This is a genomic window from Burkholderia aenigmatica (assembly GCF_048627025.1).
Classification (GTDB): Bacteria; Pseudomonadota; Gammaproteobacteria; order Burkholderiales; family Burkholderiaceae; genus Burkholderia; species Burkholderia aenigmatica.
The window spans coordinates 2,371,127-2,486,469 of sequence record NZ_CP184468.1; the positions used below are offsets into that span (position 1 = coordinate 2,371,127).

Consider the following 115,343-nt stretch of genomic DNA (forward strand, 5'->3'; position numbering starts at 1 on the left):
GTCGCCGGTGTCGCGATTCCGTCGCCGTACGGCGGCAAGGTGCGCCAGGTGCAGATCGATCTCGACCCGCAGGCGCTGCAGGCCAAGGGGCTGTCCGCGCAGGACGTCGCGACCGCGCTGGCGCAGCAGAACCAGATCATCCCGGCCGGCACGCAGAAGATCGGCGGCTTCGAATACAACATCCGGCTCAACGACAGCCCGCTGACCATCGACCAGCTCAACGCGCTGCCGATCCGGTCCGTGAACGGCGCGGTGATCTTCATGCGCGACGTCGCGCACGTCCGCGACGGTTATCCGCCGCAGGGCAACATCGTGCGCGTCGACGGCCGTCGCGCGGTGCTGATGAGCGTGCTGAAAAGCGGCTCGGCGTCGACGCTCGACATCATCTCGGGCGTCAAGGCGCAGTTGCCGCGCATCGAGGCGACCCTGCCGCCGTCACTCAGGCTCGTCGTGATGGGCGACCAGTCCGTGTTCGTCAAGGGCGCCGTGAGCGGCGTGGCGCGCGAAGGCCTGATCGCCGCCGCGCTCACGTCCGCGATGATCCTGCTGTTCCTCGGCAGCTGGCGCTCGACGCTGATCATCGCCGCCTCCATTCCGCTCGCGGTGCTGGCCGCGATCGCGGCGCTCGCGGCCGCGGGCGAGACGCTCAACGTGATGACGCTCGGCGGACTCGCGCTCGCGGTCGGCATTCTCGTCGACGATGCCACCGTCACGATCGAGAACGTCAACTGGCACCTCGAACAGGGCAAGAACGTGCGCGATGCGATCCTCGACGGCGCGTCGCAGATCGTCGCGCCGGCCTTCGTGTCGCTGCTGTGCATCTGCATCGTGTTCGTGCCGATGCTGCTGCTCGATGGCGTGGCCCGCTTCCTGTTCGTGCCGATGGCCGAAGCCGTGATCTTCGCGATGATCGCGTCGTTCGTGCTGTCGCGCACGTTCGTGCCGATGATGGCCCGTTACCTGTTGAAGCCGCATGCCGCGCATCCGGAAGCCGTGCTCGCGCCACACGGCGCGCCGTTCCCGCCGCCGCACTCGCGCAATCCGCTCGTCGCGTTCCAGCAGGGGTTCGAACGCCGCTTCGCCGCGTTGCGCGCCGGCTACCGCACGGTGCTCGGCCTCGCACTCGCCCATCGCGCACGCTTCGTCGCGTTGTTCCTGGCCGCGGTCGCGGTGTCGTTCGTGCTGGTGCCGTGGCTCGGCCGCAATTTCTTCCCGTCGGTCGACGCGGGCGAAATCGCGATCCACGTGCGCGCACCGATCGGCACGCGCATCGAGGAAACGGCCGCCTTGTTCGACCACGTCGAGCAGACGGTGCGCCGCGTCGTGCCGCCGCGCGCGGTCGCGAGCATCGTCGACAACATGGGGCTGCCGAACAGCGGGATCAACCTCACGTACAGCAACAGCGGCACGATCGGCCCGCAGGACGGCGACATCCTCGTGTCGCTCACGGGCGACCACGCGCCGACGGCCGACTACGTCAAGCAGTTGCGTACGGTGCTGCCGCGCACGTTTCCCGGCGCGACGTTCTCGTTCCTGCCCGCCGACATCGTGAGCCAGATCCTCAACTTCGGCGCGCCCGCCCCGATCGACGTGCAGGTGACGGGCCCCGACCGTGCCGCCAACCGCGCCTATGCCACCGCGCTGTTGCGGCGTATCCGCCGCGTGCCCGGGGTTGCCGACGCGCGTGTCCAGCAGGCGTCGACCTATCCGCAGTTCACGGTATCGGTCGACCGCACGCGTGCCGCGCAACTCGGCATCACCGAGCAGGATGTCACCAATGCCGTGGTGGCGAGCCTGTCCGGCACGAGCCAGGTGTCGCCGACCTACTGGCTCGATCCACACAACGGCGTGTCGTATCCGATCGTCGCGCAGACGCCCCAGTACCGGATGACGTCGCTGTCGGACCTGCGCGCGCTGCCCGTCACGGGCCGCACGGGCGCGCCGCAACTGCTCGGCGGTCTCGCGACGATCGTGCGCGGACAGACCGACGCGGTCGTGTCGCACTACGACATCGCACCGCTGTACGACATCTTCGCGACGACGCAGGATCGCGATCTCGGTGCGGTCAGCGCCGACATCGAACGCGTGCTGCGCGACAGCGCGGCCGGCTTGCCCAAGGGATCGCGCGTCACCGTGCGCGGCCAGGTACAGACGATGAACAGCGCATTCGGCGGGCTGCTCGCGGGCCTCGCCGGCGCGATCCTGCTGATCTACCTGCTGATCGTCGTCAACTTCCATTCGTGGCGCGACGCATTCGTGATCGTGAGCGGCCTGCCCGCGGCGCTCGCCGGCATCGTCTGGATGCTGTTCGTCACGCGCACGCCGCTGTCGGTGCCGGCACTGACGGGCGCGATTCTGTGCATGGGGGTCGCGACCGCGAACAGCATCCTCGTCGTGACCTTCGCGCGCGAACGGCTCGCGCATACCGCCGACGCGGCCGTCGCCGCGCTCGAGGCCGGCTTCACGCGCTTTCGGCCCGTGATGATGACCGCGCTCGCGATGATCATCGGCATGGCGCCGATGGCGCTCGGTCTCGGCGACGGCGGGGAGCAGAACGCGCCGCTCGGCCGCGCGGTCATCGGCGGCCTGCTGTGCGCGACCGTCGCGACGCTGGTGTTCGTGCCCGTCGTGTTCAGCCTCGTCCACCGGCGCGATCGCGCGCCTCGTTCCGAATCCCTGCCCCTCACTCCGGGAGAACAACATGTCCACTGAATTCGACGTCCGCCCCCCTGGCACGCCGCGCTATCTGAAACCGCTCGCGATCGCGGGCGCCGTCGCCGCGCTCGCCGTCGCGGCGGCCGGACTCGTCGCACGCATGCACGATGCGCACGCGGTGGCCGCCTGGACCGTGCAACAGGCGATCCCGACCGTCGCGACGGTGGCACCGCAGCCGGCCGGGGCCGACGCGCTGGTGCTGCCGGGCCGGCTCGACGCGTACGTCGACGCGCCGATCTACGCGCGCGTGCCCGGCTATCTGCACGCGTGGTATGCCGACATCGGCGCGCATGTGAAGGCCGGCCAGTTGCTTGCGTCGATCGACACGCCCGATCTCGACCAGCAGTTGCAGCAGGCACGCGCCGACCTTCAAAGCGCCACGGCGAACGAACGGCTTGCGGCCGTCACGGCCGCCCGCTGGGCCGAGATGCTCGCACAGGATTCCGTCTCGCAGCAGGAAGCGGACGAGAAACGCAGCGACCTCGACGCCAAACGCGCGGCCGTCGCGGCAAGCACCGCCAACGTGCGACGGCTCGAAGCGCTCGAGTCGTTCAAGCGGCTCACCGCGCCGTTCGACGGCATCGTGACGGCCCGCAAGACCGATGTCGGCGCGCTGATCGATGCAGGCAGCGGCAACGGCGCCGAGCTCTTCACCGTCTCGGATGCGCGGCGGCTGCGACTGTACGTCCACGTCCCGCAAGACGACGCCGCCGCGATCCGCACTGGCATGCGTGTCGCGCTGACGGTCCCCGAGCGCCCCGGCATGACGTTCGACGCCACGCTCGCCGATTCCGCGCAATCGATCGACCCGGCCTCCGGCACGCTGCTCGCGCAATTCTCGATCGCCAACCCGGCGGGCACGCTGTTCCCGGGCGAATACGCGCAGGTGCGGATCGCGATGCCCGGCGCCGCGCATGCGCTGACGATTCCGGCCAGCACGCTGATCTTCCGCCACGACGGGCTGCAAGTTGCCGTGCTCGATGCAAGCGGGCATGCGCGGCTGCGCAACGTATCGATCGCGACCGATCTCGGCACGCGCGTCGAGATCGCGTCGGGGCTCGCGGCTGGCGACCGCGTGATCGACAATCCGCCCGATTCGCTCGCGGACGGCGATCCCGTGCGACTCGCCAGCGCCGCGACGACGGAGCGTGCGCATGGCTGACCGTCTGCTCGCTGTATGCCTGGGCAGTGTCGCGCTGCTCGCCGGCTGCTCGCTGGCGCCGACCTATCGCGCGCCGGCCGTTCCCGTGCCGACCGCGTTTCGCGAAACGGGGGCATGGGTCGATGCCGCACCGGCCGATCGCCTGCCACGTGACGGCTGGTGGCGCGTGTACGGCGACGCGACACTCGACCGGCTCGAACCGCTCGTGGCATGCGCGAATCCCGACCTGGCCGCCGCCGTCGCGCGGCACGACGAAGCCGCCGCGCTGTTCGACGAGGCGCATGCGGCATTGCTGCCGACCGTGGGTATCGATGCCGAGACCGACCGCGACCGTCAGTCAGCGCGCCGCCCGCTGCGCGGCAGCGGCCAGCCTGACACCTATGAGTCGAACACGCTCGAAGCGGGATTCGACTACGACGTCGATCTGTGGGGCAAGGTCCGCAACACGGTCGCGGCCGGCCGCGACGACGCGCAGGCGGCCGACGACGACCTCGCGTCGGTCCGGCTCAGCCTGCAGGCCGGCGTCGCCAGCACCTACTTCGACCTCGCGGGACTCGACCGTGAAGCGGACACGCTCGCGCAAACGATCGACACGTACCGCCGTGCATGGCAACTGACGGTCAGCCGCCATCGCGGCGGCCTCGCGTCGGGGCTCGACGTGTCGCGTGCGCAAACCCAACTCGCACTTGCGCAAGCGCGCGCGTCCGACATCGCGGCCCGTCGCGCGCTCGACGAGCATGCGATCGCGGCACTCGTCGGCGCATCCGCGTCGACGTTCTCGCTGCCGCCCGCTGCGGCGCTGCCGGGCGTGCCGTCGATTCCGACCGGGCTCGCATCGACGCTGCTCGAACGCCGGCCGGACGTCGCCGCCGCCGAACGCCGCGTCGCGGCCGCGAACGCGCGGATCGGCGTCGCACGCGCCGCCTACTTCCCGGACCTGTCGCTCGGCCTCGACGCCGGCTTCCAGAGCAATACGTTTTCGCCGTGGCTCGCTGCGCCAAACGAGATCTGGTCGATCGGACCGCGTCTCGCCATGACGCTGTTCGACGGCGGACGGCGTGCCGCCGGCGTACGCAACGCGCGTGCGCAGTTCGACGAACAGGGCGCACGCTATCGCGCCGTCGTGCTGCAGGCGTTCCGCCAGGTCGAGGACGATCTTGCGCAGTTGCACCGCCTCGGCGACGAATCGGACCAGGACGACGCGGCGCTCGTCGCGGCGCGGCATTCGCTTGCGCTGGCGATGTCGCGCTATCGCGACGGCGCGGTCAGCTATCTCGACGTGGTCACCGCGCAGACGACCGAACTCGATACGCAGATCGCGTCGCTCGACGTCGACGCCCGACGCCTGCAGGCATCCGTCGGGCTCGTACGCGCGCTCGGCGGCGGCTGGCACGACGCGCGTTCATGAACGTTTCTTCATCGGCACGCCGGGCGCCCGCAGGGGCGCACCCGATAACGTGTTTCAGGCCGGCATCGCATCCGCGACACCGGCCTTCGACCTTCGACAAGGATCACGCCATGAAGACATTGATGTTCGCCACCGCCCTTTCCGCGCTCTGCATCGCGCTGCCCGGCCGGGCCAGCGCGACGCAGCCCGACACCGCGGCTGCACCGCAGACGGTCGCCGCGACCGCGACCGCGCCGTTGTCGTCGCAACAACCGGCATGGAACCCACGGCCGGCAACGCCGCTGACACGCGCGCAAGTCTATCGCCAGCTCGTCCGCGCCGAACGCGACGGCCAGCTCGCGCAGCTCAACCGCGAACTCTATTCGCACTGACCGCACGCAATCGAACATGCCGCGCGACGCGCGGCATGCGTGCCATCCTCAAGCGCGACGCGATCCCGCGTCGTCATCCGCCCGCGTCGAACCTGAACCCGAATCGCGCGACCGTCTCGATACGCGCGGAAAAGGCATGCGCGGCCAGCTTGCGCCTCAACCGCACGACCAGCGCGTTGACCGTCTCGGGTTCGACATCGGCATCGCCCCACGCATAACGCAACACGGCATCGCGCCCGACCGGCCGCCCCGATTCGCGCAGCAGGCATTCGACGAGACGGAATTCCCGTGTGCTGAGCGCCAGCCGCCGGCCAGGCTCTTCGAGTGCGCGCGTGGTCGCGTCGAGCCGGACCGACTCGCGCATCGCGATGACGCCCGTGCGGCGCCACAGCGCCCGCAACCGCTCATGCAGTTCCACGAACGAACACGGATGCGCCAGACACACGTCGCAGCCGGCCTGCAGCATCTGCGCGCGCTGCGCGGCTGTCGCGCCGGCCACGATCGTCGCAATCGTCGCGCCTTCGGCCGATGCGGCGAGTCGCGGCAGTGCATCGAGGATCGCCGGGCCGGCAGCCGTGTCGGACGCCACGATCACGATGGCATCGAACCGCTCCTGCGTCGCCACGAAGCAGCCGTCGCGCCATCCGTCGACGCGCTCGACGCCATGCGTGCTCTCGCGAAATGCCTTGTCGAGCCGCGTGGCTTCCGGGTTCGGCGGGGAAATCAGCAGGATGCGCATCGACGGTTCCCTGACGCCGTCATGCGAGCGAGCGCGGCCAGCACTCGACCGTGATCGCCGCACCAGCCAGTGGCGCATCGCCGATTCGCAACTCGAAGCCGTGCACGCGCATCACCGCCGAGACGATGCTCAGTCCCAGTCCCGAGCCGCTCACATGCCGCGTGCGCTCGCCACGATAGAAGCGCTCGAGCACCGCGTCGCGCTCGTCGGGCGGGATGCCGGGCCCGGTGTCTTCGAACCGCACGAGCGGCCCGCTCGGTGTCGCATGGAGCGCCACGCGCACGCGCCCGCCTGGCGGCGTGAACTTGATCGCGTTGTCCGCAAGATTGCTGAACGCCTCGAACAGCAATGCGCGATCGCCATGAATACGGTCGACCGGTGTCGCGTCGAGCTCGAACGACACGTCGACGGCTTCGGCCAGCGGTTCGTAGAGCTCGCAGACGTCGCGCAGCAACACCGTGACGTCGACCGCGGCGAAGCCGCCGCGCCGGCTCAGCGTGCCGATCTCGGAGATGCGCAGCATTGCGCGAAAGCGCTCGAGCAACCGGTCGGTCTCGTCGCGCGCCGACGCGAGCAGTGCCGACGACGCAGGGTCGTCCGCGCAAAACGGCTGCTCCGCGAGCCGGGCCAGCATCGTGTGCACGCGGGCGAGCGGCGTGCGCAGATCGTGCGCGATACCGTCGCAGGTATGACGCACCTCGCCCATCAGCCGCTCGACTTCGTCGAGCATGTGGTTCACGAGATGCGCGAGCAGATCGAGTTCGTCATGGCGTCCGACCGGCAGCCGCTTGCCGAGATCGCCCTCGGCGATCTGCCGCGTGACGCGCCGGATCGCGGCGACGCGACGCATCTGCCGCATGCCGAGCATGCTGCCGCCCGCGATGCCCGCGATCAGGATCATCACGCCGCCGATCACGAGCCCGCGGATCGCGACATCGCGGATCTGGATGAAATGCGACAGGTCGCGCGCGACCACCAGCGTCATCCCGTTGTCGCGGCGTACGGCCATCGCGCGCGTGATCGGCGCGGGCTGGCCGTCGAGCGGCGCAAGCGTGCGGTTCAGCGTGCGCCCGTCGCGATCCGTGCGCAGCACCGGCAGCGTTGCAATGTCCCCGGCCACGCGGCGCCCGTTCGCGTCGAACAGCCCGTAGAAGCTGGTATGCATGTGCTCGTGCTCGAGCCGCCGATGGATCGCGAGCGGCAGCTCGGCATCGGGAATCGAATCGAAATAGATCAGTTGCCACGCGAGCACTTCGTCGGTGTCGCGCGTCATCGTGTGCGTCGCGGCCACGCTGATCACGCCCGCGAGCAGCAGCAGCGAAACCGAGAAGATCGCCGCATACGCGCACAGCCAGCGAAACGTCGTCGTGTGCCAGCGGCGCGTGAAGTTCGCCGCGCGAGCCGCATCCATCCTGGCCTCCGTCACGCGAGCATGTAGCCCGAGCCGCGCACCGTCTGGATCATCGGGTTCGCGCCGGGCGGATCGATCTTCTTGCGCAACCGGCCCATGTGGACGTCGATCAGGTTGGTGCCGGGATCGAAGTGATAGCCCCACACGGTTTCGAACAGCATCGTGCGCGTGATCGTCTGGCCCGCATTGCGCATCATGAATTCGAGCACGCGGAATTCGGTCGGCAACAGCGGAATCTCGTCGGCCCCGCGACGCGCGCAGCGCGAAATGAGGTCGAGCTCGAGCGCACCGACCTTCAACAGCGTCTGCTGCGGCACGCCCGACGCCTGCCGGCGACGCAGCAGCACCTCGATGCGGGCGCTCAGCTCGCCGGAATCGAACGGCTTCGTCAGGTAATCGTCGCCGCCCGCGCGCAACCCGCGGATGCGCTCGTCGACATCGCCGAGCGCGCTCAGCATCAGCACCGGCGTATCGATGCCGACCGTGCGCATCGCGGTCAGGATCGCGAGGCCGTCCGCGCCCGGCAGCATCCGGTCGAGCGTGATCGCGTCGTACGATGCGCTCATCGCGCGCAGCATGCCTTCGCGGCCGTTGTCGATCCACTCGACCTCGAACCCGCGCGCGGTCAGTTCGCCGACGATTTCGTTCGCGGTCACCGCATCATCCTCGACCGTCAGTACTCGCATGGTTGCCCTCGCAATGAACGTCATGACGGGCGCACGCCATGCGCCCGCGACTATCGTAGACGACCCGGTCGCCGTCCGGCGTTACATGAAAATTGCTTCATCCAGCCCCTCGGCGCACGGGTAAAAGATGTTTCATCCGGGCGTCGCCCGCCCCGTCGCGGGTGCCGCCTACGCTGACGTCATGCGGCATCGGGCCGCGAAACCAGGAGCCACCGGATGAAACTGTCGACTACCGTCGCCTGCATGCTGCTCGCATGCGCCAGCACCGCCGCGTTCGCGGCACCTCACCTGACGCCGCAGGAATGCAACGCTTACCCGTTCGTCCACACCGGCCACGACGTCACGCGTACCGACCTCGTGCGCGAACTGACCGAACTCGAACAGGTCGGCTACGATCCCGCGCACGCGAGCCCCTACTACCCCGACGATCTCGACGGTGCGAAGCATCGGCTCGCCGCCGAGTACCGTGCGGACTGCACGCATGCGCTGACGGCCGATGCCGGCACCCCGCACTGACCCCGCTGCCCGGCGCATCCCGGCCGGAAAAAACAAAAAGGCGGCACTCGCGTGCCGCCTTTTGTTCATGAAAGCGCATGGAATTCGACCGCTGCGCCGCGATGCCGCTCAGCGCGACATCATGTTCATGCTGACGTTGTGCATCACCCACAGCGTGCCGATGATCAGGATCGCCGCGGTCAGCACCGTGTAGCTGAACGCCATCACGTTCCAGCGCTGGCCCGACGAGCCGTTCATGTGCAGGAAGTACACGAGGTGCACGACGATCTGCACGAACGCGAGCACGGCAAGCGCGATCAGCGACGCGTGCGGCGACAGCACGCCGCCCATCACGAGGCCGAACGACGCGGCCGTGAGCAGCACCGACAGGATGAAACCGGCGAAGTAGCCGCCGACGCTGCCGTGCCCTTCTTCGAGTTGAGACGAATGCGAATGGGCCATTTAGATCACGCTCGCGAGATAGACAAAGGAAAACACGCAGATCCACACGATGTCGAGGAAGTGCCAGAAGAGGCTCAGGCACGTCAGGCGTCGCAGGTCGCGATCGGTCAGGTCGCCGCCGCGGAACACGATCTGCCCGGCGAGCACGATCATCCACAGCAGGCCGGCCGTCACGTGCAGCCCGTGCGTGCCGACCAGCGTGAAGAACGCCGACAGGAACGCGCTGCGTTGCGGGCCCGCGCCTTCCGCGATCAGGTGCGAGAACTCGCGCAGTTCCATCGCGAGGAACGCCGCGCCGAGCACGAACGTCACCGCGAGCCACGCGAGCAGCGCACCGCGCCGCTGCTTGTACGCCGCGAGCATCGCGAAACCGTACGTGATGCTCGACAGCAGCAGCGCGGCGGTTTCCACCGCGACGCCCGGAATGTCGAACAGGTCTTTCGCGGTCTGGCCGCCCGCATACTGGTGGCCGAGCACCGCGAACGTCGCGAACAGCGCCGCGAAGATCACGCAGTCGGTCATCAGGTACAGCCAGAACCCGAACACCGAGTGCGACGGCGGATGGTCGTCGTGCTCGAGCAGGGTTGCGCTCAAGGTTTTCTGCAACATCAGTTGGCCTCCAGTTCCACGTCGTCGACGCGCGCAGCCACGCGCTTCGTCGGCTGCTTGTCTTCGATCTTCCGCACCGTCGACGCGGGGATGTAATAGCCGTCGTTATCGCGCGAGCTGTAGATCACGAGCGTCGCGATGATCCCGACGAGCCCGCCGATCGCCATCCACCAGATGTGCCACACCAGCGCGAAGCCGAGCACCAGGCTGAAGATCGCGATCACGAGACCCGCGCAGGTATTCGACGGCATGTGGATGTCGCGAATCGACGCCGGGTTCGGCCGGCCTTCGCCGCGTGCCTTCATGTCCGCATACGCGTCGAGCGTGCGCACCTGCGGGATCACCGCGAAGTTGTAGTCGGCCGGGGGCGACGAGGTTGCCCATTCCAGCGTGCGGCCACCCCACGGATCGCCCGTCGTGTCGCGGTACTCGGGCAGGTTGCGGTTACGGATGCTGACCACCAGTTGCAGCAGCTGGCAGGCGATGCCGATCGCGATCAGCACGGCGCCGAACGCGGCGACCAGCAGCCACGGATGCCAGGCCGGGTTGTCGTAGTGGTTGATCCGGCGCGTCATGCCCATGAAGCCGAGCACGTAGAGCGGCACGAATGCAACGTAGAAACCGATCTGCCAGAACCAGAACGCGGCCTTGCCGAGCTTCTCGTTCAGCTTGAAGCCGAACGCCTTCGGGAACCAGTAGTTGAAGCCCGCGAGATAACCGAACAGCACGCCGCCGATGATCACGTTGTGGAAGTGCGCGATCAGGAACAGGCTGTTGTGCAGCACGAAGTCCGCGCCGGGAATCGCCATCATCACGCCGGTCATGCCGCCGAGCGTGAACGTGACCATGAAGCCGATCGTCCACAGCACGGGCGTCGTGAATTCGATCCGGCCGCGATACATCGTGAACAGCCAGTTGAACACCTTCACGCCGGTCGGGATCGCGATGATCATCGTCATGATGCCGAAGAACGCGTTCACGTTCGCACCCGAGCCCATCGTGAAGAAGTGGTGCAGCCACACGAGGAACGACAGCACCATGATCGCGCAGGTCGCATACACCATCGTCTTGTAGCCGAACAGCGGCTTCTTCGCGAACGTCGCGATGACTTCCGAGAAAATGCCGAACGCCGGCAGGATCAGGATGTACACCTCAGGGTGACCCCATGCCCAGATCAGGTTCAGGTACAGCATCGCGTTGCCGCCGGCTTCATTCGTGAAGAAGTGCATGCCGAGGTAACGGTCGAGGCCGAGCAGCGCGAGCGTCGCGGTCAGGATCGGGAACGACGCCATGATCAGCACGTTCGTGCAGAGCGCGGTCCACGTGAACACCGGCATCTTCATCAGCGTCATGCCCGGCGCGCGCATCTTGATGATCGTCACGAAGAAGTTCACGCCGGTCAGCAGTGTGCCGACGCCCGAGATCTGCAGCGCCCACAGGTAGTAGTCGACCCCTACCCCCGGACTGAACTGCAGCTCCGACAGCGGCGGATACGCGAGCCAGCCGGTCTGCGCGAATTCACCGATCACGAGCGAAACGTTGATCAGGATCGCGCTGACGGCCGTCATCCAGAACGAGAGCGAGTTGATGAACGGGAATGCGACGTCGCGCGCGCCGATCTGCAGCGGCACGATCAGGTTCATCAGGCCGACCATGAACACCATCGCCATGAAGAAGATCATGATCACGCCGTGAGCCGTGAAGACCTGGTCATAGTGGTGCGGCGGCAGGTAGCCGGGCCCGTTGTACGCGAGCGCGAGCTGCATGCGCATCATGATCGCGTCGGCGAAGCCGCGCAGCAGCATGATCAGCGCGACGATGATGTACATCACGCCGAGTCTCTTGTGGTCGACCGTGGTCAGCCATTCCGTCCACAGCCATTTCCACCGGCCGGTGATCGTCAGCGCGGCGAGAATGCCCAGCACGACCAGCCCCATGAAGGCACCGGCCCCCATGATGATGGGCTGATCGAACGGGATCGCCGAGAGTGTGAGTTTGCCGAACATGCGTTACCCCTTCGTGCCGCAGGCGGCGTCCTTCAGGTCGAGGACGTGGCCATCGTTGTATTTCGCGATGATGTTGTGGAAGAGTCGCGGATCGACCGACGAGAAGTAGCGCACGGGCGCCTTCTCGCTCGGTTGCGCGACGGTGCCGTACACGGTCGCGTCGAGCCGGTCCGGCGACGCCTTCACCTTCTGCACCCATGCATCGAACTGTTCGCGTGGCTCGGCGAGCGTGCGGAACTTCATGTCGGAGAAGCCGCGGCCGCTGAAGTTGGCGGACGTGCCCGCGTAGTTGCCGGGCTCGTCGGCGATCAGGTGCAGGCGCGTCTGCATGCCGGCCATCGCGTAGACCTGGCCGCCGAGCTGCGGAATGAAGAACGAGTTCATCACCGAATCCGACGTGATGCGGAAGTTCACCGGCGTGCCGACCGGAATCGCGAGCTGGTTCACCGACGCGATGCCGAGTTCCGGATAGATGAACAGCCACTTCCAGTCGAGCGCGACGACCTCGACGTCGATCGGCTTCACCGACGACTCGAGCGGCTTGTACGGGTCGAGCTCGTGCGTGGTCTTCCACGTGAGCACGGCGAGGAACAGGATGATCAGCGTCGGCACCGTCCAGATCACGACCTCGATCGCGGTCGAGTGCGACCAGTTCGGCGCGTAGGTGGCGTTGCGGTTCGACGCGCGGTAACGCCACGCGAACCACAGCGTGAGCAGGATCACCGGAATGACGACGATCAGCATCGCCCAGGTGGACGTTGCGATCAGCGCCTTTTCGGCAGCGCCCACGCTTCCTTTCGGATTTAGTACATCTAAATTACAGCCTGACAGGCTCAAAGCCGCGCCGATCGACATCAGCGCCACTCCGCCTTTTGAAGCTTTTCTTTTCATCACACAGCCCGAGGGTCATTGAATCCGTTTGCGTACGCCCGATGCGCATTCGATCCACGAAAGTGGCCGAATCATACGTCGCGCGAGTGCGATGAAAAACCAGCTAATGCGGAAAATCATCATTGCAGAATCTGCCGTGAGACAGATTGTCGCGGGGCAATTTCACGCAGCCGAAAGCGGGCCCGGCGCTGCCTGCGCCGGACCGCGATCGATGCGCGTGCAACGACCGCACCGCCGTGCGATGCGCCCCGCTCGCGCGACGTGCCGCGCTCAGATGCGCGTCGACGCCATGTACGACGGCTGCGGCTGCGCAGGGCCATCCCCGGTCGGCAGCTTCGAATGGCTCGCGTCTTCGATCAGCCTGCCGACGGTCGGATCGATCGCATCGGTGAACGGCTTCGGATCGATGCCGACCGCCAGCACGACCAGTGCGAGCGACGCAAACATCACGATCTCGCGCCGGTTCAGGTCGGCGAGCTTCGCGATTCGCTGGCTTGCGACCTTGCCGAACACGACGCGCTTGAGCATCCACAGCGTGTACGACGCGCTGAGGATCAGCGTCAGCGCCGCGATGGCGCCGATCCAGAAATTGAAGCGGATCGCGCCCATGATGACCATGAACTCGCCGACGAACCCCGACGTGCCCGGCAGGCCGACGTTGGCCATCGCGAACAGCACCGTGAAGGTCGCGAAGCGCGGCATCACGCCCGCCACACCGCCGTACGCGGCGATCTCGCGCTGCTTCGTGCGATCGACGAGCACGTTCACGCACAACAGCATCGCGCCCGCGACGAAGCCGTACGACACGAGCTGCACGATCGCACCTTCGACGCCGATCCGGTTGAACAGGAACAGCCCGAGCGTCACGATCCCCATGTGCGCGACCGTCGAATACGCGAGCAGCTTGCCGAGATCGGTCTGCGCGAGCGCGATCAGGCTGGCATAGACGATCGCGAACAGCGACAGCGCGATCACGGCCGGTGCGAAGAAGTGGCTCGCATCGGGCGTGACCGGCAACGCGAAGCGCAGGAACCCGTAGCCGCCGAGCTTGAGCATCGCGAGCATCAGCGCGGCGCCGGTCGGGCCGTCGGTGTAGACGTCGCTCAGCCACGTGTGGACCGGCCACATCGGCACCTTGACCGCGAACGCGGCGAAGAAGCCGAGGAACACCAGCAACTGCGGTGCGAAGCCGAGCTGCAGCGTGCGCCACACGGCCATGTCGAACGTATGCGACTGCGCGTACAGGTACAGCATCGCCATCAGCAGCATCAGCGAGCCGGCGAACGAGATGAAGAAGAACTTCACGGCCGCGTACACGCGACGCTCCCGCCCCCACGTACCGATCAGCAGGTAAAGCGGGATCAGCGTCGCCTCGAAGAAGATGAAGAACAGCAGCCCGTCCTGTGCGACGAACACACCGACCATCAGCCCCGACAGGATCAGGAACGACGCGTAGTACTGCGCGACACGCACCGTGACCGACTCCCACGACGCCACCACCACCACGAGCGTCGTGAACGCGGTCAGCACGACGAGCCACAGCGACGCGCCGTCGATGCCGACCCGCCATCCGGAATTGAACGCCGCCAGCCAGTTGCGGCTTTCGACGAATTGCATCGCAGCCGAGTGCGCATCGAAACCGGCGACCAGCGGAACGACCGCCGCCAGCCCCACCAGCGCGCCGACGAGCGCAATCAGCCGCGTTCGACGTGGATGTTGATCGGAACCGGCGCGCAGCAGGCACGCGCCGAACAGGATCGGAGCCCAGATGGCCAGGCTCAGGAAGGGGAAATCATGCATGTCAACTAGGCCTTGATGAAGTCGCGCACTGCATCGGGGACAGGCGAGACGAAAGGAACGAAATCAAATCGACAGATAGATTTCGTGAATCGCCAGTGTTGGCAAAATGTAAAGCGACATCATCGGAAAACTTGACGCCGCTCAAACGCGATCGGGTTAACCAGCATAAGGCGATTGATTATTTTCTGCATCGCAGCAATGCGCAGATTTTTGGCGTCAGCCTAGGACCATGATTTTTATGAGTAATTTTTTGTATTGCCCGACGAGGACGATCGCGAAAAACGACGCAGCGCCGCATTTTTGACGTCGGCGTGCCATTTCGGAGGGTCGGAATGCGCTTGTTGGTGCCCGGCAGGACGGCGAGCATATGGCGCCGAATCCTTACATCAATACTTTCATTTATATTTCATTTTGCCTTACACGATGCAGGTCGAGCGAATGGTCGCTACGCCCGCATCCTTCACTTTCCAACCGCGATCATGGATGACTCGAGCGGCCCCATATGTGCGTCGTCACCGTGCGATGGCGGTCGTGTTGCGCGGGAAAATGGACAACGCGAGCGTCATCGCATCGACGATATTGCGCCCGTCGAGCATGTAGTTTGCGGCGGGCGGAGCCGACTTCGGCGCCGGCGTCGTGACGATCGCCTTGCGTCGCCACGCGCGACATCCTGCAATGCGCGCGAGTGGAGTACGACGGAGAACGTTTCGAGCGCGAGCAGCAATGCGCCCTGCGCCATCGCGACAAGTGGCGCGATGACTTTGAATCCCGCATCAACCTGACAGCCGCTCGCCAAGCGCCAACAAGAAGTCGGCGGCAAGCCGGGTGCGCGCAGAGGCTTGGCGAGCTTTCTCGTAGACCACCGACAAAGGGGCGCCGACACTCTTGAAGTCGCCGAGGACAGGAACAAGTCGCCCCGCGGCCAACGACGACGCGACGACATAATACGGAGCTTGCAAGATACCGCCCCCGGCTTCCGACAACGACAGGAGCGCTGACGCATGGTCGCTGGCCAACGGCCCCACGGGGAAATGGCGGTACTGATCCCCGCCACGAACAAACGTCCAGTCTCGGAATTGTCCGCTGTTGACCATCACATAACGCAGACAGACATGGTCGACCAGGTCGTCTGGCGTATCGGGCACACCCCGCGACTGCAGGTAGGCCGGCGAAGCGACCGTCACGAAGCGATGGGCGGGCAACGGGCGCGCCACCAGTCGGGAGTCAGGCACTTCTCCCAACATCACGGCCAGGTCGAAACGCTCGGCCGTCATGTCAACGTGACGATCCGTCAGGGCCAGTTCGATATCCAGCCCGGGATGTGCGCTCAGCCATTCACCGAGCGCAGGCGCCAGCACATACTGGCCGAAACTCACCGGGACGCAGAGCCGCAACTTGCCCCGCCATGGTTGCGACGCACCCGCAAGCCTGCTGCGAGCGTCCTCGATGTCCGTCATTCCCTGGCGGCAGACTGCAAAGAACAGCTCGCCATCCCCGGTCAAGGTGATCTGCCGCGGCGAACGGTGAAACAGCCGAACCCCCAGTTCAGCTTCGAGGCGTGCGACCGCCTTGCTCACGGCTGAGGGGCTGAGCTGAAGCAACCGTGCAGCACGCGTGAAATTGCCGGCCTCGGCAGCCCGGACAAAGGTGCTGATATCGGTAAATGGATCCACTCTGCCATTCCCTCAATTCACAATAAGTCTGAATTCTAAGGCCTTATCGTGACACTGGTTCATCCCTATAGTCGAACCCTCACTGATTGAAGAGGGGGTAGACATGTTGAAATTCACGCAAAGCTGGTTCTCGCGACTGTTCTTGTTGTCCGCCATGGCAACCGACGCCAGTGAGGCAGCCCCTCCATCGTCGCAGCCTGAAGTCAGCGTTGCCGCAGCTGCACGCCAACCGATACCCAACGTGCCGAACGACGGTCGATCCGCGCTGCTCATGATCGAATTTGTCAACGAATGGCTTGCTCCGGAAGGCAAATTGAGGCGGCTGATCAAGGATGAGCATCCGTTCTCCCAGTCGCAGGAAGCCGCCAAGCTTGCGCTGGCGGCAGCACGTCAAGCGGGCATGCCCGTGATTCACGCGACGCTGCAGATGTCCTCGGACTACCGAGAGTTGGGGCGTGCTCGATTCGGTCTGCGTGGCGCAATTCAAAAGGCCGGCACCTGGCAGAAGCAAGATAGCGGTTGGCAGTTCCATGGGCCGTATGCCCCGCTCGAAAATGAATTCGTTGTCAGCGGACGGGCGGGCGCCAGCGCTTTTTCCGCTTCCGACCTGGACAACTATCTGCGTGGCCAGGGCATCACACGGCTGTACCTTGCAGGCTATGCCACCCATGTATGCATTGAGTCGACCCTGCGCGCCGCGCACGATCTCGGCTATGAACCGATCGTGCTGAGTGATGCCACCGCGGCGTTCACCGACCAACAGCAACAACACGTGTTGAATGAGGTCGTCCATCATTTCGGCTGGGCCATGTCGACTCGCGTGTTCGTCGACAGTGTGTCTTGAAGCAGCCACCGCTTTGATAGTCGTTTTGATCGTTGTCGATCCGAGCCAAAAAACAAAACCCGGGAAGACCACAATCTTCCGGGGTTCAGCCGCCGTTACTGGCGGATACGGGGTCACACATACAAGAGTTGGAAAATTACCAGAAGATCAAGAATATCCCCACTCCGCACCCGCTGCGGAATAAAGGTGACTCGAGACGCCCATCGGGGCTGTCCATGCTCATGGACTTGCCAAGCGCCATCAGCACGGATCTCTCGTACGGACACTGAGTTCAAGGCCAACTGATCAGCCGCACCAAAACAGAAAGCACCCATCAGGGTGCTTTCTGTTTTGGAATTCCATTTTTCAATATGTGTGGTCGGATTTTATTGACCTGACCTTCTTGATGAAGCTCCACGGAATGAGGCCCGTGAGATATAAAAGTGCTGCTGGAACTAAGGCTAGCGAGCCACCCCTGGAGAAAGACACAAGAAGGAAGATTGTGCCGAGCGCCAAAGAAAAAAACAACAACGAATAGAATACCCCAAGCCCCTGACGGAATGTTTGCCCGTCAGATTGAGTAATCCCAATAATTATGTTTCTTGAAAACCAGCGCTCTATCCACAGCTTAACGGTGCCGCGGTCAATTTGACCATGCAAAACGCGGTCAAACTTCATGTCAATCCGAACATTGTTGATTTGCTGATTTCCGATTTTCAGGTAGGTGTATTTTTTCCACCGCCCATCAGCGCTGCTCACGCCACCTTCTATCAAACTCCCCTCATAGACCTGCATGCTCACCCCCGATACATATTGCGCAAAGAACGGGAACCATAAATTTAGCGATGGTTCGCCGTCTACGTGGATGCATAGTCACTTAAAGGAAATTTTTTTGATAGCTATAAGTTCTTATAGGTTTCGTGGTTACGGCTGGATCAGCCTGAGACTGATTGCCTTGGCGACAGCCTGACGCCTGTTTGTGGCTTGAAGTTTGTTTTTGGCATTCGTCAAATGGAAGACCACCGTCGGCTCCGAAATAGACAAGATGTTGCCGATCTCCCACGAAGTTTTCCCTTGTGCCGCCCAGAGTAGGCACTCTTTTTCCCGTTTGGTCAAAGCTCGGATTGCCAATCCCGTCGGCTCACCGAGACGCCTCGCTGCCTCACTCATGTAGAAGGCCGAAAGCTGGATTTGGCCAACGAAGGCAGACGCATGCGAGCGGTCATGGCGCAGAGAGGAGTCGGACGCGACGCTAAAGAGGGACCACTCGCCGTTCGCACCGTGAATCGGGATGGTGATTCCTTCGGCAAGCCCGTGCTCGCGTGCTTCGTCGAAGACGACATTGCGCCCTTGAGAAGATCGATCCCAATAAATCGGCAGGGTTGTTTGAGTTGCCTGTCGAACGACCGGATCACGGTGAATATGCTCGGCTTGCTGATAACGCACTAACCATGATTCAGGATAGGTTGTGTATATATTTCTGGCGGGCAGGTGCTCCGGCGCAATTTGGCCATGGTCTCGGAAGAATTTTTTTGCTCCGCCGCTATCGACCAAAGGAGAAAAGAACAGGCTCGGGAAACCGAACTCGCCAGCAAGCTTTACCACCCCATTGTGCAATTCTTCACGCGAGGTTGCAGTCAAGAGGTTTTCAAAAAGGTAGAGATCGTGCTTCATCTAGAAATTAGCCGACGGTTCTGATTGATATGCGATAAAAGAACTACCTGCACGGATCGGATCGTGCTCAGTGTGCTTGCGCGTGGCAAGCCAGTTTTGGAAGCGCAACTGACGTTGCCGATACTCGTCGAGCGTTTTGGGTGCCAGCTTGGCTTTGTGGCGCGTTGCGAAGCGGCTGGTGGCTGTCTGCACGGTCAGCCCTGCTACAACCGGCTCGGGGAATTCTGTAACGCTGACCCGAGGGGTTTGAATGACAACGTGAGCTGGCGCCACTGGCGCAGTCACTGCGATAGATGCGCACACAACAGGCTGTGATGGTGCTTGCGTAGCATCATCCGGAGCACGTTTGAAAGATTGCCCCAGCCCACCATTCCCAAACGCCTCAGAAGCCTTCATAAGCGCGTCCAGATCGCCGGGCACGTTGGGATCAGCCTTCATGGTGGTGCTGTGCCCTGGAGGTGTGGAATACACAACCTCAAGATCGCGCACCTGCTCCTGGATCTTCCCCAAGACCCCATCCATGAGTTCTTTATCCTTGGGCATGTTTGGCAAGCTCACCTGTTTTTTGTCTGCGACAAGGATAGCCGAAGCCATCAAGGCCTTCTTCTTGGCAACAATTAGATTTTTGGTGTTTGGAGACAGACTCTTCTCACGTCGCTTACCAGCAATGGCGTACCGGTGAAGGTAGTAGCAGATACCGTGGCGCGCGACAGGAGGATGCGAACAGGCAGTTTCATTGACCCTCTTCGAGTGAAGAGGTACACCAGTGAGCGGTACTTCAGCGCCGGAAAAAGAAAAAGCCCCGCAAGTCCGAGAACTTGCGGGGCTTTGTCACCGCTTTTGGCGGAGACGGAGGGATTCGAACCCTCGATCCAGGTTTTGGCCCAGATGCTCCCTTAGCAGGGGAGTGCCTTCGACCTCTCGGCCACGTCTCCCAAACTTTCGCTCGCACCAGGGAGGCAGTGCGACGAGAACAAGATAATATAGGGTTTCGAACCGTACGTCAATTTCCGTGATGCATTTTCTTCAACGCATCACGAAAAATTCACGACGCCTGGTCGAGTTCGAATGCCTTGTGCAGCGCGCGGACGGCCAGCTCCATGTATTTCTCGTCGATCAGCACCGAAATCTTGATTTCGGACGTCGAGATCATCTGGATGTTGATGCCCTCTTCCGACAGCGTGCGGAACATCTTGCTCGCGACGCCCACGTGCGAACGCATGCCGACGCCGACGACCGACACCTTCGACACCTTCGGGTCGCCCTGCACCTGCTCGGCGTTCACGTGGCCCTTCACCTGGTTGGTGAGGATGTCCATCGCCTTCTGGTAGTCGCCACGGCCGACCGTGAACGTGAAGTCGGTTTTGCCCTGGACGCTCTGGTTCTGGATGATCATGTCGACGTCGACGTTCGCATCCGCGACCGGGCCGAGGATCTGATACGCGATGCCCGGCTTGTCGGGCACGCCCATCACAGCAATGCGTGCTTCGTCGCGCTGGAACGCGATGCCGGAAATGACTGCCTTTTCCATGGTCTCGTCTTCTTCAAAAGTAATCAGGGTGCCCGAGCGCATTTCTTCGTCGAGCGCAATCAGCGGATCGGTCAGGCTCGACAGCACGCGTGTCTTCACCTGGTATTTGCCGGCGAATTCGACCGAGCGGATCTGCAGGACCTTCGAGCCGAGGCTGGCCATTTCCAGCATTTCCTCGAACGTCACGCGGTCGAGGCGTCGCGCCTCTTCGACGACGCGCGGATCGGTCGTGTAGACGCCATCGACGTCCGTATAAATCAGGCACTCTTCGGCACCCAGCGCAGCCGCGACCGCGACCGCCGACGTATCCGAGCCGCCACGGCCCAGCGTCGTGATGTGGCCGTCCGGATCGACGCCCTGGAAGCCCGTGATGATCACGACCTTGCCGGCATTCAGATCGGCCTTCACGCGCTCGTCATCGATCGAGTGAATGCGCGCTTTCGTGAACGCGCTGTCGGTCTTGATCGGCACTTGCCAGCCCGCGTAGCTCACGGCCTCGACGCCGATTTCCTGCAGCGCGATCGACAGCAGGCCGACGCTGACCTGCTCGCCGGTCGACGCGATCATGTCGAGCTCGCGCGGGCTCGGCTGGCTCGAAATCTCTTTCGCGAGACCGAGCAGACGGTTGGTTTCGCCGGACATCGCCGAAGGCACGACCACCATCTGGTGCCCGGCCTGATGCCATTTTGCGACGCGTTTCGCGACGTTCTTGATGCGCTCGACCGAGCCCATCGAAGTGCCGCCGTATTTGTGTACGATGAGTGCCATTGTCGTTCTGAACTGGAGGAGAAACCGCACGGGCGCGCTGGGCAGGCCGCGTAGCCGTTCGGTCACGCGGCTTGTGGCTGTGGACGGACGACGAGGGGGACGGCTGGGACGCAACACGCAAGCGTGACGGATTTTGCCCGGAAGGCCGATCAGGCCGCGCAAACCGGGTACGTCACGCGGAAAACCTGCACAAATCGCTCAAAAATCGAGCCGAGCAAACGACCGAGCGTACCCGATAGAGGCCCGCTTGACAAGCCGCGCGCCGCGTCCGAGGTCGTTCCGGCGCTGTTTACCAAATGGTGAAAATGGGCACGCCATGGCGTCGCAGGCAGCCTGCCCCCATCATGCGATCAGCAGGTCCGGACGCCACTCGATCCGGCGCCACGCACCGCGACCGGATGCCCCGTCGCCGGACACGCCGACATCGCGGTTCACGCCAAGACGCGGCACGTAGATCAGCTGGTCGCCGGCGAACAGCAGCGGCACGTCGCGCTGCCATGCGGGTACGCCACGTTCCTGGAACAGGTTCTTCAGCGTGCGACCCGGCCCGCCCGGCGACGTGCGCATCCGCTCGCCGCCCGCACGGGCACGCGCTACCAGCCGCGCGCCGCGCAGCAGCCCCTCCGGCACCGCGCCGGCGCTTCCCGCGTCGGCCGGCGCGAAGACGAACGTGCCGCGCCATCCCGGCAGGTGCCAGACTTCCTGCCCGTCCCATGCCAGCGCCGCTTCCGGGTGCGGCGTCCCGGTGCCGTCATCGGCCGGTTCGCTGCTGTCGCCCACTTCCCAGTAGACGACATCGCGATACAGCCGCAGGCACTGCCCCGCGTGATCGACGCGCAGCGCATGGGCGACATTCGTGGCACGCAACTGCCGCATCATGTTGGCGAGCCGGGCAGCCGACGCGCCCGGCAAACCGAGCCGGCGCATCCAGAAGCGCAGCAGGTTCGCGCCACGCGTGTCGTCGAACGCGACCAGCGCGTCGCGCAACAGCGCATGCCCGTCATCGCGCGCGGCAACGGCGAAGTCGAGTTCCGCCAGGTCGTCGAGCAGTCGCTGCGCAGCGGCCGCATGCTGAGCCGCGCGGCCGAGCGCGTCGCGAAAGCCCGGGAAATGCACGGCCAGCGCCGGCAGCACGTCGATGCGCAGCGCATTGCGCGCGTAGCGCGTGTCGTTGTTCGATTCGTCGTCGATCCATGCCAGGTCGTGCTGCGTCGCATAGCGCTCGAGTTGCGCTCGCAACAGTCGCAGCAGCGGGCGCACACGCTCGACGCTCACGCCGTCAGGGCGGTAACGCGGCGCCATCGCGGCAAGCCCTGCGATCCCCGCGCCGCGCAACAACTGCAGCAACACGGTCTCGGCCTGGTCGTCCGCATGCTGCGCGAGCCACAGCGCAGCCGCGCCGTGGCGTTCGCACATCTCGTCGAGCGCCGCATAGCGCCGCTCCCGCGCCGTCGCCTCGACACCGAGGCCGCTGTCGCGCGGCACGTCGACGCGCATCGATTCGAATGCGACACCGAGCCCGGCCGCGCTCGCCTCGGCATGCGCAACCCACGCGTCGGCGTTCGCACTCAGCCCGTGATGCACGTGCAACGCGACGCAGCGCGACGCGCCCGCGACGCGCACGGCCGCATCGAGCAGCACCGTCGAGTCGAGGCCACCGCTGTAGGCGATCGCGATGCGCGCATCGGGCGGCATGCCGGAAAGCGCAACGCCGACCGCATCGAGGACGACGCGGTCGGCGGAGAATTCGGTTGGCGGAATCACGAGAGGAGCGCGCGCGCAGCGGCGCACGAATGGAAGACGCAGCCGGTCATGCGCCCGGCGTGGTTTCCTTGTACTTGCCGTAGGCCATCAGGCGCTCGAAGCGGCGCTCGCGCAGCGCATCGATGCTCATGCCCTGGAACTGGCGCAGCGAATCGGCGAGCGCACGGCGCAGCAGCGCGGCCATGCCCTTCGGATCGCGATGCGCGCCGCCGAGCGGCTCGTTGATGATCTTGTCGATCAGGCCGAGCGCCTTCAGGCGGTGCGCGGTCAGGCCCAGCGCTTCCGCGGCTTCGGGCGCCTTCGCGGCACTCTTCCACAGGATCGACGCGCAACCTTCCGGCGAGATCACCGAGTAGGTCGAGAATTGCAGCATCATCACCGTGTCGGCCACCGCGATCGCGAGCGCGCCACCCGAACCACCCTCGCCGATCACCGTCGTGATGATCGGCGTCTTCAGCTCGGCCATCACGTACAGGTTACGGCCGATCGCCTCCGACTGGCCGCGCTCTTCCGCGCCGATGCCCGGGTACGCGCCCGGCGTGTCGACGAACGTGAAGATCGGCAGACCGAACTTCTCGGCGAGACGCATCAGGCGTTCGGCCTTGCGATAGCCTTCCGGACGCGGCATCCCGAAGTTGCGCGCGGCGCGCTCCTTGGTGTCACGGCCCTTCTGGTGACCGATCACCATGCACGGATGGCCGCCGAAGCGCGCGAGACCGCCGACGATCGACACATCGTCCGCGAACGCACGGTCGCCGTGCAGCTCGTGAAAATCGGTAAACAGTTCCGCAACGTAATCGAGCGTGTACGGGCGCTGCGGATGCCGCGCGATCTGCGAAACCTGCCACGGCGACAGATTCGCGTAGAGGTCTTTCGTCAGTTGCTGGCTTTTCTTCGACAGCCGCTCGATTTCTTCCGAAATATCGACAGCCGAGTCGTCCTGCACGAATCGCAACTCTTCGATCTTGGCCTCGAGTTCGGCGATCGGCTGTTCGAAATCCAGAAACGTGGTCTTCATGTGTTTGAATCCTTGGGTCTTGCGGCAGCGCGTATTCTACCCGCGCGGGCGGCACTCAAAACCGGCTCTCAACTATTGATGTTTAAAACCCGATAGCCACGGCTCAGGTGGCGTCGGGCGCATCGAGGCTGCGCCACATGTACCAGGTCGCGACGGTGCGCCACGGTTCCCAGTTGGCCGCAACCTCGCGCGCCTCGCTGCGCGTGACGGGTTCCCCGCTGAAGTAATTGACGCTGATCGCGCGGATCAGGCCCGGGTCGTCGAGCGGCAGGACGTCCGGCCGCGACAGGTTGAAGATCAGGAACATCTCCGCCGTCCAGCGGCTGATGCCGCGGATCTGCGTGAGTTCCGCGATCACGTCCTCGTCGTCCATCGACGTCCATTTGTCGACGTGCAGCGCGCCCGACACGAAATGCTGCGCGAGATCGAGGATGTATTCCGTCTTGCGCTTCGACAGCCCGCACGCGATCAGCTTGTCCGCGCCGAGCCGGATCACCGGCTGCGGGGCGAGTTTCGGACAGGCATCCCCGATGCGTGCCCACAGCGACTGCGCGGACGGCACCGAGATCTGCTGGCCGACCACCGAGCGCGCGAGCGTGACGAACGGGTCGCCGCGCTTCACGAGATGCGCGGGACCGAACTTCGGAATCAGTTTCTTCAGGATCCGGTCGCGCTTGACGAGGTCGGCGCATGCCTTATCCCAGTACGCAGGACGCACGACCACCTCCTCGCCGCCCGCTTCGGACGCACGGGCCTTGCGGGCCGCGTCGGCGGCCGGCAGCGCAGCCGCCGGCTGCGCATGACCGTTGAGCGCGCCGTTCGGCACGGCGCGCGTCGCGTCCGTCTTCGCCGGCGGCACGCGCTTGGCTGCCGGACGCGCGGCGACCGGGGTCGCGCGCCTGACCGGCGCTTTTCTGGCCGTTGCCATCTTGCCTCCTACCTGACGGATCGGTCAGTGGAACGCACCGCGCTCATACGCGACGCCATTCGGTCGATCCGCCCGGTTTGTCTTCAAGTGCGATACCGGTCTCGAGCAGTTCCGCCCGGATCCGGTCCGCTTCGGCATAGTCCTTCGCTTGCTTCGCCGCGACACGCGCGGCGATCTTCGCTTCGATCTCGTCGGCGGCGAGCCCGTTCGCCTGCGCGGCGCCGGACGCCTGCTGCAGGAACGCGCGCGGTTCGCGGCCCAGCAGGCCGAGCAGGCCCGCCAGCTGTTTCAGTTGCCGCGCGAGCGACGCGTCGCGCGTGCGATTCACCTCGCCCGCCAGCTCGAACAACGTGGCCACCGCGACCGGCGTGTTGAAGTCGTCGTTCATCGCGGCGGCGAAACGCTGCGCGTGCGGCTCGTTCCAGTCGAGCGCGAGCGTGTCGGCTTCGACATCCTTCAGCGCGGTGTAGAGGCGCGTGAGCGACGCGCGCGCATCGTCGAGATGCACGTCGCTGTAATTGAGCGGCGAACGGTAGTGCGTGCGCACGATGAAGAAGCGCATGACTTCCCCGTCGTAGCGCTCGAGCACTTCGCGGATCGTGAAGAAGTTGCCGAGCGATTTCGACATCTTCTCGTTGTCGACCTGCACGAAGCCGTTGTGCATCCAGTAATTGACGAACGTCTGACCGGTCGCGCCTTCGCTCTGCGCGATCTCGTTCTCGTGGTGCGGGAATTGCAGATCCTGCCCGCCACCGTGGATGTCGAAATGCTCGCCGAGCAGCGTGCAGCCCATCGCTGAGCACTCGATGTGCCAGCCCGGGCGACCCATCCCGTACTTCGACGCCCACGACGTGCCTTCCGGATCTTCCGGCTTCGCGCGCTTCCACAGCACGAAATCGAGCGGATCTTCCTTCGCATCGTTCGCGGCGACGCGCTCGCCCGCGCGGAGATCGTCGAGCGACTTGCCCGACAGCTTCCCGTAGTTCGCGAACTTGCGCACCGAGTAATTGACGTCGCCGTCGGTCGCCTGATAGGCGTAGCCGTTCGTCTCGAGCGTCTCGATCATGCCGAGCATCTGCGGAATGAACTCGGTCGCGCGCGGCTCGATGTCGGGCCGCTGGATGCCGAGCGCGCTTTCATCGTCGTGCATCGCGCCGATGAACCGGTCGGTCAGCGACTTGATCGTCTCGCCGTTCTCGACCGCGCGGCGGATGATCTTGTCGTCGATGTCGGTGATGTTGCGCACATACGTGACCCGGTAACCGATCGCACGCAACCAGCGCTGGACGAGGTCGAACACGACCAGCATGCGCGCGTGGCCCACGTGACAATAGTCGTATACGGTGATTCCGCATACGTACATCCGCACTTCGCCGGACTGGCGCGGCACGAAAACTTGCTTGTCACGCGCGAGCGTGTTGTAGATGCGCAGTGATTCCATAGAGATGAACCGTGAGCCGAAGGAAACCGCCCTGGCGAAGCTCGCCCAGCATGCGAAACGGACGGACCATCTGCTGCGGCGCAAGGCCGAGCGTCCTCGATATCACATGGGGCGGTCAGGCTGCAAGCACAGCGGTGACGGCCACGAGAGGCTAAGAAAGACTGTCTGCCGCTCGCCGGAACGCGCAGACGTTTTGTTAGAATGGCTCGGAGTATAACATTCCGATTTACGCCTATGAAACCTCATCGCGGCCGCGCGCAGAGCGCTGCGACCCTCGTTGCGACCACCGTCATGGGCGTCGCGCTGACGCTTTTCGCGGCCCCCGCGGCGCATGCGCAGAAGGCCCCGGCCACCGCCGACGGCACGCCCGAAGTCGACGCATCGATCGCCGGCAAGCAGTGGAAGCAGGCGCTCGCGCAGCTCGACGCGCGCATCGCGTCGAACCCGCACGACGTGCAGGCGCAGTTCAAGCGCGGCACCGTGCTGGCCCGTCTGAACCGCGACGACGACGCGATCCAGCAGTTCGTCGCGATCACGCAGGCGTACCCCGAACTGCCCGAGCCGTACAACAACCTTGCGGCGCTTTACGCGAAGCATGGCCGTTACGACGAAGCGCGCACCGCGCTCGTCACGGCGACGCAATCGAACCCGAGCTACTCGCTCGCGTACGAGAACCTCGGCGACCTGTACCTGCGCCTCGCGGCCGAGTCGTACAAGCGCGCGCAATCGCTCGGCCGCACGAGCGGCGCGACCGCGCAGCGCCTCGCCGATCTCCAGAAGATCGTGTCGCCGCCGAAGGCCGCGCCGAACGCCCGCGCGGCCGCACCGGCCACGCGCGACTACACCGACCGCGCAGCTGCGAACGTGAGCACCACCACGCTGCCGATGTCGCCGACGTTCCAGTTCAGCGGTCCGTCGGGTGCACTGGCGGCGCCGTACGTCGCGCCGTCGCAATAAGCGGCGCGGCCTTCTTTCCCTCCCAACCTGAGGATCGCAATGAAACGTCTGTTGCTGGCGCTTGGCGGCGCCGCCCTTCTCGCGACCGCGACCGCACCTGCGTTCGCGCAATCGGCTACCGCGCACCCCGTCGTGCAGCTGAAGACCTCGCAGGGCGACATCCGCGTCGAGCTCTACCCGGAGAAGGCGCCGAAGTCCGTCGCCAACTTCCTCGATTACGTGAAGGCCGGCCAGTACAACGGCACGATCTTCCATCGCGTGATCAAGGGCTTCATGATCCAGGGCGGCGGCTACAAGACCAACTTCGAGGAGAAGCCGACCCGCGCGCCGATCCCGCTGGAGAGCCGCAATGGTCTGAAGAACCTGACGGGCACGATCGCGATGGCACGCACGAGCGATCCGAACTCGGCCACCGCGCAGTTCTTCATCAACACGGTCGACAACAGCGGCCTCGACTACCCGAACCCGGACGGCAACGGCTATGCGGTGTTCGGCAAGGTCGTGTCGGGTCTCGACGTCGTGAAGAAGATCGAAGGCGTCGCGACGACCTCGCGCGGCCCGATGCAGGACGTGCCCGCGCAACCGATCGTGATCGAATCGGCCAGCGTCGTTTCGAAGTAAGAACCTGCCGGCACGTCCGGCGCCACACGCGGCCGCGTCGCACGACCGGCCGCGTGCCATTTAAACCGCCTTACCGAAGGAATTCATCATGGTTGAACTGCATACGAACCACGGCGTGATCAAGCTCGAGCTCGACGCCGCGAAGGCACCGAAGACGGTCGAGAACTTCCTGAACTACGTGAAGAAGGGCCACTACGACGGCACCGTGTTCCATCGCGTGATCAACGGCTTCATGATCCAGGGCGGCGGCTTCGAGCCGGGCCTGAAGCAGAAGCCGACCGATGCGCCGATCGACAACGAGGCGAACAACGGCCTGAAGAACGACAACTACACGGTCGCGATGGCGCGCACGAACGATCCGCACTCGGCGACCGCCCAGTTCTTCATCAACGTGAACGACAACGACTTCCTGAACCACTCGTCGCCGACGCCGCAGGGCTGGGGCTACGCGGTGTTCGGCAAGGTCGTCGAAGGCCAGGACGTGGTCGACAAGATCAAGGGCGTCAAGACGGGCAACGCTGGTTTCCACCAGGACGTGCCGGCTGACGACGTCGTGATCGAAAAGGCCGTCGTGGTCTGACGCACGGATACGGAGACACTTCGATGTTGCAGGAGAGTCCGCCGCGAAGCGTCTCCGCGGGCGTGCCGGGCGAGCGCGAATACGCGCAAGCCGCACGCCCGTTCCTGTTTCTCTCCGATCTGCACCTGAGCGAAGCGATTCCGAAGACGGTCGCCGCGTTCGAGCATTTCGTGAAATACACCGCCGACAGCGCCGACTCGGTGTTCATCCTCGGCGACCTGTTCGAATACTGGATCGGCGACGACATCCTCGACGACGATCCGTTTGCAGCACGCATGGCCGCGCTGATGCACACGTTCTCGGAGCGAGGCATCGCGCTCTACGTGATGCACGGCAACCGCGACTTCCTGCTCGGCCGGCGCTTCATGAAGGCAGCCGGTGCGATGCTGCTGCCCGACCCTTCGCTGATCATGGCGTTCGGCCAGCGCATCGTGCTCGCGCACGGCGACGCGCAATGCACGGCCGACCGCGGCTACCAGCTGTTCCGCCGCTTCGCACGCAACCGCGTCGCGCAATGGCTGTTTCTCGCCTGGCCGTTCCGCTGGCGCCGCGCGCTCGCGCAGCGCATGCGCTCGAACAGCGAAGCGGGCCGGATGCGCCCCGCCTCGGCGATTTACGATGTCACGCGTGAAGGCGTGGCCGCGCTGTTCCGGAAAAGCCGCGCGAGCGTGATCATTCACGGCCACACGCACCGCCCCGCGAGCCACGCCGAACCGGGCGGCATCCGCTGGGTGTTGCCCGACTGGGATCTCGACCACGGCAAGCCGCGTGGCGGCTACCTGCGCGTCGATGCGGAAGGCATCCACGCGATGCCGCTCGACTGACGCCGCGGTTGCCTCACCGACCGGCGGCCGCGGGCCTCCGCTGAATTACGCCTGGCGTTCGACCGACTTGCCTTCCAGCACGGCCGACAGCCGGCGCAGATCGAGGCGCGCCGCGTCGGCGCCCTGCAGCGTTTCCAGATGCGTGCCGAGCCGCTCGAGCGCCGCGACGATCTCGTCGACGCGGCGGCTTTCCTTCGCCGCGTGATCGATCAGCCCGTGAATCGCGAGCGACATCGGATCGTCGGCATTCGGCGTGATCCCGTATGCGCAGAACGCCGCGCGCTCGGGCTGCGGCTTCGGCTGTGCCGGCATCACGATGCGCGCCGGATTGCCGACTGCCGTGCCGCCCGCCGGCACCGGCTTCACGACGACCGCGTTCGAACCGATCTTCGCGCCCGCACCGACGGTGAAACTGCCGAGCACCTTCGCGCCCGCACCGACGATCACGCCGGCTTCGAGCGTCGGGTGGCGCTTGGCGCCGCGCGTGAGCGACGTGCCGCCCAGCGTCACGCCCTGATAGATCGTGCAGTCGTCGCCGACGATCGCCGTCTCGCCGATCACGACACCCATGCCGTGATCGATGAACACGCGCCGGCCGATCGTCGCACCGGGGTGGATTTCGATGCCTGTCAGGAACCGGCCGGCCTGCGACGCGAAACGCGCGAGCCAGTAGCGCTTCACGCGCCAGCATGCGTGCGCGAAACGATGCAGCACGAGCGCATGCAACCCCGGATAACAGGTCAGCACTTCCCATGCACTGCGAGCGGCGGGATCCCGCTCGCGAATCGTTGCAACGTCTTCGCGCAGTCTCGTGAACATGATGTGGTCTGGGAAAAGGCCGGCGCGCATCGCCGGCAATGGCCGGCCGTTATCGCGCCGGGTAATTTACTTATGACGTTCGGCGATTGTAGGGCGAGTCGCGCACGGCCGCACGAGCCCGCGCGTTCACCCCGCCGCCGGCGCGGGTATTCGGGCGGAACGCTTGCTGCGGGGGCGTTTGCGGAAGGGTCGACCAGGTGGAGCGATCGGCCGCGGCGATTCCCGCGGACGGCGTAGCACCTGCCCGACGGGGAGGTGCTACGCGCGCCGCGACATCCGTCAGCCGGTGCGCCGGCCGCTTACGCGTCGCCGCCCGGTTTGCCCGATTTCAGCAGGATGTGCTTCGCGACGCCGCGCAGGATATTGACCTCCTCGCGCTCGAGGCCCGTGCGCGCGAACAGGCGCCGCAGCCGCGGCATCAGCTTCTTCGGGTTGCGCGGATCGAGGAAATCGAGCGCGATCAGCGCGTTCTCGAGGTGCACGTACATCCGCTCGATCTCGTCGCTCTGCGCAAGCGTGCCGGCTTCGCCCGACGGTTGCGCCGACGGCTCGCTCGCCTGTTCGAGAAACGCGACGCGCAGCTCGTACGCGAGCACCTGCACGGCCTGGGCGAGATTCAGCGAACTGTAGGCCGGGTTCGCCGGGATGTGCGCCAGCGCGCTGCACTGCTCGACATGCTCGTTCGCGAGGCCCGTGCGCTCGTTGCCGAACACGAGCGCGATGTCGCCCGTGCCGACCTGTGCGCACGCCTGCGTGGCGGCTGCACGCGGCGCGAGACGCGGCGGCCCGTATTCACGCGTGCGTGCGGTCAGCGCAATCGACCAGTGAACGCCGGACAGCGCGTCGCCGAGCGTCGGCACGACATGCGCGGACGCGAGGACGTCGTCCGCGCCGCTGGCCATCGCGATCGCCTCGGGATCGCTCTGCACGTGCGGCACGCGCGGCGCGACCAGCACGAGACGCGAAAAACCCATTGTCTTCAGCGCGCGGGCGGCCGCTCCGACATTGCCGGGATGGCTCGGCTCGACGAGCACGAAACGGGTGGACGTGAAGCCGCCGGACGGCGGCCGGGACGAGGCCGCGCCCGGCTCGGACGGCGCGGCGGTGTTCTGCGGAGTTTCCACTACGATACGACTCGGTTCATCAGAATGGCAGTATGGTATCGCCATCGCCGCGGCAAACCCACTCGTCCGGACGGATAGTGGGGGTTTCCCCGTATTCCGGTCGCCTGAAACCGCCGAAAATCGGGTAAAATCATGCCTTTACGCGTCGCACTCCGTGCGGCGCGGGTCGTACCCCGTTCTTTGTCAATTCGCGTCTCACCTCGCCTGCCACGTTTGCGCCGTGCCGGGCGGTTGTTCCACTTCGTGGCGGCCCGTGCCGCCGGCTACAGGATCCAGGCTCATGCATCCCATGCTCAACATTGCTGTCAAGGCTGCGCGCCGCGCCGGACAGATCATCAATCGCGCGTCCCTCGATCTCGACCTGATCGAGATCCGCAAGAAGCAGCAGAACGACTTCGTCACCGAAGTGGACAAGGCCGCCGAAGACGCGATCATCGAGACGCTGAAGACCGCCTACCCCGACCACGCGATCCTCGCGGAAGAATCGGGCGAATCGGAGAACGAATCCGAATTCAAGTGGATCATCGATCCGCTCGACGGCACGACCAACTTCATCCACGGCTTCCCGTACTACTGCGTATCGATCGCGCTCGAGCACAAGGGCGTCGTCACGCAGGCAGTCGTCTACGACCCGAACAAGAACGACCTGTTCACGGCCACCCGCGGCCGCGGCGCGTACCTGAACGACCGCCGCATCCGCGTCGGCCGCCGCGACCGCCTGTCGGACGCACTGGTCGGCACGGGCTTCCCGTTCCGTGAAAAGGACGGCCTCGATGCCTACGCGCGCCTCTTCACCGAAATGACGCAAGCCTGCACGGGCCTGCGCCGCCCGGGCGCCGCGGCACTCGATCTCGCGAACGTTGCGGCCGGCCGCCTCGACGCGTTCTTCGAACAGGGCATCAACGTGTGGGACATGGCTGCGGGCAGCCTGCTGATCACCGAGGCCGGCGGCCTCGTCGGCAACTACACGGGCGACGCCGATTTCCTGCATCGCCACGAAATCGTCGCAGCGAACCCGAAGATCTACGCGCAGATGATCACGATCCTGAAGGGTTACACCCGCGTGCATCCGGCGGCGGAGTAAGCCCCGGCCGCGCCTGCATGGCGCGGCTTTCGCGCACACCGCTCGCGGGCATCGTCATGACGATGCGTCGTTCGCCTCCCGGTTGCCGGGAGGCGGGACAATCTTCCCGCACAAGGGCCGCTTCGTGCGCCTATCCTGAAGTTGCTTGAGTTGTTCGGGCCGGTCCGCGTACTGTCGCCTGCACCGCGCATCCCGCAATGACAATGAATGGTTTGCGTCCGGCACGCCCGCACGGCGGACAACACCGCCGGCCTGCCCCCGCCCGTATCAACACCGCCACGACGCCGTGGCAATCGCATCCGAGTCCCCATGTTACGGCTAAGCGAAATTAAACTCCCCCTCGACCACCCCGAAAGCGCGCTCGAGGCCGCGATTCGCGAGCGCCTCGCGGAGCTTGGCGTGGCCGCAGACGGGCTCCTCCGTTACACCGTGTTCCGCCGCGCGCACGATGCGCGCAAGCGCGCCGACATCAAGCTCACGTATATCGTCGATGTCGAAGTGACGGACGAAGCGGCCGCGATCAAGCGCCTCGCCGGCCAGCCGCATTGCGGCGTGACGCCCGACATGGCGTACCACTTCGTCACGAAAGCACCCGAGCACGGTAATTTCCTGCGCCCGGTCGTGATCGGCATGGGGCCGTGCGGCCTGTTCGCGGGGCTGATCCTCGCGCAGATGGGCTTCCGCCCGATCATCCTCGAACGCGGCAAGGCCGTGCGCGAGCGTACCAAGGACACCTTCGGCCTGTGGCGCAAGAGCGTGCTCAACCCCGAATCCAACGTGCAGTTCGGTGAAGGCGGGGCCGGGACGTTTTCCGACGGCAAGCTGTACAGCCAGATCAAGGATCCGAACCACTACGGCCGCAAGGTGCTGGACGAATTCGTCAAGGCAGGCGCACCGGAAGACATCCTGTACCTGAGCCGGCCGCACATCGGCACGTTCCGCCTCGTCAGCATGGTGGAAAAGATGCGTGCGTCCATCCACGCGCTGGGTGGCGAAGTGCGTTTCGAAACGCGGGTCGACGACATCGAGATCGATCAGGGCAAGGTACGCTCGCTGACCCTCTCGAACGGCGAAACGCTGCGGTGCGACCACGTGGTGCTGGCCGTGGGCCACAGCGCGCGCGACACCTTCCAGATGTTGCACGACCGCGGCGTCTATGTCGAAGCCAAGCCGTTCTCGCTGGGTTTTCGTATCGAACATCCGCAGGGGCTGATCGATCGCAGCCGCTTCGGCAAGTTTGCGGGCCACAAGCAGCTCGGTGCGGCCGATTACAAGGTGGTCCACCACTGCAGCAATGGCCGGGCCGTCTACAGCTTCTGCATGTGCCCGGGCGGCACGGTGGTCGCGGCCACCTCCGAGCCTGGCCGCGTGGTCACCAACGGGATGAGCCAGTATTCGCGGGCCGAGCGCAACGCGAATGCGGGCATCGTCGTCGGCATCACGCCGGACGACTACCCCGGCGGCCCGCTGGCCGGCATCGCGTTCCAGCGCAAATGGGAAGAGCGCGCGTTCGAACTCGGCGGCGGCGATTACCGCGCGCCGGGCCAGCTGGTCGGCGACTTCATCGCCGGCCGGCCGTCGACGTCGCTCGGCTCCGTGGAGCCGTCGTACAAGCCGGGCGTGAACCCGACCGATCTGAGCACAGCGCTGCCGGACTACGTGATCGAAGCGATCCGCGAAGCCCTGCCCCAGATCGACAAGAAGATCGCCGGCTTCGCGATGCACGATGCGGTGCTCACCGGTGTCGAGACGCGCACTTCGTCACCGATCCGGATTCGACGCAAGGACGATTACCAGAGCATGAACGTCGAAGGCCTGTATCCGGCGGGTGAAGGCGCGGGGTATGCCGGTGGCATCTATTCGGCAGCCATCGACGGCATCGAAGTCGCGCAGGCGGTGGCGCTCAGCATGACGTCGGCGCAAACGGCCTGAGGTGCCGGACAGGGTCGGCGCGCGGCGGTTCGCGCGCCGAGTCAGGCGTGCCTCAGCAGGCCACGCCCGGACGATGCAGCCGCACCTGTATCTTGCCCGACAAGGTATGGCCCTGAACCTGCGCTCGCCCTTTCGGGATCGGCTGTTGCTAGCCAACAGCCGCGTCACCTGAGTGACCGAAAAACTCCCGGTGCATTTTCGGGAAGGCGGCAGGAACCGGCCCGCTTTGTAGCCACTTCAGAACGGCCTGACCGCAATCGATCTCGTTTGCCGACGACGTGTCCACGACGTGATCGTAGTGGCGGCCGGCATGAATCGCGTCGTATTGAGACTCGGCCAGTCCGAGCTTGCGATCACCACGCATACGCTCGCGATCGATCAGCACGTCGAGCGAACAAAAAACGCCGACGATGAATACCGGCAGGCCGACAAGATCTTCAAGCATGTAGCGCCACGCGTCGGTCGACAGGACATGATCGACGATCACCGGCTGGCCGTGCCTGGAAAAGGTGGCCGCGGTGGCGTTGATCGCCCGGCACAGCGCGGCCACACGAATCTGCACCAACGGCTTCTCGACCGCCCAATAGTTGGGCGGCTCCATGTTTCGAAATACATCCAGCTCGACGTGCAAATGATGCTCGTCCAGGTTCTCGCACAGAAACCTGGACAACGTGCTTTTGCCGGCGCTGCTCGGGCCGTTGAGCACGACGATGGCCCCGAGACGGGGTTCCGGCATTTCAGTGGTTCGCATTGGGTTACCCATCGATGGCGTGCCGACGCAAGACGCAATTGTTGACGAAGTGAACCAGGATGTCGAACCGCCGCTATCGGCCGACAGTTGCCGCTCGTCGTCACGGACAACTGGCCAAACAGCCAACTTCGCGCGTGTACATCGAAGCCACTGGTAAACTCGGGCAACCAAAGCAACAACTTCACGCCTGACTTATGACCACGCTGTCGCCCGACGCCTTCGCCGGCCACACTCCGATGATGCAGCAGTACCTGCGCATCAAGGCCGACCATCCCGACACGCTTGTCTTCTACCGGATGGGCGACTTCTACGAGCTGTTCTTCGAAGACGCGGAGAAAGCCGCACGCCTGCTCGACCTGACCCTCACGCAACGCGGCGCATCGGCCGGCACGCCGATCAAGATGGCGGGCGTACCGCATCACGCAGTCGAGCAGTATCTCGCCAAGCTCGTGAAGATGGGCGAATCGGTCGCGATCTGCGAGCAGATCGGCGATCCGGCCACGTCGAAGGGCCCCGTCGAGCGCAAGGTCGTGCGGGTCGTCACGCCCGGCACGCTGACCGATGCCGCGCTGCTGTCCGACAAGAACGACGTCTACCTGCTTGCGATGTGCACGGGCCACAACAAGCGTGGCGTCGCGGTCAATGTCGGCCTCGCGTGGCTGAACCTCGCCAGCGGCGCGCTGCGGCTTGCCGAAATCGAACCCGAACAGCTCGCTGCCGCGCTCGAGCGCATCCGGCCGGCCGAGATCCTGACGCCGGACGGCGCGACCGATGCCGTACCCGCAGGCGCGGGCGCAAGCAAGCGCGTACCGGCATGGCACTTCGACATCGCATCGGGCACGCAACGCCTGTGCGACCAGCTCGACGTCGCGAGCCTCGACGGTTTCGGCGCGCATTCTCTGACGAGCGCATGCGGCGCAGCCGGCGCGCTGCTGCTCTACGCGGCCGCCACGCAGGGCCAGCAGCTGCGGCACGTGCGCAGCCTGAAGGTCGAGAACGAAACCGAGTACATCGGGCTCGATCCGGCCACGCGCCGCAACCTCGAACTGACCGAAACGTTGCGCGGTACCGAGTCGCCGACCCTGTATTCGCTGCTCGACACCTGCTGCACGACGATGGGCAGCCGCCTGCTGCGCCACTGGCTGCATCACCCGCCGCGCGCGTCGGTCGCCGCGCAGTCGCGCCAGCAGGCGATCGGCGCGCTGCTCGATGCACCGGCAAACGCAAGCCTCGACGCGCTGCGCAGCGCGCTGCGCCAGATCGCCGACGTCGAACGGATCACCGGGCGCCTCGCGTTGCTGTCCGCACGCCCGCGCGACCTGTCGAGCCTGCGCGACACGTTCGCCGCGCTGCCGGCACTGCGCGAGCGCATCAGCGCGATCGTCGCCAATGCAGACGCACTCACCCGCGTCGACGCAGCACTGGCACCGCCCGCCGAATGCCTCGACCTGCTGACGAGCGCCATTGCGCCCGAGCCGGCCGCGATGGTGCGCGACGGCGGCGTCATCGCGCGCGGCTACGACGCCGAGCTCGACGAGCTGCGCGACATCTCGGAGAACTGCGGGCAGTTCCTGATCGATCTCGAGGCGCGCGAGCGCACGCGCACCGGCATCGCAAACCTGCGCGTCGAATACAACAAGGTGCACGGCTTCTACATCGAGGTCACGCGCGGCCAGACCGACAAGGTGCCCGACGACTACCGCCGCCGCCAGACGCTGAAGAATGCCGAGCGCTACATCACGCCCGAGCTGAAGACCTTCGAGGACAAGGCACTGTCCGCCCAGGAGCGCGCACTGGCACGCGAGCGAGCGCTGTACGACGCGGTGCTGCAGGCGCTGCTGCCGTTCATCCCCGAGTGCCAGCGCGTCGCGTCGGCGCTCGCCGAACTCGACCTGCTCGCCGCATTCGCCGAACGCGCCCGCGCGCTCGACTGGGTCGCGCCGACCTTCACCGACGAGATCGGCATCGAAATCGAACAGGGCCGCCATCCGGTCGTCGAAGCGCAGGTCGAACAGTTCATCGCGAACGACTGCCGCTTCGGCACCGAGCGCAAGCTGCTGCTGATCACCGGCCCGAACATGGGCGGTAAGTCGACGTTCATGCGGCAGACCGCGTTGATCGCACTGATGGCTTATGTCGGCAGCTACGTGCCGGCCAAGTCGGCATGCTTCGGCCCGATCGACCGGATCTTCACGCGCATCGGCGCGGCGGACGATCTCGCAGGCGGCCGCTCGACGTTCATGGTCGAGATGACCGAAGCCGCGGCGATCCTCAACGACGCGACGCCGCAAAGCCTCGTGCTGATGGACGAAATCGGCCGCGGCACGTCGACGTTCGACGGCCTCGCGCTCGCGTGGGCCATCGCGCGCCACCTGCTGGCGCACAACACGTGCTACACGCTGTTCGCGACGCACTACTTCGAGCTGACGCAACTGCCGGCCGAATTCCCGCAAGCGGCCAACGTCCACCTGTCGGCCGTCGAGCACGGCCACGGCATCGTGTTCCTGCACGCGGTCAACGAAGGCCCGGCCAACCAGAGTTACGGCCTGCAGGTCGCGCAGCTCGCCGGCGTTCCGGCGCCCGTGATCCGCGCCGCGCGCAAGCACCTCGCGTATCTCGAACAACAGTCGGCGTCGCAACACACGCCGCAGCTCGACCTGTTCAGCGCGCCGCCGGTAGCCGCCGACGATCTCGAATGCGCAGACGCGCCTGCGCTGCCCGATACGCCGCATCCGGCGCTCGAAAAACTCCGCGACATCGATCCCGACGATCTGAAGCCGCGCGAGGCGCTCGACCTGCTGTACGAACTGCGCACGCTGGTCCGGTCGCACGATGCCGACGGGCACGCGTAAGCGCATCCCGCGCGGCCTGCCGGCGCGCACCGCCGCCGCGCTCGTCGCCGCCGTGCTCGCGCTCGCGCAGGCCGCCGCACTGGCGGCGCCGCCGAAGCGCAGCACCGCGCCCTACTCGTTCGCAGTCGTGTCGGGCGTGATCAACACCCCGGCGGACGAGCCGGCCGCCCAGCGGCTGCTCGATGCGATCGCGCGCGAGCGCAACCTCGCGTTCGTCGTCTATGCGGGCGATCTCAAGGGTTCGAAGGAAGCGTGCCGCGATGCACTGTATTCGCAGCGCGGCGCGATCCTGGATGCGGCACGCGTGCCGCTCGTGTTCATTCCCGGCCACGACGACTGGGTAACGTGCAACACCGCGGCCGGCGGCGGCTACGATCCGGTCGAGCGGCTCGATTTCCTGCGGCAGACGCTGCTCGCCGAATCGGCGCTGCCCGACCCCGGCGCGCTGCAGATCACGCGGGAAAGCGAAGTCGCTCGGTTCCGGCCGTATCGGGAAAATGCACGCTGGATGCGCGACGACATCGTCTACGTCGCGCTCAACGCGCCAGCGCCGAACAACCACTACCTGACGGCCGGCGGTCGCAACGGCGAGTTCGAGGATCGCATCATCGCGAACGGTTTCTGGATCGACCACTCGGCCGAATACGCGAAACGGCGCGAGGCACGTGCGATGGTGGTGATATTCGAAGGCGATCCGCAATTCGAACGCTATGAACGCGCGGAACGCTTCGCATGGCTGCGTTTCAACCGGCCGCGCGTGCGCGACGGCTTCCGTGAGTTGAAACGAACGCTGGTGAAGGCGGCGGCGACGTTCCGCGGCCCGATACTCGTGATGCACGCGAGCGGCGAACCGCTGGCGAACGGCTTTCTGATCGACCGCCCGCTGCGTGCGGACGACGGTGAACTGATCGGGAACGTGACGCGCGTCGCGATCGGACCGCGCCATCCGACGAATCAGTGGGTCAAGGTGAGCGTGTCGCCGGCCCGGCAGACGATCTTCAACCTGAGCCTGCAGGAGGTGCCGAAGAACCTGCCCGTGCCGCCCGCGCTGCCGCTCGTGCCGCGCGACGACGTCCCGCTGCCGCAGATGCCGGAAATCCCCGCATTGCCGGCGCTGCCCGACTCGTCGTCGGTCGCGCCGCCACTGCAGGGCGACGGCGCCGCCCCGGGCGGCGCGTCGTGGCCTGCGCCCGCCCCTGCATCGGGGCCGGCGCCCGGCCTGCCTGCGAGCTCAGTGCAGGGTACGCCCTGACGGTGCTTCGCCGTCTTCGTCTTCGTCCTCGTCGACGATCTCGAGCCCTTCCGCGCCATGCGCGTGCTCATGCTCGATTTCGTCTTCGGTGGCTTCGCGAACGTCCTTCACGGTGAGCGCGAAACGCAGCGCCATGCCTGCCAGCGGGTGGTTGCCGTCGAGCACGACCTTGTCTTCGGCGATGTCGGTGACCGTGTAGATCAGCGAATCGACTTCCTCGTCGCCGTCTTCCGGCGTGCCTTCGAACTGCATGCCCACTTCGAGCGGCTCGGGAAAACGATCGCGCGGCTCGATCTTCACGAGTTCGGGATCGTAGTCGCCGAACGCGTCCTGCGGCTCGAGCTGAACCTGCGCCTCGTAGCCCGGCTCATGGCCGTCGAGCTGTTCCTCGATCTTGGGGAACGTGCCATCATAGCCGCCGTGCAGATAGACCATCGGCTCGTCGCTTTCCTCGATCAGATTGCCCTGTGCATCCGACAGCTTGTAAGTGACCGACACGACGGTGTTTTTTGCGATTTTCATCCAATTCTCCCAAATACAACTCTCATTATACGATGCGCAACCGGTCTCAAGCCGAACCGCGGGATGCCGCTACCGCCCCGCTCGGCGCGCCGCCTTCCGATCTTCCCACACCGCTGCTCGGCGGTCTTACGCCGGCGCAATTCATGCGCGGCTACTGGCAGAAGAAGCCGCTGCTGATCCGCCAGGCGATCCCCGGCGTCGCGTCGCCGGTCTCGCGCGACGCGCTGTTCGAGCTCGCCGCCGACTATGACGCGGAATCGCGACTGATCACCCATTTTCGTAACAAGTGGCAACTGGCGCACGGCCCGTTCGAACCCGGCTCGCTGCCGGCCACCACGCGCAAGGCCTGGACCCTGCTCGTACAGGGGCTCGACCTGCACGTCGACGCGGCGCGCGCGCTGCTCGACCGCTTCCGCTTCATCCCGGACGCGCGCCTGGACGACCTGATGATCTCGTATGCGACGGACGGCGGCGGCGTCGGCCCGCATTTCGATTCGTACGACGTCTTCCTGCTGCAGGTCGAAGGCCGGCGCCGCTGGCGTGTCGGTGCGCAGAAGGACCTGTCGCTGCAGCCGGACGTGCCGCTGAAGATCCTCGAGAACTTCGAACCGAGCGACGAATGGGTACTCGAGCCCGGCGACATGCTGTACCTGCCGCCGCACATCGCGCACGACGGCGTGGCCGAAGGCGAATGCATGACCTGCTCGATCGGGTTCCGGGCCCCGTCCGCCGGCGAGCTGGGCGCCCAGTTCCTGTACTATCTCGCGGAGCGTGGCGGCCTGCGCGACGCGTGTGGCGACGATCTCTACCGCGATCCGAAGCAGCCGGCCGTCGACACGCCCGCGCAACTGCCTCCGGCGATGGTCGAGCGCGTGGCCGAGATCGTCGACGCGATCCGCTGGCGCAAACGCGACGTCGCCGAATTCCTCGGCTGCTACCTGAGCGAACCCAAGCCGAACGTCGTTTTCGACCCGCCGGCGCGCCCGCTGTCCGAGGCCGCGTTCGTCACGCAAGCGTCACGCCGCGGCGTGTGTCTCGACAGAAAGGCCGCATTGATGTATAACGCGCGCTCGTACTTCATAAATGGCGAGGAAGGACCGCTCGAGCAAGCCAGCGAATGGCTGCCCGAACTGGCCAATCAACGCCAAATGGAGGCGAAACGGTTTGTAACACTATCCCGGGTTCCCTCAATGACAGCCTTGTTGCACGAGTGGTATCGTGCGGGCTGGATACGGGTCGGAAACCGGAATTAGTGTGAGTCGCCCCGTATGCCCGTACGGATCAAATTCTGTATGGGAAAGACAACGTATTGACCCCGCATTTGTCGACGGTCGATAGGAAAGTGCATATAATTTCCGCCCAAGCCGTAGGGAAGATTCACGCTCTAGAAGTGCATCTCCACCAGCGGCCCAGGTCGGTGTTGGAGCACATTACCGGTATTGTTTCGCGCTGTTGCTTACCTTTAACCATAAAAGGACGTGATCATGAAGAAATCCCTCCTCGTAGCTTCCCTGTTGGCTGCTGTTGCACTGGCTGCTTGCAACAAGAGCGCTGATCAAGCTGCTTCGTCGGCTGCAAGCGACGCAGCTGCTGCTGCTTCGACGGCTGCTTCGGCAGTTGCCGGTGCTGCGAGCGACGCTACGGCCGCTGCTTCGTCGGCAACGGCTGCTGCGAGCGACGCTGCTGCTGCAGTGGCGTCGGCTGCTTCGGCAGCGACGGCTGCTCCGGCTTCGGGCGCAAGCCAGTAAGCCTCAGCGTCAGCTGAAAAAAAACCGGCCCGAGGGCCGGTTTTTTTACGTCTGCCGTTTTCGCGCGTGTCGCCCGCCAGTCGTACCGGGCCGCCGCAGCGGCCCTGCCCCGCTCATCCGAGCGTGAGCCAGTCGAAGCCCGCGTCCTGCGTGGCCACGATCACGTCCTCTCCGCTCGTCCCCAGTACCCCGCCAAACGCCTGGCGGACCAGCTCCGGCAGGTTGTTCTGCTGGCTCAGGTGCGCCGCGACCAGGTGCTGGAGGCGGCTGCGTTCGAGCGACGCGAGGATATCCGCCGCGGCGTCGTTGCTCAGGTGGCCGTGGTTGCCGCCGATGCGCACCTTCAGCGACTGCGGATAGCGGCTCCCGGCCAGCATCGCGGTGTCGTGGTTGGATTCGAGCACCAGCGCGTCACAACCGCTCAGGACGGCCGTGATGTGCGGCGTGGCCATCCCGACGTCCGTCAGCACGCCGAGCCGGCTGGAGCCGTCCATAAAGACGAACTGGAGCGGTTCGCGCGCATCGTGAGGGACCGTATAGGGCATCACGGCCAGATCGCGGATCGCGGCCGTCTCGTCGCCCCACAGCACGTGGAGATCGACGTCGGCCTCGTCCGCGCCGACCGCGCGCGCGGTGCCCCAGCTCATGTAGAGCGGCAGCGATGCGCGGCGGGCGAGCGTCAGCGCACTGCCGACGTGGTCGCTGTGTTCATGGGTAATGAGGATCGCATCGAGATCGCCGATGCAGAGATTCAGTCGGCCGAGCCGGCGCTCGACCTCCTTGGCAGAAAAGCCGCAGTCGAGCAGCACGCGGGTGGTCGTCGTGCCGCTCGAGGCCTCGACGACCAGCGCGTTGCCTTCGCTGCCGCTTCCGAGGCTGGCGAATCGCACGCGCTCAGTTCAGCTGCGCGTGGAGCAGCGAAATGATCCGCTGCGCGTCCGACGAGTTGTCGACCTGGCCGTTTGCACCGACCACCGCGACCTGCGTGCTGCCGTTGCCCTGCGCGCGCACGTTGACCATGAATTCCTTGCCCGGCTTCGCGGCCGACGGACCGCCGTAGAACAGCTTGCCGAACAGGCCGTCGCGCTTGAGTTCTTCCATCGTGTTCGCATAGCGCACGGTGTACACACCCTTCTCGCGATCGCGATTGTCGACCGCGAAGTTGGTGCGGTCGAGCGCCAGGCCCACGCGCAGCCATGCGCGATCGAACGACTCGGCCAGTTGCAGCGTTGCGCCGCCGCTGCTCGTGTCGCTGACTTGCGCCGGTGCCGTCGCGGGACGCGCATCGGTCAGCAGTTGCTTCGCCTGCGTATCGGTCAGGCCGAACTTCTGCATCAGCTTCGACAGGAACACGGCTTCGAGCACCGGGTTACGCGGACGCTCTTCCCAGCGCGACGACGTGCCGCCCTGCGGGCCGACCATCATTTCCTCCATCGCGCTGTGCGTGATCGAGATGTCGGTGTTGCCGTCCGACGTGCGGTTCACGAGCGTACGGAAGCGGTCGCGCGTGCCGGACGAGTATGCGAAATCGATGACCTTGCCGATCGTGCGGCGGAACCAGTCGTCCGGGATGTTCGCGCGGTTTTCGGCCCAGTCGGTGGCCATGATGCCCGTCGACGGTGCATCGGTCTTCAGCGAGAAGCCGTTCTCCTGCCAGAACTCCTTCAGGATCGGCCACAGCTGCTCGGGCGTGCGGCCATCGACGACGAGCCAGCGGCGGTCGCCGTCGCGCTCGATGTGCATGCCGAGCGGATCCTGCGCGCTCGGGATGCCGTCGGTCGCGTTGCCGGCCTGCGTCGTGACCCGCGGCGGCAGCGTGCCGAGGCCGGCGTTGCTCGGCGGCGCGACGAACTGCTGCGTCGTCGGCACCGGCTTCAGGTCGCTCGGCACCGCGAGCGGCGGCGCCGAACCGGTGTTCTTGTAGTTGACCCGGTCGGGGGCCAGATAGTCGTTCAGCGTATCGCAGCCGGCGAGCGCGCCCAGCGCCAGCACCATCACCGACATCTGGATGGCGCGAGAGGAAAAGGCGAAACGTTTCATGAAATCCTTCGTCTTGCTAGAACGCTCGTCAGGAGCGGCGCCGGACGGAGCCGGCCGGTGCGGGTTGATCAGGGTTCGAGCCGGCGGCCGCAGGACGCGGCCGCCTCGGCATCAGGCGAGGACGCCGGCCTCGACGAGGGCCGAACGCACGGCTTCGTGGCAGCGCTCGTCGAGCGCCGTGAGCGGCAGCCGGATGCCGCCCTGCATCTTGCCCATCGCCTGCAGCGCCCACTTCACCGGAATCGGGTTCGCCTCGATGAACAGGTTCTTGTGCAGCGACAGCAGCTTCATGTGCAGCGCGCGAGCCGTCTCTACGTCGCCGGCCAGCGCCGCGCGGCACAGGTCGCTCATCGCGCGCGGGGCGACGTTCGCCGTCACCGAGATGTTGCCGTGGCCGCCGAGCAGCATCAGCGCGATCGCGGTCGGATCGTCGCCGCTATAGATCGCGAAGTGCTTCGGCGCGGCCTTGATCAGGTGCGCGGCGCGATCGATGTTGCCGGTCGCTTCCTTCACGCCGATGATGCCCGGCACCTGCGCGAGGCGCAGCGTCGTCTCGTTCGCCATGTCGGCGACCGTGCGGCCCGGCACGTTGTACAGGATCACCGGCAGGTCGACCGCTTCGGCGATCGTCTTGAAGTGACGGTACATGCCTTCCTGCGTCGGCTTGTTGTAGTACGGCACGACCTGCAGCGTCGCGTCCGCGCCGACCGCCTTCGCTTGCTTCGTCAGCTCGATCGCCTCGGCGGTCGAGTTGCCGCCCGCGCCCGCGATGATCGGGATGCGTTTCGCCGCATGCTCGACCGCCGTGCGGATCATCAGGATGTGCTCTTCGACGTTGAGCGTTGCCGACTCGCCGCTCGTACCGACCACGACCAGCGCATCGGTGCCTTCCGCGATATGCCAGTCGATCAGTTTGCGAAACGCCGGCAGGTCGAGACTGCCGTCTTCGAGCATCGGGGTGACGATCGCGGGGATGCTGCCGCGGATTTGAATGCCGTCTTGGGTGCCGTTAGCCATGAAACGCGAAAGATTATGTACCGGTAAACGTTGAGATTGTAGCGGATTAGCCGGGCAGTTCGTAACGTGGAATTCCCGCCCCCGCCTTCGGGGTCGCGCCCTCGCGCACTGCGCAGAGACGCTGCACGAACGCCTCGCGCGGCGCGGCGACGAACCCGTCCTCGTACGCGACCACCCGCAGGTGGCCATGCACGGCGTCCAGCAGCTCGCCCGGGGCGAGCAGGAACGCGGGGTTGGACGGTTTCCCGACCGTTTCGTTTCCTTGCGCGAAGGTTTCGTAGATGAGCACGCCGCCGGGCGCCACCGCATCGAGCAGATGGGGCCAGAGCGGACGATGCAGATAATTCGTGACGATCACCGCCGAAAACGGCTCGCCGGCCGGCAACGGCCACGGCGCGCCTTCGAGATCGGCGTCGCGGGCATCGACGCCCGGGATCGCCCGCAACGCGGCCAGCGCGGCCGGGTCGCGGTCGAGTGCGACGACCGGATGCCCGTGCGACGCGAACCAGCGCGCATGGCGGCCGCCGCCCGCAGCGACATCCAGCACCGCGCCGCCTGGCGGCACGAGTCGCGACCATTGCGCGACCCAGCGCGACGGCTCGGCCTGGGCGACGTGGCCGCCCGCGGCGGCGATGACGGATGCGCTCATGCGGTCGATCAGTTGTACGACAGGCCCATCGCGTCACGCACGTCGCGCATCGTTTCCGTCGCGTACTTGCGCGCCTTGTCGCAACCGTCCGCGACGATCGCGCGCAGCAGCGACGGATCGTCCATGTACTTCTGCGCGCGCTCGAGCATCGGCTGCTGCTCGCGCAGGATGCCTTCGACGACCGGCTGCTTGCAATCGAGGCAGCCAATGCCCGCCGAGCGGCAGCCCTTCTGCACCCAGTCGTGCGTCGCTTCGTCCGTATAGACCTGGTGCAGCTGCCACACCGGGCACTTGTCGGGATCGCCCGGATCGGTGCGGCGCACGCGCGCGGGATCGGTCGGCATCGTGCGGACCTTCTTCGTGATCGTCTCGGCGTCTTCACGCAGGCCGATCGTGTTGCCGTACGACTTCGACATCTTCTGCCCGTCGAGGCCCGGCATCCGCGATGCTTCGGTGAGGAGCGCCTGCGGCTCGACGAGGATGATCTTGCGCGCGCCTTCGAGGTAGCCGAACAGGCGTTCGCGGTCGCTCATCGACAGGCTCTGCGATTCCTGCAGCATCGCACGCGCCTGTTCGAGCGCCTCGTCGTCGCCCTCCTGCTGATACGCGTTGCGCAGCTCGTGATAGAGCTTCGCGCGCTTGCCGCCGAGCTTCTTCGCGGCATCGAGCGCCTTCTCCTCGAAGCCCGGCTCGCGGCCGTACAGGTAGTTGAAGCGGCGTGCGATCTCGCGCGTCATCTCGACGTGCGGCACCTGGTCTTCACCGACCGGCACGAGCGAGCCGCGATACAGCAGGATGTCGGCCGCCATCAGCACCGGGTAGCCGAGGAAGCCGTAGGTCGACAGATCCTTGTCCTTCAGCTTCTCCATCTGTTCCTTGTAGGTCGGCACGCGTTCGAGCCAGCCGAGCGGCGTGCTCATGCCGAGCAACAGCGCGAGTTCGGCATGCTCGGGCACCTTGCTCTGGATGAACAGCGTGGCCTGCGCCGGATCGATGCCGGACGCGAGCCAGTCGATCAGCACGTCCCATACGTTCTTCTCGATGACCTCGGGAGTCTCGTAGTGCGTCGTCAGCGCATGCCAGTCGACGACGCAGAAGAAGCACGGGTACTCGGACTGCAGCTTCACCCAGTTTTTCAGCACGCCGTGGTAGTGACCGAGGTGCAGCGACCCGGTGGGTCGCATGCCGGAGAAAATACGTTCAGGGAACATGATTGTCGTTAGAGAAGCGAAGCGAATGGGGACAGGATGGCGCTCAGGACGGCGTAGCCGACGTTGACGAGCGGGCGCAGCCAGAAGTTCGTCAGCACGCCCGTCGCGACCAGCACGAGGACGATGATGAAACCGTACGGCTCGATGCGCGACAGCGCGATCGATTGCTTCGTCGGCAGCAGCGCCGCCAGGATGCGGCCGCCGTCGAGCGGCGGCAGCGGAAACAGGTTCAGCACGCCGAGCACGAGGTTCGCGCTGACGCCGGCAAACGCCATCCGCGTGAAGAACGGCTCGTCGATGCCGACGGCAGGCAGCACGAGCGTCAGCACGCCCCAGATCAGCGCCTGCACGAAGTTGCAGGCCGGGCCCGCGAGCGATACCCACAGGCTGCCCCAGCGCGGATCGCGCAGGTTGCCGAACGACACCGGCACGGGCTTCGCATAGCCGAACAGGAACGCGCCGCCGGTCAGGAAATACATCACGAGCGGGATCGCGATCGTGCCGATCGGATCGATGTGACGCATCGGGTTGAACGACACGCGCCCCATCACGTAGGCGGTATTGTCGCCGAGCAGGCGGGCGGCGTAGCCATGCGCGGCCTCGTGCAACGTGATCGCGAAGATCACGGGTAGCGCGTAGACGGCGATGGTCTGTATCAGGGAAGCATCCATATCGCGTTATTGTAACAAGCGCACTCGCGCAAAAAATGGAACGGCGCGCTTACGCCGCCGAGAGTCCGAACGGCTCGAGCGCGCCGCGCCCCGCGCGCACGAGCTCGGGCTCGTCGCCGGTCAGGTCGATCACCGTCGACGGCTCACGCGGGCATGCGCCGCCGTCGATCACGAGGTCGACCTGTTTCTCGAGCCGATCGCGGATTTCTTCGGGATCGTTGAGCGGCTCGTCGTCCGGCGGCAGGATCAGCGTCGTGCCGAGCAACGGCTGGCCGAGCGATTCGAGCAACGCGAGCGTGATCGCATGATCGGGCACGCGCAGCCCGATCGTCTTGCGCGACGGGTGCGACAGCCGGCGCGGCACTTCCTTCGTCGCCTGCAGGATGAAGACGTACGGGCCGGGCGTCACCGACTTGATCTGCCGGTACTGGCGGTTGTCGACCATCGCGAAGTTGGCGAGCTCCGACAGGTCGCGCACGAGCAGCGACAGGTGCTGCTTTTCGTCGAGGCCGCGAATCCGGCGCACGCGCTCGACCGCGTCCTTGTCGTCGAGATGGCACGCGAGCGCATAGCTCGAATCGGTCGGCATCGCGATCACGCCGCCCTTGCTGACGATCTCCACGGCCTGCTTGATCAGGCGCGGCTGCGGATTATCCGGGTGAATCCTGAAGAACTGGGACATGGGGGGTCGTAAAGGGGGAAAAATCGGATGCGCGCGCCAGAGGCAACGCGGGCGGCGGGCCGCCGCCCGGTGTCAGAGCCAGCGCTCCCAGACCGGTGTCAGGTCGGGCGGCAACGGCGGCAGGCTGCCGAGCTCGACACGGCCCTCGCCTGGCGCATGGAAATCCGAGCCGCGCGACGCTTCGAAGCCGAAGCGGCGTGCGACGTCCGCGTATTCGCGGTACTGATCGGGGGTATGGCTGCCGGTGACGACCTCGATCGCGCGGCCGCCCAGATCGATGAACTCGCCGAAGAACGCGTCGAATTCGACGGGCGTATAGCGGTAACGGCCCGGATGCGCGACCACGGCTTCGCCGCCGGCCGCCCGAATCCACGCGACGGCGTCGGGCAGCGTCGCCCAGCGGTGCGGGACGAACCCGGGCTTGCCGTCACCGAGCATGCGATCGAACACATCGGACGTCGACGTGGCATGGCCGTTCTCGACGAGAAAGCGGGCGAAGTGCGTGCGCGAGATCAGGTCGGGATTCGACACGTACTTCAGCGCGCCTTCGTACGCGCCGGGAATGCCGAGCGTGGCGAGCTGTTCGCCGATCGCCACCGCACGCGCCGCGCGGCCGTGGCGCGTACGGTACAGGCCGTCGACGAGCACCTGGTTCGCGGGATCGACATTCAGGCCGACGATGTGCACGGTGCGCGACGCCCACGTGACCGAAATCTCGACGCCGCTCAGGTAGCGCATGCCGAGCGCTTCCGCCTCGCTGCGCGCCGCCGCCTGGCCGCCGATCTCATCGTGGTCGGTCAGCGCCCACAGGGTCACGCCGCCGGCATGGGCGCGGCGTGCGACGTCGGCAGGCGACAGCAACCCGTCGGAAACATTCGAATGGCAGTGGAGATCGGCGTTCATTGTCGGCATGGCAGGTAAGGCTTCATTCTACTGCAACGCGGCAATGCGCCGCCCGCCTGCCCCGCCGCTGCCGCCGCGCGCTTACGCGCAGAACGCCTCGATCAGCGCCGCGATCTGCTCGGGCTGGTCGTGATGCACCATGTGGCCGGCATCCTCGACGAGCTTCTCGCGCCAGTCGGGGAACGCGTTGAAACGCGCCTTGAATTCCGGCAGCGGGATGTCGCCGGCGATGTGCGCCAGCGTCGGCGAATTGACGGCCTCGACGTGCAGCACCTTCGCGCGTACCTGTGCCCAGGTGGCCATCACTTCGTCGAGCCGGTACAGCTGCGGGCCGGGCATCTTGTGCGCGGGGTCGGCCAGCAGATGGTACTGGCCGTCGTCGCCGCGCTTCGACCAGTGCGCGGCGAGGAACGCGGCGCGATGCGGCGCGAGCCGCGGATTGGTCTTGGTCAGGCGCGCCGCCACGTCGTCGAGCGACGCATAAGGGCGCAGCGCGGGCGGTTCGCGCAACTCGTCCAGCCAGCCGCGCAGCCGGCGCGGCGCCTGCTCGGCCCGCGCGGGCGCGAGCCCGAAACCCTCGAGATCGACCACGCGCCGCACGCGCTCCGGCCGCGCGCCGGCATACAGGCACACGACGTTCGCGCCCATGCTGTGCCCGACCAGGTTGACTTCGCCGGTCGGCGCATAGTGGTCGACGAGCGCATCGAGGTCGCCGAGGTATTCGTGGAACCAGTAGTGGCCGCCGCCCTGCCGCGCGACCGGCCAGTCGGACAGCCCGAAACCGCGTGCATCGGGCGCGATCACCTGCCAGTCGCCCGCGAGCGCATCGACGACGAACTGGAACGACGCCGCGACGTCCATCCAGCCGTGCAGCATGAACAGCGTCGGCGCATCGGGCCGGCCCCAGCGCCGGACATGCAGCTTGACGCCGCGCACCGTGACGAAATCGGAAACAGAACTCGAGGCACTCATTGCAGCCGCCAGAAAAAAGAATGATCGTTCGATTATAGCGGCGACGCCTTCCTTCCGGTGTCCGGCAATCGAGGCACCGCTCTAGCGGCTCCAGGACGCGAGGGGCCGCCGGCAAACGCCATCTGCCGGGCACACGGACGGCCGACAGCCGCCGAAACGCACCCGAACGCGAGCCGGCTAGCGTGGCGCGCTTCCGTCCGCTCCGTCCTGCGCGGCCAGTTCGTCGAGTTCGGCCTGCTCGAATCCCGCATCGCGACGCGCATCGAAATTGAACGGCCCCCGCAGCCGCGGCGCATGATACTGCTCGGCAAGCTGCCGGTAGGTCGGCACGGGATCTCGGCCGGCCTCGTCGCACAGGTGCCGGAACCAGTGGTTGCCGATCGCGACATGGCCGATTTCGTCGCGCAGGATCACGTCGAGGATCGCGGCCGACGCATCGTCGCCCGCCTGGACGAGCCGCGCGCGGATCGGCGGCGATGCGTCGAGCCCGCGGGCCTCGAGCGTGCGCGGTACGAGCGCCATGCGCGCCAGCACGTCGCCCTTGGTCCGCTCGCACATCTCCCACAGACCGTTGTGCGCGGGAAAATCGCCGTACGCATGCCCGAATGCCGCCAGACGGTCGGACAGCAGCGTGAAGTGATAGGCCTCCTCGGCCGCCACCTTCAGCCAGTCCGCGTAGAACGCGCCCGGCAAACCCGCGAAACGCCAGACCGCGTCGAGCGCCAGATTGATCGCATTGAACTCGATATGGGCCAGCGCGTGCAGCAGCACGGCGCGCCCTTCGGGCGAACGCATGCTGCGGCGCTCGAGCTGGCGCGGCTCGACGAGCGGCGGCCGCACCGGGCGGCCGGGCAGATCGGCCGGTTCGGGCAACTCGAGCGACGGGGCGATCGCCGCCTGCCCGGCCAGCAGCGCCTCGTGGAGCGCGCGCACCCGGGCGGCCTTGGCCGCGGGTTCGGTGTCACGCAACGCGGCGAGCGCGGCGCGGCGCACGCAGGCCGGCGCATTGCCGAAAGAAGAAGACTCCATGCTCATGAACGGGGACACCCCGCGTGCGCGGCCCGGGAGCGCACGCACGCGACGGTTTACAATAGGCGATTGTTCCGCGGCGCAATGCAGCAATGCGAATGCGCCGGGCAAACCAGACGCGCCATTCTACCGGCGCCCATCATCGAAGAGACAAGGAGACACCGTGACGATCTACAAGCTGGGCGATACGGCCCCGACGATCCACGAAAGCGTATTCGTCGCCGATACGGCGGCCATCATCGGCAAGGTCGTGCTCGAGGAGAACGCGAGCGTCTGGTTCGGCGCGACGATTCGTGGCGACAACGAGACGATTACCGTCGGCGTGGGCAGCAACGTCCAGGAAGGCGCGGTACTGCATACGGACCCCGGCTTTCCGCTGACGATTGCCGAGAACGTGACGATCGGGCATCAGGCCATGCTGCACGGCTGCACGATCGGCGAAGGTTCGCTGGTCGGTATCCAGGCGGTGGTCTTGAATGGAGCGGTCATCGGCCGCAACTGTCTGGTTGGTGCCGGCGCGGTCGTGACGGAAGGCAAGACGTTCCCGGACAACTCGCTGATTCTCGGCGCACCGGCGAAAGTCGTGCGCGAGCTGTCGGCGGAAGACATTGCGCGGCTGCGCACGAACGCGAAGACGTACATCGAGCGGCGTGCGCATTTCAAGGAGCAACTCGTGCGGATCGGGTGATTCGCACGGATTTCAAGGAAGAAGAGTGAGCGACCAGTTACAGAAATTCATGTTCAATGCGGCGCCCGTGCGTGGCGAGATCGTTTCGCTGCGCAATACGTGGCAGGAAGTGCTCTCCCGCCGCGACTACCCTGCCCCCGTGCGCACGGTGCTCGGCGAGATGATGGCCGCGTGCGCACTGCTGTCCGCGAACCTGAAATTCAACGGCACCCTGATCATGCAGATCTTCGGCGACGGGCCGGTCCAGATGCTGGTCGTCCAGTGCGGTTCGGATCTGTCGATGCGGGCCACCGCGAAGTTCGCCGGCGATGCCGCTCAGACGATCGGCGACGACACGAGCTTCCCGTCGCTCGTCAATGCGAGCGGTCACGGCCGTTGCGTGATCACGCTCGACCCGGCCGACAAGCTGCCGGGCCAGCAGCCGTATCAGGGCATCGTGCCGCTGAACGGCGTCGACGGCCCGCTCGAATCCGTCTCGCAGGTGCTCGAGCATTACATGCATCACTCGGAGCAGCTCGATACGCGGATGTGGCTCGCAGCCGATCGCGACCGCGCGGTCGGCATGCTGCTGCAGAAGCTGCCGGGCGACGGCGGCATCGTGCCGCGTAATGCCGAAACCGATACCGATACGTGGGAGCGCGTCTGCACGCTCGGCGGCACGCTGTCCGCGCAGGAACTGCTCGAAGTCGAACCGGAAGTGGTGTTCCGCCGGCTGTTCTGGCAGGAAAACGTGCAGCACTTCGAACCGGCCGGCACGCGCTTCCAGTGCTCGTGTTCGCGCGAGAAGGTCGGCGCGATGCTGCGCATGCTCGGCCGCGAAGAGGTCGACAGCGTGATCGTCGAGCGCGGCCACGTCGAGATCCATTGCGAGTTCTGCAATCAGCGCTACGAATTCGATCCGGTCGACGTCGCGCAGCTGTTCGCGGCCCCCGGCGTCGAGACGGGCATCGCGCCCGCCACCGACCAGCGTCACTGAGCTGGGCAGCGGCCCGGTGCCCGCCATCCGGGCACGGGCGCATAATGACGCACGAGCGTCGCACGCACGGCTCCGGCGCCGAAGTCTCGTACTTCGGCGCAAGCCGCCTCCCGTCGTCGGCGCGCTGCAGGAGAAACACATGAATCGCCCGCTTCATCGACCGTTTCATCGATCGTTCCGCACCATCGTCCTGACGAGCGTTGCCGCCGGCACGCTCGCCCTTGCCGGCTGCGCGATGCCGCCGCCGACTTCCACGATCCTGAGCCGCCTGCCCGAACCCGGTGCATCGGGCGGCCAGCCGCGCGCGCTGTCGAGCGCCGAACGCAAGCGCTACGACGAGATCGACCAGCAGGTGCTGCGCGAACAGAACAGCGCGATCGCAGCGGAGGCAGCGGCGCGCGCGTGGGCCTATTACTCGCCGCCGCCCGTCACCGTCTACGGCGGGTATTACGGCGGATGGGGCAATCGCTGGGGCACGGGTATCAGCTACGGCTACCCAGGATGGTGGTGGTGAGCGTGCATCGCTCAGCCGATTGACTACCGGCAGGAAATAAAAAAGCGCGGCATTTCCCGCGCTTTTTCAATGGATTCGAGCAATTGCGCTCAGTGATGAGCGGCCTTGCCCTTGTCGCCGCCATGATGCCGCGACGGCTTCGCGATCGACTGCGGATTCGGCACGACACGCACCGGCGCCGCGGATACGGCACCGCGCGTCGACGTATTCGACGGCGTGTTGTTCAGCGGCGCGGCCGGCGCATTCGGCGACACGAACTGCACGAACACCTCGCCGTCCTTCACCATGCCCATCTCGTAGCGCGCGCGCTCCTCGATGGCCGCAGTGCCGCTCTGCAGATCCTGCACTTCGCCGGCGGTGCGCTCGTTGCGCAGCTTCTCGTCCGCATTCTTCTGGAGCTGGTCGTCAAGCTGCTGACGCAATTCATGCACCCGCAGCCAGCCGCCGTGTCCCCACCATAGGGGGTACTGAATGAGCGCCAGCAGGGCAATCAGGACGACAGTGACAAGCCGCATGTAAGAACCGCAGATATAAGAAGCGCCGCTCCGCGCACATGCACAGAGCGGCGTCGAGATGACGAACCCGATAGTAGCGCGTTAGCGCAGGTTATAGAAAGCCGATTTACCCGGGTAGCTTGCGATGTCGCCGAGATCTTCCTCGATGCGCAGCAGCTGGTTGTACTTCGAGATACGGTCGCTGCGCGACAGCGAACCCGTCTTGATCTGACCGGCGTTCAGGCCGACCGCAATGTCCGCGATCGTCGAATCTTCCGTTTCGCCCGAGCGGTGCGAGATCACGGCCGTGTAGCCGGCACGCTTCGCCATCTCGATTGCCGCGAACGTTTCGGTCAGCGTACCGATCTGGTTGATCTTGATGAGGATCGAGTTCGCGATGCCCTTCTCGATGCCTTCCTTCAGGATGCGCGTGTTCGTGACGAACAGGTCGTCGCCGACCAGCTGCACCTTCTTGCCGAGGCGGTCGGTCAGCAGCTTCCAGCCTTCCCAGTCGCTTTCGTGCATGCCGTCCTCGATCGACACGATCGGGAACTTGTCCGCGAGCGTCGCGAGGTAGTCGGTGAATTCGGCCGACGACAGTTGCAGGCCTTCGCCCGCGAGCTGGTACTTGCCGTCGTGGTAGAACTCGGATGCCGCGCAGTCGAGCGCGAGCAGCACGTCTTCACCGGCACGGTAGCCAGCCTTCTCGATCGCCTGCAGGATCGTCGACAGGCACTCGTCGTTGCTGCCGAAGTTCGGCGCGAAGCCGCCTTCGTCACCGACTGCCGTGCTCATGCCGCGGTCGCTCAGGATCTTCTTCAGTGCGTGGAACACTTCCGCGCCGCAACGCAGGGCTTCACGGAACGTCGGCTGGCTCACCGGGACGATCATGAATTCCTGGATGTCGAGGCTGTTGTTCGCGTGCGCGCCGCCGTTGACGATGTTCATCATCGGCACCGGCAGTTGCATGGCACCCGAACCACCGAAGTAGCGGTACAGCGGCAGGCCAGCCTCTTCGGCGGCTGCCTTCGCGACGGCCATCGACACGGCCAGCATCGCGTTCGCGCCGAGGCGCGACTTGTTGTCGGTGCCGTCCAGCTCGAGCAGCGTCTTGTCGAGGAACGCCTGTTCCGACGCGTCGAGGCCCATGATGGCTTCGGAGATTTCGGTGTTGATATGCTCGACTGCCTTCAGCACGCCCTTGCCGTTGTAGCGGCCGGCTTCGCCGTCGCGCAGTTCGATCGCTTCACGCGAGCCGGTGGACGCGCCCGACGGCACCGCCGCGCGGCCCATCGTGCCCGATTCGAGCAGCACGTCGCATTCGACGGTGGGGTTGCCGCGCGAATCCAGAATCTCGCGGCCGATGATATCTACGATTGCACTCATGGGTTTCCTCTGAGAATGACGATGGATTCTTCAAACTGCGACGGCGCACGCGCCTGAACCGCTTTCGCTACTGACGCGCGAAGCCGTCGCAAGGTTCATTCGATCTTTAATTGAAATCGTTTTCCAGGAACGGATTGCGCTTCACCGCCTGGTCGAGCGTGACGAGGGTCTCCAGCAGCGCACCCATCCGGTTCAGCGGCACCGCGTTCGGGCCGTCCGACTTTGCTTCAGCCGGATTCGGGTGCGTCTCCATGAAGAGGCCCGCGACGCCCGTCGCGACCGCCGCCCGTGCGAGCACCGGCACGAATTCGCGCTGGCCGCCCGAGCTCGTGCCCTGCCCGCCCGGCAACTGCACCGAGTGGGTCGCATCGAACACGACGGGGGCGCTCGTCTCGCGCATGATCGCGAGCGAACGCATGTCCGACACGAGATTGTTGTAGCCGAACGAGACACCGCGCTCGCACGCCATGAAACGGTCTTCCGACAGCCCCGCTTCACGGGCCGCTTCGCGCGCCTTGTCGATCACGTTCTTCATGTCGTGCGGCGCGAGGAACTGGCCCTTCTTGATGTTGACGGGCTTGCCCGAGCGCGCGCACGCATGGATGAAATCGGTCTGGCGGCACAGGAACGCCGGCGTCTGCAGCACGTCGACGACCGACGCGACCTGCTCGATCTCTTCGATCGAATGCACGTCGGTCAGCACCGGCAGGCCGAGCTGGCGCTTCACCTCGGACAGGATCCGCAGGCCCTCGTCCATTCCGAGGCCGCGGAACGACTTGCCCGAGCTGCGGTTCGCCTTGTCGTAGGACGACTTGTAGATGAACGGAACGTTCAGCTTCTCGCAGATCTCCTTCAGGCGGCCTGCCGTGTCGATCGTCATTTGCTCCGATTCGACGACGCAGGTACCCGCGATCAGGAAGAAAGGCTTGTCGAGACCGACCTCGAAATCGCACAGCTTCATGCTTACACTCCGCGCGCTTGCTTGTTGGCAAGCGCAGCTTCGACGAACGACTTGAAGAGGGGATGACCGTCACGCGGCGTGGACGTGAATTCCGGGTGGAACTGGACGCCGACGAACCACGGGTGCATCGAACGCGGCAGCTCCATCATTTCCGGCAGATCCTCGCTCGGGGTACGGGCGCTGATGATAAGGCCGCCGGCTTCGAGCTGGGGCACGAAGCGGTTATTGACTTCATAACGGTGGCGATGGCGCTCGTTCACGTCCTTGCCATAGATCTCTTCGGCCATCGTGCCCGGCTTGATCGGGCAACGCTGCGAGCCGAGGCGCATCGTGCCGCCGAGATCGGATTCCTCGGTGCGCGTCTCGACCTTGCCGTCGCGGTCGTACCACTCGGTGATCAGCGCGACCACGCGTTCCGGCGTGTCCGGCTCGAATTCCGTGCTGTTCGCCTGCTTCAGGCCGACGACGTCGCGCGCGAACTCGATCACCGCGAGCTGCATGCCGAGGCAGATGCCGAGATACGGCACCTTGGCTTCACGCGCATAGCGGATCGCCGCGATCTTGCCTTCCGTGCCGCGACGGCCGAAACCGCCCGGCACCAGCACGGCGTCGAGGTGCTTCAGGCTGTCGACACCGTTCGACTCGATCTCTTCCGAGTCGATGTATTCGATGTTGACCTTGGTCGACGTGTGCAGCGATGCGTGGCGCAGCGCCTCGATCAGCGACTTGTACGACTCGGTCAGGTCGACATACTTGCCGACCATGCCGATCGTCACTTCGTGCTTCGGGTTCTCGAGCTTCTCGACGAGTTCCGACCACATGCTCAGGTCGGCGTCCTTCGGCGACAGCTTCAGTTCCTCGCAGATGATGCGGTCGAGGCCCTGGTCGTGCAGCATCTGCGGAATCTTGTAGATGCTGTCGGCGTCCCACACCGAGATCACGGCGTCTTCCGGCACGTTCGAGAACATCGAGATCTTCTTCGATTCGTCGTCCGGAATGCGGCGGTCCGCACGGCACAGCAGCACGTGCGGCAGGATGCCGATCTCGCGCAGCTTCTGCACGCTGTGCTGGGTCGGCTTCGTCTTCAGCTCGCCGGCCGTCGCGACGTACGGCACCAGCGTCAGGTGCACGAAGCACGCGCTGTTGCGGCCGAGGCGCAGGCTCATCTGGCGCGCGGCTTCGAGGAACGGCAGCGATTCGATGTCGCCGACCGTGCCGCCGATCTCGACGATCGCGACATCCGGCTCACCGCAGGTGGCCGACGCGGCCCCGCGCTCGATGAACGCCTGGATTTCGTTCGTGATGTGCGGAATGACCTGCACGGTCTTGCCGAGATAGTCGCCGCGGCGTTCCTTGCGGATCACCGATTCGTAGATCTGGCCGGTCGTGAAGTTGTTGGCCTTGCGCATCTTCGTGCTGATGAAGCGCTCATAGTGGCCGAGGTCGAGGTCCGTCTCCGCTCCATCTTCCGTCACGAACACTTCGCCGTGCTGGAACGGGCTCATCGTGCCGGGGTCGACGTTGATGTAGGGATCGAGTTTGAGGAGGGTGACTTTCAGACCGCGCGATTCGAGGATCGCGGCGAGGGAAGCGGCGGCAATACCCTTGCCAAGGGAAGAAACTACGCCGCCGGTGACGAAAACATATTTGGTCATCGCTGGATGCTCGCGGGAAAAACGGATTATACCGTAAAGCCCGCCCTTCTCTCAGCAATTGACTCGATGATCGCGCCCTTTCGCGCCGACCCGCACCAGCCGTGCGCGCCGGGGCGAAGCTGCCCGCCGGCCGGCGCAACCGCGCGCATCGCAGGCGCGCCCCGGCCGCCCAATCGTGCGTCAGGCGCGCTTCGCGAGCGGGGCACCGCCCTGCGTCACATCGCCCTCCACCGCCTTCAGCGAATTCAGCATCCGCTGCAATGCGCGGGCGGTCTCGAGCGGCCGCTCCATCGGGAACAGGTGGCTGCCTTCCAGCCATTCGACGCGACCGCGCGCCGCGCGGCGCGTCGCATCGAGCCCGACCTGGCGCACCTCGCGCGAACGCGTGCCGGCGAGAAAACCGAGCGGCACCGGCGCGCCGTGCGCGAGCCGCGGGCCGAGCGTGTGCGGCAGGGTCCGGTAGATCAGGTATTCGACCTGCCGGTCGAACGCGAGCGCCCGCTCGCCGTCGGCACCGGCCTGTGGAATCCCGTAGTCGATGTAGTCCGCCAGCATCCGTTCGTCCCAGCGGGCGAACGCCGGCTTCTCGCGGAAATGCCGCCAGACGTCATCGCGGCTCACCCAGCGCGTACGCCGGTTGCGCGTCGCGGCGGCCGGCGACAGCCGCTCGTCGAGCCCCGCCCACTGGCTTGCACGCAATGCGCCGGCGCGCCAGCCCGCGATGATCGGCGAATCGATCATCACGACGCCGCGCACCCATTGCGGCTTCTTCAGCGCGGCCATCAGCGACAGGTAGCCGCCGAGCGAATGACCGACGAGCCAGACGGGACGCTCGTAGCGGCTGCCGATGTCATCGAGCAGTTGCTCGACGAGATGCGGCCAGTCGCGCGTCACCGGGTAGCGGCGGTCGTGGCCGATCCGTTCGATGTAGCGCAGCTCGTAGTCGTCGGCCAGTTCGGCGAAGATCGTCCGGTACGTCGACGCCGGGAAGCCGTTCGCGTGCGAGAAATGGAGGATGTCCTTCAAACGCCGATGTCTCCTTTGTCGACCGGAGTTAGTGCTTTAGCACTTACTCCGGTCCCATGCTTCGCGGTCGGCCGGAGTTAGCGCGTCAGCGCTTACTCCAGTCCGATGCTTCGCGGTCGACCGGGGTCAGCCCCGGCCCTCTGCTTCGTGTTCTGCCGGGCCCATGCTTCGACATGATGCGCGGGTCCCGGGCCTTCTTTCTCGCTACGCCGGCCCTCGCCGCGATCACCGGTCCATCCAGTACCGTCGCCGAACGTCGCGATAACGCTCGAAAGCAAACCCGCCGTCGGCCGGTGCGACGTCGAACCGCACGGCACCGTCGCGATCGGTACGCGGCAGCGGAATCCCGCGCGCCTCGTAACGGGCGAGAACCGTCCGGTGCGGATGCCCGAAACGATTGCGATAGCCTACAGGAAATACCGCGACGCGCGGCCCGACCGAATCGAGGAAAGGCTCGACCGACGACGTGCGGCTGCCGTGGTGCGGAACGACCAGGATCTGCGCGGCCAGCGCGTCGCGCGCAGCGTCCACGAGCCGGCGTTCGGCGCGCGCCTCGATGTCGCCCGTCAGCAGTGCGGACGTGTCGCCCGCGTCGATGCGCAGCACGCACGACTGCCCATTCGAGGTACCCGCACCCGGGCCGCCCTGCGGCCACAGCATCGTGAACGCGACGCCGTCCCAGGTCCAGTGCTGCCCGGCCACACACGGCAGCCGGTCGGCGACGCCGGCGGCTGCCGCGTCGCGCCACAGCCGGCTGTTCGGCGCAATGCCGGCCAGCAGCTGTCGGACGTCGGCTGCCGCATAGACGGCTGGCGCACCGCCCGCGTGATCGGCATCCGCGTGACTGAGCACGAGCGAATCGATCACCGCGATGCCACGCGCACGCAGTGCCGGCGCAACGATCCGCGCGCCGGCATGAGTCGACTCCGCGCCCGGCCCCGCATCGAACAGCACCGTGCGCCGCGCGGTCTCCACCAGCACCGACGCGCCCTGCCCGACGTCGAGCACGGTCAGCCGGAAACCGCCCGGCGGCGGCGTATCGGCTGCCGGCGCGACGAGCGGCAGCCACGTGAGCGGTGCCGCCCAGCGCAACGGCCAGCCGCGCGGCATCAGCGCCCATGCGACGCCCACGCAGGCCAGCACCAGCACCGGCCCGTCGGGCATGCGCAACCAGAACACGCCCGCCGGCCAGTCGGCGAGGTGCCCGAGCAACGTCATCATCGGTTCGAGCGCCGCGTGCGCAAGCCGGAACGCATACGCATCAAACGGCGCAGGCAGCGCGATGCCGGCCAGCACGACCGGCGTCACGACCGAGCTGACCCACGGAATCGCAAACGCATTGCCGAACGGGCCCGACAGGGAGATCTGCGCGAACCATGCGGCCGTCAGCGGAGCGAGACCGATCGTCACCGCGTACTGCACGCGCGTGGCCTCGGCGATACGGCGCCCGGCGCGTGCCCCCCACGCACGCAACCGGCTCGACAAGCCTGCCGTGCCATCCCCCTCCTCGCGTTCCGCATCGGGCTCACGCACGCCACGCCAACCGGCCACGGCCATCAGGATCACGGCAACCGCCCCGAACGACAGCCAGAACCCGGCCGACAGCACAGCCCACGGATCCGCAACCAACACGCCGCCGAGTGCCGCGCACAGCACCGCAGAAGTCGGTACGCTGCGCCCGGCCAGATACGCGATGCCGCCGGCCGCGATCATCCACCACGCGCGCTGCGCCGGTACATTGAAACCGGCGAGCGCCGCATATCCGGCCGCGGCGGTGAGCGCGGCGAGCGCGGCGGCGTACGGCGCCGGCAACATGAGCGTCGCGGCCCGTGCGCGCCAGCGCAGGCGGCGCCAGACCATCGACACGAGCCCGCCCGCGATCGCGCCGACGAGCCCGACATGCAGGCCGGAGATCGCGACCAGGTGGCTCGTGCCCGTGCTGCGCAGCACGCGCCAATCGTCGTCGCCGATGCCCGACTGATCCCCGATCGCGAGTGCGGCGACGATGCCGCGATGGCTGGCGTCGCTGCCGAGCGCCTCGGCGATACGCGAGCGCAGCGCATCGCGCAGCCGATCGATCGAGGCACGCCATCCCGATACGCGCGCATCGAGCAATACCGCCCGCCCGGGCGCGCTGACATAGCCGATCGCGCGAATGCCTGCGGCCAGCCACGCCGCCTCGCTGTCACGCACGCCGGGATTGGCCTCGGCATGCGGGCGCTTCAGACGCACGACGAAACGCCAGCGCTGTGCGGCACGCAGATCGGGAAGTGGATCGCGTGTCGCCGATGCGCCATACGCGCGCCACGACAGCCGGATCAGCGGCGGAAAACGAGCCAGCCCCGCATCGTTCGACTCGACGGCGAACAGCAGCCTCGCACTTGTCTCGTCGATCACGGGCAGCCCCCGAATCACACCGGTCACGACGATGTCGCGCCCTTCCCACTCGACGGGCAGGCTGTCGTCCAGCCGCCATTCGGCCCGCGCGGCCGCGTAGCCGAACCCCGCGACGCAGGCCGCGAGCGCGCATAGCATCCATCCGAGCGCGACGGTCGACCGCGTGCGCCGGCGGCGCATGCACCACACGCCCAGCACCGCGCAGCCCGCGAGCACGGCTGCACCGATCGTCCAGGCGAACGCACCCGGCAACGCCGCCTGCCGCTGCAGTACGACCACGCCGAGCGCGAACGCGATCCACCACACGCGCATCGCACCTCCTCGTCGACCCGGCGCCGCCATGGCGAATGCGGCGCCTTCCGGCAACGATTATGCGGACGAAAGTGCGAGTCGCGGCAGCGCGGCGAGCGCGTTGGCCGAAGTGCATAGGGACACTGCGCCGGTGTCGAGCCCGCGCAGTTCGGCGAGTACATCGCCGATGCGTGGCACCTGGTCGGGCGTGTTGCGGGATTTGTACGCCCATTCGGGCGCGATGTCGGGCGCGTCGGTCTCGACGACGAGCGCGTCGAGCGGCAACTCCGTGGCGAGCCGGCGGATCTGCAGCGCCCGCGTGAAGGTCACGTTGCCGCCGAAGCCGAGATGCAGCCCTTGCGCGAGATACGCTTCTGCCTGCTGGAAACTGCCGTTGAACGCATGCGCGATGCCGCGCCGCACGCCGAACCGGCGCAGCCCGGCCAGCACGCGATCCTGCGACTTGCGCACGTGACACAGCACGGGCAGATCGAATTCGCGCGCGAGCTTGAGTTGTCCCTGGTAGAAGAACTGCTGCCGGTCTTCGTCGAGCCCCGGCACGAAATAGTCGAGACCGATCTCGCCGATCGCAACGAAGCGCGGATCGTCGAGGCTCGCCTCGATCTCCATGCGCAGCAGGTCGAGATCCTCGTCCCGTGCGCACGGCGTATACATCGGATGGATGCCGAGCGCGTAGACCGCGCCCGGCGTGCGTTGCGCGAGCTCGCGCACCGTCGTGAAGTTGTCGCGCCCGACGCTCGGGATCACGATGCGCGACACGCCGGCCGCGCGCGCCGCGTGCGCGACCGCATCGCGGTCGGCGTCGAACTCGGCGGCATCGAGATGGCAGTGCGTGTCGATCCACATGGCGGCAGTCCTGCGCCCTGGCGCCGCACCGGGACGACCCCGGCAGCAGGCCAAGCGCGTTCGCTTCTTACACCGGCAGCGCCGGTTCCTCGTACAGCACGCCGTCGCGCAGCCGCATGATGCGGTCGCAGCGCGCGGCGAGATCGGGATCGTGCGTGACGATCACGAAGCTCGTTTCGAGCGTCTCGGACAGTTCGAGCATCAGGTTGAACACCGTGTCGGCCGTCGTGCCGTCGAGGTTGCCGGTCGGCTCGTCGGCGAGCACGCACGCGGGCTTCGTGACCAGTGCGCGCGCGATCGCGACGCGCTGCCGCTCGCCGCCCGACAGTTCGCCCGGACGGTGCTTCGCACGCGGGCCGAGACCGACGCGCTCGAGCATCGTCTGGGCCTGCTCGCGCGCGTCCTCGGTCGTCATTCGGCGGATGCGCAGCGGCATCGCGACGTTGTCGAGCGCGGTGAACTCGGGCAGCAGGTGATGGAACTGGTAGACGAAGCCGAGCGCACGGTTGCGCAGTTCGTTGCGCTCGCGCTCGGCGAGTTGCGTGAACGGCTTGCCGAGCAGCGACACCTCGCCCGCGCTCGGCTCGTCGAGCCCACCCAGCACGTGCAGCAGCGTGCTCTTGCCGGAACCCGACGCGCCGACCACCGCGAGCTTCTCGCCGCGCCGCACCGTCAGTTCGGTATTGTTGAGCACCTGCACGTTGAAGCCGCCCTGCACGAATGCCTTCGTGATCCCGCGCGCCTGAAGCACGTAATCCTGCATACCTGCCGAATCCTGTCTGTTGTGTTGTTTTGCATCCGCGAATGCGGTCGCGCGATCATTCATAGCGAAGCGCCTCCGCCGGCTTCACCTTCGCGCCGCGCCAGCTCGGATAGAGCGTCGCGACGGCCGACAGCACGAACGCAATCAGCCCGATCCGGATCACGTCGCTCGCGACGAGTTCGGACGGCAGCTCGCTGATGAAGTACACGGACGGCGGCAGGAACTGCACGCCGAACAGGTGCTCGATCATCGGGATCAGCCACGGGATGCTCCACGCGATCAGGCAGCCGAGCGCGACGCCCGACGCCGTGCCGACGAAGCCGATCGTCACGCCCTGCACGACGAAGATCTTCATGATCGACCCCGGCTGCGCGCCGAGCGTACGCAGGATCGCGATGTCGGCCTGCTTGTTGGTCACCGTCATCACGAGCGACGACACGAGGTTGAACGCGGCCACCGCGATGATCAGCGTAAGGATGATGAACATCATCCGCTTCTCGATCTGCACGGCCGAGAACCACGTCTTGTTCTGCTGGGTCCAGTCGCGGATGTACAGGCTGCCCGACAGCGTATGCGACAACTCGACCGCCACGTCCGGCGCCTTCTGCATGTCCTTCAGCCGCAGCCGCACGCCGGTCGGCGCGGCCATCCGGAACAGCGCCTCGGCGTCGCGGATGTTGATCATCGCGAGCGTGCTGTCGTATTCGTAGTGCCCGGACTCGAACACGCCGACGACCGTGAACTGCTTCAGCCGCGGCATCATGCCGGCCGGCGTGATCGACCCTTCCGGCGCGACCAGCGTGACCTTGTCGCCGACCGTCACGCCGAGGTTGCCGGCGAGCGCATCGCCGAGCACGATGCCGAACTGGCCCGGCACGAGCGCGCCGAGCTGGCCCGCCTTCATGTCCTTGCCGATGTCCGACACCTGCGGCTCGAGCGTCGGCTCGACGCCGCGCAGCATCACGCCGCTCACCGCATCCTGGCGGGTGAGCAGCGCCTGCGCATCGACATACGGCGCCGCGCCGATCACCGACGGATTGCGGCGCGCTTCCTGCGCGGTCAGTTGCCAGTCGGGCATCGAGCCCGTCGGCGAGAACACCTCGACGTGCGCGAGCACCGACAGCATGCGGTCGCGCACTTCCTTCTGGAAGCCGTTCATCACCGACAGCACGACGATCAGCGCCGCGACGCCGAGCGCGATCCCGAGCATCGACACGAGCGCGATGAAGGAAATGAAGCCGTTACCGGTCGTGCGTTTGCCGGCGCGCGTGTAGCGCCAGCCGATCTGCCATTCGTACGGAAGTTTCAAGCGAATCCTTTCTGCTGGTTACGGCGGGGAGGCGCCCCGCGGCCGGACCGCCGCGCGGTGGCGGCCACCGGCCCGGGCACGGTCGAAAAACGGCCGCCGGACGCGAACGGGCCGTCAGCCGGCCCGATCACGCGCGCAGTTTGCCATACAATGCGCACCATCATGCACGACCGACGCCTCCATTTTCTCGTTCCGTTCGCGCTGCCGTCGGCGGCCGATGCGGCCTCGTCCCTGCACACGCTGGACAGCCCCGCGCTCGAAAAGTTGCTCGCCCGCGCCAGCCTCGTCGAGCGCGTGGCCGGCGAGGACTTCCAGCGCACGCTGCCGCACGAGCGCTGGCTGGCCCGCCAGTTCGGCGCGACCCAGGGCAACGCCGCGGACGAGGCGCCGCTCGCGCCCTACATGCTGCTGGCAGACGGCGGCGACCCCGGCGCCCACGCGTGGGCCTGCGTCGAGCCCGTCCACGTCGAAATCGCGCACGATCACCTGGTGCTCGTCGATCCGGCCGCCCTCGCGCTCGCCGACGGCGACGCAGCCGCGCTGCTCGCGGTCGCGCGGCCGCTGATCGAGGAGCTCGGCGTCCGGCTCGAAGCGCCGAACCCGTCACGCTGGTATCTGTCGAGCGATCAGCTCGCCCGCCTCGCCGGCGCCGCGCCGCTGCGCGCGAGCGGCCGCAACATCGAGATCTGGCTGCCGCACGAGGCCCATACGGGCGAACGCTCGCGGATGTGGATGAAGCTGCAGAACGAAGTGCAGATGGCGTGGTTCCAGCATCCGGTCAACGAGGCCCGCGAGGCGCGTGGCCTGCCGGCCGTCAATTCGATCTGGTTCCATGCGCAGGGCACGCTGAAGCCGGTCGGCAAGCCGTTCGCGCGTGTGCTGTCCGCATCGCCCGCGGCGCTCGGCCTTGCGCGCGCCGCGCAAGCCGATGCCGGCGCGTTGCCGGCCGCGTTCGGCACGCTGCCCGCCGCCGACGGCGCGACGCTCGTCGAACTGCCGACGCTGACCACCCCGTTCATCGAGCAGGATTGGGCGCGCTGGCACGACGGACTCGCCGCGCTCGAGCGCGACTGGTTCGCGCCGGTCCTCGCCGCGCTGCAATCCAGCGAGCTCGCGAGCGTCGATATCACGCTGTGCGGCGACACGAGTTCCGTGACGCTGCACGCGACGCGCGGCGACCTGCGCAAATTCTGGCGCCGCCGCGCGCTGGCCTCCCTGTTCGAATAACAAGCAGACCCCGTATGACCCGGATCGTTACCCGCCCCGTCGCGCCCGCCGACGCCGAAGTGCTCGCGCGCCACGGCCTGCATCCCGTCCTTGCGCGCCTGTACGCGTCGCGCGGCGTGCAGTCCCCCGCCGACATCGAGACCGCGCTGGCGCGCCTCGTCCCGCCCACCGAGCTCAAGGGCTGCGCCGACGCGGCGTCGCTGCTCGCCGACGCGATCGCCGACAAGCGGCGCCTGCTGGTCGTCGCCGACTACGACTGCGACGGCGCGACCGCCTGCGCGGTCGCGGTGCGCGGCCTGCGGATGTTCGGCGCGCAGATCGACTACCTGGTGCCGAACCGCTTCGAATACGGCTACGGCCTCACGCCCGAGATCGTCGAACTCGCGGCCGCGCGCAAGCCCGACCTGCTGATCACCGTCGACAACGGAATCGCGAGCGTCGCCGGCGTCGAAGCCGCGAACGCGCGCGGCATCGACGTGCTCGTGACCGACCACCACCTGCCCGGCGACGCGCTGCCCACCGCGCGCGCGATCGTCAACCCGAACCAGCCCGGCTGCGCGTTCCCGAGCAAGCACCTCGCGGGCGTCGGCGTGATGTTCTACGTGCTGCTCGCGCTGCGCGCCGAGCTGCGCCGCCGCGGCGCCTTCGCGAGCAAGGAAGCCGAGCCGCGCCTCGACGGCCTGCTCGACCTCGTCGCGCTCGGCACCGTCGCCGACGTCGTGCGGCTCGACGGCAACAACCGCGTACTCGTCGCGCAGGGGCTGCAGCGGATCCGCAACGGCCGCATGCAGCCGGGCATCGCCGCGCTGTTCCGCGCCGCCGCACGTGAAGCACGCACGGCGTCGGGCTTCGACCTCGGCTTCGGCCTCGGCCCGCGCCTGAACGCCGCCGGGCGGCTCTCCGACATGTCGCTCGGGATCGAGTGCCTGATCACCGACGACATCGGCCGCGCATGGGATCTCGCGCAGCAGCTCGACGTGATGAACCGCGAGCGCCGCGAAATCGAGGCCGGCATGCAGCAGCAGGCGCTCGCCGATCTCGCCGACGTCGATCCGGCCGACGCATGCACGATCACCCTCTTCAACCCCGAGTGGCACCAGGGCGTGATCGGCATCGTCGCCGGCCGGCTCAAGGAAAAATTCCACCGCCCGTCGTTCACGTTCGCGCACGCGGACGACGAAGGCAAGCGGGTCAAGGGGTCGGGCCGCTCGATTCCCGGCTTCCACCTGCGCGACGCGCTCGACCTCGTGTCGAAGCGCGAACCGGACCTGATCGTCGCGTTCGGCGGCCATGCGATGGCGGCCGGCCTCACGCTCGACACCGAGAACGTGCCGCGCTTTGCCGCCGCGTTCGAGGCCGTCGCGCGCGAATGGTTGTCCGACGACGCGCTCGCCCGCGTGATCGAAACCGACGGCGAACTCGAGGACGCGTACTTCACGCCGCAGTTCGTCGGACTGCTCGACGAGGCCGTCTGGGGGCAAGGCTTTCCGGCCCCGCTTTTCTCGGGCGAATTCGACGTCGTGTCCCAGTCGCTCGTGAAGGAAAAGCATCTGAAGCTGCAGCTGGCGCGCGGCCGCCAGCGCTTCAGCGCGATCTGGTTCAACCACACGGAGCCGCTGCCGGAGAGCGCGCTGGTCGCGTACCGCCTCGTCGCCGACACGTGGAATGGCGTCACGCGCGTCCAGCTGATCGTCGAACACGCGGCCGGCTGAGCGCGGGCCGCCCGGCCCGCGATGCCCGGCGCTGCACGCGTGCCGCGCCGGACGGGGCCGCGGCACGCGTGCGAGCACCGTTTGCGTCACCGGGCAACCCTGCCGATCGGCTATAATTCCGCTTTTTTACGAAGCAAGAATAGCGAACGATCATGGAAGCGGAACGTCTCAACGCGATCGAAAGCTCCCTGCTCGACCTGCGCAACCGCGCGGGCGAGCTTCGGGGGTATCTTTGACTACGACGCCAAAGCTGCGCGTCTGACCGAAGTCAACAAGGAACTCGAAGACCCGAACGTCTGGAACGATTCGAAGAACGCCCAGGCGCTCGGTCGCGAGAAGAAGCTGCTCGAGGGCGTCGTCACGACGCTGACCGCGCTCGATAGCGACCTGCGCGACGCGCTCGACCTGTTCGAGCTGGCCCGCGAGGAAGGCGACGAGGACACCCTCGTCGCGTCGGAAGAAGACGCCGCGAAGCTCGAGGCACGCGTGGGCGACATCGAGTTCCGCCGGATGTTCTCGAACCCGGCCGACCCGAACAACTGCTTCATCGACATCCAGGCCGGCGCCGGCGGTACCGAGGCGTGCGACTGGGCGTCGATGCTGCTGCGCCAGTACCTGCGCTACTGCGAACGCAAGGGCTTCAAGGCCGAAGTGCTCGAAGAGTCCGACGGCGACGTCGCCGGCATCAAGAACGCGACGGTCAAGGTCTCGGGCGAATACGCATACGGCTTCCTGCGCACCGAAACGGGCATCCACCGCCTCGTGCGCAAGTCGCCGTTCGACTCGTCGGGCGGCCGCCACACGTCGTTCTCGTCGGTGTTCGTGTATCCGGAAATCGACGACTCGATCGAAGTCGAGATCAACCCGGCCGACCTGCGCATCGACACGTACCGCGCATCGGGCGCGGGCGGTCAGCACATCAACAAGACCGACTCCGCGGTGCGGATCACGCACATGCCGACCGGTATCGTCGTGCAGTGCCAGAACGACCGCTCGCAGCACCGCAACCGCGCAGAAGCGATGGCGATGCTGAAATCGCGCCTGTACGAAGTTGAAATGCGCAAGCGCCAGGCCGAGCAGGACAAGCTCGAATCGAGCAAGACCGATGTGGGCTGGGGCCACCAGATCCGTTCGTACGTGCTCGACCAGAGCCGCGTGAAGGACCTGCGCACGAACGTCGAAATGAGCAACACGCGAGCTGTCCTCGACGGCGACCTCGACGACTTCATCAGCGCGAGCCTCAAACAGGGCGTGTAAGCGCCGTGGCGCGGCCCTGCCGGGTCGCGCCCCCTTGCCCTTCCCGTTTGCGTTGCCGCACCCACTCCGAATTCCGACCATCATGACCGAACCGACCCAAACGCAGCCCGCCGTCACGGCGGACGAAAACCAGATCATCGCCGAGCGCCGCGAGAAGCTGCGCGCCCTGCGCGAGCAAGGCGTCGCCTACCCGAACGACTTCCGGCCCGAGCACCACGCAGCCGACCTGCAGGCGAAATTCGCCGACTCGGACAAGGCCGCGCTCGAAGCGAACCCGGTCGAGGTGTCGGTCGCCGGCCGCATGATGCTCAAGCGCGTGATGGGCAAGGCGAGCTTCGCGACGGTGCAGGACGGTTCGGGTCAGATCCAGTTCTTCGTGACGCCGAACGACGTCGGCGCGGAAACCTACGACGCATTCAAGAAGTGGGACCTCGGCGACATCGTCGCGGCGCGCGGCGTGCTGTTCCGCACCAACAAGGGCGAGCTGTCGGTCCAGTGCAAGGAACTGCGCCTGCTGTCGAAGGCGCTGCGCCCGCTGCCGGACAAGTTCCACGGCCTGTCCGACCAGGAAATGCGCTACCGCCAGCGCTACGTCGACCTGATCGTCACACCGGAAACGCGCGACACGTTCCGCGCCCGCACCAAGACGATCGCGTCGATCCGCAAGTTCATGGACAACGCCGAGTTCATGGAAGTCGAAACGCCGATGCTGCACCCGATCCCGGGTGGCGCGGCCGCGAAGCCGTTCGTCACGCATCACAATGCGCTCGACATGCAGATGTTCCTGCGCATCGCACCGGAGCTGTACCTGAAGCGCCTGATCGTCGGCGGCTTCGAACGCGTGTTCGAAATCAACCGCAATTTCCGGAATGAAGGCGTGTCGCCGCGTCACAACCCGGAATTCACGATGATGGAGTTCTACGCCGCGTACACCGATTACCGCTGGCTGATGGACTTCACCGAGCAACTGATCCGCCAGGCGGCGATCGATGCGCTCGGCACCGCGACGATCCAGTACCAGGGCCGCGAGCTCGACCTCGCGAAGCCGTTCCACCGCCTGACGATCACGCAGGCGATCCAGAAGTACGCACCGGACTACACCGACGGCCAGCTGTCGGACGACGCGTTCCTGCGCACCGAGCTGAAGCGCTTCGGCGTCGACGTGTCGCAGCCGGCGTTCCTGAACGCGGGCATCGGCGCACTGCAGCTCGCGCTGTTCGAGGAAACGGCCGAAGCGCAACTGTGGGAGCCGACCTTCATCATCGACTACCCGGTCGAGGTGTCGCCGCTCGCACGCGCATCGGATACGGTGCCGGGCATCACCGAGCGTTTCGAGCTGTTCATGACCGGCCGCGAAATCGCGAACGGCTTCTCGGAGCTGAACGATCCGGAAGACCAGGCCGCGCGTTTCAAGAAGCAGGTCGAGCAGAAGGATGCGGGCGACGAGGAAGCGATGTTCTTCGACGCCGACTACATCCGCGCGCTCGAATACGGGATGCCTCCGACCGGCGGCTGCGGGATCGGCATCGACCGTCTCGTGATGCTGCTGACCGACAGCCCGACGATCCGCGACGTGCTGCTGTTCCCGCATCTGCGCCGCGAAGACTGATCGCCGCGCCCGCGTGTGCGCCGCGCCCTGCGGCGCGCACGCGTCAGCTTTGTAACGACGCGTAAATCCCGCCAGCCGGCGTCCGCCAGGTTTCGATCCTCCCCCGTTTTATCCCCTCGTCGTAACGGCCTTCTCCGGGTTTTCCCGGTAACGACCGCCTGCGCCCCGCTGCAATTCGTTACACCTTGATACGGTGCGCCGCGAGCCGGTGGATGACACTCCTGTTGCGTCACCACGCATGACCACGGGACCAGAACGAGGCGCAGGAACGCCAAGTCTGCTCGCTCCCGAGCGTGGGGTCCGGCCCGGCACCGATGTGCCGATCCGGATCGACATCGGAGAAAAAAATGGACAACCAGAATCAGACCACGCCGCAAAAGCAACGCCTCCACCCGCTCATCGCCACCGCCGCAGGCGCCGTCATCGTCGCCAGCCTCGCAGCCACGGCAGCGATCACGGGCGTGTTCCCGAAGGCCAGCAGCAGCAACGAACAGAACGGCCAGACCCAGGCCGCGCTGATCGCATCGCAGCCGGCCGTCGATACGGCCGCGGCCGCCAGCGCCGCGCTCGCCGCGCAGGCCCAGCAGCAGGCGGCCGAACAGGCTGCCGCGCAGCAGAAGGCCGCCATCGCGCAGGCCGAGCCGAAACCCGCGCCGCGCCCGGCTGCGCCGCACCGCCGCCACACCACGGCACCGCAGCCGCCGCAATACGCCCAGCAGCCGTCGGCACCCGCGCAGACCTACTGCCAGAGCTGCGGTACGGTCGTCGCGGTCACGCCGATCCGTACGCCCGGCCAGAGCTCGGGCATCGGCGCGGTCGGCGGCGCCGCGGCGGGCGGCCTGCTGGGCAACCAGTTCGGCCACGGCAACGGCCGCACCGCGATGACGATCATCGGCGCACTGGGTGGCGGCCTGGCCGGCAACCAGGTCGAAAAGCAGGTGCGCGCGGAAACCGACTACCAGGTGCAAGTGCAGATGGAGAGCGGCGCGACGCGCACGTTCACGTACCACAACCAGCAGCCGCCGTTCGGCCAGGGCCAGCGCGTGCGGATCGAGAACGGGACGCTGGTGGGCGCATGATCGCGTGACTCCCCTGCCCGCGTCACGCGCGCGGGCAACCGCGACTGAAAATGAAAACGGCTCGTGAGCGATTGCTCACGAGCCGTTTTTCATTGCCAACCGTCCGCGCCGTTACGGCGCACGCGGTGTTCAGTCCTCGTCGTCGAAGTCCGATTCGTCGATCCAGTGCGCCTGGATCGCTTCGAGGATCTTCTCGCCGGAGTGCGTCGGATCGTCGTTGAAGCCGTCGAGTTCGAGCACCCACTGGCGCAAGTCGACAAAGTTGATCCGCTGCGGGTCGATGTCGGGGTGCTTGTCCGCCAGCGCAATGGCTATTTCACGCGAATCGGTCCATTTCATCGCCTGCCTCCGGTTCCTGTCAGTGGTTTTCCTTCGCGTGGTTGATCGAGTACTTCGGGATCTCGACCACCAGGTCCGAATCTTCCGTCACGATCGCCTGGCACGACAGGCGCGACGTCGGCTCGAGGCCCCACGCCTTGTCCAGCAGATCGTCCTCGTCCTCTTCGGACGGCGTCAGATCGTTGAAGCCTTCGCGGATCACCACGTGGCACGTCGTGCACGCGCACGACTTCTCGCATGCATGCTCGATCTCGATCCCGTGTTCGAGCAGGTTGTCGCAGATACTCTTGCCGGGCGTCGCGTCGATCACTGCGCCATCCGGGCACAGTTCGACGTGAGGCAGCACCACCAGTTGAGGCATGTCCGTTCCGTCAGTCAGGGTGCGGCGCCGGGCGCCGCACGGTTCATTATCGCGCGGGCCGTCGCCGGCCGATGCGCAGTGCGTGAGTTCAGATCTCGTCGAGCCGGCGGCCCGACAACGCGCGCTTGATGCTCTTGTCCATCCGGCGCGCGGCGAATTCGTCGGTGCCGTCGGCCAGCGCCTTGGTCGCCGCTTCGATCGCGTTCGTGTCGTCGCCTTGGGCCACCGCGCGCAGCGCCGCGGCCAGCGTGTCGACTTGCGTGCGTTCGTCCGCGTCGAGCAGTTCGCCGTCGGCCGCCAGCGCAGCCTGCGTCGCCTCGAGCATCCGCTCGGCTTCGACCTGCGCTTCGCGCAGTGCGCGTGCGCGCATGTCGATTTCGGCGGTCTTGAAGCTGTCCTCGAGCATCTTCGCGATGTCGTCGTCGGCAAGACCGTACGACGGCTTCACGACGACCGAGGCCTCGACGCCCGACAGCTGCTCGCGAGCGAACACCGACAGCAGGCCGTCCGCGTCGACCTGGTAGGTCACGCGAATGCGCGCGGCGCCGGCCGTCATCGGCGGAATGCCGCGCAGCTCGAAACGCGCGAGCGACCGGCAGTCGGCGACGAGCTCGCGCTCGCCCTGCACGACGTGGATCGCCATCGCTGTCTGGCCGTCCTTGAAGGTCGTGAATTCCTGCGCGCGCGCGATCGGAATCGTCGAGTTGCGCGGAATGATCTTCTCGACGAGGCCGCCCATCGTCTCGACACCGAGCGACAGCGGAATCACGTCGAGCAGCAGCCAGTCGTCGCCGGTGCCGCGGTTGCCTGCGAGCAGATCGGCCTGGATCGCCGCGCCGAGCGCGACGACCTGGTCCGGATCGAGATTCACGAGCGGCGGCTGGCCGAAATATTTCGCGACTGCATCGCGGATCACCGGCATGCGCGTCGCACCGCCGACGAGCACGACACCCTTGATGTCGGCCGGCGTCACCTGCGCGTCGCGCAGCGCCTTGCGGGTCGGCGTGAGCGTGCGCTGCACGAGCGGTTCGACGAGCGACGCGAACGTGTCGTGCGAGATCGTCTGCACGAGGTGCGCGCCACCCGACAGCGTGACGTCGAGCGACGCATCCGGTGCGGACGACAGCGCTTCCTTCAGCACGCGCACACGGTCGAGCAGCAGGCGCACGTCCTCGGGCGCGAGCGTCTTCGCATCGATGCCGGCCTGCGCGAGCACGTGACCGAACAGCGCATGGTCGAAATCGTCGCCGCCGAGCGCGGAATCGCCGCCTGCGGCCAACACTTCGAACACGCCCTTCGTCAGCTTCAGGATCGACAGGTCGAACGTACCGCCGCCGAGGTCGTACACCGCGTAGAGGCCTTCGGCGCCGTTGTCCAGACCGTAGGCAATCGCCGCGGCGGTCGGTTCGTTCAACAGGCGCAGCACGTTGAGGCCCGCGAGGCGCGCGGCATCCTTGGTCGCCTGGCGTTGTGCTTCGTCGAAATACGCGGGCACCGTGATCACTGCGCCGACCAGGTCGTCGCCAAGCGAATCTTCCGCGCGATAGCGCAGCGTCGCGAGAATCTCGGCCGACACTTCGACCGGGCTCTTCACGCCGTCGATGGTACGAATCTGCACCATGCCCGGCGCATCGACGAATTCGTACGGTGCGTTCGCCGCGCCTTCGACTTCGGCCTTGCCGCGGCCCATGAAGCGCTTGACCGACACGATCGTGTTGCGCGGATCGGTCGCGGCCTGCTCTTTCGCCTCGTAACCGATGCGGCGGCCGCCCTTCTCGAGATAGCGGACCACCGACGGCAGCAGCACGCGGCCCGCTTCGTCCGGCAGGACTTCGGGCACGCTGTTGCGCACGGCCGCGACGAGCGAATTCGTCGTGCCGAGATCGATCCCGACGGCGAGTCGCCGCTGATGCGGCGCCGGCGCCATGCCCGGTTCGGAAATTTGCAGTAAAGCCATCTTGGTTCGTTCGGGCGCTCGGCCCGTTTGCTGCGCGTGCCGCAAGGCACGCGGTTAAGTTTCGAGGCGCTCGATCTGCGCGCCCACTTCCGACGCGACCCGTTCGATGAACATCAGCTGGCGCACGGCCTCGGCGGCCGCCTGATCCGCGCCGCTGTCGAGCAGCGTACCGAGGCGCTCCACACGCACGCGCCGCTCTTCGCGCAACTCGGCGAGCAGCGCGTCGAGCGCGTCGACGTTGCGGGCGGCCGCGGCATCCTCGATGCCCTCGCGCCACTCCATCTGCTGCATCAGGAACGCCGGCTCCATCGCGGTGTTGTTTTCCGCGCCGATGTCGACGCCGCGCAGCGACAGCAGATACGACGCGCGCTTCAGCGGATCGCGCAGCGTGCGGTACGCCTCGTTCGCGCGGGTTGCCCATTGCATCGCGATGCGTTTCTGCGCATCGCCGGCCGCCGCGAAGCGGTCCGGATGCACCTGCGTCTGCACCGTCCGATAGGCGGCGTCGAGCACCGTCTCGTCGAGCGCGAATTGCGCCGGCAGGTGAAACAGGTCGAAGTGGCTGTCTTTCAGCGAGACCATCGTCGCGTTCAATTCCGGTTCGTCGCGCGGCAAACGCCGCACATTAAAAAGGCGGCCCGTGCCGCCTCTTGCCCGCATCGCGCGGAGATCCGCGTGGTCACACGCGGAACGATTCGCCGCAGCCGCACTCGTCCTTCACGTTCGGGTTGTTGAACTTGAACCCTTCGTTCAGGCCTTCGCGTGCGAAATCAAGCTCGGTGCCGTCGATGTAGGCCAGGCTCTTCGGATCGACGATGACCTTCACGCCATGGCTCTCGAACACCTGATCCTCGGGAGCCAGCTCGTCGACATACTCGAGCTTGTACGCGAGCCCCGAGCACCCGGTCGTGCGAACGCCAAGCCGCAGGCCCACACCCTTGCCGCGACGGACGAGGTATTTCTGGACGTGCTGTGCTGCTTTTTCGGTCAGTGTAATTGCCATGATGTCCTTGCCGCGGCGCGCCACCGGGGCCCGCCGCGGTCCTTCTCAAGCTGCTCGATGCCGCTCAGGCTGCTGCCTGATCGCCTTCCTTGGTGTCGTGACGCTTCTTGTAGTCGGCCACGGCTGCCTTGATCGCGTCTTCCGCGAGAATCGAGCAGTGAATCTTCACCGGCGGCAGCGCGAGTTCTTCAGCGATCTGCGTGTTCTTGATCGACAGGGCTTCGTCGAGCGTCTTGCCCTTCACCCATTCGGTGACGAGCGAGCTCGATGCGATCGCCGAACCGCAACCGTAGGTCTTGAACTTCGCGTCTTCGATCACGCCGTCCGCGCCGACGCGGATCTGCAGCTTCATCACGTCGCCGCAGGCCGGCGCGCCGACCATGCCCGTGCCGACCGTGTCGTCGTCCTTCGCGAACGAACCGACGTTGCGCGGGTTTTCGTAGTGATCCAGAACCTTGTTGCTGTAAGACATGACTCAGACTCCTTGACTCGTTACGTCTGCGTGCGCGAATCCGCCCGCGGGTATGTTCAATCCGGCGCTCAGTGTGCGGCCCATTCGATCGTCGACAGATCGATGCCTTCCTGGTGCATTTCCCAGAGCGGCGACAGTTCGCGCAGCTTCGCGATCTTGCTGTTCAGCAGGTTGATCACGAAATCGACTTCCTGCTCCGTCGTGAAGCGGCCGACCGTGAAGCGGATCGAGCTGTGTGCCAGCTCGTCGTTGCGGCCGAGCGCACGCAGCACGTACGACGGCTCCAGCGACGCCGACGTGCATGCGGAGCCCGACGACACCGCCACGTCCTTGATCGCCATGATCAGCGACTCGCCTTCGACGAAGTTGAAACTGATGTTGAGGTTGTGCGGGACACGGCGCTCCATGTCGCCGTTCACGTACGTTTCTTCGATCTGCGACAGGCCGCGCAGCAGCTTGTCGCGCAGCATGCGGACGCGCTCGTTTTCCGTCGCCATTTCTTCGCGTGCGATGCGGAACGCTTCGCCCATGCCGACGATCTGGTGCGTCGCCAGCGTGCCCGAACGCATGCCGCGCTCGTGGCCGCCGCCGTGCATCTGCGCTTCGATGCGCACACGCGGCTTGCGACGCACGTACAGCGCGCCGATGCCCTTCGGGCCGTAGGTCTTGTGTGCCGAGAACGACATCAGGTCGACCTTCAGCTTCGCGAGGTCGATCGCGACCTTGCCGGTCGACTGTGCGGCGTCGACGTGGAACACGATGCCCTTCTCGCGGCAGATTTCACCGATCGTCTCGATGTCCTGGATCACGCCGATCTCGTTGTTCACGTGCATCACCGACACGAGAATCGTGTCCGGGCGCAGTGCGGCCTTGAACACGTCGAGGTCGATCAGGCCGTCATCCTTCACGTCGAGGTAGGTGACTTCGAAACCGTCGCGCTCGAGCTCGCGGCAGGTATCGAGCACAGCCTTGTGCTCGGTCTTCACCGTGATGATGTGCTTGCCCTTGCCCTTGTAGAAGTTCGCGGCACCCTTGATCGCGAGGTTGTCCGATTCCGTCGCGCCGGACGTCCAGATGATCTCGCGCGGATCCGCGTTCACGAGCGCGGCCACGTTCTCGCGCGCTTCCTCGACCGCACGCTCCGCATCCCAGCCATACGCGTGGCTGCGCGACGCCGGGTTACCGAACTGCTCGCGCAGGTACGGCACCATCTTGTCGACCACGCGCGGGTCGACCGGCGTCGTCGCGCTGTAATCCATGTAGATGGGCAGGTGGAGAGTGTCTTGGGTCATCTGTCGCTCCGGGAATTCTGTGCAGGGACTATGTGCGTTATGGGGTATGGCGGCGCCTTCGCGCTCACGAACTCGCGATGTTGAACACCGAATTCGGGCCGAGCGGCATCGTGCGCACCGGCTCGGCCGGCGCCGCGACGGGCTCCGGCGTGCGCCGGTCGCGCAGCACCGCGGGTGCGCCCTCGCGAGCGCGCTGCTGATCGACGAGATCCTGCAGCGACACCGAATCGAGGTATTCGACCATCTTCTGGTTCAGCGTCGACCACAGCTCGTGCGTCATGCAATGGCCGTCGGGCTGCTTCGAGCCGTCGCACGTGCCTTTGCCGCCGCACTGCGTGGCGTCGAGCGGTTCATCGACCGCGATGATGATGTCGGCAACGGTGACGTCCTGCGCGCGACGCGCGAGGTTGTAGCCGCCGCCCGGGCCGCGCACGGATTCGACGATTTCATGCCTGCGCAGCTTGCCGAACAGCTGTTCGAGATACGAGAGCGAAATCCGCTGGCGCTGGCTGATGCCTGCAAGCGTCACCGGGCCCTGCTCCTGGCGCAGTGCCAAGTCAATCATCGCCGTGACGGCGAAACGGCCTTTGGTGGTGAGTCTCATGGTGTCTAGGGGACTGCAATCTTGACGATTTTGGTCAAGTATAAATATTTGACGAATTTAGTCAAGTATCCATGCTTTTGATAGGGTATTCGCAGACCGCTGAATACCGTGCGATCAGCGCTCCGTGCGGGCCCGGAGCGTCTCCAGCAGGCCCGCGCACGCGCGTTCGACCTGATCGAGCACCTGTTCGAAGCCCTGCGCGCCGCCGAAATACGGATCGGCCACTTCGGTTTCGGTCGCGCCCGGCGCGAATTCCATCAGCAGGCGCACCTTGTCGCGATGTTGCGACGGGCAGCGCCGCTGCAATTCCGCGAGATTCGCCTCGTCCATCGCGAGCAGCAGGTCGAAGCGCTCGAAATCCGCCGCGCTCACCTGGCGTGCGCGCAGCGCCGACAGGTCGTAGCCGCGGCCGCGAGCGGCCGACTGCGCACGCGTATCGGGCGGCTCGCCGACATGCCAGTCGCCGGTGCCAGCGGAATCGATCGCGATCCGGTCCGCCAGCGCGGCCGCTTCGACCTGGTGCCGCATCACGCCTTCCGCGGTGGGCGAACGGCAGATGTTGCCAAGACAGACGAAACAGATCGAAACGCGGGTCATCGCACTATCGGAAAGCCGCGGCGGACCGCGTGGGAGAAGAACGCGCCATTATACAAAGGCGGCCGAAATCGCGCCGCCGCGCAAAGCGACGGCGCCCTGCATTACAGCGCCTTCGGCGCAGCGAGCACGACGTCGCCGGATGCCGCCGGCAGCGGCTTCGCCGCGTCGCCGACCAGCCCGAACGACACCGCACGCGCCAGCTCGGCGGATGCCTGGTGAACCGCGAGCGGACCACGCGACGGCGCATCGGCCATCGCATGCAGATAGGCAGCCGCAGCCAGCGGGACGACGATTGCCAGCGGCCAGTACATCGATATTGTCTTTCTCATGATGCGGACCTCCTTGACCTCGTACCCCGAAACCCAATTCCGGGGACTACAGACAGGATTCTATAGACCGCACCTATCGAGATAAATATACAAATAGCGAACGCACTGTTGTCGCCGGATGAACAGTCGTCAGCCGAGGTGGCTTTGCGACGCCGCGTACAGCTCGCGGAACGTGCGCCCGGTCGGCGTCGGCATGTCGCGCGTATCCATCCAGCCGCCCATCATTGGAAGGCGCCGCAGCGTGCCGCCGTTGCCGCCGAGCCGCTCGAGGATGCGCACCGCGAGCTTGGTCGTCAGCGCGTACAGCATCGGCCGGCGCGCGACGAAGCCCCATGCGGCGAGCGCCGCCCGCTCGCGCCACGGCCGCAGGTGCCGCTCGACCTGCTTCTCGCGCAGCGTGCGCAACAGATGCGACAACGGAATCCCGGCCGGACATACGCTGTCGCATTCCCCGCAGAGCGTCGCGGCCTGCGGCAGGTCGAGCGCGCGGTCGAGCCCGACGTAGCTCGGCGTCAGCACCGACCCCATCGGTCCCGGATAGACCCAGCCGTACGCATGGCCGCCGACCTTCTGGTAAACCGGACAATGGTTCATGCAAGCGCCGCAACGGATGCAGCGCAGCATTTCCTGGAACTCGCCGCCGATCAGCCCGGTGCGGCCGCCGTCGACGAGCACCACGTAGTTGTGCTCGGGGCCGTCCTCGTCGCCGGGGCCCCGCGGCCCGGTCAGCAGCGAGAAATAGTTCGACGTCTTCTGCCCCGTCGCGGAACGCGGCAGCAGGCGCATCGCGGTCGCGAGATCCTCGAGCGTCGGCAGCACCTTCTCGATGCCCGTCACGGCCACATGCACGCGCGGCATCACCGTGCACATCCCCTCGTTCCCTTCGTTCGTCACGATCGCGACCGAGCCGGTCTCGGCGATCACGAAGTTGCCGCCCGTCACGCCCATGTCGGCCGACATGAAATGCGGGCGCAGCACCTCGCGCGCTTCACGCGTCATGTCCGGAATCTCGGTGAGCCGCTCGCGGTGGTGCGTGCGCGCGAACAGGTCGGCAATCTCGTCCTTGTCCTTGTGGACGACGGGCGCAATGATGTGGCTCGGCGGCTCGTTGTCGTTGATCTGCAGGATGTATTCGCCGAGATCCGTCTCGATCGACTGCACGCCCATCTCCGCGAGCACCGCGTTCAGGCGCATTTCCTCCGACACCATCGACTTGGTCTTGATGACCTTCTTCACGTCGTGACGGCGCGCGATGTCGGCCACGAGCCGCGCGGCGTCCGCGGTCGTTTCGGCGAACAGCACCGTCGTGCCGCGCCGCGTCGCCTCGCGCTCGAACGCCTCGAGCCACACGTCGAGGTTCTCCAGCGCGCGGTTGCGGCGGGCCTTCAGCGCGGCGCGCGTGGCCGGGAAGTCGATCGCGGTCATCGCATCGGCGCGCGCGGACACGAACTTCGTCGACAGCTTCTTCAGGTTCTGCTGCAGGCGCTGGTCGGCCAGCTTCTGGCCGGCGCGCGCCTTGAAATGCATCGATTGGACTTGCATCGCGGTATCGGGGAAAAGTGAGCGGAACCGGGCGTCAGACGTCGCCCGCCAGCACCTGCGCGACGTGCAGCACGCGCGTGTCGCGGTCGCCGGTGCGGCGCAACCGCCCTTCGATGTTCAGCATGCAGCCGAGATCGCCGAGCACGACGGCGCCCGTACCCGACGCGCGCACGTTCGCGCATTTCTCGTCCGCGATGGCCGCCGAAATGTCGCCGTACTTGACCGCGAACGTGCCGCCGAAGCCGCAGCAGTGCTCGCAGTCCTTCATCTCGGTGACCGCGATGCCGCGCTGTGCGAGCAGCGCGCGCGGCTGCGCCTTCACGCCGAGCTCGCGCAGGCCCGAGCACGAATCGTGATAGGTGACGGGCCCCGTGAATTCGCCGGGCGCGAGCGACACCTTCGCGACATTCGCCAGGAAATCGGTCAGTTCGTAGACTTTCTGCTGGAACCGCGTATAGCGCCCCATCAGCTCGGGGTCGTCGCGGAACAGGTCGCCGTAATGCGCGCGAATCATCCCGCCGCATGACCCCGACGGCGCGACGACGTAATCGAACTGCTCGAACTCGCGCAAGGTCTTTTCCGCGAGATCGCGCGCCAGCGCGCGGTCGCCCGAGTTGTAGGCCGGCTGGCCGCAGCAAGTCTGCGCGGGCGGCACGATCACCTCGTAGCCGGCGTCGCGAATCAGCTTGAGCGCCGAAAAACCGATTTCGGGGCGCATCAGATCGACCAGGCAGGTCACGAACAAACCGACTCGCATACGTGCTCCTTCGAGAAAACGGCTCTCATTATCCGCCGTTTGGCCGGCAAGACCAACGCCGCTCGCGCACAAGCCCGCACCGCGCGAAACGAGGATTTCCTCGAACGCCGTTCGCTTTTTTCACGATACGAGATACAATCGTTGCAACACCGCTTGACGCGTCAACCGATTTCTCCCCCGACATGAGCCAACCCACCCCGGATTCCAAAACGTCGATCCAGGTGATCGAACGTATGATGCGGCTGCTGGACGCGCTCGCCGCGCACAGTGACCCTGTCAGCCTGAAGGAACTTGCGCAGCGGACGGAGCTGCACCCGTCGACCGCGCACCGCATCCTCAACGACATGGTGACCTGCCGTCTCGTCGACCGCTCCGATCCCGGCACCTACCGCCTCGGCATGCGGCTGCTGGAGCTCGGCAACCTCGTGAAGGCGCGCCTGTCGGTGCGCGACGCGGCGTTGATGCCGATGCGCGAGCTGCACCGCCTCACCGGGCAGACCGTGAACCTGTCGGTACGCCAGGGCGACGAGATCGTCTACATCGAGCGTGCGTATTCGGAGCGTTCGGGGATGCAGGTCGTCCGTGCGATCGGTGGCCGCGCGCCGCTGCACCTCACGTCGGTCGGCAAGCTGTTCCTCGCGGCCGACGAAACGTCGCGCGTGCGCGCCTATGCGACGCGCACGGGGCTGTCTGGTCATACGCAGAACAGCATCACCGACATCGCGAAGCTCGAGCGCGAGCTGACGATCGTCCGCCAGCAATCGTGCGCGCGCGACAACGAGGAGCTGGAGCTCGGCGTGCGCTGTATCGCGGCCGGCATCTACGACGATTCGGGCAAGCTCGTCGCGGGCCTGTCGCTGTCGGCACCGGCCGATCGTCTGCAGGATGCGTGGCTCGGCCAGTTGAGCCGGACGGCCCTCACCATTTCGGAATCGCTCGGCTACCGGCCGGCGCCCGCGAAGGACGCAGACGGGCTGCAGCGGCAGGCGTAAGCCGCTCCCGCGCACCCAATGAAAAAGCCCCGCGATTGCGGGGCTTTTTTTTCAGCCATCGGCGTGGCAGCGAACCGCCACGCCAGCGTGCGATCAGGTCCCGCCGTTCGGCGTGTTGGCCGCCGTCAGGCGCTCGCCGCCGCCGGCATCGAGCCAGTTGCGCAGGCGCGCCGCATCGGCGAAGCGCGAATACTTGCCGAACGAATCCAGCAGCACCATCACCATCGGCTTGCCGTGGATCGTCGCCTGCATCACGAGGCATTCGCCCGCTTCGTTGATGAAGCCCGTCTTCTGCAGACCGATGTCCCACGAGCCATTGCCGCGGATCAGTGCGTTCGTGCTGTTGTAGACGAGATTGCGCTTGCCCGTGTACACCTCGTAGGTGCGATCGGTCGAGAACTGACGAATCATCGGGTACTGGTATGCCGCATTGACCATCTTCACGAGGTCACGCGCGCTCGACACGTTCGAGCTCGACAGACCGGTCGAATTCTCGAAGTGCGTGTCGGTCATGCCGAGCGACTTCGCCTTCGCGTTCATCGCGGCGATGAACGCCGGGCGGCCACCCGGGTAGTAACGCGACAGCGCAGCGGCCGCGCGGTTTTCCGACGCCATCAGCGCGATGTGCAGCATGTCTTCACGCGACAGCACCGAGCCGACCGACAGGCGCGAGCCCGTGCCCTTCTCGTAGTCGCGGTCTTCGTCGGTGACTTCGATCTGGTCGGTCATCGGCGTCTTCGAGTCGAGCACGACCATTGCGGTCATCAGCTTCGAGATCGACGCGATCGGCACGACGGCGTGCGAATTCTTGTCGAACAGCGGCTCGCCCGAATTCTGGTCGACGACGTACGCGACGCTCGAACGCAGCGCGAGCGCGTCCGGCGTGTCGTGCAGGCCGAAAGCCTGGCCGACGGTCGGCCGGCGCGGCTGGAACGCGACCTTGCGGACTGCGCCGTGATGGCCGCCATGCACGTTCGACGCGAGCGTCACGCGCTTGCGCGATGCCTTCGCGCGCGGCGCGTCGGCTGCGGCGACCTTGGCGGATTTGTCGGAGCTGGCCTTGGCAGACTTCTTCTTCGCGGACGAAGCAGGAGCGACAGCCTTTTTCTTGGCGGCTTGTTGGGTCTTCGCAGTGGCGGCAAAGGCGTCAGCGGGCGCGACGGTCGCGGTGGTCGCCAGCAAGGCGACTGCGACCGACACAGCCGTGCCGAGCGTCATGCTCTGCAACAATCTGCGCGGTGAAAACGATTCGGCTTTCATTGGGGTCTGGACAAAGCGGGCGGGAGGTTTCCGCAAGTGTAGTTAAAGCTGAAAAAAAGAGCAATATTAGGCACTTACCGATCGTCGTTAAACCGGAATGTAAGGGTCGGCCAACCTCTGACCAATGAACCCTCCCGCTCCCATCGAAAAAATTGATGGGATGCGCTGCCCGACAGTACCCGTCTCCCGATTACACACGGTTAATTGAGATAACGTCACTTCGGAGGCGATTTAAAGCGGGGAAACTACGTATCCGGCGCTCGGGGTGCCAGGGGCGCCAGTCTCGGCCATGACGACGGCACGTCGCCACGGTACACGCATCGAAACGGCGCGTTTTTCGACAGGAACAGAAGGATAACGTTCCACAGGCCTGTCAGGTTTACCTGTGCATGATCATGGTGCGCCGCGCCTGCCCCACGGTCGTGCGCACCATCTGGGAACACGCCTGAAACCGATTCCGAACAGGCGCGATAACTCGTTGTTTTATCGATAATTTGTCATGATTGTGCAACGCACAAAAAATACTTGACAATGGTTTTGTCTGCCCTAAAATAAGCCTCATTGCTGCGTTGCACAAAGCACGCGCATCCGAGGTTCCCCAGCGTAGTGCCCTTTCCCCTGCGATCGACGCGATCGCTTTTCAGGAGCTTGACATGTCCTTGCTGACCCCCGAGCAAATCGCCGCCGCCCAGAAAGCCAACCTCGAAAGCCTGTTCGGTCTGACGACCAAGGCGTTCGAAGGCGTCGAAAAGCTGATCGAACTCAACCTGCAGGTAGTGAAGTCGACGCTGGCCGAGAGCCAGGAAAACGCACAGCGCCTGCTGTCGGTGAAGGACGCACAGGAACTGATCGCGCTGCAAGCCAGCCTGTCGCAGCCGGTCGCGGAAAAGGTGCTGTCGTACGGCCGTCACCTGTATGAAATCGCATCGTCGACGCAAGCCGAGTTCACGAAGGTTGCCGAAGCGCAATTCGAAGAGCAGAACAAGAAGGTCCAGGCACTCGTCGACAACGTCGCGAAGAACGCCCCGGCCGGTTCGGAAACGGCTGTCGCTGCGCTGAAGTCGGCACTGAACGCTGCGAACACCACGTACGAAACGGTTCAGAAGGCAACGAAGCAAGCCGTCGAAATCGCTGAAACGAACTTCAACGCTGCTGCTGCCGTCGCAACGAAGGCTGCTACCGCCGCTGCTGCACGTCGTACGAGCAAGCCGGCCGCGTAAGCGTCCCCTGCTCCTGAAAGAGCCGCGCACTGCGCGGCTTTTTCATTTCTGGCGCCAGAACATGCGATCGGGCGACAATCCCTGCCAGTCATTGCCCTCGTTCGTCGCACGGCATCGCGGATGCCCACCACGAAGAAAAACGTTTCGCCGTCCCATTTCATTCATGTACAGAACGCTCAGATCCATCGCCGTCGCCACGACCATCTCCGTCGCGGCGCTTGCGATGCCTGGCCGGGCCACGGCCGCCCCGCCCGCCACGACGTCTCAACCGGCAGAAACGCCACGGCCGATGGAAATGTACGCGGTCCAGCTACCGTTTGCCGGCATCGTGGATGCGGCCCGGTCATGGTTGACGAAGAATGGAACGGTGGTGATTTCCGAGGAACACGTGATCGCTGGAGAACACAACACCAGCCATTACCGCTACCTGATTGTGGTGATGCCGGCGAAATCGAGTCCGAACAAATCCTACCTCACGGTCGAAGTCTCGAAGGGTGACACGCCCCCGCCGCACGGCGCTGCCGTGCCGCTCGACGAATTGCACGCGTTCATCAGGCAACTCGGCGAAAAAATCGGCGTCGCTCCGCAATTCGTCAGGGCGGCGAAGTAGATCCCGCCGCCGCGCCTTCGGCATAGGCCAGCCCACCCTGCCCTGGCCAAGAACCAATAAAAACGCCGCCGCCCGGTTTCCCGAGCGGCGGCGTTGTTCATGGCCGGCACCTGACCGGCCTTGCCGGCTGCATTACTTCTTGCGTTGCGGCGGCAGGTCGGTACAGACGCCTTCGTACAGTTCGGCGGCCATGCCGACCGATTCGCCGAGCGTCGGGTGCGGATGGATCGTCTTGCCGATATCTTCCGCGTCCGCGCCCATCTCGACGGCGAGGCACACTTCGCTGATCAGGTCGCCTGCGTTCAGGCCGACGATCGCGCCGCCGATCACGCGATGGGTTTCCTCATCGAAGATCAGCTTCGTGAAGCCTTCGTCGCGGCCGTTCGCGATCGCGCGGCCCGATGCGGCCCACGGGAACACGGCCTTGCCGTACTTGATGCCTTCGGCCTTGCACTGGTCTTCCGTCTTGCCGGCCCAGGCCACTTCCGGATCGGTGTACGCCACCGACGGAATCTGCAGGGCGTCGAAGTACGCCTTTTCGCCATGCGCGGCTTCCGCTGCGACGTGGCCTTCATGCACGGCCTTGTGCGCGAGCATCGGCTGGCCGACGATATCGCCGATTGCGAAGATGTGCGGGACGTTCGTGCGCATCTGCTTGTCGACGTCGATGAAACCGCGATCCGTGACGGCGACGCCAGCCTGGTCGGCACCGATCTTCTTGCCGTTCGGGCTGCGGCCCACCGCGACGAGCACGAGGTCGTAGCGCTGCGCTTCCGCCGGCGCCTTCTCGCCCTCGAACTTCACGTAGATGCCGTCTTCCTTCGCTTCCGCGCCGACCGTCTTGGTCTTCAGCATCACGTTGCCGAAGCGCTTCGCGTTGTACTTTTCCCAGACCTTCACGAGGTCACGGTCCGCGCCCATCATCAGGCCGTCCATCATTTCGACGACGTCGATCTCGGCGCCGAGCGTCGAGTACACCGTCGCCATTTCGAGGCCGATGATGCCGCCGCCGATCACGAGCATGCGCTTCGGCAGCTGACGCAGTTCGAGCGCGCCGGTCGAATCGACGACCCGCGGATCTTCCGGCATGAACGGCAGCTTAACGGCCTGCGAGCCTGCAGCGATGATCGCCTGCTTGAACTTGACGACCTTCTTGCCGCCGTCGCCCTGCACTTCCATGTGATACGGATCGACAAATGCGCCGACGCCGGTGACGACTTCGACCTTGCGTGCCTTCGCCATGCCGGCGAGGCCCGTCGTCAGCTTCTTGACGACGCCGCCCTTGAAGTCGCGCAGCTTGTCGAGATCGACTTCCGGCTTGCCGAACGTGATGCCGTGCGACGCGAGCGCCGCGGCTTCTTCGACGACGAGCGACGTATGCAGCAGCGCTTTCGACGGGATGCAGCCGACGTTCAGGCACACGCCGCCGAGCGTCGAGTAGCGTTCGACGAGCACCGTCTTCATGCCGAGATCGGCAGCGCGGAACGCGGCCGAGTAACCGCCGGGGCCGGCGCCGAGCACGAGCATGTCGCATTCGATGTCCACTGCGCCGACGTAGCTGCCGGCTTGCGGCGCGGGTGCCGGAGCGGCTGCGGCCGGTGCGGGTGCAGCCGCTGCGGGCTTGGCCGCTTCGGGTGCTTTCGCGGGTGCGGCTGCGTCTGCTGCTGCTTCGACGATGGCGATGACGGTGCCTTGCGAGACTTTCTCGCCGGCTTTGACCTTGATTTCCTTGACGGTGCCGGCGACGTCGCTGGGCACTTCCATGGAGGCTTTGTCCGATTCGAGCGTGATGAGCGTCTGCTCTTTTTCGATCACGTCGCCGGGTTTCACGTTGACTTCGATGACATCGACGCCGCTGAAATCGCCGATATCCGGAACCTTGACTTCGATGAGACTCATTACTGTCCCCTTCTTGATTAGCTGCAGACAGAGGGGGAGAAACCCGCGAAAGAACCCATTGCAACTACGGCCTGACAAGAGAACGCGAACCTGGGCAGGACCACCTTTGCCGTCCGCCCAAGGACGCGCCTTTCTTTTGGTTACTTTTCTTTGGAAGACAAAGAAAAGTAACCGCCGCCCCGCGCAGGGGCGACGCTAATAGACCGTTAGCGAAACAGGTTCAACGACAGGGCGCGGATAACAAACAAAAGACCCACGCCCCCGCGAGCTCCCCCGCTCATCAAAGAATGATGCGACGGAAATCCGCGAGCAACGCACCGAGATACGCATTGAACCGCGCGGCTTCCGCGCCATCGATCACGCGATGGTCATACGACAGCGACAGCGGCAGCGTGAGACGCGGCACGAACTGCTTGCCGTCCCACACCGGCTTCATCTGGCCGCGCGACAACCCGAGGATCGCCACTTCCGGCGCGTTGATGATCGGCGTGAAGTTCGTGCCGCCGATCCCGCCGAGCGACGAGATCGAGAAGCAGCCGCCCTGCATCTGGTCCGGCTTCAGCTTGCCGTCGCGTGCGGCCTTCGACAGCTCGGCCATTTCCTTCGCGATATCGACGAGACCCTTCTTGTCCGCATCGCGGATCACCGGCACGACGAGGCCGTTCGGGGTATCTGCGGCAAAACCGACGTGGTAGTACTGCTTGAACACCAGGTTGTCGCCGTCGAGGCTCGCGTTGAAGGTCGGGAATTTCTTCAGTGCTGCAACGACCGCCTTGATCACGAACGCGAGCATCGTGAACTTCACGCCCGCCTTTTCGTGCTCCTTGTTCAGCTGCACGCGCAGTGCTTCGAGCTCGGTGATGTCCGCTTCGTCGTTGTTCGTGACGTGCGGGATCATCACCCAGTTGCGATGCAGGTTCGCGCCCGAGATCTTCTTGATGCGCGACAGCGGCTTCGCTTCGAACGGGCCGAACTTCGAGAAGTCGACCTTCGGCCACGGCAGCAGGTTCAGCTCGCCGCCGCCTGCCGGCGCGGCTGCCGCGACCGGTGCTGCGCGCTGGCCGGTCATCACGCCCTTCACGAAGCCCGTGACGTCTTCCTTCGTGATGCGGCCCTTCGGACCCGAACCTTGCACGCGTGCGACTTCGACGCCGAGTTCGCGTGCGAACTTGCGCACCGACGGCGATGCGTGGCTCGCGCGGTATTCGCCCGACGGTGCAGCGGCCGGAGCCGGTGCAGCAGCAGCCGGTGCCGGGGCGGCCTTCGCGGGTGCGGCGGCAGGTGCCGGCGCAGCAGCGGCCGGTGCCGGGGCGCTCGCCTGCGGGGCGGCTGCGGCGGGCGCTGCGCCTGCCGCGTCGAGCAGCACGATCAGCGTGCCTTCCGACACCGAATCGCCCACCTTCACCTTGATCTCTTTCACGACGCCGGCGGCCGGGCTCGGCACGTCCATCGTCGCCTTGTCCGATTCGAGCGTGACGAGCGACTGCTCCTTCTCGACCGTGTCGCCGACCTTCACGCCGATCTCGATCACCGGCACATCCTTGTAGTCGCCGATGTCCGGAACCTTCACTTCGAGCGTGCCGCCGGCTGCAGCCGGTGCGGCCGCCGGTGCAGCAGCAGCCGGTGCGGGCGCTGCCGCCGGAGCCGGTGCAGCGGCGGGCGCAGCCGCGCCGTTCGCCTGCGCCGCGGCGCCGCCTTCGAGCAGGATGATCAGCGAGCCTTCCGACACGGAATCGCCCACCTTGACCTTGATTTCCTTCACGACGCCGCCTACCGGGCTCGGGACGTCCATCGTCGCCTTGTCCGACTCGAGCGTGACGAGCGACTGCTCCGGTTCGACGGTATCGCCGACCTTCACGCCGATCTCGATCACCGGCACATCCTTGTAATCGCCGATATCCGGCACCTTCACTTCGATCGCTTGACTCATCTGTTTCTGTCTCCATGGCCACGCGCGCCCCTCTCGGAGGCGGCGCGCGGCATCACACGGCGTGTGCGTTAAACGGTCATCGGGTTGGGCTTCGACGGATCGAGGTTGTACTTGGCGATCGCGTCCGCGACCACCTTGCGCTCGATCGTGCCTTCGTCGGCCAGCGCGTTGAGCGCAGCGACGGTGACCCAATGACGGTCGACTTCGAAGAAGTGACGCAGCTTCTCGCGAGTATCCGAGCGGCCGAAGCCGTCCGTGCCGAGCACGACGAAGCGGCGATCGATCTGGCCGCGGATCTGGTCGACCAGCGCACGGACGTAGTCGGTCGATGCGATGACCGGGCCCTGCGTGTCCTTCAGGCACTTCTGCACGTGCGACAGGCGACGCTCTTCGGTCGGATGCAGCAGGTTCCAGCGCTCGATCTCGTGGCCTTCACGCGCGAGCTCGGTGAAGCTCGGCACGCTCCACAGGTCGGCCGCGACGCCCCAGTCGTTCTTCAGCAGGTCGGCAGCGGCGATCACTTCGTTGAAGATCGTGCCCGCACCCAGCAGCTGCACGCGCGGCGCCTTCTTGTCGGCGTCGGCCTTCTTGAACGCGTACATGCCCTTGATGATGTCGGCCGCCACGTGCTCGCCCTGCGGAATCGCCGGGTGCTCGTAGTTCTCGTTCATCACCGTGACGTAGTAGTACACGTCTTCCTGGTCCTGCACCATGCGGCGCAGACCGTCCTGGATGATGACCGCGAGTTCATAGCCGAACGTCGGGTCGTAGCTCACGCAGTTCGGCACCGATGCCGCCCACAGGAGCGAGTGACCGTCTTCGTGCTGCAGGCCTTCGCCGTTCAGCGTCGTGCGGCCCGCGGTGCCGCCGAGCAGGAAGCCGCGCGAGCGCATGTCGCCCGCCGCCCATGCCAGGTCGCCGATCCGCTGGAAACCGAACATCGAATAGAAGATGTAGAACGGCACCATGATCTCGCCGTGCGTCGAATACGACGTCGCCGCCGCGATCCAGTCGCACATGCCGCCCGCTTCGTTGATGCCTTCCTGCAGGATCTGGCCGGTCTGCGATTCCTTGTAGAACATCAGCTGGTCGGAATCTTCCGGCACGTACTTCTGACCTTCCTGGTTCCAGATACCGATCTGGCGGAACAGGCCTTCCATGCCGAACGTACGCGATTCGTCCGGGACGATCGGCACGACGCGCTTGCCGAGCGCCTTGTCCTTCAGCAGGATGTTCAGGATCCGCACGAACGCCATCGTCGTCGAGATCTCGCGGCCTTCGCCCGTGCCCTTCAGCAGCGGCTCGAACGCGTCGAGCGCCGGCACCGGCAGCGACGTCGCCTTCTCGCGGCGATGCGGCAGGTAGCCGCCGAGGTCCATGCGCTTCTGGCGCATGTATTCGAGTTCCTTCGAGCCTTCCTCGAACTTGAGGTACGGCACGTCGGCGATCTGCTCGTCGGTGATCGGCAGGCGGAACTGGTCACGGAACTTCTTCAGTTGCTCGACCGGCAGCTTCTTCTGCTGGTGCGTGATGTTCATCGCCTGGCCCGACTCGCCCATCCCGTAGCCCTTGATGGTCTTCGCGAGGATGACGGTCGGCGCGCCCTTCGTGTTGGTCGCTTCGTGGAATGCCGCGTAGATCTTGTGCGGATCGTGGCCGCCACGGTTCAGCGCCCAGATGTCGTCGTCCGACCAGTCGGCGACGAGTGCCTTCAGCTCAGGCGAGTTGAAGAAGTGTTCGCGCACGAACGCGCCCGACTCCGACTTGTACGTCTGGTATTCGCCGTCGACGGCTTCCATCATGCGGCGCATCAGCGCGCCCGACTTGTCGCGTGCGAACAGCGCATCCCAGCGGCTGCCCCAGATGACCTTGATCACGTTCCAGCCGGCGCCGCGGAACTCCGATTCGAGTTCCTGGATGATCTTGCCGTTGCCGCGCACCGGGCCGTCGAGACGCTGCAGGTTGCAGTTGATCACGAACACGAGGTTGTCGAGCTTCTCGCGGCTCGCCATCCCGATCGCGCCGAGCGATTCCGGTTCGTCGGTCTCGCCGTCGCCGAGGAATGCCCACACCTTGCGGCCTTCCGTCTTCGCGATGCCGCGTGCCTGCAGGTACTTCATGAAGCGGGCCTGGTAGATCGCCATGATCGGGCCGAGGCCCATCGACACGGTCGGGAACTGCCAGAAATCCGGCATCAGCCACGGGTGCGGATACGACGAGATGCCGTTGCCGTCGACTTCCTGGCGGAAGTTGTCGAGCTGCTCTTCCTTCAGGCGGCCGAGCAGGAACGCGCGCGAGTAGACGCCCGGCGACGAGTGGCCCTGCACGAACACGAGATCGCCGCCGTGCTGGTCGGACGCCGCGTGCCAGAAGTGGTTGTAGCCGACGTCATAGAGCGTCGCGGCCGATGCGAACGACGCGATGTGGCCGCCGACGTTCGTGTCCTTGCCTGCGCGCAGCACCATCGCCAGCGCGTTCCAGCGCGTGTACGAACGGATGCGGTGCTCGACGTCCTGGTCGCCCGGGATCTTCGCCTGGGCGGCCACGGGAATCGTGTTGATGTACGGGGTGTTGGCAGAGAACGGCAGGTGTTCGCCGTGCATGCGGGCGAACTCGATCTGCTTTTCGATCAGGTAATGCGCACGGCCGGTGCCCACGGAGGAGATCACGCCATCGAGCGACTCCAGCCACTCGACGGTTTCTTGCGGGTCGTCGTCACGTTCGGCGGCGACATATTTCATCACTTCGTTCGGTACAGCGGACATTCTCGTCTCCTGGGTCCTGGAATGTGAGGATCGCTCTCGTGCAGACGACGCGACGCGACCGGCTGCGGGCAAGCTCCGACGGATTGTAATGAGCGTGCGCGGGCCTGCGCAACAAAATTTTCGAATTGTGAGATCTTTTCTCGTAATGCGAAATATTGCTGCGCTGCACCCATATTTCGGGGCTCTCCGGCGCGTCGCGGCTGAACAAATCCGTTTCCGTTCAACATATCCGGTATAGGTTTTCCATGTATTGCGCTGCGCTACAATCCTCCAATGTTGACCGATCGGCTTTTCGCACGCTCGGCGCGACCGTCGGGCCCGCCGGCGGAGTCGCAGCCGTCCCGTTGGCACCACGGACCGTGGTGGTCCAATTCCTATTTGCTGACGCCCCTGCTGTCGATTCTCGTGTTCCTGGTGGTGATGAGCCTCATCCTGTGGAGCCTCAATCGCCGCGAACAGCAGCAGCAGGAAGACACCCTCTTCCGTAACGTCGCGTGGGCCCAGCAGCAGATCCGCCTGTCGATGACGGGTGCGCAGGAACAGCTCCAGGCACTGTCGCGCGATCTCGCGTCCGGCCGGCTCGACCAGAACGCGTTCCAGATGGCCGTCGCGGACGTGATGCAGACGCACCCAGAAATCCTCTACCTGAACTGGTACACGTCGCCCGGCGTGCAGCGCTGGCCGACCGTGCATCCGCCGCTGCTCGGCCAGCGGCTCGCGAAGCCCGGCGAAGCGCAGATGCAGGACGCGGTGCGCGGCGCCTACGACGAGGCGCGCAGCACGCGCCGCCAGGCCTATTCGCCGCTGATCTACGACGACTTCGGCAACGGCTTCATCACGCTGCAGACACCCGTGATGCGCGGCGACCGCGAGTACCTCGGCTCGATCGCCGCGGTGTTCTCGGTCGAAGGCATCCTGAAGCACGACATCCCGCAGGAACTGTCGTCGAAGTACAAGATCTCGATCACCGACGCGAACAACCGCGAGCTGTCGTCCACGTCGACGCGCCCGCGCCTGCCGCGCGACTCGCACTACGACCTGCCGCTCGATCCGCCCGGCCAGGGGCTGACGGTGCGCGTGTACGCATTCCCGCAGCTCACGAACCTGACCAACAATACGCTCGTGTGGCTCGTGGCCGGCCTGTCCTGCTTCGTGCTGTGGAGCCTCTGGAGCCTGTGGAAGCACACGCGCCAGCGTTTCGAGGCGCAGCAGGCGCTGTACGCGGAAGCGTTCTTCCGCCGCGCGATGGAAAACTCGGTGCTGATCGGCATGCGCGTGCTCGACATGCACGGCCGCATCACGCACGTGAACCCCGCGTTCTGCCGGATGACGGGCTGGGACGAGACCGACCTCGTCGGCAAGGTCGCGCCGTTCCCATACTGGCCGCGCGACGCTTACCCGGAAATGCAGCGCCAGCTCGACATGACGCTGCGCGGCAAGGCGCCGAGCTCGGGCTTCGAGCTGCGCGTGCGGCGCAAGAACGGCACGCTGTTCCATGCGCGCCTGTACGTCTCCCCGCTGATCGACAGCTCGGGCCGCCAGACCGGCTGGATGTCGTCGATGACCGACATCACCGAGCCGAAGCGCGCGCGCGAAGAACTCGCGGCTGCCCATGAGCGCTTCACGACGGTGCTCGAAAGCCTCGACGCCGCGGTGTCGGTGCTGGCCGCCGACGAGGCCGAGTTGCTGTTCGCGAACCGCTACTACCGCCACCTGTTCGGCATTCGTCCGGACGGCCATCTCGAGCTGTCGGGCGGCGGCTTCGACCGCGCGCAGGCATCGTCCGATTCGATCGACATGGTCGACGCGTTCGCGGGCCTGCCGGCCGCCGCGCTGACGAGCAGCACCGCCGATGCGCAGGAGGTGTACGTCGAGAGCATCCAGAAGTGGTTCGAGGTGCGCCGCCAGTACATCCAGTGGGTGGACGGCCACCTCGCGCAGATGCAGATCGCGACCGACATCACGACCCGCAAGAAGGCGCAGGAACTCGCGCACCAGCAGGAAGAGAAGCTGCAGTTCACGAGCCGATTGATGACGATGGGTGAAATGGCGTCGTCGATTGCTCACGAATTGAACCAGCCGCTCGCCGCGATCAACAACTACTGCTCGGGCACGCTCGCGCTCGTCAAGAGCGGCCGCGGCACGCCGGAGACGCTGCAGCCCGCGCTGGAAAAGACCGCGCAGCAGGCGCTGCGCGCGGGGATGATCGTCAAGCGGATCCGCGAATTCGTGAAGCGCAGCGAGCCGAAGCGCCAGCCGGCGCGGGTCGCGGACATCGTCGCCGACGCGGTCGGGCTCGCCGAAATCGAGGCCAGGAAGCGCAGGATCCGGATCGTCACGGAAATCCTCGCAAGAATGCCTATTATTTATGTCGACCCCGTGCTGATCGAGCAGGTGCTCGTGAACCTGATGAAGAACGCGGCCGAGGCAATGGCCGACGTGAAGCCGGCGTCGGTGGACGGCGTGATCCGCGTCATCGCCGACATCGAGGCGGGCTTCGTCGACATCCGCGTGATCGACCAGGGCCCGGGCGTCGACGAAGCGACCGCCGAGCGCCTGTTCGAACCGTTTTACAGCACCAAGTCCGATGGCATGGGCATGGGGCTGAACATCTGCCGTTCGATCATCGAATCGCATCGGGGGCGTCTGTGGGTGGTCAACAACGTCGAGCCGGATGGCCGCATTTCCGGCGCAACGTTCCACTGCAGCCTGCCCATTGGGGAACCCGCTGATCTCGGCCAAGGGGGGCGCGAGGCATCGGCATCACATACTGTTACGGGAGAACTATGAATAGCCCTGTCACCACCACTCAGGAAACCGTCTTTGTCGTCGACGACGACGAGGCCGTACGGGACTCGCTGCGTTGGCTGCTGGAGGCGAACGGCTATCGCGTGCAATGCTTCTCGAGCGCCGAGCAGTTCCTGGATGCCTACCAGCCTGCGCAGCAGGCCGGCCAGATCGCGTGCCTGATCCTCGACGTCCGGATGTCGGGCATGAGCGGCCTCGAACTGCAGGAACGCCTGATTGCCGACAATGCCGCGCTGCCGATCATCTTCGTCACGGGTCACGGCGACGTGCCGATGGCCGTCTCGACGATGAAAAAGGGTGCGATGGACTTTATCGAGAAACCGTTCGACGAAGCCGAGCTGCGCAAGCTGGTCGAGCGGATGCTCGACAAGGCCCGAAACGAAAGCAAGAGCGTTCAGGAACAGCGTGCCGCGAGCGAACGCCTGTCGAAGCTGACCGCGCGCGAGCAGCAGGTGCTCGAACGGATCATCGCGGGCCGCCTGAACAAGCAGATTGCCGACGACCTCGGCATCAGCATCAAGACGGTCGAAGCGCACCGCGCGAACATCATGGAAAAGCTCAACGTCAACACGGTGGCCGACCTGCTGCGCCTCGCGCTGTCGAAGAAGCAGGCCTGAGCGTGGTTGCCGCGCGGCCCGGGCAGCCCTGCCCGGCGGGCCGCGCCACCGCCGTCGCGCGATGCGGCCCACTCGCGCGGCGGCGTTTTTCCCGGCGCGCGAGCGCCGCAGCCATGACGCTTCCCGTGCATTCGCTGTCGGACGGCGGCAGGCGGACGGTATAATTCCGTGCTTTGCTGCGGTGCCCCTCGGGCGCCGCACGCCCGCATTCCAACTTCCCGGCAGAACCCACCACCATGACAGCCCTCCTCATCGACGGCAACGCCCTCTCGAAGACCCTGCGCGCCCAGGCCGCCGACCGCGCCGCCGCACTGGCCGCGCGCGGCCACCAGCCCGGCCTCGCGGTGATCCTCGTCGGCGCCAACCCGGCCAGCGAAGTCTACGTGCGCAACAAGATCAAGGCGTGCGAGGACAACGGCTTCTTCTCGCTGAAGGATGCGTACCCGGACACGCTGTCGGAGGCCGACCTGCTCGCCCGCATCGACGAACTGAACCGTGATCCGAAGATCCACGGGATCCTCGTCCAGCTGCCGCTGCCGAAGCACATCGACAGCCACAAGGTGATCGAGGCGATCGCGCCGGAGAAGGACGTCGACGGCTTCCACATCGCGAACGCGGGCGCGCTGATGACCGGCAAGCCGCTGTTCCGCCCGTGCACGCCGTACGGCGTGATGAAGATGTTCGAGGCGCACGACATCCTGCTGCAGGGCGCGAACGCGGTCGTGATCGGCCGCTCGAACATCGTCGGCAAGCCGATGGCGATGATGCTGCTCGACGCCGGCGCGACCGTGACGATCTGCCACAGCAAGACGCGCGACCTCGCCGCGCACACGCGGCAGGCCGACATCGTGGTCGCCGCGGTCGGCAAGCGCAACATCCTGACGGCCGACATGGTGAAGCCCGGCGCGACGGTGATCGACGTCGGCATGAACCGCGACGACGCGGGCAAGCTGTGCGGCGACGTCGACTTCGCGGGCGTGAAGGAAGTGGCCGGCCACATCACGCCGGTGCCGGGCGGCGTTGGCCCGATGACTATCACGATGCTGCTGATCAACACGATCGAAGCCGCCGAGCGCGCCGCCGACGCGGCTGCCTGACCCCCTGCCTGTTCAGCCGGCGTGCGGAACCGCGCGCCGGCGTCTCGCCGGCCGCACCGCGCCGGTCGCGCCACCTGGCGCTCCCCACCCCGCATTCGACCCTGCGTCAATCGCGTCGTTAGAAACTAACGATTGGAAAGCGCGCGATGCGCCCCAATAATGTCGATATCGGGCGCCGCGTTGCCGTGCGCGCCTTACCCTTTTCACTCCGGTTCATCCGGCAACAGACAGGGAGTCTTATGTCCGCCAGCGCCAACACCAACCCGCTTCTCGATTTCTCGGGCCTGCCCCGCTTCGGCGAGATCCGTCCGGAACACGTGACGCCCGCGCTCGACACGCTGCTCGATGCCGCCAACCGCGCAGTCGAAACGGCAAGCGCGGCCGCGACGCCGGCAACCTGGGCAGCAATCGTCGAGACGGTCGAGCACGCGACGGAGCCGCTCGGTCGCGCCTGGGGCATCATCGGCCACCTGAACGCGGTCGCCGATACGCCCGAACTGCGGGCCGCCTACGGCGAGAACCTGCCGCGCGTGACCGAATTCTGGTCGAGCGTCGGTCAGAACCTCGCGCTGTACGAGAAGTACAAGGCGATCGCCGCGAGCGCCGAATACGCGACGCTGTCCGTCGAACGCAAGAAGATCCTCGACAACGCGCTGCGCGATTTCCGCCTGTCGGGCGCCGAGCTGCCCGAAGACCAGAAGCCGCGCTTCGCCGAACTGCAGGAACAGCAGGCCGCGCTGTCGAAGGCTTTCTCCGATCACGTGCTCGACGCGACCAACGCGTACGCGTACATCGTGCAGGACGAGGCCGAACTGGCCGGCCTGCCCGGGGACGCGATCGAAGCCGCCCGCGAAGCCGCGCAAAAGGACGGCAAGGACGGCTGGAAATTCACGCTGCACTTCCCGTCGTACTTCCCGGTGCTGCAATACGCCGACAACCGCGCGCTGCGCGAAACGCTCTACCGCGCCTACGCGACGCGCGCATCGGAACTCGGGCCGCAGTACGGCGACGGCAAGGCCGAATGGGACAACACGGCAATCGTCACCGATGCGCTGAAGCTGCGCCGCGAAGAAGCGCAGATGCTCGGCTACCGCAACTTCGCCGAAGTGTCGCTCGCACCGAAGATGGCCGAATCGCCGCAGCAGGTGATCACGTTCCTCGAGGATCTCGCGACGCGCGCGCGCCCGCACGCGGACAAGGACTGGGACGAGCTGCGCTCGTTCGCCGCGAAGGAACTCGGCCTCGCCGAACTCGCGCCGTGGGACGTGGCATACGCGGCCGAAAAGCTGCGCCAGCAGCGCTATGCGTTCTCGGAAAACGAGGTCAAGCAGTACTTCCCTGAGCCCGCCGCGCTGAAGGGCCTGTTCACCGTCACCGAGACGCTGTTCGGCGTGCAGATCAAGCCGGACGACGCGCCGGTGTGGCACAAGGACGTGCGTTTCTTCCGCGTCGAGAATCGCGACGGCTCGCTCGTCGCGCAGTTCTATCTCGACCTGTACGCCCGCGAAGGCAAGCGCGGCGGCGCGTGGATGGACGACGCGCGTTCGCGCGCGAAGCGCGGCAGCAGCGTGCAAACGCCCGTCGCCTATCTCACCTGCAACTTCTCGGCGCCGGTCGGCGGCAAGCCCGCGTGCTTCACGCACGACGAAGTCATCACGCTGTTCCATGAATTCGGCCACGGGCTCCACCACATGCTCACGCGCGTCGACGAGCTCGGCGTGTCGGGCATCAACGGCGTCGAATGGGATGCCGTCGAGCTGCCGTCGCAGTTCATGGAAAACTTCTGCTGGGAATGGGACGTGCTGTCGTCGATGTCGTCGCACATCGACACGGGCGCCGCGCTGCCGCGCGAGCTGTTCGACAAGATGATCGCCGCGAAGAATTTCCAGAGCGGGCTCGGCACGCTGCGCCAGATCGTGTTCTCGATGTTCGACATGCTGCTGCACGTCGACTTCGACCCGGCGGGCGCCACCGGCGTGACCGCATTCGCGCGCGAGATCAACGAACGCTATCACGTGATCCCGCAAGCCGCGTTCTCGCGCTGGCCGAACACGTTCAGCCACATCTTCGCGGGCGGCTACGCGGCCGGCTATTACAGCTACAAGTGGGCCGAGGTGCTGTCGGCCGATGCGTATGCAGCATTCGAGGAAGCGGCCGCCGCGAGCGGCAGCGTGCTCGACGCGGCGACCGGCACGCGCTATCGCCGCGAAATCCTCGAGGTCGGCGGCAGCCGCCCGGCGATGGATTCGTTCAAGGCGTTCCGCGGCCGCGAGCCGCAGATCGACGCGCTGCTGCGCCATAACGGGATGGCCGCACCCGCGCACTGAGCGCGCCGCCAACCCTTTCGGCAGCACGCAAGCAAAGGCACCGCTTCGGCGGTGCCTTTTTCATGGCGCGAGCGATTCGTCGTCGAACAGCGAAAACTGCCCGTGGCGCTCGGCCGTATCCTCGTCGATGCGCACGCCGACGCCCAGCAGCCGCACCGCCTGCGCACGCCGTTGCAGCCCCTTCGCGAGCAGCGTGACGGCCGTGTCCGCATTCGTCGCGTCGGCCACGCACTCGACCGTCGTGCGCTGGAAATCGGCGAAGCGGATCTTCACGTACAGCTTGCGGATCGACCGCGCGGCACCCGCCCGCGCGATCCGCGCATCGAGTTGCACGACGAGGCGGCGGATTTCCTCCGCGCACTGCTCGAGCGTCGTCAGGTCGGTCACGTAGGTCGTCTCGACGCTGACCGACTTGCGCTCCTGATCGGCCTGCACGGGCCGCTCGTCGATCCCGCGCGACAGTTCGTACAGCCGCCGCCCGAACGCGCCGAATTCGCGGTGCAGGTCGATCAGCGGCCAGTCGCGCAACTGCGCGCAGGTCTGGATGCCGAGCCGGTCGAGCCGCGTGGCCGTCACCTTGCCGACGCCGTGTAGCTTGCGCACCGGCAGCGCCGCGACGAACGCGTCGATCTCGTGCGGCCGCACGACGAACAGCCCGTCGGGCTTGTTCCAGTCGGACGCGATCTTCGCGATGAACTTGTTCGGCGCGACGCCGGCCGACACGGTCACGCCGACCGTGTCGGCCACGCGCTGGCGGATCTCCCGTGCAATCAGCGTCGCACTGCCCTGGCACCGCTCCGACCCGCTGACGTCGAGGTAGGCCTCGTCGAGCGACAGCGGCTCGACGTCGGGCGTGTAGTCGCGATAGATCGCCATGATCTGCCGCGACGCCGCGCGGTACTTGTCCATCGCGGTCGGCAGGATCAGCAGGTCCGGACACTTGCGCATCGCCAGCGCCGACGACATCGCCGAATGCACACCGTAGCGCCGCGCCTCGTAGTTGCAGGTCGCGATCACGCCGCGCTGGTCGGGCCGGCCGCCGACCGCGAGCGGCCGGTTGCGCAGCGACGGGTCGTCGCGCATCTCGACCGACGCGTAGAAGCAGTCGCAATCGCAATGGATGATCTTGCGCATGCGCGGCAGCGCGTCGCCCGGCGGCGGCGCGTGCGGATCGGCAGGCGGAATGATGGTCGGGTTCACGGTGCCGATACTGTACAAAAACACAGTGCCGGTTTCAACTGTCGCGTGTGGCCACGCCCGGCGGCGCCGTACCGGCCCGCTTTGCGCGGATCGTACCGGCCGGGCGCGGGCAGCGGCGCCTATACTCGTCAGCCGCAATACACGAAACGCACAGGTGACGGATGAAGACGATCGGACTGATCGGCGGGATGAGCTGGGAATCGTCGGCCGAGTATTACCGGATGATCAATCGCCATTCGAAGGCGCTGCACGGCGGCCACCACAATGCGAAGAGCGTGCTGGTCACGGTCGATTTCGCGGAGATCGAAGCGCTGCAACGCACGCACGACTGGGCCGCGCTCGGCGAACGGATGGCCGACGCCGCGCGACAGCTCGAAGCGGCCGGCGCCGATCTCGTCGTGCTGACGACCAATACGATGCATCGCGTCCACGACGCGATCGAAGCCGCGGTGACGCTGCCGTTCCTGCATATCGCCGATCCGACCGGCACGGCGCTGCGCGAGGCGGGCGTCGAGCGCGTCGCGCTGCTCGGCACGCGCTATACGATGGAGTTGCCGTTCTACGCGGAGCGGCTGCGCGAGAAGTTCGGCCTCGACGTGCTCGTGCCCGACGACAGCGGGCGCGACGACGTGCACCGGATCATCTACGACGAGCTGTGCCACGGCATGGTCTCGCCGGAATCGCGCGCGACGTATGTGCGGATCATCGATACGCTCGCGCAGCGCGGCGCGCAGGCGGTGATCCTCGGCTGCACGGAAATCACGCTGCTGATCGGCACGGACGATTCGCCGCTGCCGGTGTTCGATACGACCGCACTGCATGCGAAGGCGGCGGTCGAGTGGGCGGCGCGCTGACCCGCACGCGGCACGTGCCACCGATGCAGCGGCTTCACTGAAATCCGCGGCCTGCCGCATACACGATCGATCCGCTCCCGACCAGCCGGCGGACGAACCTCGACGCATGCGGCCTAGCGTTCGCGACGCGTCGCGCCGAACCGCTTGCTAGGATATCGACCTCGACCCTACCTCACCCGATCAGGACGCTTCGCCGCATGGGAAATCGCGCATGGCTGTATCTTCGGAGCAACTCGGGCAACGGCGCGCGCATGACCCAGGTCGCCGAGGCCAACAACCACTTTCCGGCCCTGTGGCGCATCCTGCTGGCCGACGGTGTCCGAGGCGCGGCAATCGCCGATCAGCGCGTATTCGGCGATGCGGGCACCGACAACCTGACCAGCGATGCCGACGCCGCCGTGGCGCGGCTGGGTACGCTCTCCACCTTCCTTGGACGGCATGCGCGGCGCGGCGAGACACCGTGGCTGGCACGTCAGCTCGACGGCGCAGCCCGGTACCTCGGCGAGCAGGCAGCGCGGCTGACGGAAAACGGCGAGCCTGCGGGCTTTTCGGCCAACCTCGACGAGTTGTCGTGGCTGTCCGACGACGACGACTTCATCGCGACCACGCGCGAATCCTGCCACGCGACCTGGACGCAGATACAGGCGTGCATCGCAGCCAACGACGCGCGAGGCGTACGGCATTTGCTCGGGATCGACGGGCCGGGCGACTGGGTCTGGGGATTCGGCTTCGGCGGCTTGTCTCATGCGTATTTCTCGCGACAGCAGCCGCCTCGCGACACGACCTACGACGATTTCGTCGCGTCGGGCGGATTGTCGGCAGACGACCTGCGCTGCGACGCCAGCGGCTCCGATGCGTTTCGTGCGAAGCGGCGCCAGCGCTTCCTGAGCGAGGACTATTTCGACTGGCTGCAGCCGTATCTGGACGAGCGCGTCGCGTACTGGTCGGAAAACATCTCGCCGGTGGGCAGCACCGAAAACGAACAGAAGGCGCTGACCGCACGCCATCTCGTGTCCGGTTACTACCCGCGCTTCCTGCTCATGTACACGAGCGGCATGGACCTGACGCTGCTGCGCGATGCGCTCGAACCGGTGATCGCGGCGTACGAGCGCTGCACCGACGCGTGCCGCGCGCACGAGGAGAACGATCGCCAGCCGCCACTCTGGTTCGACCACATCGAAGACTACGAGACCGTGATGCAACTGATCGGTTTCTGTTACCTGCTGCATCGCCGCGACCTGCTGCCGCGCATCGTCGCGATGTTCGATCCCGCCTATCGCGCCCGCGATACGCTGTACGAAGACCTGCTCGCGTACGAGCTCGAAGGCCGCTTCGATGTCGACCAGTGGTACCACGACGTCCCGTATCGCCCGCTCGTCTTCAGCTTTTACCGCGACACGAAGGCGGAAAGCATCGACGACATTGCCGCCTATCTCGACACGTGGTATCCGGCGATGCTTGACGCAACGTGGCACGACGGGCATCTCGACGTCGGTGCGAAGGGCAAACGCAGAAAGATCTATTTCGGCTATTGGGCCGTCGAAGCGGCCGCGGCGGCCTATCTGCTGGCGCTCGACGACAGCAGCCTCCGCGATCGGCTGGTGTATCCGAAGGATCTGGTCGACTTCGCGCGCAGCCGCGATACCGACAAGCAACCGGACGCGGCGCCCGACGGCACGTGCTGATCGGAAAGGGCCCGGCAGATCTGCACGGGGCCCACGCATGCGGCGCACCGCATCGCGTTTCGGCGCCGGAAAACAAAAAACCCGGCACGGGGCCGGGTCCTTGTCGACGAAGCGCGCATCGGTCACTTGCGCTGCACATCGTCTGGTGTGCTTGGTTGCGGGGGTAGGATTTGAACCTACGACCTTCGGGTTATGAGCCCGACGAGCTGCCAGACTGCTCCACCCCGCGTCAGAGAAATAAATTATAGGGTGAGGGAGCACTCACGTCAACACATTTGTCACAATTTCTTCTCCGTTCATCGGAACAGCGGCGCGCGGCGCCTCCCCCGCCCCGCACGATGCGCGCGTTCGCATCGCGTGCTCGCGGTAAGATGGCGGCCTTCGCATTCACCCCGCACGCACACTCCTGTTCATGAAAATCGCCACCTGGAACGTCAACTCGCTCAACGTCCGCAAGCAGCATGTGCTCGACTGGCTCGCGCAAAGCGGAACCGACGTGCTGTGCCTGCAGGAACTGAAGCTGCCGGACGAGAAATTCCCGCGCGCCGAGCTGGAAGCCGCCGGCTACCGCAGCTGGTTCACGGGCCAGAAGACCTACAACGGTGTCGCGATCCTCGCGCGTGACACGCTGTCCGTCGACGAAGCGGACGTCGTGCGCAACATCCCCGGCTTCGACGATCCGCAGCAGCGCGTGGTTGCTGCGACGGTCGACGGCGTGCGCATCGTGTCCGCGTATTTCCCGAACGGCCAGGCGCCCGACTCCGACAAGTTCGTCTACAAGATGCAATGGCTCGACGCGCTGCAGGCATGGCTGCGCACCGAGCTGCAGCGCTACCCGAAGCTCGCGCTGCTCGGCGACTACAACATCGCGCCGGAAGACCGCGACGTGCACGACCCCGCGAAATGGGAAGGCCAGAACCTCGTATCGCCGCAGGAGCGCGCGCACTTCGCGCAACTGATCGAGCTCGGCTTCGTCGATGCGTTTCGCCGCTTCGAACAGCCGGAGAAGACCTTCACGTGGTGGGACTACCGGATGATGGCGTTCCGTCGCAACGCGGGGCTGCGCATCGACCACGTGCTGCTGTCGCCGGCACTCGCCGAGACGTGCACGTCGTGCGAAGTCGATCGCACGCCGCGCACGTGGGAACAGCCGTCCGACCACACGCCCGTCGTCGCGGTCGTCGGCTGATCGGACAGCCCGCGCGCGCTCAGCGCCGCGCGGGCGCCGGCCCGAGATGGGCCCACAGGAACCCGAATTCCGCCGCGTCGGCTTCCGCGCGTTCCAGATCGTCGGCGCTGCCGTGGCCGCCGTCGGTGTTCTCCCAGTACCACACCCGTTCATGACCGAGCGCATGCATGCGCGCGGCCATCTTGCGCGCATGCGCGGGATGCACACGGTCGTCGCGCGTCGACGTCGTCAGCAGTAGCGGCGGATACGCGACGCCTTCGCGCACACGGTGATACGGCGAGTACGCGGCCAGTGCCGCGCCTTCGTGCGGATCGTCCGGGTCGCCGTATTCGTCGAGCCACGCGGCGCCCGCGTGCAGCTTCGGGTAGCGCCGCATGTCGAGCAGCGGTACGCGGCAGAGCACCGCGCCGAACAACTCCGGGCGCTGCACCATGCACGCCGCGACCAGCAGCCCGCCGTTGCTGCCGCCTTCGATGCCGAGCTGCGCGGCGGTCGTGACGCCGGTCGCGGACAGATCCTCGGCCACCGCGATGAAATCGTCGAACGAACGCTGGCGATGTTCGCGCTGCGCATCGACGTGCCAGCGCGGCCCGAACTCGCCGCCGCCGCGGATGTGCGCGAACGCCATCACGCCGCCGCGCTCGAGCCACCCGATACCGAACGCATCGCTGTAGCCCGGCAGGTTCGGGATCGCAAAACCGCCATAGCCCGACAGCAGGCACGGCCGCGCAACACGCGCGGCACCATCGGCCACGTCGAGTGCATCGCGCGGCCCGATCAGCGTGTACGGCACCATCGTGCCGTCTTGCGAGCGCGCGCTCGCGCGGCGCACGACGAGCCCGGCCGCGTCGAACTGCACCGGCGGCCGGTCGAGCAGCACGCGGCGCGACGGCGCATCGTCCGCGCGGTCGGCAAGATCGGCCAGCCAGCATTCGGGCGGATCGAGATAGGTGTCGACATCCACGTAAATCTCGTCGTTCAGCGTCGACTCGACCGGCTCGACGTCGATCTGCGCGTCGCCCGGCCCCGGCCACTCGAACGGTCGAGCCTCCCACGTCCACGTGCCGTCGTCGGCCTGGCTCGGCTGCCACAGCATCGTGCGGTTGTGCACGTCGTCGAGCCAGCTCGCGATCAGCGTCGTGCGCGTGTGGGTCCACGTGCACGCGGACGTCGACGGTTGCGGCGCGAACAGCGTCGTGAGTTCGCGCGACCCGGCCAGGAACGCCTGCTCACGTATCGCGAGCAGCGAGCCGCCCGCATGGCGCACGCCATCGCAATCCCAGTCGAGACGGGGCTCCAGCACGAGCCAGCCTTCCCAGAACCCGACCTCGACATGGGTCGGCACGTCGTAGCGCGCCCACTCGCCCGCGTCGGTCAGCCGGTACGCATGCGCGTCGAAGAAATCGACGCTGCGCCACGCGACGTGGCGGTTGTCGATCGGATCGAACCCCGCGCCCGCGCTGATGTCGTCGGGTTCGCCGCGGAAGACGACGGGCGCATCGGCGAGCGCCGTGCCGCGCACCCAGCGCCGCGCTTCATACGGATAGCCGGCCGCGGTCGCATGCGCCTCGCCGCGATCCCAGCTCACGTAGACGGTATCGCGATCGATCCAGCCGACCGTGTGATGCCCCGGCTCGTCGATCGTGAAGCCGCCGTCGACGAAACGCCGTTCGACGAGATCGAATTCGCGCACGACGACCGCGTCGGCACCCCCCGGCGACAGCGACAGCAGCGCGCGATCGCCGTCCGGATACAGGATCGCGTCCTGCTCGAACACCCACGATTCGCCCTCTTCCGCACCGAGCGCGTCGACGTCGAGCAGCGTTTCCCACGCCGGTTTTCCCGCGCGCCAGTCGTCCCAGCGCGTGCGGCGCCACAGCCCCTTCGGATGGAGATCGTCCTGCCACAGGTCATAGGCCCAGTCGCGCCAGCGGGTCGGAATCACCGGGCGTTCGCGCGGCAGGTACGCTTTGGCGAGGCGCGCCGTCAGCGCGCGATACGCGTCGTCGTCACGCAGCGCGGCGCGTGTGCGCGCATTCTGCTCGTCGACCCACGTGCGGGCGCGCTTGCTGTCGAGCGCTTCGAGGAAACGGAACGGGTCGGCCCCGGCGGGCCAGCGGAAGGAATCGGACATTGCGGATGGGCGGAATGGCACGCTGCGTGCAAACCGCGATTATGTCCGATCGCGGCATGCGCGATGCCCGCGCATGCCGCAAATCGTGCTCAGGGCTCCAGATGGAGTTCCTGGATCTTGCGCGTGATCGTGTTGCGGCCGATGCCGAGCCGCTCCGCGGCCTCGACCTTGCGGCCGCGCGTGAAGTCGAGCGCCTCGCGGATCACGGCCGCCTCGAAGCGGCGGGCGAGTTCGTCCATCACGTCGGCCGAGTTCTCGCGCAACAGCCGTGCAACCTCGGTGCGAAGGCCATGCTCCCACAGCGGATAGCCGGCCGGCACCCCGCCGTTCGGCGCGGCCGTGACAGGCGCCGACACCACCGGTGCCGCACCGATCGCCGGTTGCGCGAGTGCCGTATCGCCACCGCTGCCGTGCGCATCAATGCCATCGCCCGTCGCGACCACCGGCGCGCCGGCCGGCACGAGGTCGGGCGGCAGGTCCTTGATCTCGACCGTCTGCGCGGGCGCCATCACGGTCAGCCAGTTCGCGAGGTTCTCGAGCTGGCGCACGTTGCCGGGAAACGCCAGCGACGTGAGGTATGCCAGCGCTTCGTCAGACACGCGCTTCGGCTCGACGCCGAGATCGCGCGCGCTCTTCTGCAGGAAGTGGCGCGTGAGGAGCGCGATGTCCTCGCTGCGTTCGCGCAGCGGCGGCAGGCGCAGCCGGATCACGTTGAGCCGGTGGTAAAGGTCCTCGCGGAACAGCCCCTGCCGCACACGCGACTCGAGATTCTGGTGCGTCGCGGCGATCACGCGCACGTTCGCGCGCAGCGGGTTGTGCCCGCCGACACGGTAGAACTGCCCGTCCGACAGCACGCGCAACAGGCGCGTCTGCAGGTCGAACGGCATGTCGCCGATTTCGTCGAGGAACAGCGTGCCGTTCTCGGCCTGCTCGAAGCGGCCCTGCCGCGTCGTCTGCGCGCCGGTGAACGCGCCGCGCTCATGGCCGAACAGTTCGGATTCGAGCAGGTCCTTCGGAATCGCCGCGGTGTTCAGCGCGATGAACGGCCCGTTCGCGCGCGGGCTGTGGCGGTGCAGCGCACGCGCGACGAGCTCCTTGCCGGTGCCCGATTCGCCGGTGATCAGCACGGTCGCGGCCGAGTGCGACAGGCGGCCGATCGCGCGGAACATGTCCTGCATCGCCGGCGCCTGGCCGAGCATCTCGGGCGCCTCGGCCACGCGCTCGTCCTGCGGCGCGCCGCCGCGCAGGCTTTCTTCCACCGCGCGGCGGATCAGCTCGACCGCCTTGTCGACGTCGAACGGCTTTGCGAGATATTCGAACGCGCCGCCCTGGAACGCCGCGACGGCGCTGTCCAGATCGGAGAACGCCGTCATGATGATGACGGGCAGGCCCGGCAGGCGCTCGTGCATCGCCTGCAGCAACTCGAGGCCCGAGCCGCCCGGCATCCGGATGTCGGATACGAGCACCTGCGGCGTCTCGTGGTCGAGCGCGGCCAGCGCGTCACGCACGTTCGCGAAGCTCTTCGTCGCGAAGCTGTCCCGGGCGAGTGCCTTTTCAAGCACCCAGCGGATCGATTGGTCGTCGTCTACTATCCAGATCGGCTTCATAGGTCGGTCAGATATTGGTAAATCTGGTGAATCGCCATGCCGTCGCTCAATGGTCGAGCGGCAGCAGGATCTGAAATTCGGTACGTCCGGGCCGGCTTTCGACCTCGATCATCCCGTCGTGCTGCTGCACGAACGTCTGTGCCAGTGTCAGGCCGAGGCCGCTGCCGTCGTCGCGCCCGGACACGAGCGGGTAGAAGATCCGGTCGCGGATTTCTTCCGGAATGCCGGGCCCGTTGTCGATCACGTGCAAGTCCAGTGCCAGCCGGTACAGGCGCTTCGCGATCGTCACCTTGCGCGCGATGCGCGTGCGCAGCTCGATCTTCGCGTCGCCCTGCGCGATCCGGTCGCGCAGCGCCTGCGCGGCGTTGCGCACGATGTTGAGCAGCGCCTGGATCAGTTGCTCCTTGTCGCCGCGCAGGTCCGGCACGCTCACGTCGTAGTCGCGCTCGATCGTGAGCCCGCGCGGGAATTCCGCGAGCATCACCGCACGCACGCGTTCGCATACTTCATGAATGTTCACGTCGCCGACGATGTGCGGATGCCGGTGCGGCTCCAGCAACCGGTCGACGAGCGTCTGCAGGCGGTCGGACTCCTTGATGATCACCTGCGTGTACTCGCGCAACTCGCCGCGCTCGCGCTCGCCGAGCTCGAATTCGAGCAGCTGGGCGGCGCCGCGAATGCCGCCGAGCGGATTCTTGATCTCGTGCGCGAGGTTGCGGATCAGTTGCTTGTTGACCGCGGTCAGGTCGTGAATGCGCTCCTCGCGATCGGTGCGCGACTGCCGCTCGTTCTCGAACAGCTCGACGAGCACGAAATCGGGCGCGGTCTCGAGGAAGCCGACGATCGCATGCACATGCAGCGGTTCGCGGCCGGGCCGGTCGAGCACGGTATCGAGGTGCGTCGCGTGAAAGCGTTCCTCGCCGATCGCGGTGATCGTCGACGCCAGCTCGTTCGCGTTCGGAAAAATCTCGCCCCACGGCCGCTGCGCGAGCTGCCGGCGCGAGATGTCGAGCATCGCCTCCGCGGACGGGTTCGCGAACGCGATCCGCAGCGTCTTGCGGTCGAGCACGATCACGACCGTCGGCAGCGCTTCCAGCCCCGCCAGCAGGCCCGAACGCGCGAGCCGCTCGTCGTCCGTCGGTCGCTCGGGCTGCCCCGTTTTCGCCTTGATCAGATTCTTCAGAACCATCTGCGTGCTTGTCGCGCCTCAACGGGTCGGAAAAGGAAATTCGTCGGAACAAAAAAGGGACGGCTGGACGCCGCCCCTTTCAGACTCCGCGGTTCCCGCCGCTGGCCGCGCGACGGGAACGAACCGGCATGACGGCGCTGAATCGAAGCGCCATCGCCGATTACAGCGAGTAGTACATCTCGAACTCGATCGGGTGCGTCGTCATGCGGAACTTCGCCAGCTCCTGCTCCTTCAGCGCAAGGTACGCGTCGAGCATGCTGTCCGTGAACACGCCGCCACGGGTCAGGAACTCGCGATCCTTGTCGAGCGCTTCCAGTGCCTGGTCGAGGCCTGCGCAGACGGTCGGGATCTTTGCATCCTCTTCCGGCGGCAGGTCGTACAGGTTCTTGTCCGCGGCTTCGCCCGGATGGATCTTGTTCTGGATCCCGTCGAGGCCTGCCATCATCAGTGCCGAGAACAACAGGTACGGGTTCGCCATCGGATCCGGGAAGCGCGTTTCGATACGGCGGCCCTTCGGGTTCGACACGTGCGGAATGCGGATCGATGCCGAACGGTTGCGCGCCGAGTAAGCGAGCTTGACCGGTGCTTCGAAGTGCGGGACCAGACGCTTGTACGAGTTCGTCGTCGGGTTCGTGATCGCGTTCAGTGCACGGGCGTGCTTGATGATGCCGCCGATGTAGAACAGCGCCAGTTCCGACAGGCCGGCGTAGCCGTTACCCGCGAACAGGTTCTGGCCGTCCTTCCAGATCGACTGGTGAACGTGCATGCCCGAACCGTTGTCGCCGACGATCGGCTTCGGCATGAACGTCGCCGTCTTGCCGTACGAGTGCGCGACGTTGTGGATGATGTACTTCGACCATTGCGTCCAGTCGGCGCGCTCGACCAGCGTCGAGAACTTCGTGCCGATTTCGTTCTGGCCCTGGCCCGCCACTTCGTGATGGTGCACTTCGACCGGGATGCCGAGCTGTTCGAGCAGCAGGCACATTTCCGAACGCATGTCCTGGAACGTGTCGACCGGTGCGACCGGGAAGTAGCCGCCCTTCGTGCCCGGACGGTGGCCCGTGTTGCCGCCTTCGAATTCCTTGGCCGACGACCACGGTGCTTCTTCCGAGTTGATCTTCACGAAGCAACCCGACATGTCCGTGCTCCACTGGACCGAGTCGAAAATGAAGAATTCCGGTTCCGGACCGAAGAAAGCCGTGTCGCCGATACCCGTGCTCTTCAGGTACGCTTCCGCGCGCTTCGCGAGCGAACGCGGGTCGCGCTCGTAGCCCTTGCCGTCGGCCGGCTCGACCACGTCGCAGGTCAGCACCAGGGTCGACTCTTCATAGAACGGGTCGATGAAGGCAGCGTTCGGGTCCGGCATGAGCAGCATGTCCGACGCCTCGATGCCCTTCCAGCCGGCGATCGACGAGCCGTCGAATGCATGGCCGCTTTCGAACTTGTCTTCGTCAAACGCCGAAACCGGCACCGACACGTGCTGTTCCTTGCCGCGCGTATCCGTGAAGCGGAAATCGACAAACTTGACGTCCTCGTCCTTCACGAGCTGCATGACGTCGGCGACGGTTTTACTCATAACCTCTTCTCCTGATTGAACAATTCCGGCGGACTGGGAACCGCCTCGTTTATCGAGCTGACCGGGGTCTTGCTTTGGCGCAGCGCGCCCCGATTCGACCGAATCCTATAAAGCAGCTTCCGTGCCACCTATGCGCAAGATTGGCGCGAATCGCGCCAGCGCTCGTCGCGACGGGGCTGTGCTGCGCAATTCCGGGGCCCGGCTTCGCACCGCCCGCCGGCCAGAGGCACCGCGATGGTGCAATCATCGCAATGCGCCGCGCCTGCGGAATCATTCTGGTGCATGCGCGCCATTCTGCACTCTTTTGGTGAACGCGTGTGCGGTGCGCGCACCGTGCCCCACACGGACATCCGTGCCGCGACGCCGCGCTAGAATGTTCGTTTGACCGATAGGAGACTCCCTGCCATGAGTACGCTCGACCAGCTTTACGCGAAGGCCGACGAACGCCGCGCACAAGGCACGCTCAACTACGCCGGGGCGCTGCTGCCGGCCGAGGCCTTCGAACTGCTGCAGCTCGATCCGTCGGCACGCCTCGTCGACGTGCGCACCCGCGCGGAACTCGACTGGATCGGCCGCCCGCTCGTCGGCGACGGCCAGTACCTGCACCTCGAATGGACGCGCTACCCGGGCGGCGTGCCGAACGCCGAATTCGTCAACGAACTGAAGGCGGCCCTCCCGGCCGATACGCCCATCCTGTTCCTGTGCCGCAGTGCCGCGCGCTCGAAGCTCGCCGCAGTCGCCTCCACGCAGGCCGGCTTCACGAAGGCGTTCGACCTGCTCGAAGGCTTCGAGGGCGCGAAGGACGCCGAAGGCCACCGCAAGACGGTCGAAGGCTGGTGCTTCCGGAAACTGCCGTGGATCGGCGCCTGACGGCACGCCGCTCCCGCCGGTGACGACAACCTCATCGTCGAGCCGGGCGATGACATGCCGATGACGGGCCGCGTTGCGCGGCCCGTGGCTTTTGTGCGGCCGCCTGGCGGGCCGCTCAGGCGCGCGGCGTATCGGGTTCGACGACGTCGCCGCCGAGCAGGTGCACGCCTTCGCGCAGCTTCACATACGCGGCCGCGACCGCTTCCGGCTCGCCCTTCACGCCGAGGTCGATGTGACGGCGCGCGTAGATCCCGCCGCGCTCCGCATCGCCGACGCTCGGCAGGCTGAACACGCGCACGCCCGGGAAATCGCGCTCGATGCGCTCCATCAGCGGCGTGAGCGTCGATTCCGGCAGCTCGAACACATACAGCGAGCGCTCCGCATGCGGCGTCGCGTGATGCAGGTGCGCGTACTTCGTATCGAGCACCCATTCGATCATCGGCCACGCCATCACCGGGAAGCCCGGCACGAAGTGCAGGTCGCCGACCGAGAAACCGGGAATCCGGTTGTAGCCGTTCGGGATGATCGTCGCGCCCACCGGGAACACGCCCATGTTGAAGCGGTGCTGGTTCTCCGGCGACTCGAAATCGACCGGCGTAGCCGGATCGGTGTGCGTTTCGCGAATCCGCTCCGAAATCAGCACCTTCGCGTCCGGATGCAGTTCGAGCGGCACGCCGAGCGCGGCGGCCGCGCACTGGCGCGTGTGGTCGTCCGGGGTCGCGCCGATCCCGCCCGTCGAGAACACGACATCGCCGGATGCGATCGCGCGTGCGAGGGTCGCGGTAATGCGTGCCGGATCGTCGCCGACGTATTCGGCCCAGTCGAGCGCGAGGCCGCGCGCGCCGAGCAGTTCGATGACCTTCGCCAGATGCTTGTCCTGCCGGCGGCCCGAAAGGATTTCGTCGCCGATGATGATGATGCCGATGCTCATGCCTGCCCCATGTCGATTGCGGTGGCGCGCGAACTCGCACGCAGGTCCTCCAGCGCGCGCAGGCAGTAATGCCCGAACCACAGCGCCGAGAAGACGAGGATGAAAGCGTAAACCCAGATCATGGCCGCCGCGACGAACGGAAACAGCACCATCATCCAGACCGACGATACCCACACGAAGGTCGGCACGGTGCCGAGCAGCCCGGTCGCGACGCCGATGCCGATCAGCGGCCAGCGGTGCTGGCGGATCAGCGCCCGGCGCTCGTCGCGGCTCGCGTGCTGGGCGAGCGCGTCGTAGGTCATCACGCGATACGTGAGCCAGCCCCAGATCACGGGCGGCAGCAGCGCGAAGAACGGCGGAATCAGCCACAGCGGAATGGTGACGACGAGCACGATCACACCGGCGATCGCCGCGCCCAGCGAATTGAACACGCTGCCGAAGAAGGTGCCGCCGCGCTTCGACTCGAGCGCCGCGAACTGCCGGTTCGACAGGTGCTTGATCACGACCGGCATCGAAATCGTCGCGATCAGCAGCAGCACGGTCAGCACGATCAGCGGGATCGCGAGCGACACGACCACGAACGGCGCGACGACTGCATGCAGCTGCGACATGCCGATCGCGTCGAACGCGCGATACAGCATGGCGGTCAGCACGAAGCCGTCGAGCGCGCCGCGCGCGAGGTCCAGCAGCGATTGCCACGAGAACCACAGCACGACGCCCCACAGGACGGCCGAGACGAGAAACGGCATCAGGGTGAGCCACAGCATGCGCGGATGCAGTGCGCTCGCCAATGCCCGGACGAAGGAACGCAGCAAGTCGTTCATGCGAGCCTGTATCGACGAAGAAAAACGGGGAAAGGATAAACCACGCGGCCCGCATGCGCCAAAGCACATGCGGGCCGCGTGAGGGAGCCGCTCAACGTGGGAAGGCCGGATCAGGCCGATGCCGCGCCGCGCTTGGCGGGGAACAGGCGCCGGAAGATCCGCACGAACGCGAGGCCGTGCTGCGCCCAGAAGCCTTCGCCGTAGGACACGCCCTCGACCTGGTCGCGGATGCCGGTCGGCTCGACCGTGCGGTTCCACGACGCGGTGCCGAACATCATGTCCCACCACGGAAACAGCACGCCGAAGTTGCAGCCGTACTTCGTGCCTTCGTGGCCGTAGCCGACCGCGTGGTGGCGCCGGTGGAAGATCGGGCTCACGAGCAGGCGCTCGCCGAGCCAGCCGAACGGCAGCCGCGCATTCGTGTGCTGAATGCTCTGCATGAAGTTGGTGAACGCGGTCAGCACGACGAACTGCGACGGCGTCACGCCGATCACGAGCGCGATCGCCGCGAAGAAGCACGACTGGATCACGTCGTCGAGCACGTGGTTGCGGTCGTCGCACCACAGCGACATCTGGCGCTGGCTGTGATGCACCGCGTGCAGCTCCCACCAGATACCGAACTTGTGCTGCCAGCGGTGATACCAGTAGCCGGCGAAATCGAGCACGACGAGATAGATCGCGAACGTGACGATCGGCTTCGAGGTCACGCCCGGCCACAGGTAGTCGAGGTTGAGGTTCGCGACGCCGTGCAGGCGCAGCCACGCCTGGAAGTTGTCGAACAGCGGCTGCAGCGCAAAGAAGAAGAACAGCGAGTAGATGCCGAGCTTCGCGATCGCCGTGTAGATCACGTCGACCCGCACGGCCCGGCGGTTCGTCCAGCGCTCGACGGGCAGCAGCGCCTCGAGCGGGCGCAGCAGCACGAACATCAGCACCATCTGCAGCGCACCGACGATCACCCAGTACAGCGCGTCGTAGGTGTCCTCGTCATAGTCCATCAGGTTGAACTTGAAGAGGAGCGGCTGCACGACGTCGACGTACAGCCAGGTCTGGATATCCGATACGAATGCATCGATCAGGTGCAGCATCGCTCTCCCCCGCCCGTCACGCGCCGTTCGCGGCGCGCCACGGCGCGCGGTCGTAGAAATAGATGCCGTGCGGCGAGCGGCCGACGGCAATCGTCTGCACCAGCTTGCGCGACGCCAGGTCGATGATCCCGACCTTCTTCGCGAAGCGGAACGTCACCCACAGCGTCTTCTTGTCGGCGGACAGCTCCATGTCGTCCGGGCCCGGCAGCAGGCCGGTGATGTCGCCGACGTTGGTGAGCGTGTTCTCGTCGATGATGCTGATCGTGTTCGCGACCCGGTTCGTCACCGCGACGTGCGTGCCGTCGGCGAGCGAGCGGAAGTTGTGCGCGCCCTTGCCGGTGTAGATCTGCTTGACGACCTTCTGGTTGCGCCAGTCGACCACCGCGACGTAATCCGCGCCGGTCATGCCGACGAGCAGGTATTTATCGTCCGGCGTGAGCCACAGGCCGGCCGGCACCTTGCCGACCTTCATCTTCCACTTGACCGTCTGCGTCGGCAGGTCGATTGCCGCGATCTCGCCGGAGACCTGCAGCGACACGAGCAGCGTCTTGCTGTCCTTCGTGAACGCGAGGTGGCTCGGCATCACTTCCAGCGGCACGCGCTTCACGAGCTTCAGGTCGCGGCCGTCGTAGCCGTAGATGTCGACGCGGTCGAGGCGCAGGCCGGCGGCCGCGAACCACTTGCGGTCGGGCGAGAAGCCGAGCTGGTAAGGATCGTCGATTCCTTCGACGGTGCGCTGCAGCTTGCCCGTCTTCGGATCGAGGAACATCAGACTGTTCGAGACCGAATTTGCAACGATCAGCGACGAATTGTCGGGCGTCGCCATCAGGTGGTGCGGTTCCTTGCCGGTCGGCATCGTGCCGACGACCTGGCGGGTCTGCTGGTCAATCAGGGAAAGCGTCGCTTCGGCCGAATTGAGGATGATCACGTTATTCGCGTGGGCGGCGGGCGCCAGCACGGCGGCGGCCAGCGCGAGCGTGCGGCCGAGGGAAAGGAAAGTGCGCATGAAGACTCACGTCGTGGAACAACCGTCATTGTAAAACGTTCAACCGGCCCGGCCGGTTGACCGAAGCCGGCTTTGCGCCACTTCGACGCACGCCGCGGCGGCCCTGTCGGCCGGCGCGGCAAGCGCCGCGCGGCCGGCCGGGGCCGGCCGCCGGTGCGGGCCCGGAAAACCGATGTTGCGCTAGCGCTGCATCGACTCCCAGACCTTGTGCAGACGCTTGACAGAGACAGGCATCGGCGTGCGCAGTTCCTGCGCGAACAGCGAAATCCGCAGTTCCTCGAGCAGCCAGCGGAATTCCGCGAGCCGCGCATCGGCGACCCCGCCGCGCTGCGACACCGCGCGCTGGTATTGCTGGGCCAGCGGCAGCAGGTCGGCCGACTGCTTCGCGTCGCGTGCCGGATCGGCCTTCAGCTTGTCGATCCGCAGCGCGATGCCCTTCAGGTAGCGCGGGAAGTGCGCCAGTTGCGCATAGGGCGTATCGATCACGAAGCGCTTGCCGACCAGCGCGGCGAGCTGCTGCTGCAGGTCCGCGTGGGCCTGCGCGAACGGCTTCGCCTGCGCGAGCTTCTTCACGAGCCCCGCATATTCGGCCAGGATCTGCCCGACCAGCCGCGCGATTTCCTGCGCGAGCAGGTTCAGGCGGCTCCGGCCCTCGTCGCGGCGCGCGTGGAAGCTCGCGTCGTCGTCGGGCAGCGGGTCCTGCAGGCACGCGCGGTCGAGCGCCGTGTCGATCAGCTGGTCGCGCAGCTCGTCCTGCGTGCCGAGCGACATGTACTGCATCGCCATCTCGCGCAGGCCCGGCAGGTTCTTCTCGAGGAACTTGATCGGCTCCTTCAGCTGCAGCGCGAACAGCCGCCGCAGGCCGGCCCGGTGGATGCGCGCGGCCTCCTCCGGCGAATCGAACACCTCGACGTCGCAATGCGTGCCGCGATCGACGAGCGCCGGGTAGCCGTACAGCGTCTGGCCGCGCCGGCGGATCTCCAGCAGCTCGGGCAGCTTGCCGAAATTCCACGTCGTCAGGTTCTCGTACAGCGCGGTCGCGCCGGCTTCCGCCGGAGCGGCCGTCTGCGGCGCCGCGCCCTTGCCGGCCTTCGCGTTGCGGCCGGCGGCGCCAGCCGTGACGGCCGTGGCCGGCGCCTGGCCGATGGCCTGGCCGTCATCGGCATCGCCGCCGGCCGCGATCGTCGACGCCGCCGCGATCTTCTGGAACTGCTGCTGCGCCTGCGCCCCCAGCTCCTGGCGAAGCTGCGCGAGATTGCGCCCCATCGCGAGCTGGCGGCCGTGCTCGTCGATCACCTTGAAGTTCATGAACAGGTGCGCGGGCAGCGTCTCGAGCTTGAAGTCGGCCGTTTTCATCGCGATTTGCGTTTCGCCGCGCACGTCGGCGATCAGCGCCTCGACCAACCCGCCCGCGCCGAACCGCTCGCGCCCCATCCGCTCGACGAAGCCGGCCGCGTACTCGGGCAGCGGCACGCAGTGCCGGCGCAGCTTCTGCGGCAGCGACTTCAGCAGCAGCTGCACCTTTTCCTTCAGCATCCCCGGCACGAGCCACTCGCAGCGGCGCGCGTCGACCTGATTCAGCGCGTACA

The 115,343-nt window shown here is 66.1% G+C and carries 101 protein-coding genes and 2 tRNA genes (2 of these 103 running past the window's edge); 35 read left to right on the forward strand and 68 right to left on the reverse strand.

The annotated features are described in order from the left end of the window. The 4 genes from ACN8ZM_RS11090 to ACN8ZM_RS11105 all read left to right on the forward strand — a co-directional run. Nucleotides 1-2,712, forward strand: partial view of an efflux RND transporter permease subunit gene (locus ACN8ZM_RS11090; RefSeq protein WP_420209972.1) — the 3' portion only. Its footprint begins 507 nt before the window's first position; 2,712 of the gene's 3,219 nt are visible here — the last part of the coding sequence; its start codon lies off the left edge, out of view; the stop codon is at nt 2,710-2,712. Next, a complete protein-coding gene (locus ACN8ZM_RS11095; RefSeq protein WP_420209973.1) occupies nt 2,702-3,877 on the forward strand; it encodes an efflux RND transporter periplasmic adaptor subunit in 1,176 nt (391 codons plus the stop codon). The genes ACN8ZM_RS11090 and ACN8ZM_RS11095 overlap by 11 nt, the downstream gene beginning before the upstream one ends. Beyond that, nucleotides 3,870-5,285, forward strand: coding sequence for an efflux transporter outer membrane subunit (locus ACN8ZM_RS11100; protein WP_420209974.1), 1,416 nt, complete (start codon nt 3,870-3,872; stop codon nt 5,283-5,285). The genes ACN8ZM_RS11095 and ACN8ZM_RS11100 overlap by 8 nt, the downstream gene beginning before the upstream one ends. 110 nt (nt 5,286-5,395) lie before the next feature. Further along, entirely contained in the window at nt 5,396-5,656 is a 261-nt protein-coding gene (locus ACN8ZM_RS11105) for a DUF4148 domain-containing protein (RefSeq protein WP_301769576.1), read from the forward strand. 73 nt (nt 5,657-5,729) lie between these two features. On the opposite strand, the gene ACN8ZM_RS11110 is transcribed toward ACN8ZM_RS11105, so the two are convergent. From ACN8ZM_RS11110 to ACN8ZM_RS11120, 3 genes are read right to left on the reverse strand one after another with little or no spacing between them, the layout of a single operon-like run. Further along, nucleotides 5,730-6,395 carry a response regulator transcription factor gene (locus ACN8ZM_RS11110; protein ID WP_420209975.1) on the reverse strand — a complete coding sequence of 222 codons (666 nt, stop codon included), beginning with the start codon at nt 6,393-6,395 and terminating at the stop codon, nt 5,730-5,732. Nucleotides 6,396-6,414: 19 nt separating this feature from the next. Then, on the reverse strand, nt 6,415-7,806 hold the full coding sequence (locus ACN8ZM_RS11115) for a sensor histidine kinase (protein WP_420209976.1): 1,392 nt from the start codon (nt 7,804-7,806) through the stop codon (nt 6,415-6,417). Nucleotides 7,807-7,817: 11 nt separating this feature from the next. Then, on the reverse strand, nt 7,818-8,492 hold the full coding sequence (locus ACN8ZM_RS11120; RefSeq protein ID WP_043189293.1) for a response regulator transcription factor: 675 nt from the start codon (nt 8,490-8,492) through the stop codon (nt 7,818-7,820). Between the two features lie 216 nt (nt 8,493-8,708). On the opposite strand from ACN8ZM_RS11120, the gene ACN8ZM_RS11125 reads away from it, so the two are divergent. Next, nucleotides 8,709-9,008 carry a DUF4148 domain-containing protein gene (locus ACN8ZM_RS11125; protein WP_043189163.1) on the forward strand — a complete coding sequence of 100 codons (300 nt, stop codon included), beginning with the start codon at nt 8,709-8,711 and terminating at the stop codon, nt 9,006-9,008. A gap of 108 nt (nt 9,009-9,116) precedes the next feature. Here the strand turns inward: ACN8ZM_RS11125 and cyoD are convergent, their stop codons facing one another. From cyoD to ACN8ZM_RS11155, 6 genes are all read right to left on the reverse strand, one after another. Then, nucleotides 9,117-9,449, reverse strand: coding sequence for a cytochrome o ubiquinol oxidase subunit IV (cyoD, locus tag ACN8ZM_RS11130; protein ID WP_043189160.1), 333 nt, complete (start codon nt 9,447-9,449; stop codon nt 9,117-9,119). Beyond that, a complete protein-coding gene (gene cyoC, locus ACN8ZM_RS11135; RefSeq protein ID WP_043189157.1) occupies nt 9,450-10,058 on the reverse strand; it encodes a cytochrome o ubiquinol oxidase subunit III in 609 nt (202 codons plus the stop codon). Beyond that, on the reverse strand, nt 10,058-12,064 hold the full coding sequence (gene cyoB, locus ACN8ZM_RS11140) for a cytochrome o ubiquinol oxidase subunit I (RefSeq protein ID WP_043189155.1): 2,007 nt from the start codon (nt 12,062-12,064) through the stop codon (nt 10,058-10,060). Before cyoB ends, cyoC begins: the two co-directional genes overlap by 1 nt. A 3-nt stretch (nt 12,065-12,067) precedes the next feature. Next, nucleotides 12,068-12,955: a ubiquinol oxidase subunit II gene (cyoA, locus tag ACN8ZM_RS11145; protein WP_043189153.1), complete on the reverse strand. Its 888-nt coding sequence runs from the start codon at nt 12,953-12,955 to the stop codon at nt 12,068-12,070. Between the two features lie 270 nt (nt 12,956-13,225). Then, entirely contained in the window at nt 13,226-14,755 is a 1,530-nt protein-coding gene (locus ACN8ZM_RS11150; RefSeq protein ID WP_420209977.1) for a complex I subunit 4 family protein, read from the reverse strand. 773 nt (nt 14,756-15,528) lie between these two features. Further along, nucleotides 15,529-16,428 (reverse strand): LysR family transcriptional regulator, encoded by a 900-nt coding sequence (locus tag ACN8ZM_RS11155; RefSeq protein ID WP_420209978.1) that lies wholly within the window; start codon nt 16,426-16,428, stop codon nt 15,529-15,531. A gap of 103 nt (nt 16,429-16,531) precedes the next feature. Between ACN8ZM_RS11155 and ACN8ZM_RS11160 the strand changes: the two genes are divergently transcribed. Next, the gene (locus tag ACN8ZM_RS11160; protein ID WP_420209979.1) at nt 16,532-17,272 is read left to right on the forward strand and encodes a cysteine hydrolase; all 741 of its coding nucleotides are present in this window, start codon (nt 16,532-16,534) and stop codon (nt 17,270-17,272) included. Between the two features lie 345 nt (nt 17,273-17,617). Here the strand turns inward: ACN8ZM_RS11160 and ACN8ZM_RS11165 are convergent, their stop codons facing one another. The 9 genes from ACN8ZM_RS11165 to cysS form a co-directional block, all read right to left on the reverse strand. Beyond that, entirely contained in the window at nt 17,618-18,046 is a 429-nt protein-coding gene (locus ACN8ZM_RS11165) for a hypothetical protein (RefSeq protein ID WP_420209980.1), read from the reverse strand. 129 nt (nt 18,047-18,175) lie between these two features. Further along, nucleotides 18,176-18,925, reverse strand: coding sequence for a LuxR family transcriptional regulator (locus ACN8ZM_RS11170; RefSeq protein WP_089450865.1), 750 nt, complete (start codon nt 18,923-18,925; stop codon nt 18,176-18,178). Next, the gene (locus ACN8ZM_RS11175; protein ID WP_420209981.1) at nt 18,926-19,519 is read right to left on the reverse strand and encodes a hypothetical protein; all 594 of its coding nucleotides are present in this window, start codon (nt 19,517-19,519) and stop codon (nt 18,926-18,928) included. Nucleotides 19,520-19,766: 247 nt separating this feature from the next. After that, nucleotides 19,767-19,860, reverse strand: a tRNA-Ser gene (locus tag ACN8ZM_RS11180). A 110-nt stretch (nt 19,861-19,970) separates the two neighbouring features. Continuing rightward, nucleotides 19,971-21,224: an aspartate kinase gene (locus tag ACN8ZM_RS11185; protein ID WP_027787050.1), complete on the reverse strand. Its 1,254-nt coding sequence runs from the start codon at nt 21,222-21,224 to the stop codon at nt 19,971-19,973. Nucleotides 21,225-21,566: 342 nt separating this feature from the next. Continuing rightward, nucleotides 21,567-22,988, reverse strand: coding sequence for a tRNA lysidine(34) synthetase TilS (gene tilS / locus ACN8ZM_RS11190; protein WP_420209982.1), 1,422 nt, complete (start codon nt 22,986-22,988; stop codon nt 21,567-21,569). Nucleotides 22,989-23,034: 46 nt separating this feature from the next. Then, nucleotides 23,035-24,006 carry an acetyl-CoA carboxylase carboxyltransferase subunit alpha gene (locus tag ACN8ZM_RS11195; protein ID WP_043189140.1) on the reverse strand — a complete coding sequence of 324 codons (972 nt, stop codon included), beginning with the start codon at nt 24,004-24,006 and terminating at the stop codon, nt 23,035-23,037. A 103-nt stretch (nt 24,007-24,109) separates the two neighbouring features. Continuing rightward, the gene (locus ACN8ZM_RS11200) at nt 24,110-24,934 is read right to left on the reverse strand and encodes a DNA-3-methyladenine glycosylase family protein (protein WP_043189138.1); all 825 of its coding nucleotides are present in this window, start codon (nt 24,932-24,934) and stop codon (nt 24,110-24,112) included. A 43-nt stretch (nt 24,935-24,977) separates the two neighbouring features. Beyond that, entirely contained in the window at nt 24,978-26,375 is a 1,398-nt protein-coding gene (gene cysS / locus ACN8ZM_RS11205; protein WP_420209983.1) for a cysteine--tRNA ligase, read from the reverse strand. Between the two features lie 234 nt (nt 26,376-26,609). Here cysS and ACN8ZM_RS11210 point away from each other — a divergent pair, with 234 nt between their 5' ends. The 4 genes from ACN8ZM_RS11210 (at nt 26,610) to ACN8ZM_RS11225 (ending at nt 29,357) form a co-directional block, all read left to right on the forward strand. Further along, the gene (locus ACN8ZM_RS11210) at nt 26,610-27,332 is read left to right on the forward strand and encodes a tetratricopeptide repeat protein (protein WP_043189133.1); all 723 of its coding nucleotides are present in this window, start codon (nt 26,610-26,612) and stop codon (nt 27,330-27,332) included. Between the two features lie 39 nt (nt 27,333-27,371). Beyond that, a complete protein-coding gene (locus ACN8ZM_RS11215) occupies nt 27,372-27,953 on the forward strand; it encodes a peptidylprolyl isomerase (RefSeq protein WP_021162660.1) in 582 nt (193 codons plus the stop codon). An 88-nt stretch (nt 27,954-28,041) separates the two neighbouring features. Continuing rightward, nucleotides 28,042-28,533, forward strand: a complete 492-nt coding sequence (locus ACN8ZM_RS11220; RefSeq protein ID WP_011352518.1) for a peptidylprolyl isomerase — start codon at nt 28,042-28,044, stop codon at nt 28,531-28,533. A gap of 23 nt (nt 28,534-28,556) precedes the next feature. Further along, complete coding sequence (locus ACN8ZM_RS11225; protein WP_043189129.1) at nt 28,557-29,357, forward strand: UDP-2,3-diacylglucosamine diphosphatase; 801 nt, start codon at nt 28,557-28,559, stop codon at nt 29,355-29,357. Between the two features lie 45 nt (nt 29,358-29,402). Here the strand turns inward: ACN8ZM_RS11225 and cysE are convergent, their stop codons facing one another. Then, the gene (cysE, locus tag ACN8ZM_RS11230) at nt 29,403-30,206 is read right to left on the reverse strand and encodes a serine O-acetyltransferase (RefSeq protein ID WP_089450870.1); all 804 of its coding nucleotides are present in this window, start codon (nt 30,204-30,206) and stop codon (nt 29,403-29,405) included. A gap of 269 nt (nt 30,207-30,475) precedes the next feature. Continuing rightward, the gene (locus ACN8ZM_RS11235) at nt 30,476-31,300 is read right to left on the reverse strand and encodes an RNA methyltransferase (protein WP_089450871.1); all 825 of its coding nucleotides are present in this window, start codon (nt 31,298-31,300) and stop codon (nt 30,476-30,478) included. A gap of 280 nt (nt 31,301-31,580) precedes the next feature. Between ACN8ZM_RS11235 and ACN8ZM_RS11240 the strand changes: the two genes are divergently transcribed. Then, nucleotides 31,581-32,384, forward strand: coding sequence for an inositol monophosphatase family protein (locus ACN8ZM_RS11240; protein ID WP_420209984.1), 804 nt, complete (start codon nt 31,581-31,583; stop codon nt 32,382-32,384). Between the two features lie 309 nt (nt 32,385-32,693). Then, entirely contained in the window at nt 32,694-34,316 is a 1,623-nt protein-coding gene (locus ACN8ZM_RS11245) for an NAD(P)/FAD-dependent oxidoreductase (protein WP_420209985.1), read from the forward strand. Between the two features lie 148 nt (nt 34,317-34,464). Here the strand turns inward: ACN8ZM_RS11245 and ACN8ZM_RS11250 are convergent, their stop codons facing one another. Further along, complete coding sequence (locus ACN8ZM_RS11250; protein WP_420209986.1) at nt 34,465-35,067, reverse strand: chloramphenicol phosphotransferase CPT family protein; 603 nt, start codon at nt 35,065-35,067, stop codon at nt 34,465-34,467. Nucleotides 35,068-35,261: 194 nt separating this feature from the next. Here ACN8ZM_RS11250 and mutS point away from each other — a divergent pair, with 194 nt between their 5' ends. Next, nucleotides 35,262-37,919 carry a DNA mismatch repair protein MutS gene (gene mutS, locus ACN8ZM_RS11255; RefSeq protein ID WP_043190273.1) on the forward strand — a complete coding sequence of 886 codons (2,658 nt, stop codon included), beginning with the start codon at nt 35,262-35,264 and terminating at the stop codon, nt 37,917-37,919. Beyond that, a complete protein-coding gene (locus tag ACN8ZM_RS11260; RefSeq protein ID WP_420209987.1) occupies nt 37,900-39,171 on the forward strand; it encodes a hypothetical protein in 1,272 nt (423 codons plus the stop codon). Before mutS ends, ACN8ZM_RS11260 begins: the two co-directional genes overlap by 20 nt. On the opposite strand, the gene ACN8ZM_RS11265 is transcribed toward ACN8ZM_RS11260, so the two are convergent. After that, complete coding sequence (locus tag ACN8ZM_RS11265; RefSeq protein ID WP_027786990.1) at nt 39,151-39,693, reverse strand: FKBP-type peptidyl-prolyl cis-trans isomerase; 543 nt, start codon at nt 39,691-39,693, stop codon at nt 39,151-39,153. The two genes, ACN8ZM_RS11260 and ACN8ZM_RS11265, sit on opposite strands and share 21 nt — an antisense overlap. A gap of 32 nt (nt 39,694-39,725) precedes the next feature. Between ACN8ZM_RS11265 and ACN8ZM_RS11270 the strand changes: the two genes are divergently transcribed. Both ACN8ZM_RS11270 and ACN8ZM_RS11275 read left to right on the forward strand, forming a co-directional pair. Then, nucleotides 39,726-40,946 (forward strand): cupin domain-containing protein, encoded by a 1,221-nt coding sequence (locus tag ACN8ZM_RS11270; protein WP_043190275.1) that lies wholly within the window; start codon nt 39,726-39,728, stop codon nt 40,944-40,946. A gap of 56 nt (nt 40,947-41,002) precedes the next feature. Further along, nucleotides 41,003-41,248: a hypothetical protein gene (locus ACN8ZM_RS11275; RefSeq protein WP_075122947.1), complete on the forward strand. Its 246-nt coding sequence runs from the start codon at nt 41,003-41,005 to the stop codon at nt 41,246-41,248. Between the two features lie 306 nt (nt 41,249-41,554). Here ACN8ZM_RS11275 and ACN8ZM_RS11280 read toward each other — a convergent pair whose 3' ends face one another. From ACN8ZM_RS11280 to ACN8ZM_RS11325, 10 genes are all read right to left on the reverse strand, one after another. After that, nucleotides 41,555-42,331 (reverse strand): MBL fold metallo-hydrolase, encoded by a 777-nt coding sequence (locus tag ACN8ZM_RS11280; protein ID WP_420209988.1) that lies wholly within the window; start codon nt 42,329-42,331, stop codon nt 41,555-41,557. A 4-nt stretch (nt 42,332-42,335) separates the two neighbouring features. Beyond that, nucleotides 42,336-43,481, reverse strand: a complete 1,146-nt coding sequence (gene bamC, locus ACN8ZM_RS11285) for an outer membrane protein assembly factor BamC (protein ID WP_043190281.1) — start codon at nt 43,479-43,481, stop codon at nt 42,336-42,338. 111 nt (nt 43,482-43,592) lie between these two features. Continuing rightward, the gene (gene dapA / locus ACN8ZM_RS11290) at nt 43,593-44,498 is read right to left on the reverse strand and encodes a 4-hydroxy-tetrahydrodipicolinate synthase (protein ID WP_043190283.1); all 906 of its coding nucleotides are present in this window, start codon (nt 44,496-44,498) and stop codon (nt 43,593-43,595) included. A gap of 46 nt (nt 44,499-44,544) precedes the next feature. Then, nucleotides 44,545-45,147: a class I SAM-dependent methyltransferase gene (locus tag ACN8ZM_RS11295; protein ID WP_420209989.1), complete on the reverse strand. Its 603-nt coding sequence runs from the start codon at nt 45,145-45,147 to the stop codon at nt 44,545-44,547. Between the two features lie 8 nt (nt 45,148-45,155). After that, complete coding sequence (locus ACN8ZM_RS11300; RefSeq protein WP_011352534.1) at nt 45,156-46,358, reverse strand: tryptophan--tRNA ligase; 1,203 nt, start codon at nt 46,356-46,358, stop codon at nt 45,156-45,158. A gap of 8 nt (nt 46,359-46,366) precedes the next feature. Next, nucleotides 46,367-47,029: a site-2 protease family protein gene (locus ACN8ZM_RS11305; RefSeq protein WP_043190288.1), complete on the reverse strand. Its 663-nt coding sequence runs from the start codon at nt 47,027-47,029 to the stop codon at nt 46,367-46,369. A gap of 49 nt (nt 47,030-47,078) precedes the next feature. After that, nucleotides 47,079-47,711 carry an L-threonylcarbamoyladenylate synthase gene (locus ACN8ZM_RS11310; protein ID WP_043190290.1) on the reverse strand — a complete coding sequence of 211 codons (633 nt, stop codon included), beginning with the start codon at nt 47,709-47,711 and terminating at the stop codon, nt 47,079-47,081. Between the two features lie 72 nt (nt 47,712-47,783). Next, nucleotides 47,784-48,614, reverse strand: a complete 831-nt coding sequence (locus tag ACN8ZM_RS11315; protein WP_041493101.1) for a 3',5'-nucleoside bisphosphate phosphatase — start codon at nt 48,612-48,614, stop codon at nt 47,784-47,786. A gap of 81 nt (nt 48,615-48,695) precedes the next feature. Then, complete coding sequence (locus ACN8ZM_RS11320; RefSeq protein ID WP_301769591.1) at nt 48,696-49,586, reverse strand: alpha/beta fold hydrolase; 891 nt, start codon at nt 49,584-49,586, stop codon at nt 48,696-48,698. Between the two features lie 177 nt (nt 49,587-49,763). Continuing rightward, entirely contained in the window at nt 49,764-50,621 is an 858-nt protein-coding gene (locus tag ACN8ZM_RS11325; RefSeq protein ID WP_043190294.1) for a ferritin-like domain-containing protein, read from the reverse strand. A gap of 157 nt (nt 50,622-50,778) precedes the next feature. Here ACN8ZM_RS11325 and ACN8ZM_RS11330 point away from each other — a divergent pair, with 157 nt between their 5' ends. From ACN8ZM_RS11330 to ACN8ZM_RS11340, 3 genes are all read left to right on the forward strand, one after another. After that, nucleotides 50,779-51,303: a gamma carbonic anhydrase family protein gene (locus ACN8ZM_RS11330; protein WP_420209990.1), complete on the forward strand. Its 525-nt coding sequence runs from the start codon at nt 50,779-50,781 to the stop codon at nt 51,301-51,303. A gap of 25 nt (nt 51,304-51,328) precedes the next feature. Continuing rightward, nucleotides 51,329-52,279 carry an Hsp33 family molecular chaperone HslO gene (gene hslO, locus ACN8ZM_RS11335; RefSeq protein ID WP_043190298.1) on the forward strand — a complete coding sequence of 317 codons (951 nt, stop codon included), beginning with the start codon at nt 51,329-51,331 and terminating at the stop codon, nt 52,277-52,279. A gap of 139 nt (nt 52,280-52,418) precedes the next feature. Next, nucleotides 52,419-52,793 (forward strand): hypothetical protein, encoded by a 375-nt coding sequence (locus tag ACN8ZM_RS11340; RefSeq protein WP_089450880.1) that lies wholly within the window; start codon nt 52,419-52,421, stop codon nt 52,791-52,793. A gap of 89 nt (nt 52,794-52,882) precedes the next feature. Here the strand turns inward: ACN8ZM_RS11340 and ftsB are convergent, their stop codons facing one another. The 9 genes from ftsB to ACN8ZM_RS11385 form a co-directional block, all read right to left on the reverse strand. After that, nucleotides 52,883-53,308, reverse strand: coding sequence for a cell division protein FtsB (ftsB, locus tag ACN8ZM_RS11345; RefSeq protein ID WP_043190303.1), 426 nt, complete (start codon nt 53,306-53,308; stop codon nt 52,883-52,885). An 81-nt stretch (nt 53,309-53,389) separates the two neighbouring features. Continuing rightward, the gene (eno, locus tag ACN8ZM_RS11350; protein WP_011352544.1) at nt 53,390-54,673 is read right to left on the reverse strand and encodes a phosphopyruvate hydratase; all 1,284 of its coding nucleotides are present in this window, start codon (nt 54,671-54,673) and stop codon (nt 53,390-53,392) included. Nucleotides 54,674-54,779: 106 nt separating this feature from the next. Continuing rightward, on the reverse strand, nt 54,780-55,634 hold the full coding sequence (gene kdsA / locus ACN8ZM_RS11355) for a 3-deoxy-8-phosphooctulonate synthase (RefSeq protein WP_043190304.1): 855 nt from the start codon (nt 55,632-55,634) through the stop codon (nt 54,780-54,782). Between the two features lie 2 nt (nt 55,635-55,636). Continuing rightward, nucleotides 55,637-57,289 (reverse strand): CTP synthase, encoded by a 1,653-nt coding sequence (locus tag ACN8ZM_RS11360; RefSeq protein ID WP_043190306.1) that lies wholly within the window; start codon nt 57,287-57,289, stop codon nt 55,637-55,639. A 180-nt stretch (nt 57,290-57,469) separates the two neighbouring features. Continuing rightward, nucleotides 57,470-58,315 (reverse strand): alpha/beta fold hydrolase, encoded by an 846-nt coding sequence (locus ACN8ZM_RS11365; RefSeq protein WP_043190308.1) that lies wholly within the window; start codon nt 58,313-58,315, stop codon nt 57,470-57,472. Nucleotides 58,316-58,540: 225 nt separating this feature from the next. Then, entirely contained in the window at nt 58,541-61,024 is a 2,484-nt protein-coding gene (locus ACN8ZM_RS11370) for a DNA internalization-related competence protein ComEC/Rec2 (RefSeq protein WP_420209991.1), read from the reverse strand. 57 nt (nt 61,025-61,081) lie between these two features. Further along, a complete protein-coding gene (locus tag ACN8ZM_RS11375) occupies nt 61,082-61,870 on the reverse strand; it encodes a TatD family hydrolase (RefSeq protein ID WP_420209992.1) in 789 nt (262 codons plus the stop codon). 67 nt (nt 61,871-61,937) lie between these two features. After that, on the reverse strand, nt 61,938-62,696 hold the full coding sequence (gene lolD / locus ACN8ZM_RS11380) for a lipoprotein-releasing ABC transporter ATP-binding protein LolD (RefSeq protein WP_080741810.1): 759 nt from the start codon (nt 62,694-62,696) through the stop codon (nt 61,938-61,940). Further along, nucleotides 62,689-63,942, reverse strand: a complete 1,254-nt coding sequence (locus tag ACN8ZM_RS11385; RefSeq protein ID WP_420209993.1) for a lipoprotein-releasing ABC transporter permease subunit — start codon at nt 63,940-63,942, stop codon at nt 62,689-62,691. The genes lolD and ACN8ZM_RS11385 overlap by 8 nt, the downstream gene beginning before the upstream one ends. A gap of 162 nt (nt 63,943-64,104) precedes the next feature. Between ACN8ZM_RS11385 and ACN8ZM_RS11390 the strand changes: the two genes are divergently transcribed. The 5 genes from ACN8ZM_RS11390 (at nt 64,105) to ACN8ZM_RS11410 (ending at nt 70,826) form a co-directional block, all read left to right on the forward strand. Further along, nucleotides 64,105-65,169, forward strand: a complete 1,065-nt coding sequence (locus tag ACN8ZM_RS11390) for a regulator (RefSeq protein ID WP_420209994.1) — start codon at nt 64,105-64,107, stop codon at nt 65,167-65,169. 14 nt (nt 65,170-65,183) lie between these two features. After that, nucleotides 65,184-66,881, forward strand: a complete 1,698-nt coding sequence (recJ, locus tag ACN8ZM_RS11395; protein ID WP_420209995.1) for a single-stranded-DNA-specific exonuclease RecJ — start codon at nt 65,184-65,186, stop codon at nt 66,879-66,881. Nucleotides 66,882-67,033: 152 nt separating this feature from the next. Next, a protein-coding gene (gene prfB / locus ACN8ZM_RS11400) for a peptide chain release factor 2 (RefSeq protein ID WP_105392842.1) occupies nt 67,034-68,138 on the forward strand; the annotation gives its coding sequence in 2 pieces (ribosomal slippage) (nt 67,034-67,114 and nt 67,116-68,138; 1,104 coding nt in all). A gap of 82 nt (nt 68,139-68,220) precedes the next feature. Next, complete coding sequence (gene lysS / locus ACN8ZM_RS11405) at nt 68,221-69,747, forward strand: lysine--tRNA ligase (RefSeq protein WP_043190322.1); 1,527 nt, start codon at nt 68,221-68,223, stop codon at nt 69,745-69,747. A gap of 347 nt (nt 69,748-70,094) precedes the next feature. After that, nucleotides 70,095-70,826, forward strand: a complete 732-nt coding sequence (locus ACN8ZM_RS11410; protein WP_420209996.1) for a glycine zipper 2TM domain-containing protein — start codon at nt 70,095-70,097, stop codon at nt 70,824-70,826. 129 nt (nt 70,827-70,955) lie between these two features. Here the strand turns inward: ACN8ZM_RS11410 and iscX are convergent, their stop codons facing one another. The 12 genes from iscX to ACN8ZM_RS11470 form a co-directional block, all read right to left on the reverse strand. Continuing rightward, entirely contained in the window at nt 70,956-71,165 is a 210-nt protein-coding gene (gene iscX / locus ACN8ZM_RS11415) for a Fe-S cluster assembly protein IscX (RefSeq protein WP_011352557.1), read from the reverse strand. Nucleotides 71,166-71,184: 19 nt separating this feature from the next. Then, nucleotides 71,185-71,526: an ISC system 2Fe-2S type ferredoxin gene (gene fdx, locus ACN8ZM_RS11420; protein WP_043190328.1), complete on the reverse strand. Its 342-nt coding sequence runs from the start codon at nt 71,524-71,526 to the stop codon at nt 71,185-71,187. 88 nt (nt 71,527-71,614) lie between these two features. Beyond that, entirely contained in the window at nt 71,615-73,483 is a 1,869-nt protein-coding gene (gene hscA / locus ACN8ZM_RS11425) for a Fe-S protein assembly chaperone HscA (protein WP_420209997.1), read from the reverse strand. A gap of 54 nt (nt 73,484-73,537) precedes the next feature. Next, complete coding sequence (gene hscB, locus ACN8ZM_RS11430; protein ID WP_011352560.1) at nt 73,538-74,065, reverse strand: Fe-S protein assembly co-chaperone HscB; 528 nt, start codon at nt 74,063-74,065, stop codon at nt 73,538-73,540. Nucleotides 74,066-74,162: 97 nt separating this feature from the next. After that, nucleotides 74,163-74,486, reverse strand: a complete 324-nt coding sequence (gene iscA, locus ACN8ZM_RS11435; protein WP_014896627.1) for an iron-sulfur cluster assembly protein IscA — start codon at nt 74,484-74,486, stop codon at nt 74,163-74,165. A gap of 64 nt (nt 74,487-74,550) precedes the next feature. Continuing rightward, the gene (gene iscU, locus ACN8ZM_RS11440) at nt 74,551-74,958 is read right to left on the reverse strand and encodes a Fe-S cluster assembly scaffold IscU (RefSeq protein ID WP_006481982.1); all 408 of its coding nucleotides are present in this window, start codon (nt 74,956-74,958) and stop codon (nt 74,551-74,553) included. 68 nt (nt 74,959-75,026) lie between these two features. Next, nucleotides 75,027-76,250, reverse strand: a complete 1,224-nt coding sequence (locus tag ACN8ZM_RS11445; RefSeq protein WP_043190335.1) for an IscS subfamily cysteine desulfurase — start codon at nt 76,248-76,250, stop codon at nt 75,027-75,029. Nucleotides 76,251-76,314: 64 nt separating this feature from the next. Further along, nucleotides 76,315-76,854: a Fe-S cluster assembly transcriptional regulator IscR gene (iscR, locus tag ACN8ZM_RS11450; protein ID WP_009691731.1), complete on the reverse strand. Its 540-nt coding sequence runs from the start codon at nt 76,852-76,854 to the stop codon at nt 76,315-76,317. A gap of 114 nt (nt 76,855-76,968) precedes the next feature. Then, nucleotides 76,969-77,451, reverse strand: a complete 483-nt coding sequence (locus ACN8ZM_RS11455) for a low molecular weight protein-tyrosine-phosphatase (RefSeq protein WP_089450885.1) — start codon at nt 77,449-77,451, stop codon at nt 76,969-76,971. Between the two features lie 101 nt (nt 77,452-77,552). After that, a complete protein-coding gene (locus tag ACN8ZM_RS11460; protein WP_043190346.1) occupies nt 77,553-77,780 on the reverse strand; it encodes a hypothetical protein in 228 nt (75 codons plus the stop codon). Between the two features lie 129 nt (nt 77,781-77,909). After that, a complete protein-coding gene (locus tag ACN8ZM_RS11465) occupies nt 77,910-79,322 on the reverse strand; it encodes a lactate utilization protein B (protein ID WP_043190348.1) in 1,413 nt (470 codons plus the stop codon). A 34-nt stretch (nt 79,323-79,356) separates the two neighbouring features. Continuing rightward, a complete protein-coding gene (locus ACN8ZM_RS11470) occupies nt 79,357-80,079 on the reverse strand; it encodes a (Fe-S)-binding protein (RefSeq protein WP_069248359.1) in 723 nt (240 codons plus the stop codon). A 182-nt stretch (nt 80,080-80,261) separates the two neighbouring features. On the opposite strand from ACN8ZM_RS11470, the gene ACN8ZM_RS11475 reads away from it, so the two are divergent. Then, nucleotides 80,262-81,071 carry an IclR family transcriptional regulator gene (locus ACN8ZM_RS11475; protein WP_034183553.1) on the forward strand — a complete coding sequence of 270 codons (810 nt, stop codon included), beginning with the start codon at nt 80,262-80,264 and terminating at the stop codon, nt 81,069-81,071. Between the two features lie 93 nt (nt 81,072-81,164). Here ACN8ZM_RS11475 and pbpG read toward each other — a convergent pair whose 3' ends face one another. Then, the gene (pbpG, locus tag ACN8ZM_RS11480) at nt 81,165-82,331 is read right to left on the reverse strand and encodes a D-alanyl-D-alanine endopeptidase (protein ID WP_420209998.1); all 1,167 of its coding nucleotides are present in this window, start codon (nt 82,329-82,331) and stop codon (nt 81,165-81,167) included. Nucleotides 82,332-82,984: 653 nt separating this feature from the next. On the opposite strand from pbpG, the gene ACN8ZM_RS11485 reads away from it, so the two are divergent. Next, nucleotides 82,985-83,551 (forward strand): phasin family protein, encoded by a 567-nt coding sequence (locus ACN8ZM_RS11485; RefSeq protein WP_043190358.1) that lies wholly within the window; start codon nt 82,985-82,987, stop codon nt 83,549-83,551. A gap of 163 nt (nt 83,552-83,714) precedes the next feature. Further along, nucleotides 83,715-84,161, forward strand: coding sequence for a hypothetical protein (locus ACN8ZM_RS11490; RefSeq protein WP_420209999.1), 447 nt, complete (start codon nt 83,715-83,717; stop codon nt 84,159-84,161). A gap of 132 nt (nt 84,162-84,293) precedes the next feature. On the opposite strand, the gene lpdA is transcribed toward ACN8ZM_RS11490, so the two are convergent. The 3 genes from lpdA to aceE form a co-directional block, all read right to left on the reverse strand. Continuing rightward, nucleotides 84,294-86,060: a dihydrolipoyl dehydrogenase gene (gene lpdA / locus ACN8ZM_RS11495; RefSeq protein WP_420210000.1), complete on the reverse strand. Its 1,767-nt coding sequence runs from the start codon at nt 86,058-86,060 to the stop codon at nt 84,294-84,296. Between the two features lie 280 nt (nt 86,061-86,340). Then, nucleotides 86,341-87,990 carry a dihydrolipoyllysine-residue acetyltransferase gene (aceF, locus tag ACN8ZM_RS11500; RefSeq protein ID WP_043190367.1) on the reverse strand — a complete coding sequence of 550 codons (1,650 nt, stop codon included), beginning with the start codon at nt 87,988-87,990 and terminating at the stop codon, nt 86,341-86,343. 68 nt (nt 87,991-88,058) lie between these two features. Next, complete coding sequence (gene aceE / locus ACN8ZM_RS11505) at nt 88,059-90,755, reverse strand: pyruvate dehydrogenase (acetyl-transferring), homodimeric type (protein WP_043190370.1); 2,697 nt, start codon at nt 90,753-90,755, stop codon at nt 88,059-88,061. A gap of 273 nt (nt 90,756-91,028) precedes the next feature. On the opposite strand from aceE, the gene fixL reads away from it, so the two are divergent. From fixL to ACN8ZM_RS11525, 4 genes are all read left to right on the forward strand, one after another. Beyond that, nucleotides 91,029-93,545: an oxygen sensor histidine kinase FixL gene (gene fixL, locus ACN8ZM_RS11510; protein WP_043190373.1), complete on the forward strand. Its 2,517-nt coding sequence runs from the start codon at nt 91,029-91,031 to the stop codon at nt 93,543-93,545. Beyond that, nucleotides 93,542-94,180 carry an oxygen response regulator transcription factor FixJ gene (gene fixJ, locus ACN8ZM_RS11515; RefSeq protein ID WP_043190376.1) on the forward strand — a complete coding sequence of 213 codons (639 nt, stop codon included), beginning with the start codon at nt 93,542-93,544 and terminating at the stop codon, nt 94,178-94,180. The genes fixL and fixJ overlap by 4 nt, the downstream gene beginning before the upstream one ends. A gap of 236 nt (nt 94,181-94,416) precedes the next feature. Continuing rightward, complete coding sequence (gene folD, locus ACN8ZM_RS11520; RefSeq protein WP_420210001.1) at nt 94,417-95,277, forward strand: bifunctional methylenetetrahydrofolate dehydrogenase/methenyltetrahydrofolate cyclohydrolase FolD; 861 nt, start codon at nt 94,417-94,419, stop codon at nt 95,275-95,277. 239 nt (nt 95,278-95,516) lie between these two features. Continuing rightward, nucleotides 95,517-97,604, forward strand: coding sequence for a M3 family metallopeptidase (locus tag ACN8ZM_RS11525; protein WP_089450892.1), 2,088 nt, complete (start codon nt 95,517-95,519; stop codon nt 97,602-97,604). A 60-nt stretch (nt 97,605-97,664) separates the two neighbouring features. On the opposite strand, the gene dinB is transcribed toward ACN8ZM_RS11525, so the two are convergent. Continuing rightward, nucleotides 97,665-98,828 carry a DNA polymerase IV gene (gene dinB, locus ACN8ZM_RS11530; RefSeq protein WP_043190384.1) on the reverse strand — a complete coding sequence of 388 codons (1,164 nt, stop codon included), beginning with the start codon at nt 98,826-98,828 and terminating at the stop codon, nt 97,665-97,667. A gap of 137 nt (nt 98,829-98,965) precedes the next feature. Between dinB and ACN8ZM_RS11535 the strand changes: the two genes are divergently transcribed. Continuing rightward, nucleotides 98,966-99,658 carry an aspartate/glutamate racemase family protein gene (locus tag ACN8ZM_RS11535; RefSeq protein ID WP_420210002.1) on the forward strand — a complete coding sequence of 231 codons (693 nt, stop codon included), beginning with the start codon at nt 98,966-98,968 and terminating at the stop codon, nt 99,656-99,658. A 197-nt stretch (nt 99,659-99,855) separates the two neighbouring features. Then, nucleotides 99,856-101,343 (forward strand): PoNe immunity protein domain-containing protein, encoded by a 1,488-nt coding sequence (locus ACN8ZM_RS11540; protein WP_420210003.1) that lies wholly within the window; start codon nt 99,856-99,858, stop codon nt 101,341-101,343. A gap of 152 nt (nt 101,344-101,495) precedes the next feature. On the opposite strand, the gene ACN8ZM_RS11545 is transcribed toward ACN8ZM_RS11540, so the two are convergent. Further along, a tRNA-Met gene (locus ACN8ZM_RS11545) sits at nt 101,496-101,572 on the reverse strand. 183 nt (nt 101,573-101,755) lie between these two features. On the opposite strand from ACN8ZM_RS11545, the gene xth reads away from it, so the two are divergent. Further along, a complete protein-coding gene (gene xth, locus ACN8ZM_RS11550; RefSeq protein WP_043190389.1) occupies nt 101,756-102,532 on the forward strand; it encodes an exodeoxyribonuclease III in 777 nt (258 codons plus the stop codon). A gap of 19 nt (nt 102,533-102,551) precedes the next feature. Here xth and ACN8ZM_RS11555 read toward each other — a convergent pair whose 3' ends face one another. From ACN8ZM_RS11555 to glnA, 4 genes are all read right to left on the reverse strand, one after another. Continuing rightward, a complete protein-coding gene (locus ACN8ZM_RS11555) occupies nt 102,552-104,666 on the reverse strand; it encodes a prolyl oligopeptidase family serine peptidase (protein WP_420210004.1) in 2,115 nt (704 codons plus the stop codon). Between the two features lie 89 nt (nt 104,667-104,755). Beyond that, on the reverse strand, nt 104,756-106,273 hold the full coding sequence (ntrC, locus tag ACN8ZM_RS11560; RefSeq protein WP_420210005.1) for a nitrogen regulation protein NR(I): 1,518 nt from the start codon (nt 106,271-106,273) through the stop codon (nt 104,756-104,758). 46 nt (nt 106,274-106,319) lie between these two features. Next, nucleotides 106,320-107,462, reverse strand: a complete 1,143-nt coding sequence (gene glnL / locus ACN8ZM_RS11565; RefSeq protein ID WP_043190394.1) for a nitrogen regulation protein NR(II) — start codon at nt 107,460-107,462, stop codon at nt 106,320-106,322. A 160-nt stretch (nt 107,463-107,622) separates the two neighbouring features. Then, nucleotides 107,623-109,038, reverse strand: a complete 1,416-nt coding sequence (gene glnA / locus ACN8ZM_RS11570) for a type I glutamate--ammonia ligase (protein WP_043190396.1) — start codon at nt 109,036-109,038, stop codon at nt 107,623-107,625. A 405-nt stretch (nt 109,039-109,443) separates the two neighbouring features. Here glnA and ACN8ZM_RS11575 point away from each other — a divergent pair, with 405 nt between their 5' ends. After that, the gene (locus tag ACN8ZM_RS11575) at nt 109,444-109,908 is read left to right on the forward strand and encodes a rhodanese-like domain-containing protein (protein WP_420210006.1); all 465 of its coding nucleotides are present in this window, start codon (nt 109,444-109,446) and stop codon (nt 109,906-109,908) included. A 115-nt stretch (nt 109,909-110,023) separates the two neighbouring features. Here ACN8ZM_RS11575 and ACN8ZM_RS11580 read toward each other — a convergent pair whose 3' ends face one another. The 5 genes from ACN8ZM_RS11580 to hrpA all read right to left on the reverse strand — a co-directional run. Then, entirely contained in the window at nt 110,024-110,839 is an 816-nt protein-coding gene (locus tag ACN8ZM_RS11580; RefSeq protein WP_043190400.1) for a competence/damage-inducible protein A, read from the reverse strand. Then, nucleotides 110,836-111,663 carry an EI24 domain-containing protein gene (locus ACN8ZM_RS11585; protein ID WP_043190402.1) on the reverse strand — a complete coding sequence of 276 codons (828 nt, stop codon included), beginning with the start codon at nt 111,661-111,663 and terminating at the stop codon, nt 110,836-110,838. Before ACN8ZM_RS11585 ends, ACN8ZM_RS11580 begins: the two co-directional genes overlap by 4 nt. A gap of 110 nt (nt 111,664-111,773) precedes the next feature. Further along, entirely contained in the window at nt 111,774-112,748 is a 975-nt protein-coding gene (locus ACN8ZM_RS11590; protein ID WP_043190403.1) for a sterol desaturase family protein, read from the reverse strand. Nucleotides 112,749-112,764: 16 nt separating this feature from the next. Next, nucleotides 112,765-113,754 carry a beta-propeller fold lactonase family protein gene (locus ACN8ZM_RS11595; protein WP_027786950.1) on the reverse strand — a complete coding sequence of 330 codons (990 nt, stop codon included), beginning with the start codon at nt 113,752-113,754 and terminating at the stop codon, nt 112,765-112,767. Between the two features lie 180 nt (nt 113,755-113,934). After that, nucleotides 113,935-115,343: the final stretch of an ATP-dependent RNA helicase HrpA gene (gene hrpA / locus ACN8ZM_RS11600; protein ID WP_420210007.1), read on the reverse strand. It continues 2,800 nt past the right edge of the window; 1,409 of the gene's 4,209 nt are visible here — the last part of the coding sequence; its start codon lies off the right edge, out of view; its stop codon occupies nt 113,935-113,937.

Coding starts and splice junctions, on each gene's coding strand:
- ACN8ZM_RS11095 (WP_420209973.1), top strand. CDS start 2,702: ATGTCCACTGAATTCGACGTCCGCCCCCCTGGCACGCCGCGCTATCTG.
- ACN8ZM_RS11100 (WP_420209974.1), top strand. CDS start 3,870: ATGGCTGACCGTCTGCTCGCTGTATGCCTGGGCAGTGTCGCGCTGCTC.
- ACN8ZM_RS11105 (WP_301769576.1), top strand. CDS start 5,396: ATGAAGACATTGATGTTCGCCACCGCCCTTTCCGCGCTCTGCATCGCG.
- ACN8ZM_RS11110 (WP_420209975.1), bottom strand. CDS start 6,395: ATGCGCATCCTGCTGATTTCCCCGCCGAACCCGGAAGCCACGCGGCTC.
- ACN8ZM_RS11115 (WP_420209976.1), bottom strand. CDS start 7,806: ATGGATGCGGCTCGCGCGGCGAACTTCACGCGCCGCTGGCACACGACG.
- ACN8ZM_RS11120 (WP_043189293.1), bottom strand. CDS start 8,492: ATGCGAGTACTGACGGTCGAGGATGATGCGGTGACCGCGAACGAAATC.
- ACN8ZM_RS11125 (WP_043189163.1), top strand. CDS start 8,709: ATGAAACTGTCGACTACCGTCGCCTGCATGCTGCTCGCATGCGCCAGC.
- cyoD (WP_043189160.1), bottom strand. CDS start 9,449: ATGGCCCATTCGCATTCGTCTCAACTCGAAGAAGGGCACGGCAGCGTC.
- cyoC (WP_043189157.1), bottom strand. CDS start 10,058: ATGTTGCAGAAAACCTTGAGCGCAACCCTGCTCGAGCACGACGACCAT.
- cyoB (WP_043189155.1), bottom strand. CDS start 12,064: ATGTTCGGCAAACTCACACTCTCGGCGATCCCGTTCGATCAGCCCATC.
- cyoA (WP_043189153.1), bottom strand. CDS start 12,955: ATGAAAAGAAAAGCTTCAAAAGGCGGAGTGGCGCTGATGTCGATCGGC.
- ACN8ZM_RS11150 (WP_420209977.1), bottom strand. CDS start 14,755: ATGCATGATTTCCCCTTCCTGAGCCTGGCCATCTGGGCTCCGATCCTG.
- ACN8ZM_RS11160 (WP_420209979.1), top strand. CDS start 16,532: ATGTTGAAATTCACGCAAAGCTGGTTCTCGCGACTGTTCTTGTTGTCC.
- ACN8ZM_RS11165 (WP_420209980.1), bottom strand. CDS start 18,046: ATGCAGGTCTATGAGGGGAGTTTGATAGAAGGTGGCGTGAGCAGCGCT.
- ACN8ZM_RS11170 (WP_089450865.1), bottom strand. CDS start 18,925: ATGAAGCACGATCTCTACCTTTTTGAAAACCTCTTGACTGCAACCTCG.
- ACN8ZM_RS11175 (WP_420209981.1), bottom strand. CDS start 19,519: ATGGCTTCGGCTATCCTTGTCGCAGACAAAAAACAGGTGAGCTTGCCA.
- ACN8ZM_RS11185 (WP_027787050.1), bottom strand. CDS start 21,224: ATGGCACTCATCGTACACAAATACGGCGGCACTTCGATGGGCTCGGTC.
- ACN8ZM_RS11195 (WP_043189140.1), bottom strand. CDS start 24,006: ATGAAGACCACGTTTCTGGATTTCGAACAGCCGATCGCCGAACTCGAG.
- ACN8ZM_RS11200 (WP_043189138.1), bottom strand. CDS start 24,934: ATGGCAACGGCCAGAAAAGCGCCGGTCAGGCGCGCGACCCCGGTCGCC.
- cysS (WP_420209983.1), bottom strand. CDS start 26,375: ATGGAATCACTGCGCATCTACAACACGCTCGCGCGTGACAAGCAAGTT.
- ACN8ZM_RS11210 (WP_043189133.1), top strand. CDS start 26,610: ATGAAACCTCATCGCGGCCGCGCGCAGAGCGCTGCGACCCTCGTTGCG.
- ACN8ZM_RS11215 (WP_021162660.1), top strand. CDS start 27,372: ATGAAACGTCTGTTGCTGGCGCTTGGCGGCGCCGCCCTTCTCGCGACC.
- ACN8ZM_RS11220 (WP_011352518.1), top strand. CDS start 28,042: ATGGTTGAACTGCATACGAACCACGGCGTGATCAAGCTCGAGCTCGAC.
- ACN8ZM_RS11225 (WP_043189129.1), top strand. CDS start 28,557: ATGTTGCAGGAGAGTCCGCCGCGAAGCGTCTCCGCGGGCGTGCCGGGC.
- cysE (WP_089450870.1), bottom strand. CDS start 30,206: ATGCGCGCCGGCCTTTTCCCAGACCACATCATGTTCACGAGACTGCGC.
- ACN8ZM_RS11240 (WP_420209984.1), top strand. CDS start 31,581: ATGCATCCCATGCTCAACATTGCTGTCAAGGCTGCGCGCCGCGCCGGA.
- ACN8ZM_RS11245 (WP_420209985.1), top strand. CDS start 32,694: ATGTTACGGCTAAGCGAAATTAAACTCCCCCTCGACCACCCCGAAAGC.
- ACN8ZM_RS11250 (WP_420209986.1), bottom strand. CDS start 35,067: ATGCGAACCACTGAAATGCCGGAACCCCGTCTCGGGGCCATCGTCGTG.
- mutS (WP_043190273.1), top strand. CDS start 35,262: ATGACCACGCTGTCGCCCGACGCCTTCGCCGGCCACACTCCGATGATG.
- ACN8ZM_RS11260 (WP_420209987.1), top strand. CDS start 37,900: ATGCCGACGGGCACGCGTAAGCGCATCCCGCGCGGCCTGCCGGCGCGC.
- ACN8ZM_RS11265 (WP_027786990.1), bottom strand. CDS start 39,693: ATGAAAATCGCAAAAAACACCGTCGTGTCGGTCACTTACAAGCTGTCG.
- ACN8ZM_RS11270 (WP_043190275.1), top strand. CDS start 39,726: ATGCGCAACCGGTCTCAAGCCGAACCGCGGGATGCCGCTACCGCCCCG.
- bamC (WP_043190281.1), bottom strand. CDS start 43,481: ATGAAACGTTTCGCCTTTTCCTCTCGCGCCATCCAGATGTCGGTGATG.
- dapA (WP_043190283.1), bottom strand. CDS start 44,498: ATGGCTAACGGCACCCAAGACGGCATTCAAATCCGCGGCAGCATCCCC.
- ACN8ZM_RS11295 (WP_420209989.1), bottom strand. CDS start 45,147: ATGAGCGCATCCGTCATCGCCGCCGCGGGCGGCCACGTCGCCCAGGCC.
- ACN8ZM_RS11300 (WP_011352534.1), bottom strand. CDS start 46,358: ATGTTCCCTGAACGTATTTTCTCCGGCATGCGACCCACCGGGTCGCTG.
- ACN8ZM_RS11305 (WP_043190288.1), bottom strand. CDS start 47,029: ATGGATGCTTCCCTGATACAGACCATCGCCGTCTACGCGCTACCCGTG.
- ACN8ZM_RS11310 (WP_043190290.1), bottom strand. CDS start 47,711: ATGTCCCAGTTCTTCAGGATTCACCCGGATAATCCGCAGCCGCGCCTG.
- ACN8ZM_RS11315 (WP_041493101.1), bottom strand. CDS start 48,614: ATGAACGCCGATCTCCACTGCCATTCGAATGTTTCCGACGGGTTGCTG.
- ACN8ZM_RS11320 (WP_301769591.1), bottom strand. CDS start 49,586: ATGAGTGCCTCGAGTTCTGTTTCCGATTTCGTCACGGTGCGCGGCGTC.
- ACN8ZM_RS11325 (WP_043190294.1), bottom strand. CDS start 50,621: ATGAGCATGGAGTCTTCTTCTTTCGGCAATGCGCCGGCCTGCGTGCGC.
- ACN8ZM_RS11340 (WP_089450880.1), top strand. CDS start 52,419: ATGAATCGCCCGCTTCATCGACCGTTTCATCGATCGTTCCGCACCATC.
- ftsB (WP_043190303.1), bottom strand. CDS start 53,308: ATGCGGCTTGTCACTGTCGTCCTGATTGCCCTGCTGGCGCTCATTCAG.
- eno (WP_011352544.1), bottom strand. CDS start 54,673: ATGAGTGCAATCGTAGATATCATCGGCCGCGAGATTCTGGATTCGCGC.
- kdsA (WP_043190304.1), bottom strand. CDS start 55,634: ATGAAGCTGTGCGATTTCGAGGTCGGTCTCGACAAGCCTTTCTTCCTG.
- ACN8ZM_RS11360 (WP_043190306.1), bottom strand. CDS start 57,289: ATGACCAAATATGTTTTCGTCACCGGCGGCGTAGTTTCTTCCCTTGGC.
- ACN8ZM_RS11370 (WP_420209991.1), bottom strand. CDS start 61,024: ATGCGCGTGTGGTGGATCGCGTTCGCGCTCGGCGTGGTCGTACTGCAG.
- ACN8ZM_RS11375 (WP_420209992.1), bottom strand. CDS start 61,870: ATGTGGATCGACACGCACTGCCATCTCGATGCCGCCGAGTTCGACGCC.
- lolD (WP_080741810.1), bottom strand. CDS start 62,696: ATGAATGATCGCGCGACCGCATTCGCGGATGCAAAACAACACAACAGA.
- ACN8ZM_RS11390 (WP_420209994.1), top strand. CDS start 64,105: ATGCACGACCGACGCCTCCATTTTCTCGTTCCGTTCGCGCTGCCGTCG.
- recJ (WP_420209995.1), top strand. CDS start 65,184: ATGACCCGGATCGTTACCCGCCCCGTCGCGCCCGCCGACGCCGAAGTG.
- lysS (WP_043190322.1), top strand. CDS start 68,221: ATGACCGAACCGACCCAAACGCAGCCCGCCGTCACGGCGGACGAAAAC.
- ACN8ZM_RS11410 (WP_420209996.1), top strand. CDS start 70,095: ATGGACAACCAGAATCAGACCACGCCGCAAAAGCAACGCCTCCACCCG.
- iscX (WP_011352557.1), bottom strand. CDS start 71,165: ATGAAATGGACCGATTCGCGTGAAATAGCCATTGCGCTGGCGGACAAG.
- fdx (WP_043190328.1), bottom strand. CDS start 71,526: ATGCCTCAACTGGTGGTGCTGCCTCACGTCGAACTGTGCCCGGATGGC.
- hscA (WP_420209997.1), bottom strand. CDS start 73,483: ATGGCTTTACTGCAAATTTCCGAACCGGGCATGGCGCCGGCGCCGCAT.
- hscB (WP_011352560.1), bottom strand. CDS start 74,065: ATGGTCTCGCTGAAAGACAGCCACTTCGACCTGTTTCACCTGCCGGCG.
- iscA (WP_014896627.1), bottom strand. CDS start 74,486: ATGGCAATTACACTGACCGAAAAAGCAGCACAGCACGTCCAGAAATAC.
- iscU (WP_006481982.1), bottom strand. CDS start 74,958: ATGTCTTACAGCAACAAGGTTCTGGATCACTACGAAAACCCGCGCAAC.
- ACN8ZM_RS11445 (WP_043190335.1), bottom strand. CDS start 76,250: ATGACCCAAGACACTCTCCACCTGCCCATCTACATGGATTACAGCGCG.
- iscR (WP_009691731.1), bottom strand. CDS start 76,854: ATGAGACTCACCACCAAAGGCCGTTTCGCCGTCACGGCGATGATTGAC.
- ACN8ZM_RS11455 (WP_089450885.1), bottom strand. CDS start 77,451: ATGACCCGCGTTTCGATCTGTTTCGTCTGTCTTGGCAACATCTGCCGT.
- ACN8ZM_RS11460 (WP_043190346.1), bottom strand. CDS start 77,780: ATGAGAAAGACAATATCGATGTACTGGCCGCTGGCAATCGTCGTCCCG.
- ACN8ZM_RS11465 (WP_043190348.1), bottom strand. CDS start 79,322: ATGCAAGTCCAATCGATGCATTTCAAGGCGCGCGCCGGCCAGAAGCTG.
- ACN8ZM_RS11470 (WP_069248359.1), bottom strand. CDS start 80,079: ATGCGAGTCGGTTTGTTCGTGACCTGCCTGGTCGATCTGATGCGCCCC.
- ACN8ZM_RS11475 (WP_034183553.1), top strand. CDS start 80,262: ATGAGCCAACCCACCCCGGATTCCAAAACGTCGATCCAGGTGATCGAA.
- pbpG (WP_420209998.1), bottom strand. CDS start 82,331: ATGAAAGCCGAATCGTTTTCACCGCGCAGATTGTTGCAGAGCATGACG.
- ACN8ZM_RS11485 (WP_043190358.1), top strand. CDS start 82,985: ATGTCCTTGCTGACCCCCGAGCAAATCGCCGCCGCCCAGAAAGCCAAC.
- ACN8ZM_RS11490 (WP_420209999.1), top strand. CDS start 83,715: ATGTACAGAACGCTCAGATCCATCGCCGTCGCCACGACCATCTCCGTC.
- lpdA (WP_420210000.1), bottom strand. CDS start 86,060: ATGAGTCTCATCGAAGTCAAGGTTCCGGATATCGGCGATTTCAGCGGC.
- aceF (WP_043190367.1), bottom strand. CDS start 87,990: ATGAGTCAAGCGATCGAAGTGAAGGTGCCGGATATCGGCGATTACAAG.
- aceE (WP_043190370.1), bottom strand. CDS start 90,755: ATGTCCGCTGTACCGAACGAAGTGATGAAATATGTCGCCGCCGAACGT.
- fixL (WP_043190373.1), top strand. CDS start 91,029: ATGTTGACCGATCGGCTTTTCGCACGCTCGGCGCGACCGTCGGGCCCG.
- fixJ (WP_043190376.1), top strand. CDS start 93,542: ATGAATAGCCCTGTCACCACCACTCAGGAAACCGTCTTTGTCGTCGAC.
- folD (WP_420210001.1), top strand. CDS start 94,417: ATGACAGCCCTCCTCATCGACGGCAACGCCCTCTCGAAGACCCTGCGC.
- ACN8ZM_RS11525 (WP_089450892.1), top strand. CDS start 95,517: ATGTCCGCCAGCGCCAACACCAACCCGCTTCTCGATTTCTCGGGCCTG.
- ACN8ZM_RS11535 (WP_420210002.1), top strand. CDS start 98,966: ATGAAGACGATCGGACTGATCGGCGGGATGAGCTGGGAATCGTCGGCC.
- ACN8ZM_RS11540 (WP_420210003.1), top strand. CDS start 99,856: ATGGGAAATCGCGCATGGCTGTATCTTCGGAGCAACTCGGGCAACGGC.
- xth (WP_043190389.1), top strand. CDS start 101,756: ATGAAAATCGCCACCTGGAACGTCAACTCGCTCAACGTCCGCAAGCAG.
- ACN8ZM_RS11555 (WP_420210004.1), bottom strand. CDS start 104,666: ATGTCCGATTCCTTCCGCTGGCCCGCCGGGGCCGACCCGTTCCGTTTC.
- ntrC (WP_420210005.1), bottom strand. CDS start 106,273: ATGAAGCCGATCTGGATAGTAGACGACGACCAATCGATCCGCTGGGTG.
- glnL (WP_043190394.1), bottom strand. CDS start 107,462: ATGGTTCTGAAGAATCTGATCAAGGCGAAAACGGGGCAGCCCGAGCGA.
- glnA (WP_043190396.1), bottom strand. CDS start 109,038: ATGAGTAAAACCGTCGCCGACGTCATGCAGCTCGTGAAGGACGAGGAC.
- ACN8ZM_RS11575 (WP_420210006.1), top strand. CDS start 109,444: ATGAGTACGCTCGACCAGCTTTACGCGAAGGCCGACGAACGCCGCGCA.
- ACN8ZM_RS11580 (WP_043190400.1), bottom strand. CDS start 110,839: ATGAGCATCGGCATCATCATCATCGGCGACGAAATCCTTTCGGGCCGC.
- ACN8ZM_RS11585 (WP_043190402.1), bottom strand. CDS start 111,663: ATGAACGACTTGCTGCGTTCCTTCGTCCGGGCATTGGCGAGCGCACTG.
- ACN8ZM_RS11590 (WP_043190403.1), bottom strand. CDS start 112,748: ATGCTGCACCTGATCGATGCATTCGTATCGGATATCCAGACCTGGCTG.
- ACN8ZM_RS11595 (WP_027786950.1), bottom strand. CDS start 113,754: ATGCGCACTTTCCTTTCCCTCGGCCGCACGCTCGCGCTGGCCGCCGCC.